Raw genomic sequence first — 115,343 nt, 5'->3', positions numbered from 1 at the left:
CGGATCGGCACCCGGTCCACGCCGACGATCGAGATGTAGACCAGGTGCCGCACCGCGGCCGCCTGCGCCGCCTCGACCAGCCGGCCGGCCGCCTCCAGATCGCCGCCGGCCGGCGCCGAGGCGCAGTGCACGACCGTGTCCACCCCGGCCAGCGCCGCGGGCAGGCCGGTGCCGTCGCGCAGGTCGACCGCGTGCGAGTGCAGCCGGGGCCGCCCGGTGCCGGTGTGCGGGCGCCGGCTCAGCGCGTGGACGTCGTGCCCGTCGTCGAGCAGCCGGTCGATCAGGGGGCGCCCGAGCGTGCCCGTGCCGCCGGTCACCAGAATTGTCGCCATCGCGGATCAGTCCTTGGGGTGGATGTTGGGGTGTATGCGGGGAACCTGGCGGACGCGCCTGGGCGGCGCGCCGTCCCCCTAGGACGAAGCACTCGCGGCGGGCTGTGACACCGCGGCACGCCGGAAGGCTGTGAGGCAGCCCACAGGCCTTCGCCCGCATGGCCGACGATCAGCCGTGGCAGACTGAAGCTGTACTGACATAAGAGCAGCAGCGCACTCCGGGGTCGGTGTAATTCCGAACCGGCGGTTATAGTCCGCGACCCGTCCGCAGCCAGCGGCCGGTTGAGCAGGTGGAATTCCTGCACCGACGGTGAAAGTCCGGATGGGAGGCAGTGCGCGGCGGGCGAGTATCGGTACACCGCCGTCGGCGGCGCGTCCGGTCGTTCTCCGGACGGGCCCTGCTGTCCGGCCGTGGTGTCGTCGTTGCTCCGTTCCCGCTTCTGTCGTTTCCCGACAGCCCCGGAGTCCGTGCCCGAAGAGGCAGGAGGACCCGGTGGCCACCGCAGCCCCCGTCGAGACCACGGCGATGCGCCGAGCCATCGAGCTCGCCGCCCGTGGCCTCGGGCACACCAGCCCCAACCCCGTGGTCGGCTGTGTCGTCCTGGACTCCCACGGCCGCACCGCCGGCGAGGGCTGGCACCAGCGGGCCGGTGGCCCGCACGCCGAGGTCCACGCCCTGCGCGCCGCGGGCGAACGGGCCCGGGGCGGCACCGCACTGGTCACCCTCGAACCCTGCAACCACACCGGCCGCACCGGCCCCTGCGCCCGGGCGCTGATCGACGCCGGGATCGCCCGGGTCGTCTACGCCGTCTCCGACCCCACCCCGACCGCCACCGGCGGCGCGGTCACCCTGGCCGAGGCCGGCGTCGACGTCGAGGGGGGCCTGCTCGCCGACGAGGCCGCGGCCGGCAACGAGGCCTGGCTGACCGCCGTCCTGCGCGGCCGCCCCTTCGTGCTGTGGAAGTACGCCGCCACCCTCGACGGCCGGATCGCCGCCGCCGACGGCACCAGCCGCTGGATCTCCTCGCCCGAGTCGCGCGCCGACGTGCACCGGCTGCGGGCCGCGGCGGACGCCGTGATCGTCGGCTCCGGAACCGCCCGCGCCGACGATCCGCAGCTCGGCGCCCGGATCAGCGGGCTGTCCGACGACGAGATCAGCCAGCCGCTGCGGGTCGTCGTCGACTCCGGCGCCACCGCCGTCAAGGCCGGCGCCCGGGTCCTGGACGGCACCGCACCCACCCTCATCGCGGTCGCCGAGGACGCCGACGCCGCCCACCTCGAAGGCCTCGCCCCGCTCGTCCGGCTGCCGCGCGCCGCCGACGGGCGCGGCCTGCACATCCCCGCCCTGCTCCAGGCCCTGTACGCGCGCGACGTGCGCTCCGTACTGCTCGAAGGCGGGCCCACGCTCGCCGGGGCCTTCCTCGCCGCCCAGGCCGTCGACAAGGTCGTCGGCTACCTCGCACCGGTGCTGCTCGGCGCCGGGCCGGCCGCCGTCGGCGACGCCGGAATCACCACCATCGCCCAGGCGTTGCGGCTCGACGTGACCGACACCGAACGGCTCGGCCCCGATCTGCGCATCACCGCCACGCCCATCCGCCACGCCCTCCACGAGGAGAACTGAAGTGTTCACCGGAATCGTCGAAGAACTGGGTGAGGTCGTCGCCGTCGAGAACCTCGGTGATGCCTCCCGGTTCCGGCTCCGCGGCCCCGTCGTCACCCAGGACGCCAAGCACGGCGACTCGATCGCCGTCAACGGCGTCTGCCTGACCGTCGTGGACACCGCCGACGGCGAGTTCACCGCCGATGTGATGGCCGAGACCCTGAACCGTTCCAGCCTCGGTGCGCTGAGCGCCGGTTCACGGGTCAACCTGGAGCGCCCCATGGCGCTCGGCGGGCGGCTCGGCGGACACCTCGTCCAGGGCCATGTCGACGGCACCGGCACCATCGTCGAGCGGACCCCCGCCGAACACTGGGAGATCGTCAAGGTCGCCCTGCCGACCGCGCTGTCCCGCTACGTCGTCGAGAAGGGCTCCATCACCGTCGACGGCGTCAGCCTCACCGTCGTCGACGCCGCCGACGACTACTTCACCATCAGCCTCATCCCGACCACCCTCGCGCTGACCACCCTCGGCATCAAGGAGGCCGGCGACCCCGTGAACCTGGAGGTCGACGTCCTCGCCAAGTACGTCGAGCGGCTGCTGGGCCGCGGCTCCGCGGACCTCGCGGACCTGACGGACGTCGAGGAGATCAAGGAGATGGACCGGTGAGCGTCCTCGACCCGCTGAACGGCGTGGCCTTCACGGCCTTCGGGCAGCACGTCATCTGGTCGGACATGATCGGCAACACCATCGGCCTGGTCGCCCTGGCGCTCGGCTGGCGGCGCTCCATATGGACCTGGCCCGCCCAGTTCCTCTCCGGCGTCATCCTCGTCGCCGCATACGCCTCCGCCCACCTCAGCGGTGGCGTCGGCAAGCAACTCCTGGTCATCGGCGTGGCGTTGTGGGGCTGGCGGCAGTGGCAGCGCGGTCGGCGGCAGGCGCAGGACGGCTCGATCGCGGTCCGCTTCGCCAGCTGGCGCGAGCGCGGCCTGCTGCTCGCCGGCACCGCGCTGGGCACCGCGGCGGTCGGCGGCCTGTTCACCGCGCTCCCGCAACTGTCCTGGAACCCCTGGCCGGACGCCTACATCTTCGTCGGCACGCTCGCCGCGATGGTCGCCCAGGCCCGTGGTCTGGTCGAGTTCTGGTTCGCCTGGCTGCTGGTCGACCTGGTCGGCGTCCCGCTCGCCTTCAGCAGCGGGCTCGCCTTCTCCGGTCTCGTCTACGTCGTCTACTTCGCCCTCGTCCTGTGGGGCATGCGCGACTGGTGGCTGCGCTCGCGCGCCGAGAGCCGCCTCGTCCTGGAAGGAGCTGCGGCATGACCGCACTACAGAGCTGGTACGACGCGGGCGCCGAGTCCCTGGCGCTGGACCCCGTCGAGCAGGCTATCGCCGACATCGCCGCCGGCCGCCCGGTCGTCGTCGTGGACGACGAGAACCGCGAGAACGAGGGCGACCTCGTCGTCGCCGCGGAGAAGGCCACGCCGGAGATCGTCGCCTTCATGATGAGCGAGTGCCGCGGACTGATCTGCGCCCCGATGGAGGGCCCGGAGCTGGACCGGCTGGAGCTGCCGCAGATGGTCGAGCACAACACCGAGTCGATGCGGACCGCCTTCACGGTCTCCGTCGACGCCACCGCCGCGCACGGCGTGTCCACCGGCATCTCCGCCGCCGACCGCGCCACCACCCTGCGGCTGCTCGCCTCCGGCGAATCCGTCGCCGGCGACTTCGTCCGGCCCGGGCACATCTTCCCGCTGCGCGCCCGGCCCGGCGGCGTCCTGATCCGCAACGGCCACACCGAGGCCGGCGTCGACCTCGCCCGGCTCGCCGGACTGCGCCCGGCCGCCGCCATCGTCGAGATCGCCGGCGAGGACGGCACGATGCTGCGACTGCCCGAGCTGGTGCCGTTCGCCCGCAAGCACGGCCTGTCGATCATCTCCATCGAGGACCTGATCGCCTACCGCAGGTCGTCCGAGCCCACCGTCCGCCGCGAGGCCACCACCCGGCTGCCCACCGCGCACGGCGACTTCACCGCCCACGGCTACCGCTCCACGGTCGACGGCGTCGAGCACATCGCGCTGGTCGCCGGCGACCTCGGCGACGGCGAGGACGTCCTGGTCAGGGTCCACTCCGAGTGCCTGACCGGCGACGTCTTCCACTCGCTGCGCTGCGACTGCGGCCCCCAGCTCCAGGCCGCGTTGCAGCGCATCGCCGAGGCCGGCCGCGGGGTGGTGATCTACCTCCGCGGCCACGAGGGACGCGGCATCGGGCTGCTGTCCAAGCTGCGCGCCTACGAACTCCAGGAGCGCGGCCGCGACACCCTCGACGCCAACCTCGAACTGGGGCTGCCGGCCGACTCCCGCGACTACGCCGCGGGCGCGCAGATGCTGACGGACCTGGGCGTCCGCTCGCTGCGCCTGATGACCAACAACCCCGACAAGACCGCCGCCCTGGTGCGGCACGGCCTCACGGTCTCCGGCCGCGAGCCGATGCCCGTCCAGGCCGGCGAGCACAATCTGCGGTACCTGCGGACCAAGCGCGACCGCATGGGCCACGACCTGCCCTGGCTCCCCGGCGCGGGCACCGTTCCCGAAGCTCTCGAATCTGTTCGAGCAGGGGAGGCCCCAATCACCGGAGCGGCCGACGCCGCGCCTCCCACCGACGCGACCACCTGCGACAACCAGTAGCCACCGCGGCGCCGGACCACAGCGGTCGGCGCCGGACAGCACCAGACAGCACCAGTCCATCGATCACCCCACCATCACCCGTACGAGGAGAACCGTGAGCGGCAAGGGCGCACCCGAACTGACCGTGAAGAACTGTGGCGACCTGCGGGTGGCCGTGATCGCCGCGCAGTGGCACGAAAAGGTGATGGACGGCCTCGTCGACGGCGCACTGCGCGCCCTGACCGAGCTCGGCATCGACGAGCCGACGCTGCTGCGGGTGCCCGGCACCTTCGAGCTGCCGGTCGTCGCCAAGGTCCTGGCCGGACGCGGCTACGACGCCGTCGTCGCGCTCGGTGTGGTCATCCGGGGCGGCACCCCGCACTTCGACTACGTGTGCCAGGGCGTCACGCAGGGCCTGACCCAGGTCGCGGTGGACACCGGCGTCCCGATCGGCTTCGGCGTGCTGACCTGCGACACCGAGGAGCAGGCGGTCGACCGCGCGGGCCTGGAGGGATCCACCGAGGACAAGGGCCACGAGGCGGTCACCGCGGCGGTCGCCACCGCGGCCACCCTGCGCACCGTCTCGGAGCCCTGGCGCTGAAGGCCCGCCCGTCGCCCACCGCCACCCTTCACCTGAGGCGCTGCGCGCCGCTGTGACATCACCGCGTAGGGTAGTGACCATCATGTCCAAGAAGACGTTCGAGGAGCTCTTCTCCGAGCTCCAGCAGAAGGCCGCCACCGGCGACCCCGCCACCTCCCGTACCGCCGAGCTGGTGCAGGCCGGGGTCCATACCATCGGCAAGAAGGTCGTCGAGGAGGCCGCCGAGGTCTGGATGGCCGCCGAGTACGAGTCCCACGAGGCGGCCGCGGAGGAGATCTCCCAGCTCCTCTACCACCTCCAGGTCATGATGGTCGCCAAGGGCATCTCCCTCGACGACGTCTACGCCCACCTCTGACACCCTCCCGCACCCACCCCAACACCCTTTAGCTGCAAAGGAACTCGCTCTCATGCTGCGCATCGCTGTCCCCAACAAGGGTTCACTGTCCGAGCCTGCGTCGGCGATGCTCCATGAGGCCGGCTACCGCCAGCGCAAGGACCGCCGGGAGCTGGTCCTGGTGGACGCCGAGAACGAGGTCGAGTTCTTCTTCCTGCGGCCGCGCGACATCGCCGTCTACGTCGGCTCCGGCAAGCTCGACATCGGCATCACCGGTCGCGACCTGCTGCTGGACTCCGGAGCCGACGCCGAGGAGATCCTTCAGCTGGGCTTCGCCGGCTCCACGTTCCGCTACGCCACCCGCCCGGGCACGGCCAAGGGCGTCGGCGAGTTCGGCGGGATGACGATCGCCACCTCGTTCGCCGGGCTGGTCACCCAGCACCTCGCCGACAACGGGGTGGAGGCCTCCGTCGTCCACCTCGACGGCGCCGTGGAGACCGCCATCCAGCTCGGCGTCGCCCAGATCATCGCGGACGTGGTGGAGACCGGCACCACCCTGCGCAACGCCGGCCTGGAGATCATCGGCGAGCCGATCCTGAAGTCCGAGGCCGTGGTCATCCGGGGCAAGGGCGCACCGGACGACGACCCCAAGGTGCGCCAGTTCCTCCGCCGCATGCAGGGCGTCCTGGTGGCCCGCCGGTACGTGATGATGGACTACGACATCCGCGTCGAGCACGTCGAGAAGGCCGTCGCCCTCACGCCGGGCCTGGAGTCGCCGACCGTCTCCCCGCTGCACCACGAGGGTTGGGTCGCGGTCCGCTCGATGGTCCCGTCCAAGGACGCCCAGCGCATCATGGACGAGCTCTACGACCTCGGCGCCCGCGCGATCCTCACCACCGGCATCCACGCCTGCCGGCTCTGACCGGTCCGGCACCCTACGTACGACGGAAGACCACGACGTGTCCGCGGCGCCCCAGCCTCCCCTGCCCAGCCTCCCGGTGACCTTCCGGCCGACCCGCACCCGGGCCGTCCTCTACACCGTCGGCACCGCCCAGCTCGCCGCGATCACGGCGATCGCGCTGGCGCTGCCGAAGCTGAGCGGGGGCGAGCGGATCAGCTTCGTCGTCACCGGACTGCTGGTGGGGGCCGTCCTTCTGCTGCTCAGCCGCCCCAAGGTGGTCGCGCGGCAGGAGGGCGTCACGGTGGTCAACCTCACCACCAAGCGCGAGTTGGCCTGGGCCCAGGTCGTCCGCGTCAACCTCCGGGCCGGCGACCCCTGGGTCCACCTCGACCTCGCCGACGGCACCAGCCTGCCCGCCATGGGCATCCAACCCGGCATCGCCCGGGACCAGGCCATCCGCGACGCCCGCGCGTTGCGCGACCTCACCGAGAAGCATGGTGCGCTGGACCACACGGCCGGGTGAGTCTGCCCTAATCCGGGCCCTGCTGTTTACTCTGTCCCCTGGGCGCACCCCTGCGCCCTGCCCCTCAGTGGGCCCACTGCGACCCGAGGAGTGACTCCCTCCGGCAATGGACGGATCGTCCTGTAGTACCTGCGCCGCCCCTCCCCAACCCCCGCACACCACGGAGGCGGCGGCATGACCGGCCCCCTGCTGCTGCTCGCGGCGGCCTTGGTGCTGATCCTGGCCAACGGGTTCTTCGTGGCCGCCGAGTTCGGCCTCGTCACCGTCGAGAAGGCGGACGCCGAACGGGCCGCGGCCGACGGCGACCGCCGCGCCCGCACCGTCGTCTCCGCACTGCGCGAACTCTCCTTCCAGCTGTCCGGCACCCAACTCGGCATCACGATCACCTCCTTGGTGGTCGGCATGCTCGCCGAGCCGGCGCTGGCCCACCTGCTGTCCGGCCCGCTGCTGGCGAGCGGCCTGCCCAAGGGCGCGGTCCCGGGCGTCGCCGTCGTCATCGGGATGCTGTTGGCGTCGGCCGTCCAGATGGTCATCGGCGAGCTGGTGCCCAAGAACTGGGCGGTCTCCAAGCCGCTGCACGTCGCCCGTTTCGTGGCCGGCCCCCAGCGGGCCTTCTCCCGCTTCTTCCGCCCGGTGATCACCCTGCTGAACACCGTCGCCAACCGGCTGGTCCGCGCCCTGGGCGTGGAGCCGACCGACGAACTGGCCTCCGCCCGCACCCCCGGTGAACTGGTCTCGCTGGCCCGGCACTCCGCCCGTGCCGGCGCCATCGAGCAGGACACCGCCGACCTCTTCGTCCGCACCCTGTCGCTGGGCGACCTGACCGCGGAGAACGTCATGACGCCGCGGGTACGGGTCAGCGCCCTCCAGGCCACCGCGACCGCCGAGGACGTGGTGAACCTGACCCGCGCCACCGGCCTGTCCCGCTTCCCCGTGTACCACACCCGCCTCGACGAGGTCGTCGGCATGGTGCACCTCAAGGACGCGCTGGCCGTCCCGGCGCACGACCGGCTGCGCACCCCGGCCGGCCGGATCGCGGTGCCACCGCTGCTGGTGCCCGAGACGCTGCCGGTGCAGCCGCTGCTGGAGCGGCTGCGCAGCGAACAGCCGATAGCGGTGGTCGTCGACGAGTACGGAGGCACGGCCGGCGTGGTCACGCTGGAGGACATCATCGAGGAACTGGTCGGTGAGGTCCGCGACGAACACGACGGCGTGGACCTCCCGGAGCTGGGCCAGGCCCCGCCCGAGGAGGGCCGCCCCACCTGGGACGCCGACGGCGGCTGCCGGGTGGACACCCTGCGGAAGATCGGCCTGGAGGCCCCGGAAGGCCCCTATGAGACGGTGGCCGGACTGGTGGCGCACATACTCGGTCGGATCCCGGCGCCCGGCGACACCGCGGAACTCGACGGCTGGCGGCTGCGGGTGCGACTGGTGTCGCACCACCGCGCCGAGCGGATAAGGCTGGTGCGGACCGCGACGGTCACCGCGCCCGCCACGCGCGAGCCCTCCCTGGCCGCCGCGGAGGTGTCCCGATGACGCTGGCCCAACTGCTCTTCGCGATACTCCTCGTGCTCGCCAACGGCTTCTTCGTCGGCGCCGAGTTCGCCCTGGTCTCGGTGCGCCGGTCCCAGATCGAACCGCTGGCGACGGGCGGCTCCTCCCGGGCCCGACAGGTGCTGCACGGGCTGGAGAACCTGCCGCAGATGATGGCCGCCGCCCAGTTCGGCATCACCGTCTGCTCCCTGACCCTCGGCGCGGTGGCCGAGCCGACCGTCGCCCACCTCCTGGAACCGCTCTTCGAGGCGGTCCACCTCCCCACCGCGCTGATCCACCCGCTCGGCTACGTCATCGCCCTGGCACTGGTGGTCTTCCTGCACCTCGTCATCGGCGAGATGGTCCCCAAGAACCTGGCGATGGCCGCGCCGGAGAAGACCGCCCTGTGGTTCAGTCCCGGCCTGGTCGCCTTCGCCCGGCTGTGCCGCCCGGTCACGGCGCTGCTCGGCGCCTGTGCCCACGGGGTGCTGCGGCTCTTCCACGTCGAGCCGAAGGACGAGGTCGAGGCGGTCTTCACCAGCGAGCAGCTGACCCACCTCGTCGAGGACTCCGGTCAGGCCGGCCTGCTCGAACCGGCCGAGCAGGAGCGCCTCGCCGACGCCCTGGAACTGGGCAGCCGCCCCGTCACGGACGTCCTCCTGGACCGTGCGGGCCTGATCACCGTCGAGCCGACGGTGACGCCCCGACAGGTGGAGGAGCTGACCGTGCGGACCGGCTACTCGCGCTTCCCGGTGTGCGCGCCCGGCGGGGCCTACATGGGCTATCTGCACGTCAAGGACGTCCTCGACCTGGAGGAGCGCGACCGAGCGGTGCCCCAGCGGATCTGGCACCCGATGACCACGCTCCGCGCCGAGCTGCCGTTGGACGACGCCCTGACGGCGATGCGCCGCGCCGCCTCCCATCTCGCGGCGGTCGCCGATCCGACCGGCCGGGTGCTCGGTCTGGTCGCCCTGGAGGACGTCCTGGAGATGCTGGTCGGCGAGGTCCGCGATCCGTCGCACCGCCGGACGCCGGCCGCCCGGGCACACCGCAGGGACGCGGCGGAGCGGGTCGCCGAGCCCCGCGAGGAGGCCGCGCTGCCGGCGGAGGACCCCGCACTGGCCGGCTGACGCCACCGTCGCGGCGGACGCCCCGCCCGCCGCGCCGGTGGTCGGCGGTCTGCGCGCGGCCGGCGGTCAGAGCCCCGGACTCTCCGGTCCCCGGCCCGACAGCACCTCACCGTAGGCCTGCATCAGGTCCGGCAGCCGCAGGGTCGCCAGGTCGTCGCGGGTCGGTGTGCCCCGCCAGGTGGAGAGCCGCAGATCGCGATAGGCACAGCTCTTCTCGTAGAGGGTGCGCAGGAAGCGGCCGTTGCCGAGCTCGTCGATCCAGCCCTGGTCGACGACGTGGGCGCTGATGCTGCACAGCTCCTCGCGGGCCTCCTCGTCCCAGCGGTCGCCGTTCTCGGCGGCCAGCACCTCTCCGATGGCGGTCAGCTCCAACGGCCGGTAGCTCGGGAAGTCGACGCGGCTGGTGAAGCGGGAGGACAGACCGGGGTTGGCGGCCAGCAGGCGGTCCATGCCCTCCGGGTAGCCCGCCAGGATCACCACGAGCCGGTCGCGGTTGTCCTCCGCGCGCTTGAGCAGCACCTGCAACGCCTCGTCCCCGTACGCGTCACCCTTGCTGTAGCCGGAGTTGGACAGGCTGTACGCCTCGTCGACGAAGAGCACGCCGCCCAGCGCGGAGTCGATCAGCTCATTGGCCTTGACGGCGGTCTGGCCGAGGAACTCGCCGACCAGGTCCGCCCGTTGGGCCTCGACGAGATGGTCGCCGCCGAGCAGCCCCAACGCGTAGAAGACCCGCCCCAATATCCTGGCCACGGTCGTCTTGCCGGTGCCGGACGGCCCGGAGAAGACGAAGTGCCGTTTCGGCGGCTGCACCGGCAGCCCCTGGCTCGCGCGCAGCCGCGCCATCCGCAGCTGGGCCGACAGCGCCCGCACGTGCCGCTTGACCGGCTCCATGCCGACCATCCGCTCCAGCTCCGCCAGCGCCTTCTCCAGCAGCACGGGGTCGGCGGGCCCGACCGGCAGCTGCTCGGCGCCGCGCGGACCCGGCGCCACGGCCTTGGCCCGGGCGACGGTGTCGCCCCCGGCCGGCGTACCGCCGGCCAGCTCGACGTCCGGCCCCCCGACCTCGCCGGTCGCCAGCAGCTCCCGGCCGTCCACCGGGTCGAGCGGTGCCAGCGGGTCCAGGTCGCCGCCGGCCTCCTGGCCGAGGCCGGACGCGGAGACCGTCGCGAGGCCCGCGCCCTCGTCGAGCCCGTCCACCTCGGCGATCGCGGCGAGCCGGGCGGCGGTGTCCATGAAAGCCGGGTCGACGCGGTGCACCGCACGGTAGAGGGGCAGCGCCGCGGCGCTGCGGCCGGTGCCCTCGTGGGCCCGGGCGAGCCAGTAGCGCAGCTCCTTGCGCTGCGGCTGTTCGCTGCGGCACCGCATCAGCGCGGCCGACAGCAGCGGTTCGGCCTGCCCGTACATCTCCAGCCGCACCCGCGCCATCCCGCCGAACAGCCCGGCCTCGATGCCCAGCACGGGGTCGCTCAGCAGCGGCTCGGTGTGCCGGACGAGCTGTTCCCAGTCCTTGACGAGGTAGGCCCGGCAGGCGTGCAGAAAGCGCACCTGGGGGTCGGTGTCGACCGGCGGGCAGCCGGCCAGCGCCTGGTCCAGTTCCGCGACGTGGCGGCCGTCGAGCCAGTGCGAGGCGTGTGCCAGCAGCAGGTCGCGGCCGGTCTCCAGCACCGGCTGCACCCACCAGCCCAGCCAGTACCAGGAGTTGAGGGTGCGTCGGTGGCGGGCCCGCATCTCGCCGAAGCGGTCGCGGTGTCGGTGCATCCGCAGCAGTGCGATGGAGGTGTCGGCGCGCAGTGCGTGCAGTCCGAGCCAGGCGTCGGCCATCGACGGGTCGAGCCGCACCGCGGCCCGGAACTCCTCCTCCGCCTGCGGGTACGCCCCCACCGTGTAGGCGTCGACCGCGCGCAGCCAGGCGAGCTCGGCCGGGGCGGGCGAACCCTGAGTTCCGAAATTCATCCGTCCCCCCACAAAACGTCCCCCGTGTGTGCCGCCGGGCGAGTGCCGCACCGCGGCCGGCGAACGGGCGTACGGCGCACGGGAGTTGACCGTCGCCGGGCGCGCCTGGGTCCCCTGGCCTGCGGTGGCACAGACACGCATCGTACCCGCGGGATCGCGGCAGGCCGTAGAGGGCGGTACGGGGCAAGAGCGGACGACTTGGCGCGGTGCGGCGGCGCGAAGAGTGCGGTGACCCTGGGTGAGGGAGAGCGGGCCCGCGGCGGCGGAACGGGGTGGCCCCGGGCAGCACGAAGCCCCCGATCACGGGGGAACAACCGGGGGCTTCGCGTCTGTGGGCGGTCCGTTGAACCGCACATTGAGAACGTAAGTCCTGTACGCCCCCCAGGTCAAGCCGAGTTGGGGCAGTCGGCGGGACCCTGTCGGCCGAGCCCCGGGCACCGGCCAACGTCTGCTACGGAGCGTGAACTGTTGAGCCGATCATGGTGTTCCAGAGGGCCCCATGCACACCTCGTACCCCAACTGCCCCTGGTGCACCAGGAAATCGGCAAAGGGGCGCGAAGGGTCCGCCGCGAAGTGCGCGCGCTCCGCTGGAATCCAGCCACTCCAGAACGCCGACAGGCCTGGGCCGTCCCGGAGTTGACCCCTGTCCCAGGAATGGTCGCTCGCCAGTTCCATCCACAGCAGGCATGCCAGATACGGCCGTACGGCCCGCCGGCCCGCGCCGACCCCCTCGACCAGCACCACCGGCGCGGGCGCCAGCTCACGCTCCTGAGTGAACGCCCCGCGCACCCAGTCGTAGACCCCGTACCGCGCGGTGGCGCCCCGGGACAGCGGCTCCACCACCTGGGCGGCGAACCGCTCGCTCCACGCGAATAGCTCCTCGTGGGTGGCGAGGTCGTCGGTGTGCACCACCGGGGCGCCGCCCAGCGCCTCCGCCAGCCGCCCGGCGAAGGTGCTCTTGCCCGACCCCGCATGCCCGTCCACGGCGATCAGCCGCACCGGCCCGCAGGAGGGCGGCAGGGCGCGCAGTCGGTCGGCGAGCGCGGTCAGGTCACGATCCATCGCGCCAGCGTACGCCCCTGGTCCGCGCCCTCAGCCGCGCCAGTGGTCCACACCAATATTGGTGGTGCGACGCGCACCGCACCCGCTTCCGAAGCGCGCCCGGAACGGCAATAGTTGAGCCACTGCTGACCTGTCCGTGCCCGCCCGCCGTTCCGGCCCGATCCCTCGCACCCGATCGCACGCATCCGACTGGGGGACCTCCACCATGACCCGTTCCGCGCCCCGGCGCACCGTCCTGGCCGCCGCGCTCGCCGCCGCGGCCGGTGTCGCCGCCCCCTCGGCGAAGGCCGCCGACGCACCCCGCCGGTCCGCCGCGGGCGGGGCCGCCTCGGCCCCCGCCGCCCCGGCTCCAGCAGCCTCGGCCCCCGCCGGCACCCCGGCCGCCCCCGCCCGCCGATCGAAGGGCCTCGTGGACTACCACGCCTGGACCACCGCCGCCGACTGGAAGAAGGGCACCGGCCGGGGCACCCGGATCGCCCACGGGCCCCGCCCCGGGGTGGTCGTCGACCGCGCCGCCGGCACCGCGGACTACCACGACCCGCACACCGACCGGACCGCCTCCTGGGAGTACGCCGTCTGGACCTCCCCGGAGCACCGCCTCACGGTCCCGGCGACCGAGGTCGTAGCCTCCTGGAACGCGCACACCCCACCCGGCACCTGGATCACCGTCGAGCTGCACGGCAGATACAGCGACGGCACCAGCACCCCCTGGTACGTCATGGGCCGCTGGACGTCCGGCGACGGCGACGCCGACATCCGGCGCACCTCCGTCGACGACCAGAAGGACGGCAGGAGCAGCATCTCCACCGACACCTTCGCCCTCGACGACCCCGCGAGCGGCCTCCGCCTGACCTCGTACGCACTGCGGCTCACCCTGCACCGCCGGCCCGGCACCGACCTCACCCCCACCGTCTGGCGGCTGGGCGCCATGGGCTCGGACCTCCCCGACCGCTTCGAGGTACCCGCCTCCACGCCCGGAAAGGTCGGCCGCGAGCTGGTCGTACCGCGCTACTCGCAGGAGATCCACAAGGGCCAGTACCCCGAGTACGACAACGGGGGAGAGGCCTGGTGCAGCCCCACCTCGTCCCAGATGATCATCGAGCACTGGGGCCGCAAGCCCACCCCGGAGCAGCTCTCCTGGGTCAACCCCGACTACGCCGACCGCCAGGTCTGCCACGCCGCCCGCTACACCTTCGACTACCAGTACGACGGCTGCGGCAACTGGCCCTTCAACGCCGCCTACGCCGCCACCTACCGCGACCTCCAGGGCGTTGTCACCCGCCTGTCCTGCCTCACCGACGTCGAACGCCTCATCCACGTCGGCATCCCCGTCATCACCTCCCAGTCCTTCCTCAAGACCGAACTCGACGGCGCCGGCTACGGCACCGCCGGCCACCTGATGACCGTCATCGGCTTCACCAAGGACGGCGACGTCATCGCCAACGACCCGGCCTCCCCCGACGACAAGGCGGTCCGCCGTGTGTACCGGCGCCGCGAGTTCGAGAACATCTGGCTCCGGACCAAGCGCCACGACGCAAACGGCCAGGTCAAGAGCGGTAGCGGGGGTGTCTGCTACCTCTACTTCCCGGCTAAGCCGGCACCAACTCAGCACCGGGTGCTCGCGGAGCTGGGAATCCGCTGAGCGTGTGCACCCCGAAGGTGGCCTCGATGACCTGACGGCAGCGCTCGCTGCCGTCGAGGGTGAGGTGGCCGTACCGGTCCACCGTGATCTTGATCGAGCTGTGGCCCATCCACCGCGACACCTCGTGGATGGGCACACCGTTGCTCAGGGTCACGGTGGCCCACTCGTGCCGGAGGTCGTGCGGGTCGTAGTCGGGAAGCCCGAGGCGTTTCAGCGCCCGGTCCCAGGACTTACGGAAAAGGTCGGGGTAGATCATGCCTCCGGCCTGATTCCGAATGCGCAGCTTTTCGGCAATCGGCTCCAGGATGGCGGGCGCCGGTATGTCGCGCCATTCGCCCGCTTTCCGATGCGTCAAGGGACCGTAGCGGGCAACGTGCTTGCCTGAGGAATTCTTGATACGCACAATCTGCCGCCGGCAACACAATGTGCCGTCGACCTGCCGGCGTTCGTCCTGACCGCGGGCCAGGCCGCGGACAGCCGAGCGCCTCGGGCTCCGGATTCGAGCTGGGAGAGGTGGCCCTGGCTGAGGCCGGTGAGGCGAGCGAGGTCGTCCTGCCGCAACCTGGCGTGTTGCGCCGGTGCGTTCCTGTCTGCGCGTTCAGGAATTGGGTGGGTCGGACGGCGTCATGGACGGCCGAACACGACTCTCAGTCCACGGAGGCGGATGCGCGCTCCAAAGGGACGAAGGAGTGGATGTGTCGGTGAAGAAGCTTTACCTCGGGCTCGTGTCGGACCGCCTGTTGGCATACGAGGAGTGGACGGAGAGCGCGATGTGTGCGCAGACCGACCCCGAGCGGTTCTTCCCCGAATTGGGTGGCACCGCGGCGGCAGCCAGAAAGGTCTGCGCCCAGTGCCAGGTCCGGGCAGAGTGCCTGGATTACGCGCTGAGGAAAAATGAGCCCTACGGGGTCTGGGGAGGACTCACCCGGCAAGAGCGTAGCCGTATGCAGCGCAGTTCTTGATCCGCCGGTACTCCGACCGACCGTGGCTACCGCTGGTGGAGGCCGGCCAGACGCCTTCACTGCCCGGGTCGGACGGCGACGGACGAGCACGGCGGCGAAGCAGGTAGCAGTCAACGGCACGGCCGGTCCCATAGCGGCGGCCGTGATGGTGGCTCTGCTGGTCCAGCTGACTGCCACAGCAGGAGCCGCTGTCATGTCGCAACCGCGCGAAGAGTTCCGCGTCATTTCTCCCCCTCCCGAGTCTCAGGACTTCCAAAGCCCTCCGGCGTTCGGAGGGGCCGGAATTGCCGCGCGGGGAGGCCAGGAGTCCATGAGCGACCTGAAGAGGTCCGGCTGGGACGGGGCGGGGGACGGCCGGGGCCGCCGAGGCAGCTGGAGCACCACCCGTGCCAGGGCACCAGCGACCGGGGTCGCGGTCGAACCGGAGACCGTGCGGCTGGTCCGCCTCGGCCGGGACCCGTTTCCGCACACCCTGTCCACGGGCGTTCCGGCTGTACCCGCGCTCGCACGGGGTGAGGCGGAACTGGTTCGCCGCGCCAGGCTCGGGGAATGCCGCGCCGTTCACAGGCTCTGCATGCGGGCTTTGCGACCGGCCGAGAGAATCGTCGAGCGTTACCTTGGGCCTACAGAGCGGGAGGGGACGGAGGAGTTGCTCTTCGACTCTTGCCGGAGGGCCGTCCAGGCCCTACAGCAGACCCCCGAGGACGACCGGACCTTCGACTTCGAGCGAGAGGTGAGGATCTCGGTCAGGGTGGCCGCCGGCTGCCGTGTGCTGCGCCGGGCGGTCTCGGGAGGCGGCCGGAGCACCGAGGAGACGCTTCTCGCGTACGACGTCCTGGCTTCCCTCCCTGCACACCACGCCGACGTCCTGTGGGCGGTCGGGGTCGAAGGCGAACCGGCAACGCGATATGCGCCCAGCCGGCGGCAGTCCAGCCGTGATGCTCTTGTCGACGCCTATCTGTGGCGGGCGCTGCGCCGCACCGGGACCGTGGAGACACGGGGGGAACACCTGTCGTATCTGACGGCCGCCTCGTACGTGCGGTACGAACTGACAGCTGGCCGGAGGGCCGACGTCCGCGCCCATCTGGACCGGTGCACGCTGTGCCGGCTACTGGCTGCCGAACTCGCGGTCCCGGGCGCCAGTCTGCCGTCACAGCTCGCCAGGGCGGTGACGGCGGACTGGCCGGCACCGGGACGGGGATGGGCACGATGGCGGGTCGGTGGGCCGGCCGGTCGCGCCGACCGCCGCCTGAGCCGACCGCCGCATCGACCGTGACGCTGCTGCGGACGGTGCCGTCCGGCCGACAGGTCAGACGGGCCCGGTCCGCGCGTTTTCCCGGTCGTGTGGGTGGCTTTCGTGGGCGTCAACAAAGATGATCACGGCGAGGACGAGAGTCACTGCGACGGCGAGGCCGAGAGTCATCGCGACGGCGAGGCCGAGAGGAGGACATCCGCGGTGTGACAGCGAGGCGGCGGTACCACGTAGGTGAAGCCGGCGGCGCCTGCTGCGGAGGCGGCCGTGGGAGCTGCGGAGGCCGGTGTCGCGTGTGCAAGCGTCATGAAGCGGCTCTGCACTGGGCCTTGGGCGTGGTTCCCGGCGCGGAGGACGGTGCTCCGGGCTGGGGCCGCGGACCCCTGCCGGGCACTCCGGGCTGCGGCCGCCGGGGGGCGTCGGCAGGAGGCCCGGCCGGCGGCGGGTTGGGCACCGCGCCCGGGTTGCGCACGAGTGCCATGGCGAGGGTGAGGGTGGCCGCGCGCACGCAGATCGTGCAGCTGCGCGCGTAGACCGGGTGGATCTGGCACGGACTCCATGCCTGCCGGAGAGCGCGCAGTACATGCTCCCGGTCGTGCTTCCAGATGAGGTCGACGTTCTCGGGCAAGTAGCCCCTCTCAATGGCCGCGATGACCGCCAGTGCCCGGTTCTGGACCCCGAAGGCCGCGTAGATGGCTCGCAGATGTGTCTGCACGGTGGCACGGCCGATACTCAGCGCCTCGGCGATCTGGTTCGCCGTGGCACCGCTCAGCATGTACCGCAGAACCTCCTCCTGACGCGGCGTGAGAACGCGAGGCGGGGGTGGGGAAGCGGGCGGCGTAGGCAGTGTCATGGCTGGGACCTCTCCCGTAGGGGGCAGGACTGGTGCCGCTGTGGACAGACGGCACTTGGACAGAGACACCAGTTCCGCCCCTATGACGCCATCACGGACGAGTGGCTCGCATCCGTGTCAGGGGCGGCCGAAGAAGGTGGGGTAGTAGCCCCTGTACAGGACCGAAATACGGACGTCCTTCCCCGGTCGAGGCGCCTCCACATAGCGTCCGTCGCCCAGGTAGACAGCCACGTGGTGGACTCCCGACTGCCGTCCGTTCGACGACCAGAAGAGCAGGTCACCGCGGCGGAGGCTGCTCTGCGAGATCTTCGTGACCGCTCCGTACTGGTCGGCGGCGACGCGCGGCAGGCTGATCCCGGCACGCTGGTACGCCTGCTGCACCAGGCCGGAGCAGTCGTAGCCGACGGGACCGTTGCCGCCCCAGATGTAGGGCTTGCCGAGCTGGGCGAGGGCGTAGTCCACGGCTCGTTGGACACCGGAGCGGGTGCGGGTGGGGGCCGCCGTCGGCTCCGAGGAGGTGGACGGGGATCCGTCGGTATGCCTGCGCTGTACGTAGATGCCGTAGTGGCTCGTCCAGCGCCACTGCCCGTTGGACTTGAACCAGTACCTGGTGCCGTCCCATCCCTCGTGCTGCGGCGCCGCCAGCCAGGTCTGCTTGGCCGGAGCCTGCCGGGCGTGCCGGAGATAGGTGCTGTAGTGGCTCGTCCAGCGCCACTGGCCGTTGGACTTGAACCAGTACCTGGTACCGTCCCATCCCGCCTTGCTCGGGGCCGGCATGGCCTCGGCCGCGGGTGCGGTGGCCGTCCCCAGGCCCACCACGCCCGTGGCGAGGGCGAGCACCACACCGGCCGCCCGCCTGCGACGAGCGCCCTGGCGATTGTGCGGCGGTTGCCCGGTCCCCGCGGCGACATCCCGGGCACCGAGCTGCGTGGCGCAGTACTCGCAGTCGTCACATCCCTCCGCGGCGGTTATTTCGACGAACTCTGTCGATCCGGCCATTGGCTTCCCCATTCCTTGAGGTTCGCGCTCGGGGTGAGCAGCGAAAGCACGAGCAGGCGCAGGAACGTGGGGTCCTGGCCCGGAGACTGTTGCTCGTCGGCGCCTTCCTTGGCCCTGATCTGCTCGAGGGCTGCCCAGGCGACATCGACGGCGTCACTGATGACAGTGCTGCGCAGTTCGGCGTTGAGCTCGGCGCTCCGCAGCCTGCGGATGTTCTCGGCGATCTCCGTGTCGTAAGCGAGGGACAGCTGTTGGACGGAGTAGATCTCCAGGCCCAGCGGAACCATCTCGGCGACCAGGGCGCGGGTCATTTCCTCGCCGAACCACTTCCCGTCCCGCAGCGTCGGCCCGGGTGCGCCGAACCGGTCGCACGGCAGCGTCGCGGCGACTTCGCACACCGTTGCCGCCGCCTGTTCGCGTAGGAACTCCTCATGGTCACTGACCGCGAACGTGGCCCGGGCGGTGTCTTTCACCCGCCAGACGAAAAGCAGGCTGACGACCACCGGATGACCGACGCGGTCCACGGCGGCCATGGAATGGCCCCGGAAGTGGCGCAGCCGTACGTCCACACGGTGCCGCTTGAGGAAGGGGTTCACCCACAGGAGGCCGGCCCTGCGAACCGTGCCCCGGTATCGCCCCCACCGGGACAGCACAACGGCGAATCCCGCCCGGTTGCGCATCAGGCCACTCACCACGAACAGCAGGACAACGCCGAGACAGATCAGAGGTACCGGAGCCGGCTCGGGCGGGTTCACCCAACGCTGGAGGTAGCGGAACCTCCCCGCGATCACGGCGATGGCGCCACCGCACAGCAGCACGCACAGCAGGGCGATCCAGCCGGGCAGGACCAGGGACGGGCGGTACTCACGCACGTCCGTCACGAGCCGCGGTGCCCGCCGCCGTACCTCGCCGGGTGTCTCCGGTTCAGGAGAGAGGTCCGGGCCGGGATCCGGTATCGGCAGGAAATCAGCAGGGAACTCAAGCGTGCTCTCGTTTTGTGCAGCCAACTCCTCAGGCTGATCCGGATCTTTGAATGGTGTGTTCCCCAGACGCTCAACGAAGAGGGGGAACTCATCGGCGGGCGGCACCGAGTTCACGGGTGGCCCTACACGTTCGTTCTTCAACCGCGGCTTCCTCTTCACCATCTCGGCCGGCCGCATTGACCGGTTCCTGGGCTCATGAGGCCCCAGCTGGCGCTGCATGACGCAGGGAAATCACGGTTCTGTGTGATGAACGACACAAGAGGTGGGGAACGAGCCCTCCGTCAGGGGGGATTCCGCAGCTCAAGCCGCCTCCACGGGAGCCCCGGGTGTGCCCATCATCCAGACGTCACCCCATCAATCTCGTGGAGGTCGGAGCGGGATGTAGTTGACGCTTTAACTTACGGCTTTCTAGCGTGGCATCACCCATTTCAGCCAAGGGCGCCTCGTTCCGGTAGTAGTCCCCCCATCTCACCGTATGTAGAGGTCTCATGAGCGACAGACCTGCCACCCCCCAGCCGTCCGCCGAGGCCAGCGACGCCGAACTGATCGCCTCGGTACGTGCCGGCGACAGCGCGGCATACCAAGTGCTGTACTCGCGGCACCGCATGGCCGCCGCCGTCTGTGCCCGGCGTTTCGCCACTCGCGAGGCAGACGTCGACGACTTGGTCGCCGAGGCGTTCGCCAACGTTCTGGACGTGCTACGCAAGGGGGCAGGGCCCACCGAGTTCTTCCGCGCGTACCTACTGCGCACGATCCAGCACGACGCCTTCCGTTGCTCCAGGCAGCAGCGACGAACGGTGCTCACCGATGTGTGGAACTCCAACGAGCCGGCCGAGCCCATGAGGGATGCCCCGGCCGAGGCATTCGACAGCCGGGCGGTCAGCGAAGCTTTCAAATCCCTCCCCGAGCGCTGGCAGGCAGTGTTGTGGCACACCGAAGTGGAGGGCGAGACGCCGACGGTCATCGGGCGCCTGCTGGGACTCCGGCCGAACAGCGTCTCGGCACTGGCCTACCGAGCGCGTGAGGGCCTGCGCATCGCCTACATCCAGGCCCACATCACCACCATGTCCGACGAGGCATGCCGCAAGCACGCGGCCAAGCTGGGCGCCTACACGCGGGGCAAGCTCAACCCGACGGAGACCGCCCTCGTGAGGGATCACCTGGACAACTGCGAGCACTGCAAGGGCCTTTACCTCGAAGTCGCCGATGTCTCGTCCTCGATCCGCACGGCCGTCGTCCCACTGTTTCTCGGCCCTGCCGCGGTCACCTATCTTCTGCGCACCCCAGGGCGCGCCGCCCAGGCTCGCCTCGCCCGTGTCCTCCACGAGACCAAGTGGACGAGCGGCAAGGTCCTGATCGGAGTGGCCACAGCCGGCGTCGTGCTGGGTGCCGGCGCTCTCGTCCTGCCGCTCTCCGGCGCCCACCACACCGCCGGCCACAACACGTATGCGGGAACGGTGGGACAGCCATGGGCGGCCGGGAGGGAGCCGTCGCCCTCGACTTCCCCGAGTGCGTCCTCCACCAGCCCGACACCGCCCCGGCAGCGTCCTGCGGCCGACGCGCCAACCGCCGCGGTGACGGAGTCGCCCGTCGGCACACCGGAGGCGGCGGGCCCGAGTCAGCGGCCCGCGCGGCACGGCACTCGGTGGCCTGCCGGTGTCGCTGGGACGGCTGCGGCGCCGCCCGCCGATCCGTCGGACAACCCCACCGTGGGACCGACCACCGGCCCTACACCTTCCGACCCGACCGAGACCGCCTCCCAAGGGCCGTCCACGTTGCACTCGTCCGAGACCGCGGTTCCGAGTGCGACGCCGTCTCCTTCCCGGACCGCGGCCCCACGCGAGACTCGGACTCCGTCCGAGCCGGCACTGCCCACCGCACCCACGGCGCCGAGGCCCGCCCGGCCGGGCGGTGGCCAGACTCACCCCCTCCCCTCGACGACAACCTCCACGACCTGGTGGGTGATCGAGCGCTGGACAGCCTCCATGTCATCCTCGGCACGCACTGCTGGCCGACCACACCAATTCCCGTGACAGGTGGCCCACTTCTTGTGGTCAGCCGGTCAGTGACAGCCGACCGAGGCCATCCTCTTCGAGGGCGCGGGAGCAGTACCGCCCGCGTCCAGCTTCACCTCCGGTGCGGGCAGGATGATCTCCGGACGGGTACCGACAACGACCGCCACTCGGCGCCGGCCGGGGCGCCCCGCCCCGGCTCGGCTTGCCTCGGGGACGGGACGTGGGCCCGGTTCACCCCTTGACCCGCGAAGGACGCCGCCGCCACCCGGTGACACCGAAGTACCCCAGGCCCGCCGCTCCGACGGCGCCGGCGGGGACTCCGGAATCAATCAGCGGTCCCCACAGCGTCTCGGCAACGCCGGTCGTCACGGACGAGCTGTTGTGCGACGTGTCCTGGGCGGTCAGAGGCCCTGTCACACGTGTGCCCCGGGGCGAGACGTTGGGCCCGGGCGCGGTGAGCTTCGCATACCCGGTGCCGCCGTAGGAGACGGTAATCACCCCTGCCTGCGAAGCGCCGCCCGCGTCAGCCCAGCTCCTGGCCGCGGAGGCGGTGGGCGCCCCTACGACACTCAGCGCGAGCCCGCAGACCGAAAACAGCGTCGATGCGAGTACGCCGCGAACAACCTTCCCCGCGGTACGCGGCCGCTTCTGCAATTCCCCACCTTTCTTGTCACGTTCACCGTGTCTGCCAGTCCCGACGGCACGGGCTGTGATGTCAACATCCTGACCTCGGTCTCTGCCAGCTCTGCCGACACCAACCAGGCGATATACGTCGCCGGTTGGGTTTCCATCTCCGCAGACGAACGAAGCGGTCCGCGATTGCATCCGAAGCGGCACCGCTTGTGATCGGCCTTTCAACTCCGATGCCGGGGACACAGTTGCCCGCATCGAGGAACCGGCAGCCGTTGCCCAGCGGAGCGTCCAGGACGCCAAACACCGCATTTCGGCGTGAACGCCTGACAACAGATCGAGAATGTGACGCCGCTCACATGCTCGGTCGGCGGCGTAAGCGATCCGTCCCCACGGCCTCTCGATTGCACACACCGCATGCCGCAGCGGTCTACGCAGGAGGTATGGGAAACGATGGTGGCCTTCAGCCAACGAAGTTACGACAACTGGGCTCTGGCGACCGATAGCGAACTGGTGGAGGCCACCCGACAGGGGAACATGGACGCCTACGGTGAACTGTGGATTCGTTACGCGCATGTCGCCGTAAAACTGGGTCAGAGCCTGACCCGATGCAATGCTGAGGACATCGTGTCCGAGTCTTTCGCTCGAATCCTGCGGCACCTGCGCGCAGGCAAGGGGCCGACCACCAACTTCCGGGCCTACCTGTTCGCCACTGTCCGCACCCTGATCGTCGACGGCAGCCGGGCAAAGTCCGCCGATACGGTCCTGATCGGTGATCCAGAACAGCTTGTTGCGCTGGCCGGGGCGACGAGGGCACCCGAGCCCTGTGACGTGGCTGACATGGCCAAGTCTTCCTGGAACTCATTGGGCGAGCGTGACCAGTCGCTCGTCTGGGCCAGCGCCGTCCAGGGCTACAGAACGTCCGAGATCGGCGTGAAGCTCGGCATCCCCACCCCTCAGGCTGCTGTCTGGCTGCACCGCGCCCGCAAACGGCTGCGCACCGCCTTCCTCACCGCCCACATCCCGGCAACCGATGATCCGGTGTGTGCTGCCCACCGGCGCCGCTTCGCCCCATATCTCCAGGGCAAGTGCTCCGCACCACGCCGCATGCAACTCGACGGCCACGTTGCGGCGTGCTCGCCATGCGCTGACGCGTTCACAGCCGCGCGCGACGTCTACTTCCGGATGGCCATGGCCAAGCCACCGCGGGCCGGTACCCATCGATGAGACGGACCGACCGACCCCCGGCTGGTCTTCCCGCCGGGCCTTCGAAGGGCCGGGGTTTCCGTGCGGCGCCACCTCCGCGTCCCCGAGCCGTACACCGTCGCAGCAACACCGCGCCACGCTCCATCCCCATGGACGAGCCGACGGAATCCGCGTCATGACAAAGGCACATCGGCCTCTTACCGTCCAGCCTTCGGTGCGGCTCCCCAGCCTCCCCGCCTCGCCCCGGTTCTGTCATTCCTTCTCGCCCGTGGAGGGCCTCCGTGACCGTCACCAAGTCGCCATATGCCGGCGCTCGCACGGCAACCGTCCGTCCAGGGCGCCCCTTGTCAGGGGTGATACGTGTCGATGGCTCGAAGGCCGCGACGCTCATCCTGCTGGCGGCAGCCGCCTCCACCCGCCGTCCCGTGAAACTGGACAACGTGCCCGCCGACGACGACACACTGGCAATGCTCACCCTGATCAAAAGTTGCGGATACCACATCGCACGGCCGGTCACCAGCCCGGATACGGTGGTGATGCTGCCCACCCCCGGTCGATCGTCGGCACCTGATCTCGCAGGGGCATCGCAGTTCCGCTCCTCGTACTACCTCGTCCCCGTACTACTGGCCTCCAGGGGCCAGGCGGCCTTGTCCTGGCCGCCGGGCGACGGGATCGGCGACCGCCGCATGGAGTTGCACTTCGGGGTCTACAAGGCATTTGGCGACACGGTGGAGACCGATGAGTACGGCTACCGAGTGCGCGCGACCGACAACAACCGCGATCACGTTCAGATTCGTCTACCGTGCCGCTCCCGTAGCGCAAGCGTCGCAGCCATCGCTCGGGCCGTCATAAGCCGGACTCCCCTTCAGCTCCGCAACCCCAACCTCAGCCCAGAGGTCATCAGCCTCCTCACATGCCTCAGCAATTGTGGATGGAAAGTATGGATCAGCAGGGACATGGTGACCTTCGGCCCACCCTCGCACGGTCAGGACTGCGCACTGCCTTGGACGGTTCCGGGCGACAAGGTGGCGGCCGGGGCGCTGGCCTGTGCAATCGCGGTCACCGGCGGGGCCGCTCGTATAGAAGGCATCCACAGTCGAGACGTCGCACCCGTGGTGGACGCCCTGAGGCAGCTCGGCATCCCCACTATTGACGAGCCCGACGCCATCACCGTCCACGCGGATCAGGCTCGTCCGACCAACCGTCCGTTGTGGGCTGCGGCCTCGCTGAATCCACATGGCCTGGATTCGGACCTCGAACCCTCGCTCATCGCTGTCGCCCTCGGCATGCCGGGTATCCACACGTTCGCTGACGCCATCAACCCGAGGCGTCACGCCAAGGCGTTGTGTCAACTCACCGGACTGGGTGCCCAGTTCGACGAAATCTCGCCCTCCCAGTGCCGCCTGACCGGACCGCAGCGGCTGACCGGCGGCACCGTGCAGGCCTCCGGCGACTTCGGCACCGCGTCCGCCCTCCTCGTCGCCGGTTTGACTGCCCGCGGCACCACGACCATCACAGGCCTGGACCGCATCCGCCAACAGCACGCCGACTTGCCGGCCGCGCTACGCCACCTCGGCGCCGACATCACCGAGGTCCCGCGATGAGACCTCGCCACCTTCACCGGATCCTCGCCACCACCGGTCTCCACTCCGGCCTCGGCAACGCGAAGGGTCTCATCGCCGGACTCGATCGTGCTCGAAAATCGTCCCTGATCGTTGGCTGTGGCGACTTCTTCGAAGGCACCGGCCACCACCGCCTCGGCGGCGGCAGTGCCGAACGCCGCATGCTTGCGGGCGCGTACGACGTCATCGCCCCCGGCAATCATGGCTGGCACCACCACGTCGAGCCCGAGTTGCACGCGTTGACCGTCTGCGCGAATGTCATCGATACGGCCGGTAAGCCGCTCTTCCGTCGCCTGTTTCTCACCACAATCGGTGGGCGCCGTGTCGCCGTCACCGCCATCCTCGGCTTCCCGGCGGGCCCGGCGAACCTGCCCATCCCGGGCCGGCCCCTGCTTTCCCCACGCGAACTCGACGCGCCAGCAGGGGCGTTCACCTTCCCCGCGGACACCACCGCCCGGCGGGAGGAGTGACCCCGGCCAGCATCCTGCGGGTATTCACAAGCAGACGAACTGACCGCATGACCTGCAACCTCCTGCCCTACGAAGCCCTTTCGCCCTGACGATGTGAAGCCCGGCGCTCACGATGCGCGGCAGCCGGAACTTCACTGTGCCTGTGAACTGCCTGGGCAAGGTCAAACGAGCTGCGAGTGAATTCGATCGGTGGACGGAGACATAGCGTTTCACGTGTGTTCACACAGTCGTCGAGACCAAACGCTCATGCACGTCCAGCCGGTCCGCTTGGGGGTCAACGCTACGCAAAAGTGACGATTGTGGCTTCGCTGCCCCAGCTGTAGATTGACGCCGTCCCGATAAGTGGGAAGTGGAGGCGCATGGTTACGCGTTCCACGCGCCGGGCTAGTGTCAGCGCCTTTCTCCCTCGATCCCAATGGCCTTGTCGCCACGTTGCGGCTTCCGCCATCAGCGCACATTCAGATCTTCCGTCACCACCTGTCGCAGGCGAGGCCGTATCAGACTGAATGCCCGACGGTGGAACCGCCTTTCAAGAAGAAAGGGAGAGACCCGTGATTCTCACACTGCACCACAGGCGCACCTACCCAGCACCTCGGCTGACTGCCACATTGTTGGCGATCTTCTGCGTTGCCCTGGGCATCTCGGTGTCCCCGCTCGCCAGCGGCGTCGCGCATGCTACCGACGACTGCGCATACAAAATCTCGGAATGTATAACGATCACTCCGAAAAATGACGACCCCAACCAGGTGCTGAATGCGCTGGAAAAGGGCACGGACAACGGAACACAGGTCATCACGTACGCGCCTCAAGGGGGAAGCGACGGACCTGCCGCAAATGAGCGGTGGCACCTCGCGACAAATGACGACGGCACGTTTGAGATCGTCAACAACAGCAGCAGTAGGTGTCTCGACGTCACCAACCCGTCCAGCCTCTCTACCGGGCACTATCTTGCCTATCTGTGGGACTGTTCAAACAGCGACGGGCAGAAATTCTACGCCGAACCGGCAGGCGACGGCAGCGGTGGCTACAGATTGCGGCAAGCTTCGAGCAAATTGTGCTTGTCGCATCCCAACAGGATGACGCACGCGGTAGAACTGAATCTGGGAGACTGCACCACTGACGACAGCCTGGTCTGGCTCATCCAAGACTACGCGGATGGCGATGCTCTCCTCCCGCTGGCGGCTGCGTACGCGATAGGAGCGTGCGGCGCTGATTATGACGCTGCCACTGGTGCGATTTCCTGCGACCTCGACGATGCGGACGCCACTTACAGCAGAGGTAACCCTGTCTGTGTGCTGAACTACCACAACACTACCGACAGCGAAGCGCCGTCGCAGAGCCGCGCAATAACTGAGAGCGTCGCTGACTCCAAGCTGACCGGAGAGCAGACCACAACGGGGATGGCCTCAGGCGCGAACATCAAACTTGGCTTCCTCACATTCAAGAGCCAGTTCAGCAAGACCTGGACGGAAACTGTCCAGAACACGACCACCAACACCAGTACAGGTAGCAACACCTACTACACGCCAAAGGTGCCGCCGCACAGCTACGTCTGGTTGCTGGCCACACCTGTGACCAAGTCCTACACGGGGAACTTCAAGTTCAACATCAACCAGTGGAACGAATGGACTTACTCCACCGGCGACCCCGTCACCGTCTCTGTGCCCGCAGACGAAAATGGCAACTCCACCCTCATCACCACTGGCACCGGACCCGACTCCGACCCCGCCAACGAATGCGACGGACAAGCGGGGACCTTCACCGGTAGCAGCGGAAACATGGATTCTCCGCCCGGCGATTCGGCATCGACCACGGCTCCGGCCAGTTGACCGAGCGCCCGTAGGGCCACGGAGGTGACCGCTCGGCAGCGGTGGACGACCGACGATGCACCGAGGAGGTCGTCCTCCGAGCCCAAGCGGAGGGCCTCCACCTGACCGGCGAGCGCGTGCTCCAGCAACGGCTGACGAAGCGTTGCTGGAGCACGCGCTCGCCGGCGCGATGGCCGACCTCGGCGAGGAGAAGCACACTCCGCCGCCGCACGGGCGCGGCGCGGCCCCGCTGATCAGCGCCCTGCGCGGCGGCGCCGGGCGACCATGAACGCGGCCCCACTGAGGAGCGCGGTGGCGGCAGCCGCGGGCGCCCAGATGGGGATGGACGATGACGTAGTGGACTGGTGAACGCCGGCGGACTGGGCCGACGTCTCGGCGGCCGGCCGGTCTTTCGGCGGGTTTGCGGGCGCGCTGGTCGGGGTGCCGGTGGGCTTGGCGCCGGCGGCGGGTACGTCCACGGTGCCCTCGCCGTGGCCCAGGTCGGGGAAGCCGCAGTCCACGGTCACCTTCCAGCGGCCGGGTGGCAGTGCCTGGCGGGTGGTGTAGGTAGCCGTCGCGCCGGAGACGGGGATGAGCTTCCACGGGCCGAGGGAGCGCCCGCTCACATCGACGGCGGAGAGGGTTCCCGCGATGGATTCGGTCACCGGGTCGTCGTCGTTCTCCCAGGTTGCGACGGTGCGCACACGGCCGTCGTCAGGCTGTGTGGTGACGATGCCGAAGTCGATGGTGTCGCCGTGCGCGGCGGCCGACGAGGCCGGCCCGACGGCCAGGAGTACGGCGAGGGCGGCGACCGGGGTGAGACGGGAGGAAAGTCGGTGTCGCATGGGTGCTCCTGGCGCTGGAGAGCGATCGGATGAAGACGGCGAGAGCAGTGAAGGGCAGCAGTGAAGGGCGGTGAAAGACGCTGACGGTGCGGGGTGTTGAGGGCGAGGGGCGACGGGTGAGCCGGCGGCTGCTGGGGGAGGGCAGCCGCCGGCTCACGATCACTCGGCCGTCAGCGGTCGGGAGACCGCAGCGCGCTGCTCAGGAGGCGCGCTGAAGGGTCCACTTCTGATAGCCGTCGTTGTGCTGCTGCTGTTGCAGTTCGAGCAGCGAGCCGCCGAAGAACCAGCGCTTGCTGATGCCCAGGACGAGTGAGGAGCCCTGCGGCTGGAGCACGTAACTGCCATCTCCGGCGCTGCGCAGCCGCCACTTCTGGGCCGCGGCGCCGCTGCACGACTGCTGGATGACGAACTGGCCCGGGACGGCGGAGTCGAACTGCAGGCACTTCCCGGACACCGCCGAGGTGACGGTGACGGCGCCGTCGCCGGTGTCCTTGAAGGTCCACTGCTGGTTGGCGTATCCGTTGCGCTGGTAGGCGATGGCGGGCGCACCGCTCTGCGTGGAGCCTCCCCAGATGTCGGCGGCCAGCCCGGTGAGGGCGTTGACCATCACGTACTTCGTCTCCGGCCGGGTGGGGTGGTCGCCGTCGACGCCGAGGGTGCGGAAAGTGCTGACGGGACCCGGCTGAGAGGTCTTGCCGCCGGCGTCCCGGGTGGCGACGGCGACCTGGTAGGAGGTGTCGGGGGTCAGCCGGACGAGGCGGTTCGCGGTGTCCTTGACGTCGGCGAGTTTGCTGCCGTTGAGGAAGACGGCGTAGCCCGTGGCGGAGGGCACCTTGGCCCAGCTGACCACGGCGGAGTTCGCGGTGATCTGAGTGACCTCGACGGCGGGACCGGTGGACGGGCCGGACGTGGACGTCGGAGACGGCGTCGGGGTGGGTGTCGGGGTGGGTGTCGGGGTGGGCGTGCCGGTCGGGTTCGGGTCGGGGTTGGTGCCGTCACCGTCGCCGGCTATCAGGAAGCGGTTGTTGGCGATGTTCCAGTGGGTGGCCAGGTAGCTGCCGGGCTTGGGGTCGGTGTTGTAGTAGTCGTCGTGGTTGCAGTCCAGCCGTTGGTCACCGGTGCGCTCGGGGCACAGGATCTGCATCTTCGGGTAGTTCGGAGAGTCCGAGTAGCACATGATGTCCCACTCGTCGACGCAGTGTCCGCCGCCGCTGGTGTGCGGGGCGCTGTTGTTGACCGCGCCGAGGTTGTGGCCCAGTTCGTGGGCGGGCGTGGAGCCGTTCCAGCAGCCGGCGTCTGAACGGCCGTAGGAGGGACCGAAGTTGCTGAGGTTCTCCTCCCCGGGGCGCTCGTCGCCGTTGAAGGTGCCGATGCCGCAGTAGACGTTGGCGTCCACGAACATCATGTACTTTCGGTCGCGGCGGTCGTAGCCCTTGTCGGCCAGCGCTTTGTTGGTCGCGCCGAACTCGCTCACAGCGGCGGACGAGAGCTCGACGTTCAGGACGTCGGTGGTGCAGTCGGGTTCGGTGACGAAGCGTATGTGGCGGTTGCCGCCGGTCTCCTCGGCGCTCTCGTTGTAGATGACGTCGGCCTCGGCCGCCCACTTCTTGATCGAGGCCACGTACTGTGCGAACCGGTCGTTTCCGGGCGCGTGCACATAGAGCACCTGGACGCGGTTGCCCGAAGATCCGTCGCCGTCGCAGACCACCGTGGAACCGGCATCGGCCGTGGCGCCGGCGGTCGAGCCGGAGGCCGCCGCAGCGGTCTGCTCCGCCTTACCGGTACGCGCGTCGAGCACGGGTAGGCCACCGGGCAGCACGTTGGAGGCGGACGGGGCGCTGTTTGTGTCGCCGTTCAGCGTCGGGGCCGGGGCGGTCCGCCGCACCACGGGCGCGGCGTCCTTGGTGATGTCGACGCCCTTCGGCGGGGCGTCCGGGCCGTGCGTGCACAGCTTCGCCTTGGTCCCGGACACGACGAAGACACCGGCGCACGGGTCGCCCTTCGGAGCCGGCTTGAGCCCCTGGTAGACCATGCCGCGCCGACCGTCGCTCTTGGGTACTTCGGTGAGCGGCTTCGGCGGCGTCTGGTGGAGCGGTTTCACGACGGTCGTTGGCCGGGGTGCGGCGCTCGGCCGGTCGCTGGTGCTGGCCGATCCGATGGTGACCGTGCCGGCGATGAGACCGGCGGCGGCCGCGGTCGCCGCGGTCATCAGCGCCAGACGGCGCCTGCCTTTGCTGCGCCGACCTGTCGAGCGTCTTGTTCTCATGAGCGGATTCCCGTCTGTACTCGTAGGGGATGAGGGAGGGGCAATGGCTGAGGAAGTGCCGGGACGAGCGCCCGGCACGCAGGGGGCCGGAACAGGGCGTGGCCAGTGGCGGATACGGGAGATGGCGGGCGGTCGCGCCGGCTGCTCAGCGGGTGGCGACGACCTGGCCACAGGGGACCGCCCGAGTCGCGTTGATACCGACTCCGATCACGGTCGCTTCGCGGCTGAGGATGTTCTGCCGGTGTCCGCGGCTGTTGATTCAGGACTCCATGACGTCTGCGGGCCCTGCTGGCCCGCGGCGATGTTTCTCGCCGCAGGTCACCTCACGGGTACGCGGCGGTGATCCGCTCGCCGGGCCCGGTGCCGTCCGGCTGGGTGTGGTCGAAGCACTGGGCCGCCGCCATGTCGTCCGGCATCCGCTGGGTGGCGGTGGTCAGCCGGTCGTCGGGGCGGACCGGCACGCATCCGGCCGTTGTCCGCTCGGCTCTGACCAGAGTCGTCACCTGCCATACGAGGCGCACGCGAGGGCCCGCGGGGCGGGTCGCCCGGGGAGTCGGGCTCGGCGTGGGGAGGGCCGAGGGCGTGGCCGGTGCGGTCTTCGTGGAGTGCGGGGAGGGTGACACCGTGTGCGGTGCCCTGATGCCCGGGCCCCGCGTGGGTCGGCCGGAATGGCTGGCGGATTCGGTGGTCTTCCGCTCAGGGGCGGGTGGGGCCGCGGAGGGCAGCCGGTCGGTGGGCGGCTCGGTGCGCGCGGCCTCGCCCGCCACACGCTTGCCCTCGTTCCTGGGGACGTTGAGGAGGAACGTAGCTCCTCCCACGGCCATGACGAGGGCCGCGGCTGCGGCGACCTTGCCGCCCGCACGCGGACGGCGGTGCCCGCGGTGCCGGCCGGTGTTCGCGCGCGCCTCGGCGGGGGCGACGACGGAATCCGCGGGCGGGGCGCCGGCGGCCGCGGTCGGGCATCCCGCAGGGACGATGCCGGGGGCCACGACGTCGCGCGCCCGCCACCACAACAGGGCTCCGGCGATGGGGACGAGCCCCAGCCCGGCCAGCAGCCCCCCGGCCGGGACCAGCGTGGAGCAGTGGCCGGCGCAGTAGGCGCAGCCCCCTGCGTGCCGGGCCATCCGCTTGCGCCATAACGCCGAGGGGACCCCGTCCCAGAGGGCGACCACACGCTCCAACTCGGCGCAGCGGGGCGCAGTGCCGAGGGCGCGGACCACGACCCGGGCGATTTCCAGCTGCTCTGTGCTGCGCTGCACGCGTACGGCGGCGTGCTGCGGGGAGAGTTCGAGGGCGGCGGCGACCTCGGCGCGGGTCAGCTCGCCGCCGGCCTCCAACCACCAGAGGGACAGCACGTTCCGCTGATTGTCGTCGAGCCAACGCGTCGCCTCGACGACCTCCTTGCGCTGGCCCTCCAGGTCCAGCCGCACGATCGTCACATCGACGAAGTCGGGCTCGGGGGCGGCGACTTCGTGGATCTCCCGCAGGCCACCGACGGGCGCGTCACGGCGTTCGTGCTGCCAGTAGTGGCGTATCCGGTTCATCGCGATCGATACGAGCCAGGAGCGGAAGCGGGCCGGGTCGCGCAGGCCCTCCAGACCGTTGAGCGCGCGCAGCATCGTCTCCTGCACCACGTCGTCGACGTCCGCGTGCCCCTTCAGGGCGCGGCCGACGATGTTGTAGACCAGCGGCAGATACGCGGCGACGAGCTGATCCTGCGCGCCGGTGCCACCGGTCCGCGCGGCTTCGACGAGCCACGCCCCGACCTCACTGTTCACGCTCCGCACCCCTTTTCCTGTGCCCAAAGCGTCGACGTCGCTCGTCAACGTCCGACACCTAGGAGACGTGGGAGCGAGCGTCAGATGACAAGAATTCGTTGAGAAAAAGGTGCGGAGATCGCGAAAATGCCCGGGCGCCGCGCGCCGGAACTGTGGAATGGACCCGGCCCCACTCCGTCTGGGAAGAAGAAGGAGCAGCCCAGATCGGTTGTGCGGGGCAGCGACTGAACCGAGTTGACACTGCACCTTCGGCTCGCCTGGCTGCCTCCGCAGTGCGAAAACTGATGATTCATCGGCTGCGAATGCAATAGCAGCCCGCCTCTTTCGTCTGTGGAGAGGGAAACACGCCGTGGGCCTCGCGCCCGCCTGGTTCGTTTCGGCAATGCTCACAGAGATCGAGGTCAGGATGTTCAGATCACAGCCCCATGGCGTCGGCACCGACAGACGCGGTGAACGCAACAAGCGAAGTGGGGAATTGACGACGCGACGGTGGACCACCGGGAAGGTGGTGTGTGGCCTACTGGCCTCGACACTGTTGCCGTTCAGTGGCGTCGGTCTAGCCGTCGCCACCGCGCCTGCCGCACACGCGGCCGCGGGGGCCAAGTGCGAAACGTCACTCAGCTCCAACGACGCCTGGACCCACACCGGAGCCTGGACATCCAATGACGGCGGTACTACCTGGTACAACGCCAATGAGTATCCCAGCCCCGACACCTTGTCCCGCTCCGTTTCGAACCTGCCGACGAGTGGAGCTCAGTTCACCTTCGACTGGAGCTGGAACTGGGCTGACACGGGCGGCGGCTCGCAGCAGGCCGACGTGACCCTCTCCTACGGCGGGACCGTGTATGCGACGCTCCACTCGCCCGGGCCCAACGCCTCGCCCCGGGTCGCGTCCGTGGCAGCGAGCAACGGCGCCTCGATCTCGCCGACCACCGGTCCGGGCCAGGGCGCGACGACCACGTACACCGTCACGCTTCCCGACGGTGTTGCCTCCAGCGGGACCCTGGAGTTCGGCATGAGCACCGGCACCTCCGAAGGCGGCGCGGGCTACGTCAACAACGTCACTGTCGGCAACATCAAGGCCAGCAGCACCAACTGCGCTGACCTCTCGATCTCGAAGTACGGCCCGGCTGCGGTGCAGCCGAACGGGTCCGTCGACTACCACATCTACGTGACCAACAATGGCCCGTCGGCCGGCGACTACTCCGTCACCGATCAGCTGCCCGCGGATCTTGCCGGAGCGACCACGAGCACTCCGGGCTGCTCCATCACGTCGGGCACTCTGACGTGCACCGGAACGAGCCTCGGGGTCGGCAGTACGGCGACCATCGAGGTGCAGGGGACCGCCCCGAGCACGGCCGGCGACACCTTGGCCAACACCGCCAGTGTGACCGGCACGCTGCCGGATCCGGACACGTCGGACAACACCAGCGGGACCGTGAACACCAACGTCGACGACACGCTGGGAGGACCGCTGGCTGATCCTCTCGTCGCCGGTGGCACGCTCGGCACGGCGGGCCTGGCGTTCGTCGGTATCGCTGTGCGGCGGCGGCGCGCTGCGCGGGTCAAGGTGTGAACTGGGCCCACGTCCCGTCCCCGAGGCAAGGCGCGTCGGGGACGTGGCGCCGCGTCCCCGACCGGCCTCGGGTGGCGGTCGTTGTCGGCACCCGTCCGGAGATCATCAAAATGGCCCCGGTCATCGGCGAGGTCGATGCTCTGCTCGGCAGGGGCAGTGCACTGGTGATCGACACCGGTCAGCACTTCGACGAGTCCATGTCCGGCCAGTTCTGGCGTGAACTCGGCCTGCCCGCACCGGAGGTGAAGCTGGACGCGGGCGGTATGACCCGCGCGGGCTGCCTGGGTTATCTGACTGCCGAGCTGGGCCGGGTGTTCGCGTCCTTCGCTCCGTCGGTCGTGCTGGTGCAGGGCGACACGAACACCACCGCCGCAGGTGCCCTCGCGGCCAATGCCGAGGGGATCCCGCTGGTGCACGTCGAGGCGGGCCTGCGCTCTTACGACCGGGCCATGCCCGAGGAGCACAACCGGGTCATCACCGACCACCTGGCGGACCTGTGCTGCGCTGCGACGCCGCACAACCACACCAATCTGGCACTCGAAGGGATACCCAACAGCCGCGTCCTACTGACCGGCAACACCATCGTCGAGGCGGTCCAGTCACAACTGCCCAGCACCGACGACCAGCTGGCCTACCTGGGTTCGTACGGAATGCGCCCGGACGCCTACGTTCTGGCAACCATCCACCGCCCGGAGAACACCGATGAGCCTCGGACGCTGCGCGGGATCATCGAGGCCCTCGTCGGCCTGGCGGACCGTATGCCGGTGCTGTTCCCGATGCACCCGCGTACCAGGCAGGCGGCGAAGGAGGCCAAGTGCGAGGATCTGCTCTCCCGGATGTCGGTCGTCGATCCGGTCGGCTCACGCGCGTTCCTGTCGCTGGCCGCACACGCCGCCGTGCTGATCTCCGACTCCGGAGGCGTGGCTGAGGAAGTGACCGTCCTGAAGCGGCCGTTGGTCGTGGTCCGCTGCTCGACCGAACGCGCCGAGTCGATGGAGGCCGGCTTCTCCCACTTGGTTGCGCCGCACCAGATCGCTTCCACGGTCGCGGGAATCCTGTCCGGACACCAAGAGCTTCTCGCCCGCCTGGCCAAAACGCCCTGCCCGTACGGCAACGGGACTGCGGCAGCACAGATAGCCCGGGCCACCAGTCAGCTCATCGAGCTGAGGAAGGACTGAACCATGTACCACGGGTCTCTCTCCAACATCGCCATCAACACCGGCATCCCGGCGGCCGCCGCACTCACGGCGGCCGGTGCGTGGAGCCTGGCGTTCGGCATCGTCCTGCTCCTGTGCGGCTGCCTGGGGCTGTCCCTTGCGGTGCGCGCACATGGCCTCCAGATCCGCACCTTCCCCGGCTAGAGGACGAGGAGCAGAGACCGCATATGGACCTCCCCGTCCGGCGACACCGCTTTGGAACACCCCTCCCGCACTCCGGATCACCGTCGCATCGCCTCGCGCGGTGGGTCGTGGCCCTTGGCCTGCTGGCGGGGCTGACGGCGGCACTGACGGTCTGGAATGACACCTACCGGAAAGGTGAGGCTTTCGCAGCGGGCACAGCAGCCGGGCTCTTCACCTCAACGATCACGCTCGGCGATTCCTACCACGTGACCGCCGCACCAGGGCCGTACGGGCACGGGGTGTGGATCGTGGTGACGACGGAGTGCACCACTTCGATCATGCTCGCACCGGTGGCACTGATCGCGGCCTGGGCTGCGCTCCAACCACGCATCAGGCCCGTGATGGTGCTCCTCGGCTTCTCTTCCGGTCTGGCGATCCTGCTGGCGCTGGGTACGGTGCGGCTGGCCGGTATCGGCCTCGCGTTTCACCGCTGGGGCGAGTCCAGTTTCTGGCTGACCCACAACTTCGTCGGCTCACTGATCAGCCTCTTCTCGGCGGTGGTTGCGCTCGGCGTTCAATTCAAGGTGATGAGCCTGCGGAATTCCGCAGCCCCACGGAGCTTCGACACGAAGAAGGGACACGAGCGTGCATAGCGCCTTCCAGTTGACGCTCGCTCTGATCACCAGCGTGGTCATTGTCTTCGGGCTGCTCTACATCACCGTTATCACCTTGCTGGGCATCAGGGAAACGCGGAGATCCGGTGTACCGGTGGCCAAACAGGAGGGTCTGATCGCGGCCGAGCCGGATGCCGATGCCGAACTGCACGATTTCAGCTTCTACTTCCTCGTTCCGGGACTCAACGAAGAAGAGGTGATCGGCGGGACCATCGCTTCGTTGCTCAAGGATCAGCGCGGTGCGACCGTGGTGATGATTGATGACGGCTCCGATGACCGGACGGCCGATATTGTGCGCTCCTATGCGCACACGGGGCGTGTCGAGCTGGTCAGCCGCACACTCCCGAATGCTCGCCTGGGCAAGGGCAAAGCGCTCAACCAGGGAATAGAGGTGGTCCGCGCCGACGTGGCTCGCAGGGGCATCGACACCTCCAAGGTGATTGTCGCCGTCATGGACGCGGACGGGCGGATGACCGCGAATGCGACCTCGGCCGTGGCCAAGGAGTTCGCGGCGGACCCGTCCGTGGGCGGTTTGCAGCTCGTGGTCCGTATCCGCAACCGTGACTCGCTGTCCTTGTCGTTCCAGGACATGGAGTTCTGGGCCATGGCCGGATTGGGGCAGCTCGGCCGCATGGCCGCGGGGTCGGTGAGCATGGGCGGCAACGGACAGTTCGCGCGCCTGTCCGCGCTGGACGAGGTCGGCGCAGAGCCATGGTCGAATTCCCTGACCGAGGACCTCGATCTGGGCATCTCGCTGGCCGTACTCGGCTGGCGGATGACCTCGACGCCCTGGGCCTATGTGACACAGCAGGGAGTCAGCGATCTTCGTCGTCTGGTCCGCCAGCGCACCCGCTGGTACCAGGGCCACATGGCGTCGATGCGCCGCCTTCCGGAGCTGGCGCGCTCCCGCTACCTGCCCACCGGGCGCTTCCTGGAGCTTGCGGCCTACCTCGCGGTCCCCTGGGTGGTCTCGCTGCCCTGGTCGGTGCTCCAGCAGTACCTCCTCTTCGAGTTGATCACGGGGCACGGCCTGCCGTCGGTCGGGGACACCTCGCCCATGGGCCGGGTCCTGTTGGGCCTCATCTGGTACGTGGTGTCGTTCGCTCCGCATGTCTTCTGGGGGTTCGTGTACGCGCGACGCGCGTGCACCGTGCCGCTGTGGAAGGCGCTGGCCATGGCACACCTGATGATCCCGTGGTCCTACGTCGCTCACCTGTCGGCGTGGCGGGCACTGGCCCGGATCATCCTGCGCCGCAACGCCTGGGCCAAGACCCAGCGGGTGGCCGAGGACAGTCAGGCACTGCTCGACGATGCAGCGGTCGGTGGAGCGGCCCTGCCCGGCCCGTCGGCCAAGGCGGCGCTCGAACCGGCTCCTGACGGGCCCGATCTGAGGTGACCCCCGTGAAGCAGCTCCGTACGCGCAGGGCATCCCCGCGCGAGAGGCGGCCTGTTGTCCTCAACGCCCGGGCGGGAGAATCCCTTCGCGGCCCGCGTTCCGGGCGGCGCCGCGTGCCTCGATGGAAGATCGTCTCAGCCGTCCTGGCCAGCCTGGTGATCATCGCTTTGGGCCTGGTGCTCATCGCCCGACCGCGCCAGGATGCGGCCGCCGGGTCCGCCGCCCCACTGCCTGCCACTCCCTTCTCGGTCGACCCGTCCGGGCTCCCGGGAGCACCGCCTCCCTCCGCGACGGGCCGGCAGGTACCGCCCGGACGAGGCGGCCGGGACTGCGACCGGACCCTGCGTGCATCCCACATCGTGATCCCGGCGCTGTGCGTCAACGCCCCCGTCGTGGCCACCTCCCGTATCAGGGAGGGCGCGTTGAGCATCCCGGAGGACGTGCGGCGGGTCGGCATGTGGGACCAGGGCGCGGCACTCACCGACAAGGCCGGGACGACGCTGCTCGTCGGGCACGTCCATGCCCCCGTGCAGGGCAATGGAGCCCTGTACGACCTGTATCGGTCCCGGCCCGGTGACGCGGTGTACGCCAGCGATTCCCGTGGAACCGTCACCGCGTGGCGGATTGCGGGCCTTCAGGCGGCTCCGAAGTCCAGGCTGCCCGGGTCGGTGTTCGCCGGGAAGACCGGCCCCCGCCGGCTGGTCCTGGTCACATGCGGCGGCCCCGTCGTGTTTCACCCCGGATACGGCAACGTCTACCAGGACAACGTGATCGTCACTGCCGTCCGCTACCGAAGGTGAAAGCGCGATGTCGGTCGCTTTGCTCAGATGGTCACCGCCTGCGGTCGGGGCTCCACTCGTAGGCTCCTGGGGCCGTCAGGGGCCTTCCGTATCGACGATCACGCGCACGTTGCCGCAGGCGATCGAGAAGCGGGCTCCGGCCCGGCGGCCGGCGGCGAGCACACCGGCGTTGTAGAACTGGGAGTCTGCCCGCAGGATGCGCACTGCGGTGCGGCCGGCCTCGACGGCACCGTTCTCCGGTGCCGGAGAACGGTGCCGTTGACCTATCGATCCTGACACTCCCTTTCTGCTCAGTCGCTGACGGAGACCTGGCAGCTGCTCCCGGCGTCGACGGTGACGGTGGCATAGGTGTAGTCGGAGCCGTCGGCGGTCGTGCCGTAGCTCGGAGTTTGAGAGTTGCCGCACACGCTGATGTTGTTGTGCTTCCCGATGAACTTGGCGGTCCAGCTGTAGCTACTGGCGGACGAGGTGTTGCTGAGGGTGGAGTCGGTCGCGCTGCTGTGCTTCAGGGTCACGGTCCCTGAACCGACGGGGATCGAGGACACCTGGAGAGAGCTGATGTTGCCGGGCAGCTGGGACAGGGTGGACAGTGCGTTGCCCGCGTCCGGCTGGATGCCCATGAGTCCCTGGACGATCTGGCTGACCAGGGTGAAGGAGATCTCCGGGTAGTCGCCGTTGAGGAACTTGCCGGTGGTGTGCGTGTCGCCGATCTTGCTGTAGACGTATCGCATCCACTTCCATGCGGTGTCACTGCTGTTCGAGCTGTTGACCGTGACGTTGGGGTGTTGGAAGTAGACGTCGGGCAGGTAGGTGTACGCCTCCAGGTTGGCGGGGCCGGAGTCGGTGGCCTGGGTGTCGATGTAGCCGAGGTAATTGTTCGCGCGCGTCCCCGAGTTCATGAGGTTCTTGAGCGGCATGAACCAGGAGTTCTCGTTGCCCCAGCCCGTCATCTGGTTTCCGCTGGTGTCGTAGGCCCGGACGACCTTGCTGGCGGTGTCGTTGCCGGAGTCCCCGCTCCAGGTGTTGTTGAAGCGGTCGCGCAGGTCGGTCGCGGCCTGGCTGTAGTGGTCGGCGTTGGTGCCGTCGTTCTTGGCCTTGGCGAGATTCTCGGCGGCCAGGTACGCCTGGTACTGCGATCCGAGGGCGTCGCCCGCTTGCGCGAGGGCCGCACCGGACCCTTCGTTGTAGGTGGCGGTGCCGTCCCAGATCGAGCTGCTGGTGGCCTCGGGGACGGGGACGTCACCGTTGTCGACCACGGGGGCGGAGGGAGTGTGGTTCTTGATGAAGGGGCCTGTGGTGTCGCTTGAGGAGCCGACGGTGTTGGACACGTAGGTGGACAGCGTGGAGTCGATCACGTAGTCGCCGTCTCCGGTCCAGGTGTAAGCGTCGTCGATCTTCTGAACGAGCTCGAAGGGGCCCGGGAGTTCGCGGACGAAGCTGGTGGAGCTTGAGTAGTCGATCGAGCCGGGAGTCCGTGCGTCGAAGTTGATGGACCAGTAGGGGTCGTTGGTGCTGGAGGTGTTGGAGTCGTTCGCCGATGTGGCGAACGCCTTGAGCATGGTCTTGTTCTCCTTGTCAAGGCCCAGCAGGTGTGCGCCGACGACCTGGTGGGCGGTGTCGCGAAGGTAGAAGTCGGAGCGGTAGGGGTATCCGGCCCAGTAGGTGGTGCTGTAGGTGCCGGTCGAGCTGCCTCCGGTGTTGTTCTCGTCGGCGTTGATCGGTCCGGTGGAATCGGGCATACGGACCCACGAGTTGGCCTTGGTCTTGGCCCAGTTGAACATCGCCTGGAGAGTGGCGCAGTCACTGCCGCTGCAGTCGCTGTCGCTGATCTGGGGGTCGTTGGGGGCAGCGGGGGAGACCTCGACATCGTCGACGTTGATCCATCCGTTGGGCGACGAGTCGATCTCGAAGGTGATCGTGTCACCCTGGTTCACGGAAATCCGGCTGACCGTCTGCTTGTTGTAGATCTGCTGAGCGGGAATGCTCGCCGCTGACCCTACGGCTGTGCCGTTCACTTTGATCACGAGACTGCCGCCGTCGCCGGAGGCGGCGAACCAGCCACTGAAGTCGTACGTGCCGCTTTGAGGTGCGGTCACCGTCTGGCTCATGCTGTAGCCCGAGCCTTGGTTGAGATAGCCGTTCTCAGAGCCGGAGTGGGGGTTTTCGTTTACTCCCGCCTGGTCCGTGGTGAAGGTCCAGTCGTCAGTGGCGCCGGATTCGAAGCCGGGGTTGGCGAACACCAGCGGGCCGTCGGCGTGTGCGGTGGTGACGGGTATGAGGATCAGCGTTCCTGCGAGCAGGGAGAGCAGTCCCAGGTGGGCGCGGGTTCTGCAGGGCGGTCTGTGTTTTCGCATCGGTTCCTCCCATGGCGTTTGTGCAAGGGCTGGGTCTGCCCGGCCGCAGTCTCAGCGGGCGGCTGCCGGACGGGGGTGGGGGCCGGTCGTACCGCGTACGACGACCTCGGGTTGGAAGAGGAGTTCACCGGCGGGGACCTCACGGCCGGAGAGCTGGCTGATGAGGTGGCGGGCGACTTCGGTGGCCAGCCTTTCGACCGGCTGGCGGATGGTCGTCAGTGGCGGGTCGGTGAACTCCATCAGCGGGCCGTCGTCGTAGCCGATCACCGATACGTCGTCCGGTACGTCAAGGCCACGGCGGCGGATGGCGCGGATGGCGCCGAGGGCCATCTGGTCGCTACAGGCGATGACGGCGGTGACGTCCAGGGTGAGCAGTCGCTCGGCGGCGAACTGGCCGCCCTCGACGGAATAGGTCTGCCGGACCACCAGGTCCTCGGCTCCGGTGATGCCGAGTTTGTCCATGACCGCGTGGAAGCCTTCGACGCGCCGGTCCGCCGGACGGTTTCCGACCGGTCCCGCGGCCATGCCGATCCTGCGGTGGCCGAGTTGGTGCAGGTGACGGACGGACAGTTCGGCCGCGTAGGCGTCGTCGCTGGAGAAGGCCGATGCCCCGTCGAAGGCGCCGTTGAGGCAGACGTACGGCATGCCGCGGGTGTTCAGGAGGTGGAGTACCTCGGGGTCGAAGGTCTCCAGGGTGTTGCTTGCGGAGCAGAAGACGACGGCGGTGGCGCCGAGGTCGATCAGGGATTTGACGTAGTCGCGCTCCTGCACGCCGCCCGGGACGGCGGGGCAGATGAGGGCGCGCAGCCCGTGCGGGGCCAGTGCCAGGCCGATTCTTTCGGCCATATAGCCGAAGATCGGCGCGGCCAGGCCGGGCGTGATGACGCCCACCACGCCTTCGGTGCTGCTTCGCTCGTAGCCGAGCTCTACCATCACGCGCTCGACCTCCTGCCGGGTCTTCTGGGAGACGCCGCCCTTGCGGTTGATCACCCTGCTGACCGTGGCGATGCTGACTCCGGCTATCCCGGCCACCTCGGAAATCTTGACCTTGTCCTGATCCACCACAACTCCCCTTGAGATCATTGGCTGTTGTCCTGGATATCGCCCGCACTATGGCACCGTCCCGGTTTCCCGGACGTGGCACAGGCCGCCGGGCGGAACGGCCACGGCGTTGAGTCCGGGCGTCAGTTCGCGGATCACGGGCGTATGAGCCCTGCCCTGGGCGTCGTGCGGAGTCAGGTGCACTGTCCAGGGGGCGTCCAGGCTGAGGAAGAGCTGGTCGGCGCTGGTGGCGTTGATGAGCGAGACCTGTCGGAGATCGGGGCGCAGAGCCACGATCCGGTCGACGAAGCAGGTGATCACGCACCTGTCGTCGTCGGTCGCGACGACCTGTGGGTAGAGCTGGTCGGGCCGGCCGGGTTCGTAGTGGCCGCTGAGCAGGGCGGGCCGCAGCGCGCGCCAGGTGGTGAGCCAGAAGGCGAGGGCGTCGCGGTGAGCTGTGGGGAGTTGTGACAGGCGGGCGGAGGTCTGCGGGACGGCGTGCAGTGCTCCGTGGAACTGGTGGGCGACGACATCGGGGGCGGCTTGCGGATCCCACATCAGCATGTCGGAGTGGACCGTGCCGCCTGGGGCGAGCAGGGCGATGTCGAGGGTGCGGATCCGGTTGGCGACGGCGTCGGCCGGACAGTCGTTGGCGCGCAGGAGGTTGCCGAAGGCCGTCATCGCCGGGCCGGTGTAGCGCTGGCGCAGTTCGATCACGAAGTCGTCGCCGCGCCGGTGCCTCAGTCCCTCGCGCAGATCGGTGAGCATCGCGGCCATCGACGCTCCCACGTCCGGCAGATAACCGTCCCGCGTCGAGTCCTGCGCCCTGCTCGCACCGGCGTAGACCATGGCCTCGTCGAGGAAGTCCGCCTTGAGCCCGTCCAGGCCGAACTCGTCGACCAGTTGGAGGCAGGTCCGTACCACGTAGTCGCGTACTTCGAGGTGGCGTGGATCCAGGATCCAGCAGTCCAGTGTGGGGGACCAGTGGGTGGCGAAGCGTGACAACCAGGGGAACACATCGGCGCGTTCACCGAGCAGAAGAGGAGCGATCCAGAGGACATGGCGCAGCCCGAGCGCGTGGACAGTGTCGACATGGGCTCGGAAGTCGGGGAACTTGGCTGTGTCAGGGCGCCAGTCGCCACAACCGGAGTAGCCGCGCCCGCTGCCGTGGCGCTGCCAGCCGTCGTCGAGGAAGAGCTGACCGAAGCCCAGTTCGGCAGCCAGGGCGGCCTCGCGTTCGACTTCGCCAGCGGAGACATCCTGGGTGAAGGAGTACCAGGTGGAGTAGACGGGGGTGCGGCCGAATTCCGGGGTCGACATCGGCTCGCCTCCCGGGAGGGCCGCGAACCACCGGCGCAGCACGCGCAGTGTGCCGGCGACGGTGTCGCCCGGCGGTAGGAGCCGGATCCGGTAGGTCCCGCCGGCGGCGAGGGGGAGCCGCAGCCAGACGCCGAAGCGTTTGTGTTCCTCCGACACCCCGAATCGGACCGCTGTCAGTGCGACGGTCCGGTCGGTGGCGAAGGCCAGCAGAGCGCGCCCGGCGGTGTCGTACAGGCAGCCGACCGGTGCGGACTCCACCAGGGAGACGTTGCGCCAGACGGACCAGTCGGCCGGCAGTGTGCGGTCCGAGCCGGCGTTGGGGTGCCAGTAGCCGACGGCGTCGCCGAGTGGGACATCCAGCCGGACGGTCACCACGGCATCGTGTTCGGCGGTCACGGCCGCGCAGGTGCCGAGCGGTTCGTCGGCGAGGAGAAGGCGCACGGCCCCCTGTGGTGCCAGGGCGGTGACGACGGTGCCGTGTGCGCACGTCGTCTGCGGGCCGCGGTCGCTCCACAGGTCCGGGGCGAAGGTGGACAGGGCCTCGCTGGCGGTCGAGCAGGTTGCCACGGGGTGCCTTTCGTCGATGGTGGTGTGGGTCATTGCTTGACCGCCCCGGCGAGCATCCCGGAGACGAACTGCTTTTGCAGGAACAGGAAGAGCACTGCCATGGGAACGGCCGACACTGCCGTTCCGGTCAGCAGCTGCCCGTAGTCGACGTCGAAGGTGCCCTGTAGGGAGGCCAGTGCGACGGGGATGGTGAAGGAGGACTTCTCGCGTAGCGCGACCAGCGGCCACAGGAAGTCGTTCCACTGGAACAGGAACAAGAACAGGGCGAGGGCGGCGAGCGCCGGCCGCATCGTGGGCAGCGCGATCCGCACGAACAGCCGCAGTTCACCGCAGCCGTCGATCCGCCCCGCCTGTAGCAGTTCGTCCGGCAGGCCGCGCATGGACTGACGCATCAGGAAGATCCCGAACGGCAAGGCCAGGTTGGGCAGCAGGACCGCCTGATAGGTGTTGAGCCAGTTCAGGTCCACCATCATCTTGAACAGCGGCACGATGGTCAGCTGAGTGGGGACCACGAGCGCCAGCAGCAGCACTCCGAAGAGCAGGCCCCGGCCGCGGAAGCGGTACTTGGCGAAGCCATAGCCGGCCAGCGTGCACACGATGCCGCCGAGGAGGGTGTAGGTCAGCGACAGCAGCACCGAGTTCACTACGACCCGGCCGAAGCCGACCGAGGCTTGCAGGTGGCTGAGGTTGGCCCCGAGCGATCCTCCCGGTACGACCTTGGGTGCGCCCGCGAAGATGTCGTGCGAGGTGTGGGTCGCGGCGATCACCAGCCAGTACAGCGGTGCGACGGTGAACGCCAGTACCGCCAGCAGTGACCCGGTCAGGAGCACCTGACCGCGGTGGGAGACCCGAAAGGCCGGTCCGGTGAGCATCAGTCCTCCTCCTTCGCGAGCTTGACCTGGATGAGCCCGAAGACGGAGATGATCAGCACCAGCGCGTAGCCGATCGCCGACGCGTAGCCGAAGTCGAAGTACCTGAAGCCCGTTTGGTACAGGTACACACCGATGGTGGTGGTCGCATTGTCCGGACCCCCGCCCGTCATGACGAAGGGCTCGTCGAACAGCTGCAAGGTGCCGATCGTCGACAGCACCACCGTCAGCACCAGGGCCGGCCGCAGCCCGGGCAGCGTGACGTGCCAGAAGCGGCGCCATGGCCCCGCACCGTCCACAGCGGCCGCCTCATAGTGCTCGTCCGGAATGCTCTGCAGCCTGGCGAGGTAGATCACCGCGTTGTAGCCGGTGTAATGCCACGTCAGCGCGAGCATGATCGACACCTGGGCCCAGAACGGGTCGGTGAGCCAGTGCACGGACGGCAGGCCTACGAGCTGCAACAGCCAGTTCACCGCGCCGGAGTTCTTGTTGAGCAGGGCTCCCATCAGCAGACCGTAGGTGACCAGACCCGTCACCATCGGAAGGAAGAAGCCCAGTCGGAAGAGAGGCTTCCACCGCAGCAGTACGGAGTTCAGCGCCACCGAAAGTCCCAGCGCCAGCGCCAGCATGACCGGGACCTGCACCACAAGCAGCAGCATGGTGTTGCGCAGTGCCGTCCAGAACAGCGGGTCATGCAGAAGACGCTGATAGTTGCTCAGCCCGGCCCACGTCTGGGCCATTCCGTTGGTGTGGTACAGGCTCAGCACGAACGACCAGGCGACCGGGTACAACCGGAACGTGACGAACAAGGCCAGCGCGGGCAGCACGAACAGGTAGGGCGCGATCCGAACCGCCGGCCCCCGACGAGACGGCCTCGTCGAACGCGCAGTGGCGGGGGCGCTTCGGGCGACCGCCCGGCTGGGGACACGGGTTTCCGTCGCCATGGTCAGGCCTGGGAGCGTCCGGTCTGGCCGGCCAGTTGGCTTGCCGCGGACTTCAGGACCGTGGCGGGGTCGGCGCCGCGCAGAAGGACCTTGGTCTGCGCATCGTCGATGAGTTTGAGGGCGCGGGCGTAGTCCGAGGTGTAGTTCGTGGCAACCGATGGCTTGGACAACTGGTCGATGAACACCTCGGTGTACTTCTGTCCGCCGAAGTAAGGGGCGCGGGCGTGGAATACAGGGTCGTCGTAGGCCTTGAGCAGAGCGGGGAAGATGCCCTTCGCCTTGAAGATCTGCACCTGGGAGGACGGGCGGGTCAGCGCGAATTCGGCGAAGGCAAATGCCGCTCGCTGGTTGCTGCTGGTCCCGGAGACGGCCAGGTGTGTGGAGTTCAGGATGGCCGAACGCGAGCCTCCGCGGGTGACCGGCGGAGACGCCATCAGCCGCCAGTCACCCTTCTGACCGGCGTTGAAGGACGCCATATAGCCGCCGTACCAGGCGGGGTTGGGACACACCGCGACCTTGCCGGCCTTGACCGCGGCGTCGTAGCCCGGAGAACCCGGCGAGCCCTGCGCGTCATGGACGAGCCCCGCGTCGTTCAGCTCCTTGATCAGAGTGAGCGCACGCACAGCCTTGGGGGAGTTAATCATGATTTTTCCGGCGAGGTCGAAGTAGAACGCGCCCTGAAGCTGCAGCAGCATCTGGAAGAGGTTGGCGGAGTCGGCCTGGGAGGCCGACCGGTCCATTGCAACCAGGGCCTTGCCGGTGGAGTTCTTGATCTTCTTGCCGGCGGCGATGACGTCGTCCCAGGTGGCCAGGGAGCTCGCTTTCACACCCGCCTTCTTGAACAGGTCCTCCCGGTAGAAGAAGCCGCTGGCGTTGGCCTCCCAGGGCAGCGCGTAGACCTTCGAACCGCGTGAGACGGTCTCCCACAGCCCCGGAGCGAACGCCCCCCGGTACTTGTTCGCCCCAAGCTTCGCTATATCGGCCAGGCCGCCCGGGAACTTCTCGATGTAACTCGGCAGGTAGTCGACACCGATGTGCAGCACATCCGCCAGCCCCGAACCGCCGGCCTCCATGGCGATCGTGATCTTGTCCCAGATGGCGGGATTTCCGATGTCCTCCACCTTCACCTCGACCTGCGGATAGACCGCGTTGAAGGTTGGAACCAGCGCCCGCAGTTCCGCTGCCGGATTCGCCCAGCTCCACACCGTGATCGATCCCGACGGCGTACCCGAGCCCCCCGAACCGCCGCTGGATCCGCTTGAACCGCCGCACGCGGTCAGCGCGGTCCCGCCGCCGACAGCCACCGCTGCGGCACCCAGGCCCTGAAGGAACCGCCGGCGTCTCAGCTCACCCTCCGCACCCATACCCATGCCCGTCTCCACCTTTCAAGTGACCGCGCAGTGCCAAACCCAGGCGGCTCACCGCACCCGCCGAAGGCGCCGCAGCGTCGGCTGCGAGTGTGCAGAAATGTAACTTTGACGCACAGTCGCAACAAGTGGTTACGCAAGGTTTTCGTAACTGGCGGAGAAAATTGTTGACGCGGTATCTGGGATATCTCGGCAGGTCTGTGCGGCGGTGGATCTTCGAAAAGGAAGTAATTCCTGATGAGAGGCGTGATCGTGAGGCCGATATGGCTTGCCGTCGCCCTGCTGCCGCGGGCCCGCCGAATGCGATGACCGTAAACCCTTAACGCATGATGTGGGCGACGCTCTTCACCAGTCAGTTGTCCCTTTGCCACAGTGACTTGCGTTTCTCCGAGCAGCGCCTGAGCGGCAAACCTGCGCTTCCGGCACGCAACTGATTCGTGCCCGTGCGAATGGCCCACATCGGTTGTCGAAAGCGCGCAACTGGTAGGCAGTCGCCCTGATCCGTCGGTCGTTCCGACCGGGGGGCTGGGCTCGCGGAGGCTTCGAACCGGCGTAGGCAGCGCTGCGGGTTCGACCACCACGTCACGGCGGAGGCCGGTCCGTGTGGTGGGATGCGCCTCCCTCATCGTTGGAGGCACCATGAAACTCTTCAGCCGAAGACGGCACACGAACCTCAAGACCCACTCCGCGCCCGCCCCGGTACGGGGATCGGCCGGCAGCCGCCTGCGGCGTGGCCGCGTACTGACACTGGCGGCGGTCGCACTGGGGCTGGTCGTATCAACCATTCCCCTCGCGACCGGATCTGCCTTCGCGGCGGTCGAGACATGCCTCACCGGAACGCTGCGGTACACGGCCACGAATGCCGAGGGCGGTACCCCCCTCACCCAGGTCACGTCGAACGCGCGGAGCGTGAACTGGGAGCTGTGGGGCCAGACCGTGGCCGGCGGCGGGGACCAGCAGCTGGCCACTGGGCAAACCGACGGGAACGGAAACTTCTCGGCCTGCTACACCGGCGACGCCGCGCTGCCCTCGGCATACGTCAAGTTCAACTCCGCCTCGACCACGGTGTGGCGGGTGGTGAAGAGCCATACCGACGCCAGTGAATACACGTTCAACAGCAACACCCAATACAACACCTCCGGCAACATCAGTCTGGGCACCGTCAACGTCCCCTCCGACGAGGTGTATGCCTTCAAGATCGTCGACGTGCTCAACGAGCTGTACTGGAAGCGTGGCACCGACTCCGTCTGCTGGACCTCTCACCAGACCACCCTCGACACCTGCAAGACGCTCACCGTCGCCTGGGGTCAAAACAACACGGAGGGCGCGTACTTCGACACTTCCAACACGCACTACGTGCTGATGAAGGGGAACCAACCGGACTCCAAGCACCTCCTCCTCCACGAGGCCGGTCACTGGTTGCAGTGGCAGCTCTACAACGAGTGGTGGCCGGTCCAGGACTGGAGCGATCACCCCCACGACAAGCAGACCACCGCCACCTGTGCGTGGATCGAGGGATTCGCCGACGCTGTCGCCTCCTACGTGCTGGGCGACCACCTCTACGTGCAGCCCGACGGCAGCAATTACAGCTTCGAGACGCAAAGCGACTGGGACGCAGGCGATACCGTCGAGGGGCGAGTCGCGGAGTCACTGCTCGATCTCTGGGCGCCCGACGGGCCCGACGGCGGCAACTGGAACAGCAACATTGCTCTGATGAGCGGTAACACCAGCTCGAACTTCAACGAGTACTTCACCCAGGACCGTCCCGCTGCCGGTCTCAGCACCACCGGAGCCGCCGAGACCGTCATCAACAACAACGGTATCGACTACACCCCCTGAACCACTCGCCGGATGAGCCCGGGCCGAGCGCCGGGGACCATCTCGCGCGAACCTCCGCCGATGTGACATCTGCTGAACGGTGGAGCCGCCCACGGTTCGTCGCCCCGGTGTTGCCACCGGGGCGACGAACCATTCGCTTGCGAAGACGCCGAGCCCGGACGGGACACCGTCGTCACCGCTCCACACGTCCCGCCGCCTCGTCGCCTCCACCAGTCCTCCCGGTACGCACGCAGTCGCCCGGAGCCTCGGGAGCCCAGCCTCTGCACAGGGGCGTACGGCCGCGGCCAGGCGTCCCGGGCCGTGCTGCCGGCCCCGGTCTGGTACACCCAACTCTTCGGGGTCCCCGGAGTGTTGAGCGGAATGTCCTGTTCCGCTTATCATTCCGCTGACCTGCCGGCCTCAGCGGTCCGGGGGTCTTTCACCGGCGCCGACAAGGGGAGGCGTTTCACCGTGGACTCTCGCCCCTTCCGTTCCCACCTCGCCCGGCCGGACACCGATGGCGGTCTCAGGCCTCCGCCCCACCAGCTGACGCCCCTCCCGCGCTCTGGCTCGTTCTGCGAGGCTCTCCGTGCCGCGGTGGCCGCGCGCGGTCTGAGCCTCAGCCGTCTGGAGGACCGGCTGCGGCAGCGGGGGGCGGCGGTCACCGCCGCGACGATCAGTGCCTGGCAGTCGGGCAGGTACCAGCCCGAACGGCCGCACGCCCTGGCGGCACTGGAGGAGCTGGAGGGAATCCTCGGCCTGGCCCCCGGCGCGCTGGCCGCACTTCTCACCCCACCCAAGCCCCGGGGGCGCTGGCTGAACAGCGTGGCCGACCGCCCGAGCATGGCCGAGTCCTGGTCCGGTCAGCTCGATCGGGCGCTGTCGGCGGTCGACGCCCGCTGGAACAGCCACCTCACGTGCCTGAGCCTCCACTACCGCTTGGAAGTCGACGGCTCGCGCCGCGCGCACCTGATATGGCACCGCATGGTCCTGCGAGCGGACACGGAAGGGCCTGACCGGTACATCGTCGGCTACCGCCCGGACCATCCCAGCCCGCCGCCCGTGGTGCGGCCCGCAAGCCTCCAGCGCCTGGGCGTGGTCCACGGCGTCCCGGAGGACGGCACCCTGGCGGCGGAGTTCCTGTTCGACCGGCCGCTGTCCCGCGGGGAGACGGTGATCGTCGAATACACACTGGAGCACACCACGGCACGCCCTGCGGCCGAGAAGGTCGTCCTGCACCTCCAGGGACCCGTGCACGACTGCGTCATCGAGGTGTGGTTCGACCCCGCCGCACCGCCCGCGCGCTGCTATGCCTTCCGCACCGCGCGTCCGCACACCGGAATGCGGGTGCGCTCGCTGCGGCTCGCGAACGGCCGTCATGTGCACAGCGTCGGCCTGGACCTCTCGCCCTCCGACGTGGGTGTGCGGTGGGACTGGGAGCACCGCGACGGGACCGGGACGGAACGGGCCACCCGCACACGGCCGGACGCCCGCCGTCCGGCCGGCCACGCCTGACGCGAGGCCCTGCCCCGGCACCACGGCCGCGAAGCGGTCCAGGGACGGTGCGAGTCCTTAGGCAAGGTGCCCTTCGGGGTAGGCGTCGATGATGGAGCGGATGGTGTGGAGGCGGGCCTGGTTCGCAGCTTGGGCTTGCCGCAGCTCGGCCGATGAGGAGCTGAGTCTTCCCGCGCAAACCCATCTCGACGTACGGGATGACCCAGAAGCTCAACCGGCACGGCATCACGGTTCGTGCCGCCCGCAACTCTGCACTGGCCGCGCTCGGCCTCCCCACCACCGTCACCATGCTGCCCACCGTGAAAGTCCGTCAAGGCAAACAGGAGTGAACCCTGACAGACTCGACTCCATCATCGGCAACGGGCGCGGCTCTCGAAGCGGCCCAACAGCGACCATGGAAATGCTGCCTGCTGCCAAACCCCATCGAGCGGATCTGGCGCTCGGTCAAGTACCAGGACGTGCCCGTCCGCGCCTGCATCGCCACGCAGAACTCCAGGCCGCCGGCCGTGTGCTCGATGCCGGGCTGCTGCGATGGCCCCAGCAACCACGTCAATGCTCAGCATCGTCTACAAGCCCCGGACACACCGTAGAAATGACTCGCGGTCCTCATCGCCGCTCGCTATACCGGTCGAGCGCTTCGCTCAGTTCGGCCCGCTGCTGATCCGTCATTGGTCCGAGAACGCAGATGGGCACCATCCCGTCCGTGAGGGAGGAGGAACTGACTCGGTAGCGCGGGGGCCACCCTGCCGGACTATGTTGCCCGGGGCGAGCGCCGAAGAGCGCGCTGGCCATGCTGTTGGCGAACTGACCGGTTGCGGGCCTGTGCTGCACGTCCTCTGCAAGATTGAGATGCAGACCCGTGAATGTGTAAAGACTGTTGGCGTTGACCTGGATCTCTTCGATGACGAAGTCCCGTACACGGCTCCGCTGGTACGTGCGTCTGCCGAACGCGCTGGTAGTCACGATGCACTGCGGCTCGACGGACAAGGACCAGCCTTTGGGTGTCCGATACACATTCTGGCTCAGAGGGAGCGCGAGGAGAGCCAGAAGCGACAGCACGCCGAAACTGGTTGAGACCGCGAACAGACCTACCAATCCCCCCTCTGGACTCTCATCAAAGACACCATTCGCTACAGCGATGACGGCGCCTACGGGCGTGACGATCAGCAAGACTGTCATTAAACGAACAAAATTCCGATAGCCCGAGGCGTCGGCATAGGTGGGCAGGGGGTCCTCGCCCGACCACGAGATATTGAAGGGAGCGGCCGGTTGCGGTGGTTGCTGCCTCGGCGCGCCCATCCTGTCTGTCGGCGGTGGCTGCACCGCCGTGGGCATCGGATGCGACGTCTCGGCGTGCTGCGAGACGCCGTCCGCCAGCAGTTGCTGCAGACGCTCGTGGACCTGGCGCGCCGTCTGAGGGCGCCGTTGGGGATCGCGGTGCAGAAGGTCGGCAACGAACTCTGTGACCGCCGGTGGTAGGCCAGGGCGAAGTGAATCGAGGCGTGGGGCGGCTTCGTCGAATTTGCGCCGCATGACCGCGAGCCCGTTGTGGCCAGTGAAGGGCGGCCGGCCGGCGAGCATGGCAAAGAGCACTCCGCCGAGAGAGTACAGGTCGGATCGTTCGTCACCCCGCTCAGTGACGAACTGTTCCGGCGCACCGTACTCCGGGGTGCCGGCAGGGGAGAGCTGAGAGGAGCGTGCCACGGTGAACGTGGCCTGGATGAATCCGGCGATCCCGAAGTCGACGACCTTCACCTGGCCGTCCGGAGTGAGCATCACATTGTGCGGCTTGATGTCGTAATGGATGACGCTTGCTTGGTGCGCGGCGGCCAGCGCCGCACAGATGCCGTCAGTGATCTCCAGAGCACGGGCCAGAGGCATCGGGCCTTCCGTATGGATGTGGTCGCTGAGCGTCGCGCCCGCCACCTTCTCCATGACCAGGAACAGCACGTCCTCGTGAACGCCCCGGTCGTACAGAGCAACTACGTTCGGATGGTTGATCTGGGCAGCGGCCACCGCCTCGCGTTCGAACCGTTGGGACAGCTCCCGGTGGGCAACGCCGTCGAGATCGAGCAGCTTGACTGCAACACTGCGATGGAGGCTGCGGTCTTTCGCGTCCCACACCTCGCCCATGCCGCCCCGGCCGAGCCGCTTGACCAACTCGTACCGACCCGCGATCAGTTGCCCGCGCTCCATCATGCACCCCCGTTGACTTCGGCATGCCACGTACGAGAGTACGGCGGACTCCATCGATGCCACTGTCAAACCGTCAGGAGACAAGCCGCGCCACGAATCCAAGACCGCTTACTGAGGTTGAACTCGTGGTGTCGTAGGGACTGCCACCCGTCAGCCCCTACGACACCACGAGTTCAACCTCACTAGTCACTTCCGTAAGTTAGGAGTGCGACAGATGGGTAGGGCAGCCAGCATGCTCATTGCCTTCGCTCACTCGACCACCCGTCAACACCATGCCGACGTCACGGTGTCACGATCTGCGGACGCGCGAACGCCGAGTTGTCGATGACAACATCCATCATCCGCAGCGGGTCGACTTCCTGAAGATAGATGCCCTCGGCCACCAGATACCTGTTGCGGTGGATCGACTCGGCTTCAGACCCGGCCCAGTTCTGGTCACGCTCGGCACCTCGCCGAACGGACAGCTCCGCATCCACCTGCAACCAGATCCGGAAGTCCCAGTACTCATTGATCTCAGGCCGGAACGCGAAGACACCATCCACGATCAGCACGGCGTCCGCCAAAAGCGGCGTCGCTTCCGATGAGTGATCTCGTTGGGTCAGCGGGTCGATGCTGCACAGCACGCAGGATGTCGCTCCCGATGACCGGCAGGGATCCAGCAGCAGGCGCTTGACCGCCTCATAGTCATACGCGTTGCGGTAGTACCCCTCGCCAGACTCCCGGTCATACAGATGCTGGTCCCTCCACGGCTTCTTGAAATCGTCGAGAGTCGCCCGGAGCACGGGCCGCCCCGCAGCACTGATCCACTCAGCCAGTTCATGTCCGAAGCTCGTCTTCCCAGCAGCGGTGAAGCCGTCGATCCCCACGAGCAGACGGTCCTGCCCGAGATTCAGGATGCGCTTGGCGATCTCTTCGATCAGCATGCTGCGCTCGACGGAGGCCGCCGGAGGGCAGGGCTGCCGCCAGGACGAAGCCGAATGACGCACGTCCGCCTTTGGTGATCTCATGGGGTGAACCTATCGGCTGGCCCAACGGCCAGGAAGATCACTGATCAGCTGTGAGCCGACCCGCCACGGCTGTCCTCCCAGGCCAACAGACACGATGAAGTGAGACAGCCGTCGGCATCTGCTCAGCGCGGGCACGACGAGGTGAGACACGGGCGTGGTCCGCTCTCACGCCAAAGAGCATCATCGCTGGTCAGCAGACCCCACGAAAGCGAGATCCAATGAGACGGGACACTTCCGAAGCCCTTTGCACGGATGTCTGAACTCTTGTGCACACTGGTCCATCCTGACAACCTGTTCGGCGAGCTCCGCTGCTCCCACCAGGTCAGCACGTCTTGCGGTACGGGATGTCAGGGATATGAGTTTTCCATTCCTGTTCGGTGAGAGTGGCTGACCTGGCGCAGAGATCTCGGATCAACCGCACAGGGGCAATGGTTTCGGTGAAGAAACGGCCATGCTCATCCACACTGGTCAGCGTCGAGCCATCGGGAGAGAACGCCAGCGCGACGATCTCGTTGAGGGGCCCCACGGGCGGGGCGCCCAGCTCGCTACCGGTGCGACTGTCCCACACCTTGGTCTGGTAGCCGAGTCCGGACTGGTGCACGGTGGCGAAGAGTCGGCCGTCGTTCTGCCGTTGCTGTACTTGCACGGATTGTCGTCCGGGGACTTCGTCCCTGCCCTGGAAAAGTTCCTCGGCGGCACCGCCGGCCTGTCGTCGGCCACGGTCACCCGGCTGACCAAGCAGTGGAGCGACGACCACGCTGCCTTCCAGGAGCGCGACCTGTCCGACCGCGATTACGTCTACGTCTGGGCCGACGGCGTGCACCCCAAGGTCCGGCTCGGCCAGGCCCACTCCTGCGTCCTAGTCCTGCTCGGCGTCCGGCTGGACGGAACCAAGGATCTCGTCGCGCTCGCCGAGGGTCTGCGGGAGTCCACTGAGTCGTGGGCCGACCTGCTGCGCGACTGTCGTCGGCGCGGCATGCGCGACCCCGAGCTGGTGGTTGGCGACGGCGCGATGGGCCTGTGGCGGGCGCTCGCCGAGGTGTTCCCGGCCGCACGACCGCAGAGGTGCTGGGTTCACAAATCTCGAAACGTCACCAACTGCCTGCCCAGGTCCGCCCAGCCCGGCGCGGTGAAGGCGATGCAGGAAATCTACAGCGCGGAGGACCGCAGCCACGCTGAGAAGGCGACCGAGGTGTTCGCGAGGACCTGCGGCGCCAAGTGGCCGAAGGCCGTCGCGAAGATCACCGACGACAGGGAGGAACTGCTCGCGTTCTACGACTTCCCGGCCGAGCACTGGATCCATCTGCGGACCACGAACCCGATTGAGTCGACGTTCTCCACGGTCAAGCTGCGGACCAAGGTCACCCGCGGCGCGGGCAGCCCGGCCGCAGCCCTGGCCATGGTATTCAAGCTCGTCGAGTCCGCCCAGGCCCGCTGGCGCGCAATCACCGGCGCCCACCTCGTCGCTCTCGTCCGCTCCGGCGCCAGATTCAAGAACGGCGTCTTGATCGAGCGCGCCGAATCCACGGCGGCCTGATCACATGTCACCCGATGCTTGGCTGTGCGAAGCGCCGGAAGTCCGGGACCGCCATATACAGCGCCAGCATGACTGCCACCACCAGCAGGCCCCCGCCCGTGACCGCCCACATGGGACCAACCACGGAGGCCGCTGCGCCGTGGGCCAGGCCCGCAAGGCGGGGGCCGCCAGCGGCTATCACCGTGTCGGCGCCTTGCAGACGACCTCGCAGCTCGTCGGTGACGACGGTTTGAAGTGCGGACTTGCGGTACGCGCTCAACACAGTGAGCGCAGCGCCGGCCAGGACAAGCAGGCCCGAAGCCGCTGCCAGGGACCGGGCCAGGCCGAACCCGGCGATGGCCCCGCCCCAGCAGCAGACCGCGCCGCAGATCGCGGCGCCATAGCGACGGTCCTGGGTGAAGGTCCCGGACAGCAGTCCGGCCAGCACGCTGCCGACCGGGATCGCCGCATACAGCACGCCCACGACGTCAGCGCCGCGCAGTCCTGCGGCGAGCTGCGGATACACCGCGTAGGGCAGACCGAGGAAGAGCGCTGAGAAGTCGGCGGCGTAGGTAACGACCAGGACCTTGTCCGTGGTGAGCAGTCGGAGCCCGGCCAACACGCCGTTCCTGCCAAGGCCGCGTCCGCCGGAGCCTACAGGCTGCAGTGGCGGGAGGCGCCACACGGCCAGAAGTGTCGCTGTGAGCGCCACGGCATCGATCAAGTAGAGCGTGGGGCTCCCGACAACAGGCAACAGCGCCCCAGCCAGCAGCGGGCCCGCGATTCCCGCTGACCAGGAAGCCGTCGACTGCAGCGTGTTCGCCGCCGGCAGGACTGCAGCGGGTACCAGGCGTGGGACGACTGCGCCGCCTGCGGCGGCGTTCGCGCCGAAGCAGGCCTGTTGCAGCCCCACAAGGACGAGCAGTAGCACCACCGAACGCAGGTGGGCCGCGGCTTGGAACCACAGCAGCAGCGAGGCCACCCCGATCCCGGAATTGGTGCACAGCAGCACCAGACGTCGGTCGGCGGTGTCCGCCACGGCTCCTCCCCACAGCGATCCGAGGACCATCGGAATGAAGCCGACAAGGCCTGCGAGTCCGACGTCTGCGGATGAACCGGTCAGGCCGTAGATCTGCATCGGCACGGCCACCGCCGTGAACTGAGCACCCGACGTCGTGATCGCACCCGCGAGCCACAGTCTGCGGAAGTCCTTATGCCGCAGCGGCTCGATATCCATGAAGATCCGCATGGCCAAACGCTGGGGCTTGTCCCTGGGGCAAGGTCAAGGTCAGCCCACAGGGTCCCGTCCACGCCTGCCGGGCACCCGGGCCCGCGTCAGCGAGTCTCGATCCACAAGTCTTGACAGTTACTCGTGGCCCCCAGACGGTCCGGCTCGGCAAACGACCCCACCCCGTCCCGCTGGACCCCGCCTCCTGGACCGTGCTGCAACGCTGCCTGGCCCACCGCGGGGCATGGCCGACGGCCAACCCGCACGTGATGGTCACTAAAGGAACCAAGGCCGGGCGAATCCCGGCCTCAACTGCGTATCTCTCCCACGTCCTTGATGGCTGCGGATACCCACCCCGGGCAATCCGCAGCACCCGTCTCCTCGACCTGGTGAACACCATGGACCCCAAGCTCGTTGCCGCAGCCTTCGGCATGGACCCGCAGGCCACCCTGATCTATCTCGCTGACCGCGTCGATGAGGGACGACTTCAACCACAGGTGCCATAGCCAAATGCGGCCGGCGTCTGGCTTCTCAGTGCTGGCCAGGCGCTGGGTGGTGGAGCGCAGTTTCGGCTGGCTCATGCTGCACCGCCGACTCTCCCGGACCGCACCGTCTTCGTGTACATCGTGCTCGCTCTGGTCCACGGCTCCGGCTACGAACGGATCGCCGGCCCCGGATGCTCCGACCGGACCATCCGACACCGCCTCAGACAACGGACAGAAGCGGCAGCGTCGTGGACTTCTACCCCTACCTCGCCGCCCTGCGGGCGGGCACCGCACGGCCGATCGCACAACGGACGATCAGGCCACCGGCCGGCCCCGGCACGCCGGTCGCGCTCCCGGCCGCGGCGCGGAGTCCCGTGTCAGTCCTCCTGGTCAACCGTCAGCCGGAAGGCGGTGCGCAGAGCCGAGAGGACGGCCTCCGCGTCCCGCTCCCCGGCCACCCGGGCGTGGACGATACCGCTGACGGTGGCCGAGTCCATGAGGCCCCCGACCACGTCACCGGGCGACAGCCTCATGTCTGCCTCGACGACCCCGGGCACCTTCAGGAGTTCCTCGGCGGTACTGATGCTCCGGACGGTCCCCCGCGCGGCGGGCAGCATGACCTGGAGCACCTCGCCGGCGGCGTCGGCGGGCGCCCAGGAGTGCTCGCGGCCGAGGCAGACGTCGAGGTGTGCGGCCATGCTGTCGAAGCCGTCCCGGAGTTCGAGCATCCTCCGGATACCGCCGCCACCCGGCCGGGCCGCCAGCTCGCCGGCGAACAGGCCGTCGGATGTGCGCAGCGCCTCGAAGTGCGTCACCCCGGTGCCCAGGCCGACGGCCCTGACCGCCGCGTCGTGCAGCGCCCTGACCTCGCCGGCGAGCGCGTCCGTCGCGGGCAGGGTCATCGAGCCGAAGAGTCCGGAGCGGTGATCCAGTACCGGGCGGAGGTAGCGGGAGGTCCGGGCATGGCGCACCTGGTGGTCGACGACCAGGCCGTCGCAGTGGTACTCCTCCACCACGTCCAGGTACTGCTCGACCAGCACCGGGAAAGCCTTGCGGGACGGGTCCTCGGGGGCGGCCAGGGCGGCGTAGTAGTCCGCCATGGCCGGGCTGTCGAGCTCCTTGGGGGTGCGGACGACGACCACGGCGTCCGCACCCGCGCCGCAGACCGGCTTCACCAGCACGGGCAGGCCGAGCTCGGCGACGGCGGTGCGGACCTGACCGGGGCTGCCGGCGAGCCGGAAGTCGGCGACGGGCAGCCCGGCCTGCCGGAATCTGCGATTCATGGCGTACTTGTTGGTGCAGTTGAGGACCGCGTCGTTGCTCGGCCCGGGCAGGCCGAGGTATCCGCGCAGGTAGCCGGCGGCGGGGGCTGAACGCTCGGTCAGTGAGACGACGGCGGAGCGGTCGCCGGCCCCGTGCCGGACCACCGCCTCGGCCGTTGCCACGGGGTCGTTGAGGCTGTCCACCACGACGATCGGGGTGCCCGTCGGGTAGTCCGCGACAAACGGCCGCTCGGTGACCACCAGCAGATCGAGGTCCTCTCGGGCGAGGAGCCGCCCCATCTGGAACCTCTCACCACTGTTCGTCACAAGGATCTGCCTCACTGATGTCCTCTCCTCGGTCCGGCCCCTGCCACCTGCCGTCAGGATCCGATGAGGTCGCGCAGGGCGCGGCCCACGACGGCCACCTCGTCGACGGTGTTGTAGTAGTGCACGGAGGCCCGCACGGCCTGGTCGACACCCCGTTCGGTCAGGTAGAGCGGTGTGTGGTCACCCCGGATCTGCCAGACGTTGATCCCGCGGGTTCCCAGCCCGTGGAAGATGTCCTGCGCGCTGAGCGTCCGGTGGCGGAACGCGGTGATCCCGGACTGGGTGCTGCCCGGCGCGATCAGCTCGACGCCGGGCAGTTCCGCCAGGGTGGCCCGCAACGCCTCGGCGACCGGCTGTTGTTCGGCGACCGGCGCCGACTCGTGGTGCCCGAGCGCGGCGTGCAGTCCGAGCACGGCGGCGGTGGTGCGCTCGGCCAGCTCCAGGGCGCGGGCGCTGTCGTCCTCGACCGTGTACCCGGTGGGGGAACTCACCCTCGCGACGTGCAGATCGTGGAAGTCGGAGGTGAGTGAGGCGCGCAACTCCGGTGCCACGTAGGCGAATCCGGTGCCCCGGGGGCCCCGCAGGAACTTGCGTCCCGCACCGGTGAGCAGCTGGCAGCCGATCTCTGCGACGTCGACCCGGAGCTGCCCGACCGACTGGCAGGCGTCGAGGGCGTACACGCAGCGGTAGGGGGCGAGGATCCGGCCTATCTCGGCGACCGGGTTGACGATGCCGCACCCCGACGGGACGTGGGTCACCGAGACGAGGGCGACGTCGTCCGAGATGTTGGCGGACATCCAGTCCAGGTCGAGTTCGCCGTCCGGCCGGAGCGGGACGACCTCGATCCGGCAGCCGGTGCGGTCCCGGAGCTCGAACAGGCTGATCAGGTTCCCGGCGTACTCGAACGGCGTCACCCAGACGCGGTCGGTTGCGCCCAGGCGGAGCCGGCCGGCAACCGAGCACCAGGCCCGGGTGGCGCTGTCGAACAGCGCGATGTCCCGGGCGGGGGCACCGAGGAGGGTGGCGAGCCGCTGGTAGACCCCTTCCTGAAGGATCTTGTCGTAGTGGAGTTCGGTCTCGTAGGAGCCGTGGGCCGCCTCGCGGCGCACGCACTCGGTCATCGCGTCGGTCACGGCCTGCGGCATCAGGCCGGCCCCGGCGTTGTTGAAGTGGACGAACTGGCGAGCTGTCATACCGTGATTGTCCTTGCTCCGTTGGGCCGTGATCCGGTTCCGTCGGGCTGGAATGGGATTCTGTCGGCCCGGAATCGGGTTGTGTCGGACCGGATCGTGCCCGGGCTGGTCAGTAGTCGTTCGCGCCGACTTCGGCCCGGCCTCCGTTCGCCAGGTCGGCGAGTGCCGTGAGCGCCATGGGCGGGTGCTCGGCGAGCCGGTGTAGGAAGTGCAGCCACCAGTTCTGGCCGTACGTCGCGTAGACGCGGCAGGTGCGGCCGGCGTCGTGGTAGTGCTTGAGCAGGCCCGGCTGCACTCCGTGCAGCATCTCGATCTCCTCGGCCCCGTCGAGCAGGCCCCGCTCGTCGGCGGCCGCCAGTATCCGGCTGTCGTGGGTGGCCAGAGCCGTCCGCGCGCCGTGCCCCACCGCCCGGGCGGCCAGTGCGAGGTAGCGTTCGTCGAGCTCGGGGCCGCGGGGTAGGGCGACTGCCGCGGGTTCGGCGTAGACGCCCTTCACGAGCCGGATCTTGCGTCCCAGCGGGAGGATCCGGTCCAGGTCCTCCTCGGTGCGGTGCAGGTGGGCCTGGAGGGTGATCCCCACGTTGGCTTCGGTCTCGGCGAGTTCGGTGAACACGCCGAGCACCTCGTCCACGAACTCGGACCGTTCCATGCTGATCAGGACCTCTGCGCCGTGGGTGGCGGCCGCGCGCAGAACGCGCAGCGTGTTGCGGACCGCGAGGTCCCTGGAGACGAGCAGACCGAGGTTGGACAGGTCGAAGCCCAGCTGGGCCGGCTCGGGGTCCTCCTCGATCAGGGCCAGGTACTCCTCGACGACCTGTTCGATCTCCGCCGGGTCGGTGATCTCCTCACCGACGAACTCGACGCTGACCTGGTAGCGCTTCTGCCGCAGCAATTGCAGCCGTTTCAGTAGGCCGGCCCGGTCGTCGGCCACGAGGTAGCGGTAGGCCGCCGGGGCCAGGGCTGCGCGCAGCGGCGACTCGGGGGCGGAGAACGCCAGCCGGAGGGGCCCGTCGGCGGCCAGCATCCGCAGCCCCTGACCGGCGGCGCGCAGGAGCTGGGCTTCGGGCTCGGGCTGTACGTCGGTGGCGGACAGGGAGTACGTACGGGATTCGGTCATGGGAGCCCCATTCGGCAGTCGCGGTGCGGGTGGTGTCGGTTCGGCCTGGTGCACTGGATGTGTGGTGTCGCGGCAGCCCGGCTGCTTCGCGGCGGTGTGACTACTTGGGGCCGCCTGCCAGGAACAGCTCGGGCTCGCCGCTTTCCCTCGCGAGCATCATCAGTTCGGCAAAGGTGCTGTCGGACGTGGCCGGGTCGCCGCCGGCCTGCCGCCAGTCGCGGTACTTGGCCGCGTAGCTGATCACCGTCTCCTTGCCCTGCCGGGAGCGCGGCCGGGTCAGGATGCCGGCCCACAGGCCGTCCCAGCGGACGTACGCCGGGTCCTTGAGCAGCACCCGGTGGGCCCGAGCCAGGCTCCAGAACGGAATGCCGGCGTTCAGGTGGTGGATCAGGTGGAAGCGGTCGTTGTGCCGGCTGAGCAGGAAGCGTTCCACCAGCCGTCCGTGGCGGTTCCGGGTGAGGAGCAAGCGCTGGTTCTCGCCCTCGGGGAGCGGGTAGTGCTCGGCGAGTTCGGCGAGCCAGCCGATCGAGACGTTGGTGGTGCACAGCGGCACGAACCAGAAGAGGAGCAGCTCGGGGAGCACGTGGAACCAGGCACAGGCTCCGATGATGAGGGTCCACTGGGTCAGCAGGAGAACCCGCTCGACGTACACCGGGAGCACAACCGAGACGGACAGCTTGGAGCTGTCGCAGAGTATTCGGTCACGGGTGATGTAGCGGAGGTAGTCCACGGTGCGCAGTCCCAGGACGGAGAACAACACCTCCTTCACGAAGAACCGCCGGTTCGACCGCTGGGTGTCGTACAGCCCGCACTCGATGTGGAACCCGTAGTCGGGGTCGGTCTCGGCGTCGCCGAGGTTGCGGTGGTGGTTGCCTACGTGCGAACTCCGGTAGGGGCCGTGCAGGTACAGCACGAGGTATCCGGAGAACACCGTGCCGCCGATGAAGTTGAGCGCTTTGTTCTTCATGAAGCTCTTGTGGGCCGATTCATGCAGGAAGTGCGCCAGGAACCGCTGGGTGGACCCGATTAGCAGCAGGGCCACCGGGTAGAACCAGTACGAGATGCCCACGCAGGCCGCGATCGACAGGGCGATCAGGGCCAGTTCGAAGAGGATCGCCAGCGGCCCGTGGTAGTTGTCCAGGGTGCACAGCCGTCGGAGCTCGCCGCGCACCTCCCGGCTCAGTCTGTCGAACCTGAGCTGCTCGAGCGTGGTGCCGTTGTCGTCGCTCTTGGGGTTTCCTTCTGTTGCGCGCATGTTCCAGTACGTCCTTTCCAAGCAGAATGCATGGTGGAAGGCGTGAAAGGTGTGCAAGGCGTGCGTTGTTGATACTGGCCGGCCGGTGGGGCGGGCTCAGCCGAGGGCCATCATGACCGGTACGAACAGACGGCTCTGGTCGGCGGGGAGCGGTGTGCCGTGCTCCATCACCGTGGTGCTGAAGCGGGCCGCGAAGCCGGCTTTCCCGGCCCATTCGAGGAGTTCGGGGTGCCGATGGTCGATGTCCAGGCGCACCGGCCCGTCGACGGCGGCCGCCAGGTCGGACACCAGCGTCACGGCGGTGTCCTGGTCCTGTGCGGTGACCGGCCCGATCACGGTGTTGTTGTCGTTGGGCCAGGCCCCGCCGAACCCCGCGATCCCTCCCGGCCCCTCGACCACCCGCAACTCCCGGCAGAACGAGGGCAACCGGTCCAGGAGGCCGGTCCTGGGGGCGCCGAACACCTCGGCGTCCAGGGCGTGGATCGCCGGCAGGTCGGCCTCGGTGGCGGGGCGCGAGCGCCGCACGGGCCCGCTGCCGGCCGGGCCGTCGAACGTCCCCGAGTAGCTGGTGCACCGGCCCACCGTCCGGAACCCGAGGCGCTCGTAGAGTGGCAGGCCGAAATCCGTGGCGTGCAGGAAGAACCCGGCCGTGCCCGTGTGTTCCAGGGCGTGCCGCAGCAGCCGTCCGCCGAGTCCGCGCCGTTCGTGGCGCTGGGCCACCAGCATCATGCTGATCACCGCGGTCTGGTCGCCGTACCGGGTGGCGACCACGGCCCCGGCCAGACCCCCGTCGGGGGCGTCGATGCCGTAGACGTCCCCGACCTCGAAAAGCAGGCGCCACTTCTCCCGCTCCGGCGCCCAGCCCCGGTCCTCGGAGAGTCGCACACACTCCGCGAGGTCGGTGGTGCCGAGTCGCCGGACCGGTGCGGCCGCGGCATGGTGTGCGAGGTCCCTGTCCACCATCGTTTTCTCCTTCTCCCTTCCTCCCGGGACGTGCCTGGTGTTCACTCCGGCGCGGGGACGAACCCCAGCGCCTCGCCGTACAGGGACAACTCGGCCCGCAGGCAGGCAGTGATGGTTTCGGCGCGCCGGAATCCGTGGCCCTCGCCGTCGAACGTCAGGTAACTGAACGGCACCTGGGAGTCCTTGAGCCGCTCCAGCAGCTGCTCGGCCTGCGCCGGGGGACAGACGGTGTCGTCCAGGCCCTGCAACAGGACGAACGGCGTGCGGATCAGGTCCGCGCGGTGCACGGCGGAGCGCTCGTCGTACCGGTCGGCTGCTTCGGGCCACGGTCCGACGAGGCCGTCCAGGTAGCGGGACTCGAAGTCATGGGTGCCGCGTGAGCGCCAGGACACCGGGTCGAGCACCGGGTAGTAGATGCCGGCCGCTCGGTAGAGACCGGGGTCGGCGATCAGTGCGGCGGTGGCCGTCCAGCCGCCCGCGCTGCCGCCGCGGATCGCGATCCGCCGCGGATCGGCCAGCCCCTCGGCGACCATCCCGTCGACCACGGTCGCGCAGTCCTCGACGTCGACGACGCCCCACATTCCGCGCAGTCGCTCGCGGTACACCCGGCCATAGCCGGTCGAGCCGCCGTACTGGACGTCGACCACGCCGATGCCCCGGCTGGTGAAGTAGCCGATCTCCTGGTTGCGCACCAGGTGGCTGCGGCTGGTCGGGCCGCCGTGTACGAAGACCAGATACGGCGGAAGTTCACCCTCGGGAGCGGTGAACTCGGGGTGGTGGGGCGGGTAGACGTGGGCGTGCACCTGCTGGCCGCGCTCGTCGCGGTAGGTGCGCCGGAAGGCGGGGGACGCCAGCTCGTCGTGGGCGCTGTGCGGGCGGCGGAGGACCGTGAGCCCTTCCACCGAGGGGTCCCACAGGACGACGGTGCGGCCATGGCCGGGCCCGGCCGCCACGGCGGCGACCCGCCGTCCGTCGGTGGCGGGCGAGTGCCACTCGCTGTACGGGCTCTCGACGTCCTCCACGGTGCCGTCCGGCGACAGCAGCGACAGTCCGCGCTCGCCGACGCCGCGGAGCACCGCGAGCCGGCCGTCGGCAAGGGGCAGGCACCAGCGCAGGCCGATCCGCCACAGCGCCTCGCCGAACTCCTCCTGGCGGGGGCACAGATTGCGGGAGGTGCCATCGGGAAGGATCTCGTGGACGTTCCACCAGCCGGTGGGGTCGGTGACCGCGTACAGGACACCGGGCCGCCCGGGCGCCCATTCGATCTGGGTGATCGACTCCTGGCCGCCGCCGGCCAGCCGGACGGGCGGTGCGAGAGTGGCGTCCGGCCCGATCTCGGCCACCATCAGCTCGGTGGTGTCCCAGGGCATCGACGGGTGCTGCCAGCCGAGCCAGGCGACGCTGCGTCCGTCGGGGGCGATGCGCGGGCCGGTCATGAAGTGGTGGCTCGCGGCCAGCACCCGGACGACCGCGGGGTCGTCGGCCGCGCTGCCGTCCAGCGGCAGCGCCACCAGGTGGCGTTCCACGTCGACTCCCCGCGGGTCCGTGACGGTCTCCCGCAGGCACCACAGTTCCCCGCCGTGGACGGCGAAGTCGCCGTAGTGCAGCGCCACGCCGTCCGGGGCCGGCGGGGACAGCGGGACGGGTTCGCCGCCCGGCTGCCAGCGGTGGACGCGCTGGTCCGCCCAGTGGGTGAAGGCGATGCCGTCCTCCGGCCGGGCCGACAGCGGCAGCCAGGGCCGGCTCCCGTACTGGATCACCCGGTTGCGCACGTCCCAGCCCGGGGGCAGCACCTCATCCGGCGTCCCGTCGGCGCCGCGCCGCACGAGGGCGCCGCGGCCGCCGTCCTCGGGCCGGGCCTCGGTCCACCACACCTCGTCGCCGACGAAGGCGAGCCACTCCGGCAGCACCTCGCCGCGCGCGACCTCGGGCGCGCTCAACGGGGACGGCCAGCTCCCGTACGGTACGGCCTTCTTCCCGCGTTCCATCGCCGTGCTCTCCCTTCTGCGGTCGGTGTGGGCGCTCAGTACGTGATCCGGGGGATACCGATACCGGCGCCGAGGGTGTAGCTCATGACGGCGGGGTCGTCGCAGAGCCAGAAGTGACCGTCCAGGTCGGTCCAGTTGGACCGGCCGGCCAGTTGGGCGGCGTAGGCGACCGCGCGCGGCGGTTCGAGGAAGCAGCCGAGCATCCGGGTGGCGCCCTGACCGGCGAGCCGGTCCAGGACCTCCAGGGCCGGCAGCAGCCCGCCGAAGCGCATCAGCTTGATGTTGGCGCCGTCGGCCGTGCGCAGGGCCTCCTCGACGTCGGCCCGGGTGGCGATGCCCTCGTCGAGGATGACGGCGGTGCCGGGCAGCGCAGCGCGGATCTCGGGCAGCAGGTCCGGCCGGCGCGCCGGGTCCTCCAGGACGGCCGGTGCGAGCGCCTGGACGAGCGGGCGCAGCGCCTCCCAGTCCTCGCGGTCCCAGCCGCGGTTGACGTCCAGGATGAGCGGCCCGGGCGCGCCGACGAGCCCGCGCAGCACTTTCTCGTCGTCGGGGCCGCCGAGCTTGATCTTCAGCGGCCGTCCGTCGACGGGGACCTCCTCGCCGATCGGAACGGTGTGCAGCAACTGCACCAGGCCGGGGGCGGGCAGGCCGAGCAGCTGCCAGACGGCGATGCCGGAGGCGCGTGCTGCCGCGTCCAGGAAGGCCATCTCGACGAGCATCCGGGCCGGGCCCGACACCGTGCCGGCCGCGTCGGCAAGCTGCGGCCCCAGCCACCCGGGGTCGTCCCGGCCGGGCTCCTCAGCCAGCGCCTGCGCCAGTTCGCGTGCCTGGGTGGCGATGAGCGGGCCGTCCTGTCCGAATCCCGCGTCGGCGGAGACCTCGCCCTCGCCGGCCAGTGCACCGTCGGCGGTCCGCAGCCGCAGGTGTACCAGGTCGACGCCCTCGGTCGTGTTGTGCGACACCTGGAACGAGCGGACCAGCTGGTGTCGGTGGACGGTCACCTCGACGTGCATGTTGTCCCTCCCGGGGATGGAGCGGCTCACTTGGTGGCGCTTGCGGACAGCGGGGCAGCGGACTCCTGCGCGTCCGTACGGCTGCGGGCGGACAGCAGGAGCAGGGGCATGCCCACCGCCGTGACGCCCGCCAGGACCAGCCAGTACGTCCCCTGGTGCCCGTGCTCGTAGCAGAAGAGGAACAGTGCGCCGCCGGACAGCGAGCCGAGTGCCTCGCCGAGGGTCCAGGAGACCTGCCGGATGTTGAACGCCTCCAGGCTGGAGGCGATCGGCAGGCCGGCGAACGCCGTACTCACCATGGGCGTGAAGAGCATTTCCGCGACCGAGAACACGGCCACCGACACGCCAGCCGCCACGGCGACCGGAAGCCCGAATCCGAGCAGCGCCATCGCCGCCGCGAACATCAGCGTCGCCGAGCCGAGCATGACGAGCGGCCGCAGCCCGCGCTTCATCAGCCGGCTCACCACGGCGGTGACCGCGGTCTGGAGCGCGACGATCGTGACGGCCGGCCCCGCGAGGAGGACGGCCCGCACGGCGCCGGTCCTGATCTCGTGCGCGACCAGCAGCGCGAAGGCGGAGAAGAACTGGGCGTACAGGAAGCTGCCGGTCACCGTGGTCACCACGACCCGCAGCCCGATCCGGTGGCGCAGCACGGACATCAGCGCGGCCCGGCTGATCGGCCACTGCCCGCTGGTTGGCGGCGGCCGCAGACCGCGGGGCAGGCCGAACAGCAGGCTGACGGCGGCGAGCACATAGCTGAGGGCGACGAGGCCGAGCAGCAGCCGCCCGTCGCTGCCGGTGGAGTACAGCAGGCTCGCCGCGAACGGGCCGATGGCGGCCGCAATGTTCACCGCGATCTGCAACATCGAGTAGATCCGGTGGCGGCCGATGTCATCGGTGACCAGCTCGGCGATCATCACCCGGGACAGGATGAAGTGGATGCTGACCCCGAGGCCGGCCACGGCCAGGAGCGCCACCAGCGGCACCGGCCCGTGCACGTACGGGAGGAGGCCGAAGCCCAGTGCCGACAGGCACAGGCCGGCAGTCATGCCCACCACATAGGGGAAGCGGGGCAGCCAGTGGTTCACCAGCAGGGCCGAGATACCGGCAGCGGCCGTGTAGATGAACAGGCCGGTGCCGACCACCATCGAACCGCCGCTGGTCTGCCGGGAGAGCAGCACCCCGAGGACGGGCATCAGCGAGAACAGGCCGAGGCAGCCGAAGACGTGGTCGACCCCGAGGACGAGGTTGAACACCGCCAGCTTGCGCGCCGTGAACGGGACCGCGGCGGCGCCTGCTTGATCGTTGGTCACGCTAGCTCTCCTGCGCGGGTGAGACGGTGAAGTGGACGGCGGAGGCAAGTTCGCCCGCGATCCGCCGGGCCTCGTCGGCGGTGTCCGCGCCGACCACGATCACGGCGGAGCGGCTGCCGGAGTCCCGGACGGGGCCGATCAGGTCGCCGGGCCGTACGTCCAGTTCGGCGTGGAGTACGGCCGGGTGGTCCACCACCTGCTGCCAGCCGTCGATCCGTTCCAGCCGCCCCTGGGGCGCGACCAGGAAGCGGACGGCGGCTCCCCGGGTGGGGGTGAGCGGGCCGGTGGCGGCCGGGCGGCCCAGTGCGTCGTCGCAGACCCGTCCGAACAGGTCGAGGCCTTCGATGACGTGCTCCAGCAGGAGGTGGATCCAGTCGCCCCCGATCCGTACGTGCACCTCGCCGAGCACGACCCCGTCCGGGGTCAGCCAGAGTTCCACGTGGAAGACGCCGAACCGCAGACCCAGGTGGCGCAGGGCCGCGACCACCTGCTGTTCCATCTCGGTCCGGGCCTCGTCTGGGAGCACGGCCGGCATGACGTGCCCGAGTTCGACGAAGAGCGGGGGTGCCATCACCTCCTTGGCGGTGACGGCCAGGACCCGCGGCTGGCCGTCGAGGAAGAGGCCCTCCACGCTGTACTCCGGCCCCTCCACGAACTCCTCCACGAGGAACGGCGCAGAGGAGTCCGGCAGAGCGTCCAGCGCGGCGTCCAGTTCGCCGGGGCCGGTCACCCGGCTCACCCCGAGACTGCCCATCGCGTCGCGCGGTTTGACGATCCAGGGGCCGCCCGAGGCGCGGAGGAAGTCCGCGGCCTCCTCGGCCCCGGAGCAGACCCGGAAGGCCGGCTGGCGGAAGCCGGCCGCGGCCAGCACGGCCCGGCAGTCGTCCTTCACCCGGACCGTGCGCACCGCCTCGGGCGGGTTCCCCGGCAGGCCGAGGGCGGCCGCGGTCTCCGCCACGGCGACCTGGGCGTACTCGCGGACCCCCAGCACCACGTCGAAGCTCTCGCCGGCGGTGACCCGGTCGCGTGCCCAGCCGGCGCTCACGCCGGGTTCGGTGAAGTCCACCGTGGACGCGGCGTCGGCGAGTTCGCTGAGGGCGGGCGCGGCCTTGAGCGCCTCGGCCTGGTTGGTCAGGTGGGTGTGCAGTCCGTGCGCCCCAGCCTGGGCCAAGGCCTGGGCGGCGACGGCCTCGCTGAGGCTCACGGGTCCGGCTCCGCCGACGAGCAGCAGGCCGGGACGGCTTGGGCCAGTGGTCATGGGTGTGCTCCAGTTTTCGGGTCCGGTGGGTCAGCGAAGGCGGTAGACCCGGTCCTTGAGCTCCTGGACGAGCCGGTAGTCGCGTTCGAGGTCGCTCTCCGAGTCGGCGGTGAGGAACACCCTGAGCGTGCTGGTGTAGAGGTCCACGGTCGGCTTGATCCGGCCGCCCGGCTTGAGCTTCACGTTGAGGCCGTAGACGCTGTCGATGGCCTCGATCTCCCGCACCACCTGCTCGTCCACGCTGTCGACGACGCCGTCGAGCTCGGTGGGCGCGGTGTAGACGGTCGCCTCCCGGACCTTGTGGTAGGTGCGTCCCGCGTAGCGGTCCAGGAACTCCTGCGGCCGGACGTAGGCGAGGGCGGTGAGGTCGGCTTGGTTGCCGCCGACGCACTGGTCGTGGAAGGCCGGGTGCATGTTGCCGGACAGCCGGGCCCCGACCTCGACCAGGGTCGGGCCGTCGGCGGTCACGATGACCTCGGCGTGCGAGGGGCCGAAGCGGATGCCCAGCGCGTCCAGCACCTCGTTCGTGTAGGCGATCACCTCGGGCACCGGGCTCTCGTGCTCCGCCCGGATGGTCTCCTGGTCGTAGATGTTGTGCGTGCCGATGAGCTGCTTGCGGTACTGCCAGACTCCGCAGGTGTAGCGCTTGCCCTCGTAGGAGACCATGTCGACGACATACTCGTCGCCGGCGAGGTAGGACTGCACCAGGGCCTCGCGGTTGGAGGTCTCGAAGATGGTGTCGGAGGCCAGCACGTACTCGGCGGCCGCCCGGACCTGGTCGGCGTCCCGGCAGACGGCCACCCCGTCGGTCGCGGCGGAGGTCAGCGGCTTCACCACCACGGGGTAGGCGTCGTGGTTCTCGGCCCACTTCACGAGGGCTTCCGCGTCGTCGCTCTTGAACTGCTCGGCGCAGCGGACCCCGGCTCGGCGCAGCGCCTCGATCATCTCGTACTTGTCGCGCCGGGCGGCGGACAGCTCGGTGCCGTTGGAGGGCACTCCGAGCAGGCCGGAGAGCGCGTCGGCCAGCGGCACCCCGGGTTCCTGGCCGGCCACCACGCAGACCGGTCCGTACTCGGCGAGCCGGGCGGCGGTCGCCTCCGGGGTGTCACAGACCAGGGCGGCCCGGTAGGCGTCCAGGTTCGGCGGCATCATGGACGCCAGCAGCTCGGGGGTGCTCTGTACGTGGACGAGGTCGGCGTCCAGCCGGGCGAAGGCCGGGGGCAGGTAGTTGCCTGACGTGTAGGCGTCCACCAGTACCGCGACCGGCCGCTTCTGTTCAGCCATGTTCTCCCCTTGGGTTGCTAGTCGTTGGGCAGGCGACCGGACCGAGCTGCTGCTCGATCAGGCGGAAAGGCGGGTCCGTGATGAGGTAGAAGTGGCCGCCGGGAACCTCGTGCTGGGAGAAGCCGCCGTCGGTCAGCTCCCCCCACGCCGCGGCGTGGCCGGCGTCCACGTGCTCGTCGGTGTCGCCGAAGACGGCCGTCACCGGGCAGCCGACGGGCGGGCCCGCGCGGTACCCGTACCGCTCGAACATTTCGAAGTCGCTGCGGACGTAGGGGAGTACCAGGTCCCGCAGCACGGGGTCGGCCAGCAGCTCGGTGTCCGTGCCGCCGAGATTGATCAGTGCCTCGGCGAGTTCGTCGTCCGTCCTCAGCGGGGCATTGCTCGGTGCGGCGTCCGGGTCGTCGGCGGCCCGGGCGCCGGAGACGAACAGGTGGTCCAGGCGCACGCCGCGCCGCTCGAGGGCGCGGGCCGTCTCGAAGGCGACGACCGCGCCCATGCTGTGACCGAACAGTGCGAGCGGGAGGTCGGCCAGCGGCTCGATCGCGTCGGCGGCCTCCTCGGCCAGGCGGTGCACGTCGTTCGGGAGCGGTTCGGCGATCCGGTCGGCGCGGCCCGGGTACTGGACGGCGTGCACTTCGAGGGCCGGCAGTTCCGCGGCCCACAGCCGGAAGAACGAGGCCGAGCCGCCCGCGTGCGGGAAGCAGACGAGCCGGCGGGCCGCGCCGGGGCGGCCCTCCGGGCACCGCAGCCAGGTCACGCGGCACCGCCCGCTGCCGCCTCGACGAGGCTCTTGGGCCGCATGTCCGTCCAGTTGGCCTCGACGTGGTCCAGGCAGGAGCGGCGGCCTCCCGGGCCGTGGACTGCCGTCCAGCCGGCCGGCAGAGCGGTGAAGGAGCGCCAGAGCGCGTACTGTCCCTCGTCGTTGACGACCACCAGATGGGTGGTGTCCTGGTCTTCGGGCTGCTTGGTCATGGTGGTCACCTTTCGTTGGTCGCGGCGGCGGCGCCGGCGGGCTCACCGGCCGTAGAGAGGACTGCGGCGAAGCTGCCGGGGATGGATCGGGCGGTGCGCCGGTGGGCAGCGGGCCGGTCGAGCCGGTCGGCCGGGGGCCGCGCGGTCACGGTGTCCGTCCGGACGGTCCCGGGGCGGACGGCGGTGGGCGGGGCGGTCGCCGGACGCATCTCAGCTCCCCTCGGCGGTGGTGGACAGCAGGCCCCGGACGACCTCGGCCTGGCCCCCCAAGGTGCGGGCGATCAGCAGCTCGCGGACCGGCACGGCGACGCCGAGCTGCTGCCCCAGGCGGCGGGCGAGGCGGGTGACGATCAGCGAGTCACCGCCGAGCTCGAAGAAGTCCGCGTCGTCGGCCGCGTCCGGGTGGCCGAGCAGCTCGGTCCAGCCGGCCGCGACCAGCGCCCGGGGGCTCTGGGTGTCCTGGGCGGGGGTGGCCACGGCCCCGGACGCCCCGGCCCGAGCCGCCTCGGCCTGGGCCGCCCCAGCCGGCGACTGTGTCGGTGCCACCGGGCGAGGCCGCACTTCCGCCGCGATGAAGCGGGGGCCGGCGAACGGGTAGCCGGGCAGGTGCACCCGTCGCCCCGGCCCGGTCAGCGCCGCCGGGTCGACCGGCTGGCCCATGGCCCACAGGGCGCCGAGCCCGAGCAGCGGGGCGTCGTCCGTACGGTCCGCCGCCAGCGGGACCGTGTCCAGCCCGGCTGCCTCCGCCATGCCGGACAGAGCCTTCCCCGGTCCGACCTCGACGGCCACCGCGCCGGGGAAGCGCTCGGCGACGGCAGCGATCGCCTGCCCGAACAGCACAGGGCGGCGGGCCTGTTCGGCGAAGTGTCCGGCGCTGACGACGGCCCCGGCGGGAATGAGCTCCCCCGTCGCGCCGGCGGTGAACGGCACCCGGAGGCGGCCGAGTTCGCGGCCGGCCAGCTCCCTGCGCAGCTCGGCCGCGGCGGGCTCGATCAGCGCCGAGTGGAAGGCGTGGCTGGTGCGCAGCCGGCGTGCCGGGACCCGGCCGTCGAGCCACTTCTCGAACAGCTCGGCCTCCGCGGCCGGCCCGGCCAGCACACAGCTGTCCGCCGAGTTGACCGCGGCGATGTCGAGGGCGGCACCCGAGTCGGAGAGCAGTCTCCCGGCCTCCGCGACGGGGATGGGCAGCGCCAGCATCACGCCGGTCGGGCAGTCCTGCATGGCCCGTCCGCGTACCGCCACCAGCCGGGCGGCGAGGGGGAGTTCGAGCACGCCCGCCAGGCAGGCGGCGGTGATCTCACCCAGGCTGTGCCCGACCAGCGCGACCGGTCTGAGTCCCAGCCCCTCCAGGGCGGTGGCTGCGGCGTACTCGACGGCGAACAGCGCCGGCTGGGCCAGCTCGGTGGCCTCCAGTTCCGCCTCGGGGAAGGCCCGGTCGAGCAGCGCCGCGTGCAGCCGTCGGGCCTGCGCCGGCTCGAACGCGGCCAGGCATTCCTCCAACTTCCCCTCGAAGCTCGGAAGATGAGCGAGGAACGGCAGGGCCATGCCCGGAGACTGTGCGCCCTGGCCGGGCAGCAGGAACACCACCGGCGCCGGTCCGTCCGCCGGGCTGTGGCCCGCCACCTGCCGGCCGGAGCCGGTCAGCCCCGCGGCGATCTCCGCGCCGGTCTGGCCGGTCACCGCCAGGCGGTACGGGAGCGCGGCACGTCCGGCCGCCAGGGTGTGCGCCACGTCGGCGGGCGCCAGGTCGTGTGTTTCCAGGTGGCCGGCCAGCCGCCGGGCCGACCGCCGTACGGCGTCGGGGTCCGCGGCCGAGATCAGCACCAGCCTCTCCCGCCCGTCGGCGGCCGGCGGCCGTGGCGGGGCCGGCGGCTGCTCGACGATCACATGGGCGTTGGTGCCGCCGATGCCGAACGAGCTCACCCCTGCCCGCCTGGGTCCGGCTCCGTTCCAGTCGGCGCCCTCCCGGGGTACGTACAGCGGTGAACCGGCCGTGTCCAGCAGCGGGTTGAGCCGGCTGAAGCCGGCCACCGGGGGCACCGCGGCGTCCCGGACCACCATCGTCGCCTTGATCAGCGAAATCAGTCCCGCCGCGGCGTCCAGATGGCCGATGTTGGCCTTCACCGCACCCACGGCGATCCGCCCCGGCCGGGAGGCGGGTCCGCCGAAGGCAGCGGAGGCGGCCGACCACTCGATCGGGTCGCCCACCCGGGTGCCGGTGGCGTGCGCCTCCAGATAGCCCAGCGAGTCGGCCCCGACGTCGGCGGCTCGCAGGGCCGCGCGGATCACCGCTTCCTGGCCGGTGGCGGAGGGAGCACTGTAACCAGCCTTGCGGACACCGTCGTTGTTGATCGCCGAGCCGAGGATCACCCCGTGCGGGACGGATCCGTCGTCCAGTGCGTCGTCCAGGCGGCGCAGCACCACTCCGGCGGCCCCGGATCCGGCGAGCGTCCCGTCGGCGTCCGCGTCGAACGGCCGGCAGGCACCGGTGGCCGAGAGGATGCCGCCCGGCACGTGCAGGTGGCCGGCCTGCGGGAAGTCGACCGAGGCCGCGACCACCACCGCCTGGTCGCATTCGCCGTTGATCAGTGCCTGGGCGGCCAGGTGGACCGCCACCAGGGACGAGGAGCAGGCCGTGAGCACCGTGAGGGCCGGGCCGGTCAGGCCAAGCCGGTAGGCGATCCGGGTGGCCGCGAAGTCCCTTTCGCAGCCGAGCAGGACCTGCTCCAGCACCTCCGGGTCGGTCACTCCGTTCGCGATGAGCCGGCGCAGGTAACCGCTGCCGCTGGTGGCGGCGAAGACGGCGGTGACCGGTGCCGGTCCGACGGGGCCCTGGCCGGCGTCCTCCAGAGCCGCCCACGCGGTCTCCAGCAGCAGCCGCTGCTGCGGGTCCATCAGTTCGGCCTCGCGCGGGCTGATCCCGAACAGGCCGTTCTCAAAGCGGTCGGGGTCGGCGAGCAAGCCCCGGACGGGTACGTACGCCGGGTCGCCGAGGACGTCCTCCGCGACTCCTTCCGCGCGGAGCGTCTCGGGGTCGAGCCGGCTGGTCAGCACCTGGCCGGCCAGGACGGCCCGCCACCAGTCGGCCAGGCCATCGGCGCCGGGGAGCCTGGCCGCCATGCCGGTCACGGCGATGTCGAGTGATCGGTCGCGGCTCATGCGGCGCCTCCCCCGGCCCGTCGGCGGCGGGCCTGTTGCACCCGTGCCCGGCGTTCTCTGTCGTCCTCTTCTGCACTGGATTGCGGGGCGTCCGCCGCCGCGGCCTCCTCCAGCAGACCGGCCTGCGCCATGACCGTGGTGAACCGGAACAGGTCCAACACCGCGACCTCCACACCCGTGCGCCGCTGCAAGGCCACCTGAAGCGCCGGAACAAGCAGCGAATGCCCACCGACATCGAAGAAGTTCACCTCAGCAGGAACAGAGGCCACACCCAACACCTCCGCCCACGCCGCCGACACCAGCGGCACGGCGTCCTCGCTCCGCACCGCCGCCTCAGCCACCGCCGCGGCCTCCTCCAGCAGACCGGCCTGCGCCATGACCGTGGTGAACCGGAACAGGTCCAACACCGCGACCTCCACACCCGTGCGCCGCTGCAAGGCCACCTGAAGCGCCGGAACAAGCAGCGAATGCCCACCGACATCGAAGAAGTTCACCTCAGCAGGAACAGAGGCCACACCCAACACCTCCGCCCACGCCGCCGACACCAGGGCGGTGGTGTCCCCTTCCGCCGTACCGGCACCGCCGTCCGCGTCCTCGCGTTCGGCGAGCCGGCCGAGTTCAGCCCGGTCCACCTTGCCGTTGGCGTTGACAGGGAAGGCGTCCAGCCGGCGCAGCACCGCGGGCACCATCGGTTCGGGAAGCTGCTCGCCGAGTTCGCGCCGCACTGCGGCGAGGTCCAGTCCCCGCTCGGCGGTCACGAACGCCACCAGTTGTGTCGCGCCCCGGGTGTCGGCCACCACGGCGGCATCGCGCACACCGTGGCAGGCCCGCAGGGCGGCCTCGACCGCGCCAAGTTCGATGCGGTGGCCGCGGACCTTCACCTGGTTGTCGCGGCGGCCGAGGAACTCCAGCCGACCCTCGGCCGACCAGCGGACCCGGTCGCCGGTGCGGAACATCCGGGCACCCCATTCACCCGAGAACGGGTCGGGCAGGAAGGAGCACGCGGTCTCCACCGGTCGGCCTAGGTAGCCCCGGGAGACTCCGGCACCGCCGACGTACAGCTCACCAGCCACTCCGGGCGCGACCAGCCGCTGCCGGTCGTCGAGGACGTAGAGCCGGGCTCCGGGCACCGGCCCGCCGATATCCACCGGGCCGACCTTGCCGTAGCGGCGGAAGCTGGACCAGACGGTGGCCTCGGTGGGTCCGTACTCGTTGACCACCTCCGCCGGAGCGGCGAGGTCGAACTGCCGTTGCAGCAGGGCGTCCGGGAGCGGCTCGCCGGCCACGATGACCCGCCGGACGGAGCGCAGGCCGGCACCCGTGCCGCGTTCGGCGGCGGTCAGCAGCACCTCGTACAGCGAGGGCACGCAGAGCAGGTCGGTCACCTGGTGGCGGTCCACGAGGGCGAGCAGCCGCGCCGGGTCGCGTATCTCGTCGGTGCTCGCGATCACCAGGAGGCCGCCGGCGGTGAGCGTGCCCCAGAGACCGGCCACCGAGGAGTCGAAGGCGAGTGAGGAGAGCAGTAGGAAGACCGGCTCGCCGGGGTAGGTCTCGCGCCGGGCCAGGGTGGAGGCGGCCAGCTGGGCGTGCTCGACCACCACGCCCTTGGGCTCTCCGGTGCTGCCCGAGGTGTAGATGATGTAGGCGGGGTCGTGCCCGGCGACCTGCACCGTGCTGAACTCAGCGGGCCCGTCGGGAAGTTCGTCGGCGCGGACAACCGGCAAGCCGGCACGGATCCGGTGAGCGAGGCCGCCGGTGGTCACCACCGCGGCGACCTCGGCGTCGGAGAGCACCGAGTCGATCCGGGCGTCCGGGCTGGAGGGGTCGAGGGGGACGTACGCGCAGCCGGCCCGCAGCACGCCGAGGACGACCGCCGCCGCCAGGGCCGAGCGTTCGACGAGGACGCCGACCCGGGTCCCGGGAACGACCCCGGCGGCGGCCAGCCGTTCGGCGACCCGGCCCGCTCTGTCGTGCAACTCGCCGTAGGAGTAGGTGACTTCGCTGCCGGCCACGGCCGGGCGGTCCGGTGTCCGGCGGGCCGTCTCCTCGACCAGCAGGTGCACCGGAGTGTGGTCGGCCGGCAGGGCCGCGCCCCGGCCTGCGGCCAGCAGGCCCTCGGTCTCCTCCGGGGACAGCATGGCGACGGCGTCGGCGCAGTCCGCCCCCTGCGCGGCGAACCCGGTCAGGATCGTCCGCAGGTGGGCCATGAACCGGCCGATCTGCTCCGGGCCGTAACGGTCCGTCCGGTAGACGGCCACCAGGTCGGCGCCGTCGGCCCGCTCCTGGAGGGTGACCGTGAGGTCGTACTTGGACACCTTGGTGGCCAGCGGCAGATCCGCAATCCGCAGCCCGGGCACGGCCGGCAGGGCCTGGAACGGCTCGTGGTTGAGCAGTACCTGGAACAACGGCGTGCGGCTCGGGTCCGGGGTCACGCCGAGATGGCGGACCAGCTCGTCGAAGGGGACGTCGCGGTGTGCGTGGGTGCGCAGCAGGGCCCGGCGGGTGGCGGCGACCAGGTCGGCCGCGGACTGGCCGGGCTCGGAGCGCAGCCGGACGGGGGCCGGGTTGACGAACATGCCCACTGTGTCGGCGAAGCCGTTGGGCCGGGTGTCCATGCTGGCGCCCAGCACCATGTCGGCGGAGCCGGCGTAGCGGGCGAGCGTGGTGGCGAGCGCGGACAGGGCGAACACCAGCGGGGTGGTGCGGTGTTCGCGGGCGGTGCCGCGCACGGACTGCCAGACCTGCGGGTCCAGCGGCAGCCGCAGCGAGTCGCCGCGCCAGCTGCGGTCCGAGCGGGTCTCGCCCATACCGAGCGGCTGCTCGACGGGCGGCAGCCGGAACTCCTCGGCCCAGTCGCGGAAGCCGTCACCGTCGACGCCGGCACCGCGCCCCTCGCGGGCCAGGTAGTCGTCGTAGGCCATGGCGGACGGGACGACGGGGGTGCCGGCGTAGCGGCGGAACAGTTCGTCCGTCACGATCTGGATGGACCGGCCGTCGTTGACGATGTGGTGGGCCGCGAACAGCAGGACGTGGTCGTCCTCGGCGAGGCGGAGCACCTCCAGTCCGGCCAGGGGCTCGGCGAAGAGGTCGAAGACCCGGGTGACCAGCTTCTCGAGCTCGTCGTCCAGGGCGTCGGCCGGGACGCTGCGGGTGCGCAGTTCCATCCGCTCCACCGGCCACAGGTCACGCGTCGGTTCGCCGTCGCGCTCACCGATCCGCAGCCGCAGTTCGTCGTGGGCCGCCAGCACGGCGCGCCAGGCAGTGGCGAGGGCGTCGGTGTCCAGCGGGCCGGCGACCCGCAGTGCCCAGGGCACGGTGAACTCGAAGCTCCGCGGGTCCATCCGGTGCATCAGCCACAGGCGCCGCTGCGCGGCCGACAGGGCCGGTGCCCGGTCGGTGGCCCCCGCGGCCGCGTCCGCAGTGGCGGCGGCCGCGAGGGCCGCGTCGAGGGAGTGCTGCAAGCCGCGGGGCGTCGGGGTAGCGAAGAAGGCGGCGAGATCGAGGTCCACGCCGTGCGCGGTGGAGAGCGCGGCGACCAGCCGGGTGGCCTCGATGGAGGTGCCGCCGACGCCGAAGAAGTCCTCGTCGGCGGAGTGCGGGCGGGTGCCGACGGCTCGCTCCCACTGTTCGGGCACCGGCCCGTCGAGCGGCGCGCCGGGCCGGTCGTCCCGCGGGGCCCGAGAGTCCGGGCGGGGCAGGGCGGCCTCGTCGATCTTTCCGCTGGCGGTGAGGGGGAACCGGTCCACCTCGACGAAGGCGTTGGGTACCGCGGCCGGGGCGAGCAGCCCGGCGAGGGCGGAGCGCAGCGCGTCCGGGTCGAGCCGCTCACCGTCCGCGATCCGCAGGTAGGCGCGCAGCCCGTGGGCGCCGACGGCGGCGCGCCGGGCGACGTAGGCGTCCGCGACGGCCGGCTGCGCCCGCAGCGCGTTCTCGACCTCGTACGGGTCCACCCGCTGCCCGCGCACCTTGAGCTGGTCGTCGGCCCGCTCCAGGTAGTCGAGGAGTCCGTCGGGGCGGATCCGGACCCGGTCGCCGGTCCGGTACATCCGGGCGCCCGGCCGGGTGCTGAACGGGTCGGGCAGGAAGGACTCGGCGGTGAGGCGGGGCGCGTTGAGGTAGCCGCGTGCGACCTGCGGGCCGCCGATCCACAGATCGCCGGCCGCGCCCGGCGGGAGCGGCTCCAGGTCCGGGCTGAGGACATAGACGGTGGTGCCGGCGACCGGGCGGCCGATGGTGGGCCTGTCGGTCTCGGCGAGGGCGGCGGTGGTGACGATGCCTGCCTCGGTGGGGCCGTAGGCGTTGGTGGCGCTCACCCCGAGTTCACGCAGCCCGGTCCAGGTAGCGGTGTTCACCGCTTCCCCGGCCAGCTCCAGCCGGATGGGCCGTTCGCGCAGCAGCTCGTCCAGGCCGAACTCGCGCATCAGGGCGAGCATGGACGGTGTGAGGTCGAGGAAGCGCACGTCCTCGTCGCGCACCCAGGCGACCAGGGCCTGCGGGTTGCGGTAGGTGGCGTCGTCGGCGACGACCAGGCAGGCGCCCCGGGTCAGGTGGAGCAGCTGGATGTAGCTGACGTCGAAGGAGACGGCCGCGGTGAGGCCGACCGTGGGGGCGGCGTCGAGGGGAAGCGGGTCGAGTTCGGCGGCCACGTACGCGGCGAGGTTGCCGTGTTCGAGGGCCACGCCCTTGGGGAGGCCGGTCGTGCCCGAGGTGTAGATCAGCACGGCCAGGTCGCGGGGTCCGGGCGCGGGCGCGCCGGTGCCGTCCGGGCCCGCTTCGCCGGAGCGGCCGAGGTCGTACAGGACGGGGATGTCGCTGCCGGCGACCCGGATGGCCAGGTCCGGGCTGCTCACCACGATGCCGGCCGCGCTGTCGTCGAGGACCAGTCGCAGGCGGGCGTCCGGATGCATCGGGTCCAGCGGGACGTAGCAGCCGCCGGCCCGCCAGACGGCGAGGATCGCGACGACCAGGTCGGTACCGCGTTCCAGCAGTACCCCGACGGTGCTGCCGGGGCGGACGCCGTGGCGGCGCAGGTCGGCCGCCGCGAGCTCGACCCGGCACGCCAGTTCGGCGTAACTCAGCCGGGTGCCGCCGGCCCGCAAGGCAGGCGCGTCGGGGGTTGCGGCGACCCGCTCGTCGAAACGCTCCAGGGCGGTCCGGGGGGCCTCGCGGCCCGGCTCAGGTGCGGTCAGCAGCGCCTGGGCCCGGAGGGCGTCGTCGAGCAGTCCGAGTTGATCCGGCATCAAAACCTCCAGAGTGGCGTGGTGGGCGCGGCTTGGCCGGCGCTTGTCCGGGCATTACCGAGTGCGGCCTGGCGAGCTCGGCTCTGGCCAGGTTGGAGGGAGGGACGGTGGCGGCGGGGGCCGGCCGTCCATGGCGGCGGCGGGTACCGGTGCGTCACGCCGGTGGCGGCGAGCGGCGGCACGCGCGAAGGACGCCTTAGCCCGGCCGCGGCGCGCCCGTCGTCGCGCCGCACCGGCGGGCGCGTCGCAGGAGGCCGGCGGCCTGGCCACCGGCCCGTAGTTCACCTGCGGCCCCGGGCGCTACGGGGATGAGCGGCGGTCGGTGCACATGGCCCCGCGGCGTATCCCGAGCGCCCGGACCGCCGCCTGCGCGCGGTGACGGCCCGGGTCAGGAGGTCGTCGAGTTGCGGCCCTCGACGCGGACGGGCGCGATCCGGTGACCGCTCACGGGGATGCCCCGGCGGACGGAACCGGGGGCGCCAGCCGGTACACCCCGTCCTTGAGGTCCTGGATGGCGCGGTGGTCCGACAGCAGGGCGGCCTGGTCCAGTCCGGTCATGAAGATCCGCAACGGACTGGTCAGCAGGTCGGCCGTGGGACGCAGCCGTTTGCCGGGCGACAGCTTCACGCCGACGAGGTGGACGGTCGGCAGGGCGGCGATCTTCTCCACCACCGCCTCGTCCACCGAGGCGATCACGCCGGCCAGCACGGTCTGCGTGTTGTGGACGACGGCCTCCTGGCGCTTGCGGTAGACCTTCCCGGCGTACCGCTCCAGGAACTCCCCGGGCCTGGCGTACGCCAGTGCGGTGAGGTCGGCCTGGTTGGTTCCCAGACACAGGTCGTGGAAGCCCGGGTTCATGTTCCCGTTGAGCCGGGCGCCGATCTCGACCAGGGCCGGGCCGTCCGGTGTAACGATGACCTCGGCGTGAGCCGGGCCGTTCCGGATGCCCAGGGCCTCCAGCACGGTGTGGATGTAGGCGATCAGATCCGGCACGGGTGCCGCGTCGGGGTCCAGCAGCACGTCCCGGTCGTAGATCCGGGAACCCGAGTCGAGCAGGCGCTTCTCGTACTCCCACACACCGCAGACGTAGTGCCGGCCATCGACGCTCACGGTGTCCACGATGTACTCGGTGCCGGCCAAGAAGGACTGCACCAGTGCTTCGGTGTTCGGCCGGTCGAAGATGTCCACGGACGCCAGGACCCGCTCGGCGGCGGAGGCCACCTCGGCGGCGTCGTGGCAGATGTAGACGTGGTCCGTGGACGCCGAGCTGAGCGGCTTGACGACCACCGGGTACTCGCCGGCGCTCTCGGCCCAAGAGGCCAGCGCGGCGGGGTCGCCGCTCGTGGACTGCCGGGCGCAGTGGATGCCCGCGGCGCGCAGTGTCTCGATCATGCGGTACTTGTCGCGCCGGGCCGCGGAGAGCGCCGAGCCATTGCTCGCGAGACCAAGCCGCTCGCTCAGGGCGTCGGCCAGCGGAACTCCGGGCTCCTGCCCGGCGAGCACGGCCACCGGCCGCAGCGCGGCGAGTTCGGCCGCGACCTGCTCGAAGGCCGTCTCGTCGGGGCAGATGTAGTTGTGCTGGTACTCCTCCATGGCCGGCGCGAGCATCGAGGACATGAGCTCGGCCGAGCTCTGGACGTGCACCGCCTCCACGCCGAGCCGGGCGAACGCGGCCGGCAGGAAGTTCCCGGTCGAGTAGGCGTCCACCAACACCGCTGGTCCTAACAGGGGTGTCGAAGTCATGTGATCCGTTGCCTTCCGAAGTGGGGTGACCGAAGGGCGGTCGGGTCAGGACCGGGCACTCCAGCTGCGCTCCGCCGTGATGTACAGCAGTTCGGCGGGTACTCCGCGCTCGGCGCAGAGCCCCTCGAGGATCTTCGTCTGCTTGAGCTGTTCGGCCTCGGGGTCGTACCAGCAGCCGGTGAGGTGCTTCAGCCACGGTTCGATGCCGAGAGCGTAGACGTACACCTGCTTCGCACCGAGCTGGCGGGCGAGGTCGTCGGCCGGGGCGGCGAACGAGCCCTTGAGGCCGCGGTCCAGGTCGAATTCGCGCGGGATCGGGGTGTCGAGCAACGGGCCGTACAGCCAGCTCATCGGTGCGCCCACGCACTCCAGGCCCATGAACATCGCGTCGACGGTGCCGACTTCGTCGGCCACCAGGTCGTAGACCCTCGGGTCGAGCGGCGAGGTGTCGGTCGCGAAGAGGAACCCGCGCCCGCCGATGCGGATCAGCGGCACCATCTTGGCCCGGATGTCCAGCTCGCCGTGTTCGCCGAGGAACGGCAGTGCGGTGATCCGCGCGGGGCCGAGGTCGATCGACTCGACCTCCGCCAGGTCGACCACGTTGCGGAAGCCGATCTGCTCCAGCAGGGTCCGCAGGCCGAGGTCGGGGAGGGTTCCGCCGGAGGCCCGGGGGACGATCACCGTGTCGATGCGGTGCCGCAGCTGTAGCAGGGTCTCGAGCGAGAAGTGGTCGGAGTGCCCGTGGCTGAGCACCACGGCGTCGATGCGGTCCGGCAGGTCGGAGAGGGTGAAGTGCTGGTGTCCGTTGCCGTCGTACCCGATCACCGGGTCCATCAGGACGGAGAAGTCGCCGAGCTCCATCAGCACGCAGGCGTGGCCGAAGAAGCGCACGCGCACCTCGCCGGCGGCGGGCGGCTGGTACGGCGGGCGGGCGGGCTCGTCGGTGAACAGGCTCTCGAACAGCGTGCGCTGACTGCCAGTCAGTTCGAAGGCGTCGGCCAACTGTCCGACGTCAGTCCGCTCCAGGCGGGCGGCGAAGAGGCTGTCGATCTCGGGAGCGGCGAACGGCACCCGCAGGTCAACCCTGGAGTCGCTGGGCAGAATGGGCGAGCTGTAGATGAACGGCTGCGCGGAGTCGTGACGCGGCATCAGTGAGAGGGCCTGGGCCTCGGGCTGCCAGGCTGCGGTGCGGTAGAGCAACGACTCGAAGAACCTGATCGAGGGGTTTCCCGCGGTGTCGTAGACGAGTTCGGTGACACCGCGCAGTGACTCGGGCAGCCGGTTGTACAGGGGGGCCATGGCCCGCCCGTCCGCGTTCTTGGCCAGCAACTGCCGTGCGGCCGCGATGTCCTCGGCCAGCCGGATTCTCGGCTCGCCTTCCTTGAGCGTGCGTTCCAGCAGTTCCTCGATGCCCTGCCGGCCGGCCGGACCGGGGCTGATGAAGGGGGCGCCGAACATCTCGGGGTTGCGCAGCGCCTGCTCGTGGGCCTCGGGTGCGGCGAGATAGCCGCGCAGGGCGGGCAGGTGGCGCTTGGCCAGATTGAGTGCCCCTGTGTGGGGAGCCGCCACGTACGGCACGGCGTACCAGCGGTGCACCAACGGCTGGGCGACAGTGGGCGCGGACAGGAACCCTCGGCCTGCAGGCAGGCTCGAACTCATAGAAATCCCCTAGTCGGTGGTGGGAGGGGGTGTGGTGCAGTCAGGGACCGAGGCGGGGGTTGTGCCCACCAGCCACTCTGGTCACTTCGCGGCTCATTGTGCGCACATGCCGCAAGAAATTTACATGATTAGACGATCAATGGGTTGATCTTGACGCTCCAGAATCGGAGCAACTTCTGACATTTACCCCCAGTCGGCCCGGTTTTCGGCTCCGGCTTCCCCTGCTTCCTCTCGACCAACTGTCAAATTCCGGCCATACGGAGCGCCCGACAAAAAACCGTTGGCCGGGCCGCGGAGACCGTGATAGGTCTTTGCCCGGCATCAGCCTTTCCGCCTATTCGTCTGCGCGAAGCGCACACAAGTCGTCTGCGCGAAGCGCGGACGAACTAGCTGCGTTAATAGCCAAGGAGAACGGAATCCAATCTTCCTCTAGTCGGCGCTTCACTATCCTTGTCCTGGCGACGGCGGCTGCCATCGCCGTTTCCAACATCTATTTCCCGCAGCCGTTGCTCGCCGCCATCGCCCACAGCTTCGAGATCTCCGAGAAGAAGGCCGGCCTGATTGCGACAGCGGGCCAGATGGGCTATGCGATCGGCATCGCCCTGGTGGTGCCGCTCACGGACGCCGTCGATCTGCGCCGGCTGGGAGCGGTGCTCCCGGCGCTGACCTCGCTGGGCCTGCTGGCCGGGGCGGCGGCCCCCAACACGCTGACGCTGACCATCGCCACGCTCGCCCTGTCCACCACGACGGTGCTGCCTCAGATCATCATGCCGGTCGCCGCCTCGCTGGCCGCGCCGGAGCGGGTCGGCCGCACCATGAGCGCCGTCAGCGTCGGGCTGACGCTCGGCACCCTGCTCTCCCGCACTGCCTCCGGCGCCATCTCCGACCTCGGCGGCGGCTGGCGCTCCGTCTACCTCATCGCGGCGGTGCTGACCGGAGCGCTCGTCCTCGTCCTCCCCCGCCACCTGCCCGTGACGTCCGGCCGCGCGCGCATCCCGTACGGGAAGCTGCTCGTCTCCATGCCGCGACTGCTCGTGCTCCACCGGGAGCTGCGGACGGCCGCGTTCCTCGGCGGCACCTTTTTCGCGGCCTTCGCGGCATTCTGGGCAACCCTGGCGTTCCATCTCGCAGAACCCGTTTTCCACATGGGGTCCGGATACGCTGGGCTTTTCGGCCTCTTCAGCGTCCCGGGCGCCCTGCTGGCCGTCCTGGTCGGGCGCCTCAACGACCGCTACGGTTTCACCGCTGTCACCTCGGTCGCCACGCTGAGCTTGATCCTCTGTTTCTCGATTCTCGGGCTGTTCGGGGACACTTCCGTCGTGGCCCTGATAATCGGAAGCAATCTGCTCAGTTTCGGGGCCGGAAGTTCGACCATCGCCAATCAGGCCCGGATCTTCGGGATTTCTGAGGAGATCAGAGGGCGGGTCAACACCGTGTACATGGTGTCGACGTTCGCCGGCGGGGCAATCGGCTCATTGATCGCCACTGTCGTCTACGACAGTCACGGCTGGACTGGAATGATCGCCTCCTGTTTTGTGTGGGTCGCCCTGGCCGTCGCCGGTTTCGCACTGGGCACGGTCCGACAGCGGCCGACTGCCGTCGCCACCGTCCAGGAGCAGGCGGCACGGCCAGGCAGTCGCGGCAGGAGAGCGAAGGGGCGGTTCGAGCCGCCTTCCCGGTGCCGATGAGGTGACCCTCGCCTGGCCGGCCCGGGCGTCAGCCCCGGCGCTGACGTGCCCGAGTTGTTCGGCCGCTGTGGTGTAGCGGTCGGCGAACTGGCCGGCATCGGCTCGGCCACCTTGATCTATTTGTCCGATCGCATCGACGAGACCCGCTCGTCGCAGTGGGAGACGGACACAACCTGATCCGTGGTCAGAGTACGTAAGGGTGGAGACTGACCTTCTCGTGCTCGATGAAGAGCTCGACCCACGTATCGACGACATCTTCGGGCAGCGGATCAGCAAGGTCCAGCAGGATGTTCGTGCCATCGAAGTCCAGCAGGGCGGCACCGTCCTCAGTGAGGCTCAGATGTCCCCGCAGGACTACGCAGTGCCCACCGGTCCGGAGCCCAGGGCCGATACCAACAGCAGGTTTGGCGTTCTGCCCCCAGACGATGTCCTCGTCGATCGTCCACTCGACGTGGTACTCGCCCGGCTCCGCGGCACGATCCCCGCACCACCGGACCGCGGTGTGACCGAACGAGGTCCGGATATCCGCAAGCCAAGGACGTCCGGGAAACCTTGCGACCTTCACCAGTTCGATCAGCAGGCCTCGATCATGCAGCATCCGCGTCGCTGCTGGAACCCGTGACGTTTCGGCGCTGCCCCACACGGGTTCGCCGGACCAAGTGCGCTTTCCCGAACGATTCGTTCGAGGCGATGGCGACGCTGTTCTTCTCCTCCCGCTCAGTCAGCACCTGGACAGCAACTCGGCGCCCCTGCGGTCGAGTTCCACGTACCGAGTTCGTCGATCTACGCACCGCCGCAGGCTGTCGGAGCCCGCGTGGCGCCGCTTGAGCTGGGACTTCGGCCTCGGCTCGCTTGGCGAGGCTCGGGTCGATTTCGACGGCGGTGACTCATCCTTCGGACCTGCCAGTTGGGCGAGGAGCGCGGCGGAGAGGCTGGCGCCGATGCCGATGTCCATGACGTTCGCGCCGGGATGGACGTCGAGCATGCGCAGGTGGGCTTGGGTGACGGCGGCAGGGTTACCGAGCATTGCCTCGACGGTGGCGGCGACCTCGGCCGGATCAGCAAGCAGTAATCCGTGTGTGAGCAGGCCGGTGCGTACCGATGCGAGGGCGGGGGTGTCTACCAGCCCGGGGCAGACGGTGTTGAGGCGGATGTGGTCCGCTTCCAGTAGTGGTGCGGCTGAGCGGACCAGTCCGATGAGGGCGTGTTTGGCGGTGGCGTAGAACACGTCGGGTGAGCCGGTCAGCCCCGCGATGCTGCCGGTGACGACGATGTGCCCGCCGCCTTGCTGCCGCAGTCGGGGCAGGGCGGCGTGGAGGCCGTAGACGACGCTGTCCAGATTGGTGCGCATCGTGTCTCGGTAGCGTTGCGGCGTGAAGTCGTCCAGTCCGCATTGGCCCGCGATCGCGGCGTTGAGCACGGCCGCGTCCAGTCGGCCGAACTCCTCGACGGTGCGCGCCACGACGTGCTCGTTGTCGTCGGGTGAGGCGACGTCGGTGGCGACGAAGAGTCCGCCGCACTCTTCGGCGACAGCTGTGGCGTGGGTGGTGTTGGTGTCGGCGACGACCACGCGCCATCCCCGGCCGGCCAGCCTTCGCGCGGTGGCGGCTCCGATGCCCGAGGCGCCGCCGGTGATCAGCGCGACCGCGCCCTCGGTCTGACCAGCCATCACGCCGCCTGCCCGGTGGCGGGGCTAGGCGTGATCGTCAGGCCGCGGCTGCGCAGCCCGTTGCGGCGCAGGTAGGCACGGCCGAAGAACCGCTGGAAGGCCAGGATCGCCAGCAGTGTCACCCCCAGCAGCACGTCGTCGAGGACCGGCACCAGGTCGACTGGCAGGGTCATCGCCAAGACGATCCGCGCCGTGCTGTCGATCAGGCAGGCGATGCCCCAGAACGCGCTGCAGATCCACAGCATCCGGCGGAACGCCGGATACCGCTCCCAATTGGCCTTCACTGTCCGCTGCTTGTCCTCGTTCACGACGATGCGGGTCGCCTCGTAGAGGAACGGCCGCCGGGACAGCAGGGTGCACAGCATCCACACGCCGATCGCGGCCATGCCCCAGCCGTTGCGGATCAGCAGCAGCCGCGGGCTGCCGGTGACGAACGACATCGCAACGGTCAGGCCCATCGCAGCGAGCATGAAGAGCTGCAACCCACCGATCCGGCGTTCGGTGACGAGGCCACGGACCATCCCGGCTGCCGGGATCACTGCACCGCCCAGCAGCGCGACGAACTGGTTCACCCCCAGCCAACGCTGGTTGTCAGCCGGTCGTCAGTGCGGTCATCAGCCGGTTCGCGACCGGCACGGCGACGTGGTGCCGTGCGGCCGCCCGCAGCAGTGCCCCGCCGACCGCGTCCAGCTCCAGCGGACGGCCCGCCTCGGCGTCGCGCTGCATCGAGGACTTGGCGCCCGATGGGAAGGCGTCGTACAGCGCCAAGGCCCTGGCGGGATCAGCGGGCGCGCCGCAGGCCCGGCTGACAGCGGCTGCCTCCTCGACGAGTGCCACCAGTTCCTCGCGCCGTTCGGTCCGTACGTCGCCGATGGTGAGTCCGTAGCGGGTGGTGAGCAGCGCGAAGGGTGCGAGGAACGCCAGCTTGGCCCAGAGCACGGCGGCCTCGTCCTCGGCCACACAGGTTCGCACTCCGGCTGCCTGGAGCATCGCGGCCAGCGCTTCCACTGCGTCCTGCTGCTCTGCCGGTCCGGTCAGGTCGATCTCGGTGAACGGGCTGCCGTGCTCAACCCTGCCTGGTGCGACGCGAGTTGACTCGACCCGGATGACGCCAGGGGTGACCCTCCGCGTACCGTACCGCCGGCGCAGCGCGGCCGGGTGCTCGATGCCGTTGAGCAGCGGCAGCACGAGACCATCGCCGAGCATGCCGGGCGGTATCCGCTCCAACGCTGCATCGAGGGCGGTGTGCTTGACCGTCACCAGACACAGATCGACCGGCTCGCGCAGCTCGGTGTCCGCCTCGACCGGTGCGGTGAAGTCGCCGAACTGTGCGCTGCGTACCTGAAGGCCGTCCCGGCGCAGTGCCCGTGCGGTCGTCTCTCCCGCCACGCAGACGACCCGGTGTCCGGCACGGGACAACAGCGCGGCAAGGAGGCCGCCGACGCCGCCCGGCCCGAGCACCGCCACGGTCCAGGGAGCGAGCATGGCGTGGCAGTCCTTCCAGGCGGAGCCGCTCAGGAGCGGCCGGAAGCGGGTGAACAGGGCGAGGAGTTCGGGACCCCGTGTCCGGCGGAAGGCGGGGTCGACGAGGCCGATGTCGAGCTCGTTAGCGGCGGATAGTTCGGCGAAGTCCCTTCGCAGTCCAAGGTCCGGAGTGAAGGTACGGCTGGTGAACCGGTCGCGGAAAGCGGCGTCGCCGCCGGCGAGCGTCGGGTAGGAGGCACCGCGGTCGCAACTGGCGTAGAGGTACACGAGGGCTTCGGCCTCGGTGCCGATGACAGAGGCCAGTTCATCGCGGCGGTCGAGGGGCAGCAGGGCGGTGGCGAAGCCGTCGGTCCCGTACAGCGCGTGGCAGAGGCCGGCGAGCTGGAGGGCAGGGCGAGCGCCCCATGCGGCGAGTCGTTCCTGTACGCGTAGCAGGTGGGCGAGGAGAGTACCGCCCGGGTGAGCGAGGTCTTCGGCGCCGAACTCGCGCAGCAGCGCGATGACGTGAGCGGTGGTGGAAGGGGTGGCGGACAAGGGATCAGTTCCTCTCGGCACGTGGAGGGTCGGCACCCGCCCGTGCCTTCGCCTCATGTCCGGACCGTTGCGAAGGCACGGGCGGGTTGCCGCCCAGGGCCCTGCGGTGATCATGGAGCACTATGAAAACCCAAGTCAATCCTCGGATTCCCTTGGCAATGCCCAAGCATTCCCTTTGATGACCATGACTCTTGATGATCTCCGTGTCTTCACTGCCGTGTGCCAGTCCGGCTCGCTGAGCGCGGTCGCCCGTGACCTGTCGTGTACGCGGTCGGCGGTCAGCCAGCATGTGAAACGGCTCGAACGGGCGCTGGGACTGAGCCTGTTGGGACGGCACTCTGCATCACCAAGACCCCGTCCGGCGACGAGAAGGCAGGGCGTTCGCCGGTCGACCGCGGCCACGACAGTGCCAAGTCCCGTGCGCTGATAGCCGGGCTGGGGTTCACAGCCGGGATCGCCCGCAAGGGAGCGCCAGCCCCGATCCACGCCGGTAGGCGCTGGGTGGTGGAACGCATCCACTCCTGGATGAATGACTGCGGCAGGCTCCGGCGTTGCACCGAGAGGAGCGGCAACGTCGTGGACTTCTACCTCCACCTCGCCGCCGCACTTGTCACGCTACGTATGCCGATCCGCCGAGCTACAAGCCGCTGTCGCTGGGACGGCCGTCCCACCACACGCCGCCTCAAGTGATCCATTTGCCGGTCGGTCCAACTGATCGTTTCAGGATGAGTTCGGTGTGGCGGCTGGGAGTTGGGGTTGCCAACGGGCAGGGTCTGGCGCGTGGTTGATGATCTTGTTCCTGACGAGCTGTGGGAGCGCATGGCCCCGCTCGTACCTGCCCGGCCGCCGCGCGACCTGCAACGCCAACCGGGTCTTCCGCTGCCCGAGGGCGTGCGGGGAGCCCGGTCGGCTACCTACCCGGGATACTCCAGGTAGGCATTCAGGTAGTTGCACCGTATGGCCCCCGCCTGCCGGTCCCCATGCTGGGGCTGTCCCGGCAGACATCGAGACCGGGTCAGCAAGTACGGACCGCGACTGCGCCACGCTCTTCGCGCCGTATGAAGCGGGGAGGGACAGTGCGGTTTTCCTTACTCGGGGCCATGAGAATGCGCGTCGACGGGGCCGAAGTGCGGTGCGGACCACCGCAGCAACAGGCCACTCTGGCGGCCCTGCTCCTGCGTACCGGCCATGCGGTTCCGCTTCACGAGCTGATCAGCGCGGTGTGGGGCGATACCCCGCCGGACTCGGCGGTGACCATTCTCCGGACGTATGTGTGGCGGATACGCAAGCAGTTGAGCGCCGCCGGTTGCCTGGTTGAGCCGCTGGCCTCCATCGGCGACGGCTACCGGCTCATCGTGCCCGCGTCGGCCGTGGACGCACTCCAGGCCGAGCAGCTGGCGGCGGCCGCGGCACAGACATGCCGCGCCGGGCGTCATGAGGAGTGCGTCGAGCTCATCGCCGAGGCGCGGCCCTTGTTCCGGGGCGAACCGCTGGCCGGGGTTCCGGGTCCGTTCGCAGAGAGCGAGCGCTTACGCCTATCCGAACTGCGGCTCATCCTGCTGGAGGAACGCTTCGCTCATGACCTGATGCGCGGACAGCACGCTGAGGCCATCCCGGAACTGACCGCGTTCAGCCGGGAACACCCGCTGCGGGAAAAGTCCTACGGGTTTCTGATGAGAGCCCTTGCCACCTCGGGGCGTCGGGCCGATGCGCTGGCGGTGTTCGCCCGCGCCCGCGAGGTATTGCTGACGGAACTGGGCCTCGATCCCGGCCCGGAGCTGTGCGCCCTGCACAAGCGCATCCTCGCCGGTGATCCCGCCCTCGTCTCTCCCTGCCCGGCCGCCGCTCCGGCCAGGCCCACCACCGCGCCGCACGGCCGTACGAGCTCCCCGGGAAGAGAAGCGCCCACCGCCCAGACCCTCGCCACCCGGCTTCCGCCCGACACGCCTGACTTCTGCGGTCGGGAGGCCCTCGTGACCGAGCTGTGCCGGGCACTCACCGCCCGAGCGGGTACCGCACCGGTCGTGGTGTCCCTCAACGGGACGGGCGGCATCGGGAAAAGCACCCTCGCCCGGCACCTGGCACACCGCGTCAAGCATCACTTCCCCGACGGCCAGTTGTACGCCGACCTGCGCGGTACCGGTACGGACGCCGCCGACCCCGGCGCCGTCCTGGCCACCTTCCTGACCGCGATCGGTACGGATCTCGAAGCCGTTCCCACCCCTGTCGACGAGCGGGCGCGGCTGCTGCGCACCGCTCTGGACGGTCGCAGCGTGCTGCTACTGCTCGACGATGCCCATGACGCCGCGCAGGTCGCTCCACTGCTGCCGCACACGGCTGCCTGTGCCGCCATCGTGACCAGTCGGGCGCGTCTCGCCGGTCCGGCCGCCTGCTTACACGTCCAGCTGCCCGAGTTCCGCACCGAGGAGGCGCTTGCCCTGGTCCGCTGCATCGCAGGACGGCACCGGGTCACCCAGGAAGAATCCGATGTCGTACGGCTCGTCACCAGCTGCGCCCATCTGCCGCTGGCGGTCCGCCTCACCGCCTCCCGCCTGGCATCCCGCCCGGCCTGGACGGTGGCGGACCTGGTGGGCCGGCTCACCGACGAGCGGCAGCGACTCACCGAGCCGCACACGGACGACCTCGCCGTGACCGCCGCGTTGGAACTCAGTCACCGCCAGTTGACCGCTCCGCAGGCCGCGGTCTTCCGTGAGCAGGCGCGCCAGGAATCCGGCGTCCCGGGCGGCGGCGGTCGAGACATTGATCCGCAGGACGCCGGCCGCGCCGAAGTAGGGCATCGTCTCGAAGTCGACCGGCCCGTGCCGCAGATCGGCGGTGGCGCGGATGACCCGCAGCCCGGGGCGCAGACCGTAGGCATCCAGCATCCGCAGGTTGGCGGCGGTCGACTCGCTCAGCTTGGAGTCGTCGTGGATGATCCGCACCGGTTCACCGGTCGTTCCGGACGTGTGGACCCGCAGCTCGTCCCATGCCTCGACGATGCCTGTGGTGAGCGCCTCGGGCGTGTGGCGAAGGACGTCCTTCTCCAGCACTGGCAGGGACTCCAGGACGGCCTCGGCCTTCTCCGGAGTGATCCGCCCCTCCGTGAGATGGGGGGCGAAGTGCGTTGTGCGTGCCGCGCGGGTGAGTGCCTGGGCGAGTCTGGCCCGGCGGAGTTCGGCCAGCAGGGCCCCGTCGTACTGACTGGGCAGATACACCTGCCGAAAGAGCCGCCACCCCTCGCCGACTGCCGCCGTGGTGCGCAGGCTGGCGTTGTGCCACCAGTCGTGGCCGGTCATTGTGCCTCCGTCCTCGCAGACGTCGAAACGGGCATGTTCCGGCCCGGTACGCCGGGCCGGGCGGGACGGGCGCAGGGGCCACGCCAACGGCGAACCCACTGCGCCCGTCACTTCATCGACCGAAATCAGGAAACGGTCTCGCCGAGGTTGATCTCCATGCGTCCCACCTCCCTCGCCTCCCGTGGAAGGGCGGTTCCCCTTCGCTCGGTCCTCAGCCTTCACGCCGGCGATCTACGCCCGATGCGTGCCGGATATACGTTCGATCGACGGGGGAAGGGAGGTGGTGCACGGCGCTGCCGCCGGTCCGGATGCCTGGTGCCGGCGACGCGGTGGGTGGTGCCCGCGGAGAAGAACGGTCACCGGCCGATCGAGGCGGTACGAGGCGACCGCGGTGCCCGGCACGCGGAGATCGTCTCGGCGGCGTGGAGTGACGGAATGTGTATCCGGGCTTCGACCATGCTCAGTTCACCCTCGAAGCCCGGCGGGCAGCGGGCACACGCACTCCGGTCCGCCGTCCGCGCCGCCACGTGGCATCGGCACACACGGGCACGAATAGTGATCAAGGGCTGTTCCGGGCGTGAGCTTGCGCAGTGCCCCTACGGTCGCGGACGTCGATCTCCGTTCGGTGGTGCAACGCACCTCAGGGATTGTCAGTGCGCGGCGCTACGCTGCGGCAGCAGCTTGGCCCCCATTGCGGACGCGCGGACGTGGGAGAGACCGCTGGACCTGCTGGTCAGGGAGTATGAGGCCCCTGCGATGAGAGCGGCCAAGTTCAAGCGGTCCGGTTGCACTTTCAGCTTCGACGCGGACAGTGGTGATCAAGCTGTTCTCCGGTTCGCACGTCACTACGTCGACCCGGACGCTGCCGTGTTCAACGTGTCCTACGTCATCGTGCCGGCCCCGTACTTGGAGTGGATCAACCGGCAGCACCGGGCCAGCGGCCAGGTGAGGGCTCCAGTCGCCTTCGCGCCTGCTGTTGTGGCCGGTGATGTGATGCCACCACCACACGCAGCCCATCTCCCCGATAGTGAGAAGTCGTTCCGCTCACGCTGGGCTCTGCGCGAGGGCCATCATCGAAGCTGCGGTGAGGCGCTGGCCAACGTGTTGCGCGACGCAGCGATCCCACAGATGATCCACCTGCTCGACCGGGCCAATCTCCTGCACGAGTGTCGCCATCCGACCATGCCGGTCGTGCGACTGGTGCCGCTGACCAGAGTGGAGATTCTGCTGCGGGTCGATGACGCACCGGCCCGGGAGATAGAAGCGCTGCTGGCTGACGTGCGGCCAGCGGGTCCCGGAGACGATTTCGCCGCATGGGTGCGCCGGAGGCTGGCGACCCGCGTCGGCAGCCAGTAGGGCGTTCAGGGTCGCCGCCCGAGCGGTCAGTCGCATCGGGTGAGATCTTCGATCTAGATCATCGAGGCGCGCACCGCGTAACGCGTTGTGGAGAACGAGCTGTTGACCGCGCCGCCGCTGCCGCCGATTCCGAGCCAGTGCGTGACGTCCGTGCCGACGACGCCGGTTGAACCGGTGTACTCGGTGGTGCCGTCCAGGCTGGGTACGCTGCCCATCACGTGGTTGCCGTTCGACGACGTGCCGGTGCCGATGGCCTGGTCGATCCCGCCTCCGGAGATCAGGCAGCTGCTGCAATCGGCGTGCGGGGAGATCTCGGAGAAGGTGGAAGTGGGGCCGGCCCTGGCTCCCGGGGTCCTGACGGTCACGCCGACGGTGTTGGCGTACGCGACGCCTGGGACCGCAATGGCGAGTACCGCGCCGATGACCCATGGCCTTCCCGCGGCGAGTCGCCGCAGAAGTCTCGCTCTCATCGAGTTCTCCCTGTTCCCTGGCAGATGTGACATCGCCCTCCCGGTGGTCCGCGGTCGAGAGCCTTACCGGGCAGAGGGAATCGAGGGGCTGCATGACGGCACAAGGCGTTCTGCTCGCGGGTGGCTCGACCGGGGGCGGAGCCGGGCCCGGCTCACACCTTCGGGCAGGCCCTGCTCGTTGGGCGGGTCGGGGTCACCACATGTCCGGGGTCGGGATCGCCCGGCTGAAATCGCCGGTCGGCAGTGCATCGGTGGGTATCGACCAGTGCATCCAGCCGCCTTCACCGCCGATGTACCACTCGTCCTGTCCCGACAGCTGGAGCAGGTGGTGGTAGAGGGTCGGGTCTTCGCCCCACGGCACCATGGGCGAACTCCCCGTGGGGAACTTCGGCCATCCAAAGGCCATGTCGTCGGTGACGAGCGCACCCGGCCGGCTCGACCAGTCGGTGAGCTGCTCCTTCACGTACTGACCGGGCATGGCCCTGGCCAGGTCGTCGACCTTGGGGCCCAGGTCGAGGGTGCGCCAGATCGGGTCCCAGGTGTCGGGGAAGTCGAATCCGGGCTTGGCCGCCCAGTCGACCGGGTCGAAGACGCTCGACCGGGCGGGTGGGTCCGTCTCGACGGCGTGTGCGGAACGGGCCGCGATCACCCTTCCCAGCTGCGCGTCGAAGGAGTGGTACTTCATTGCCAGTTCGTAGGAGGCCGGGTCGCACTGCTGGGAGTCGGTGTCGAGGTAGAAGAAGTTGAGCAGGCCCGTCCCGGCTGGGAGGACGTCACCGAGCCAGGGGGCCAGGGCGCCGGTGTCGAGGACGGCTATCAGGCTCAGCGGAAAGCCGTCGCACATCGGCCAGGGCGTGCCCGGTTCGAGCATCGCCCGGCCGCCGAACCGGCTGTGCCCGGCGGCTTCGCCGGGATCGGCTTCGGTGAGCTCGAATCCGGGGCGGGCGAGGCGGACGAAGTCGGCGGCGAGATCCGTGCCGAGACGTTCGGCGCAGAAGTCACGGAGGGCGGATCGAGTGGTCTCTGGCTCCATACGGACAGTCAAACACCCACCTCTGACAGGCGGGACGACGAAGCCGTTGCCTTCGGATCATGACCACTGATCAAGACCGCTGCCGGCACAGGCCACTTCGGACATAGCCACTGAGGGCCAAGACCACTGAGGGCCAAGACCACTGAGGGCCAAGACCACTTCGGGCCAAGACCACTGAGGATCACGAATCCTGCGGACAGTGCGGTTCCCCTCGCACCGACTGCTGTCGGTGTCCTGTCGGCGCCCGTCAGCGGCCTATCGGTGGTTCGTCGGTGTCGTCAGCCAGTCTGGGGTGCATGGAAGATCCACAGACCGTTGAGGAGTTCGCAGTGTCCACACCCATGGAATCGACGTGCCCGGAAGGCAAGAGCGTCCTGATCTCCGGCGCCAGCATCGGCGGCCCCACCCTGGCCTACTGGTTGAACCGGTACGGATTCAACGTCACGGTGGTGGAGCGGGCCGCCGGTCTGCGGCCCGGCGGGCAGGCGATCGACGTGCGGGGTCCGGCGCTTGAGGTGGCCGAGCGCATGGGGGTGCTGGATGCGATACGGCGCCGGAGCACCGACCTGCGAGGGATGTCGGTCGTCGACGGCGACGGCACGGAACTGTCCAGGACCACCGAGCACACTGTCAGCGGAGGCGTGATAGACAGCCCCGACGTCGAAATCCTGCGCGACGACCTGGCCCGGATCCTGTTCACCGCGGGCGGCAGCGAGATCGAGTACCTCTTCGACGACTCCATCGCCACGCTTGAGCAGGATGACGACGAGGTGCGGGTCGGGTTCCGCAGTGGCACGGCACGCGCCTTCGACCTGGTCATCGGCGCGGACGGGGTGCACTCCCACACCCGGCGGCTCGTCTTCGGGGCGGAGGAGGACCACCTTCGCCACCTGGGCAGCTACCTGGGCGTGTGGTCGGCGCCGAACCACCTCGGCCTGGACCGCTGGGAAGTGCTCTACCGCATGCGGAGCAGCGTTCTGTGGGGCGCGATGGTGATGAGCGTCCGGGACAACACGGAGGCACGCGTCTTCGTCGGCATCGAGTCGGACCAGCCGCCCGCGCGGTTCCTGCCCCGCGACATCACGGAGCAGAAGCGCCTGGTGGCCCGCGCGTACGCGGATGCGGGCTGGGAGATGCCGCGGCTGCTGAAGGAGATGTGGGACGCCCCCGACTTCCACCTCGACGCCGTGGCACAGATCCACATGGACTCCTGGTCGCACGGCCGGGTCGCTCTCCTCGGCGACGCCGGCTACTGCGCCTCCCCTGCCTCCGGCCAGGGCACCACCATGGCCATGGCCGCCGCATACGTCCTGGCGGGCGAGCTGCGGGCGGCGGCCGGCGACCACCACACCGCCTTCGCCACGTACGAACGGGAGTTGCGCGGATTCGTGTCCGCGAACCAGGAGATCGCCCTGATCACCCGAGCCCGCATGCGGCAACAGCAGACGGCGGAACTGGACCTGTCCGAGGCGCGCCCCAGGGACGAGGACGAGGACTACGCGCGGGTCCTCGCGAAGGTCAACGCCTTCCGACTCAAGGACTACTGATCCTGCGACACCCCGGTACCCGTCGGCGACACCCCGGTACCTGCCGGCGCCCCCCGGTACCTGACGGCGCCCCCCCCGGTGCCCGTCGGCGGCAGCCACCGGGCCGCCGGCCGGCGTCCCCACGAGCGGTGAGGGGTTTCCACGAGCCGGAGGGCCAGGCCGGGCATGCCGTGGGCGCTCAGTGCTTGGCGGGCTCGCGCGGCGGCATCCAGTGGTGGACGGTGTAGTCGCCCTTCTCCAGGGTCTCGAACGGGGCGGAGCCCTGACACTTGCCGACGCTGTTCTTCGGCAGGCCGTCCAGGGCCCAGCTGTAGCCCAGCCGGTCCTTCTTGCCGTCGTCCAGCACGGTGAAGCCGAACCGCTTGCCCTTGAGGTCGCCGATCGCCGGCATGCCCGGTGCGCCCCGGAAGTGGGACTCGGAGACGACGCCGGTGGCGACGGCGACCGGACCACCGGTCAGCAGGCAGTCGATACGGCCCTTGAAGTAGCCGCCCCACTGCGGTCCCATGTGGTGGCTGACGTAGAAGGTGCCGCGCGCCTTGTCGGCGAACCCATGGGCGTCGAAGGTGAAGTGGACGTCGTCGCCCGGCCGGCGCTTGAGCTTGGCGGATCCCTTGAGCAGCGGTTCGTCGACGGTGTGCCGGGCGGTATGGGCCCCGCTCGCGGCGGGGGCTGCGGCGACGGTTGTGGCAGCGCTGGCGGCGCCGGTGGTGCCCAGGGTCAGTACGGTCGCCGCGCCCATGGTGAGGGCGGTGGCGGCGACGACGAAGGGGTGGCGCACGCGGGTGCGGGACATGGTGTCCTCCAGCGGAAGTGGCGTCGGTCGGGCCCGTCTTCGAGCCCGTCGTGGCCGGCGGTCTCCGGCCGATGACCACGATGCCGCCCCGCCCCGTAGCGCCGCGTCGCACCACAGACCGGTGCGGCTCCCCCGTACGGCGGAGGTGTGGACCGTACGCCCGGTCGATGCGTGGCATCCGGAGTGCGGCCAGTGGGCCCCGGGGGTGAGTTCCTGGAGTGAGGCCCGCGGGTCGACGCCACGCCACGCCACACCACGCGGCCGGTGCCGGGCACCCGTTCCCGACGACGATCCTGCCGCGCGGGGTGCGTGACGAGGCCGGATCGCATCCTCGTCGAACACCCGCTCTCTATGCTGGCGACATGATCGATGTACCTCTCTCAGCGCTGGAAGTCGCGATGGTCCAGGCGGGTGCCCGAGCCGTGGAGACCCTGCGCGACACCACCGCCTTCGCGCAGGCGATGGAACGGCTGGGCTACCACCGGATCTGGTACGCCGAGCACCACCACTCGCCCGCCATCGGCGCTTTTCCGCCAGTCGTGTTGGCCGCGCACGCCGCCGCCACGACCTCGACCATCCGTCTCGGTTCCGGCGGAGTGCTGGCGCCCAACCACGCACCCCTCACACTGGCGGAGCAGTTCGGGACGCTGGCCGCCCTGCACCCGGACCGCATCGACCTGGGCATCGGCCGCGGCCCGGGCACCTTCGACGAGACCATCGCACGGGCACTGCGCCGCGGGGCCGGACCGACGACGGACGGGGAGTACCGCGACGACGTGGCCGCGATCCTCTCCTTCCTGGTCGACGAGGTCGCGCTCGGCCCGCTGCCGGAGCCGTGGCTGCTCGCCTCCAGCACCGCAGGTGCCGCCCTCGCCGCGGGTCTCGGCCTGCCGATCGCCGTCGCACACCACATCCGGCCGGAGAACACCCGAGCAGTGCTGGAGCGTTACCGGGCCGAGTTCACCCCGTCCCGTTGGTGCGAGCAGCCCCGGGTGCTGGTGTGTGTGGAGACGGTGTGCGCCGAGACGGAAGAGGAAGCCGCGTGGCGCATCGGACCGATGAACGTCGTCAAGGCCGGGCTGCTCAAGGGCCGCAGTGACATGCCCTTCCCCACGCCCGAGGACGCGGCCGTCCACCCCTTCACGGAAGAGGAGCGACGGGCGCTGGCCGGCTTCCGTGCACAGCAGGCCGTCGGAACACCCGAGACCGTCGTTCACCGGCTCGCGCAACTGGCCGAGGAGACCGGAGCGGACGAACTGATGCTGACCACACCCGTCTACGACCTCCGCGACCGCATCGGCTCCTACGAACTCCTCACGAAGTACTCCGAGGCCATGACGGCACCGTAGGAGCCCCGTCACCGCCGCGGATCGTCGCGGATCCGGCACCCGCCCGGGGAGATCGGATGGACGCGAACGGGGGCTCCTACCCGAGATCGGGCGCTGCTACCCGAGATCGGGGGCAGACCGTATGTCAATCCGGTCCCCCGTCCGCTCCATCTCCAGCACGATGAGCTCGTTGCGCCCCTTCCGCCACAGATGGCTCGGCGCGTACAGGGTGACCTGCGGCCCGAGGGACCAGTACCGGCCGAGTGCGAACCCGTTGAGCCAGACCATGCCCTTGTCCCAACCGGGAAAGGCGAGGAAGGCGTCCGCGGGGGTGTCGACATGGACCCGGGCCCGGTGGAACGCGGGGCCGGTGGGGGTGTTCGTGCTGCCGAACCGCAGCGCAGAGAGGTCGTCCAGGGGCAGTCGGCGGATCTCCCAGTCGCGCAGTTCCTCGTCGTCGAGGAGGACCTGGCCACTGATTCCCTTGGGGTCGTTGAGGCCCTGGCCGAAGTTGACCCGCCCGGTGGGGTCCACCAGGAGGTCGAGGGTGCTGGACGCGCCGGCCACGGTGACGTCGACCAAGTGGTTCGGCTGGTTGCGGTCGAAGGTGCCGATCCGCTTGCCGTCGCCGAACACCAGCGCACGGTCGCCCAGTCCGGTGATCCGCAGGGCCTTGGTCCCCTGCGGCCCGCGTACGCGGGTGCGGTAGTGGATCAGTCCGTGCGGTTGCCCGAGGGCCTCCATGTGGACGGGGGTGGGACGCCGCACCGGAGTGCTGCTCAGCGCGTCGAGGGCGTCCATCAGCGGTACCGACCCGCGGACGGTGACGCTCTGCGGTGGCATGCGGCGGGGCGTGGCCGGCAGGGGAGTGTTCGGCAGCGTGGTGTACCTGGCGAGCACCTCGCGCACTGCGTGGAACTTCTCGGTGAGTTCGCCGGATTCGCTGATCGGGGCGTCGTAGTCGTAGCTGGTGACGGTGGGCTGGTAGGCGCTGCCGCTCAGATTGGCGCCCGCGGACCAGCCGAAGTTCGTTCCGCCCACCGCCATGTAGAAGTTGATCGACGCCCCTGCTTCGAGGATCTTCGTCACGTCGGCGGCGGTCCGCGCCGGGTCGCTGGTGTGGTGCCGCTCTCCCCAGTGGTCGAACCAGCCATCCCAGAACTCGGTGCAGAACAGGGGCTTGTCCGGCTGGAAGTCACGGAGCTCGGCGAAGGGTCCGGTGGGGTCCCCGGCGAAGTTGACGGTGGACAGGAGATCGGGAAGGCTGCCGGCCTCCAGCGCTTCCCGGGTCGCTCCGTTGGAGCAGAACAGCAGGCTGTCCACGCCCTGCGCCCGCATGGTGTCCCGCAGATGCTCCAGGTGCGCGTGGTCGTTGCCGTAGCTGCCGTACTCGTTCTCGACCTGCATGGCGATGATGGGCCCGCCGCGCGTGGCCTGTAGGTCGACGAAGCGGGGCAGCAGTTCGGCGAACCAGGCGTCGACCGCGCGCTGGTACCCGGGGTCGGAACGGCGCAGTGGCGCGTCCTTGTCCTTCAGGAGCCGGGCGGGCAGCCCGCCGAAGTCCCACTCCGCGCAGATGTACGGGCCGGGTCGCACGATCACCTTCAACCCCACCTGGTCCGCGGTCCGTATGAAGGTGGCGACATCGCGCCATCCGGTGAAGTCGGCTCTGCCCTCGTGCGGTTGGTGGAAGTTCCAGGCGACGTAGGTCTCCACCGTGTTCAGACCCATGGCCCGCATCCGCAGCAGCCGGTCGCGCCAGTCCTTGGGGTGCGTTCTGAAGTAGTGGAAGGCTCCCGAGAGGATCCGGAACGGCTCGCCGTCCAGCAGGAATTCGTGCCCGCGGATGGTCAGTCCCCGCGGGCTCTCGGCCTGGGCGAGGGTGGTACGGCCGCTGCCCAGGGCGACACCCAGGGACGCGGCCCCCACCGTGGCCGCGCCCAGGAACCCACGTCGGCTGAACTGCGTCATGTCTGCTCTCCTCGACTCGACCGGTCGTCGCCCAAGACTCGAACATGTTCAGCAGTGCGCGTTTCTGTGCATTGGGAGTGTTGTATAGAACAGAAACGAGCACAAGGGTTCGTGGCGGTGTGCGGAGCACCAGACGAGGGCGCATCGCCCGCGAACTATCGCCCGCGAACTACCGGGCGGGACTTCGGCGTTCAGGTCGCCGGGGCGCTCCGGCTCCCTGTCCGTCCCGGCGGCGGTGGCCCCGGTCGCCACCGTCGGCCAGGCCGCCGCACGGCTCACACGTCCGGATGGTCGGGCACCGGCGAGGCCGCGACGGCGTCGTCGAGGATCTGCTCCCGTGCCGCGACGACCAGCCGGTTGAGTGCGGTGGCCAGGGCGAGGACCTCACCGGGGCTGCCCGGGGCGGCGATCCGGCCGGCCGACTCGTCGAGGAAGGCCATCGACTTCCGCAGCAGACTGTGCGCTTCGGGGGTGGTGGGAAGCGCGTCGGCCCGGATCAGGTTGAGCATCGTCGCCAATGCCTCGGCGAGTTCGCGGACCGCTTCGCGCATCTCGGTTTCGTCGGAGTTCATGGAGCATACGGTCGCCGATCTGAGGTGAATGCGCCACGCCGCACCTTGAGTTGGCGGCTTCGGGCAGTCCGGCAGCGCCCGGACGGTGCGGTCATGGCAGAGTGAGCCGCATGCCCATCCCCACACCGCGCCGGCGAAGACACCTCGCCGCCGCCGCGCTCCTCCTGAGCGCTGCGACGTCCCTGACCGCCTGTGGCCAGCAGCGCGTTGCGGCAGGCGCCCCGAGCGCATCGCCCAGCGCCGGCCCCGCCACCCCCGGTGCCGGCCCCGCCACCCCCGGTGCCGGCCCCGCCACCCCCGGTGCCGGCCCCGCTATGCCCGGGGCCGGCGCCTCGCCCTACGTGGAACCCGGGTCCCACGACGGAGCCCCGCACTACAACGACAACAACGCCCACCGTCGGCCCCGCGAGATGTCCCGCGCCGGCGCCAAGGACGCCCAAAGGGAAGCCGACCGCATCGAACCGGTGCTCAAACGACTCTGGAGGCAGGGGAAGTGGGACCCCAAGAGCGTCCGGGCGGCGCTGCTGGCGCTGGGGTACGAGGAACAGCGGACCGGCGCCCGGGGCGAGCGGCGCGGCGGGAAACTCGACGTGCGGAGCATGGAACCGCGCTTCGAAGACGACCACTACGTCACTGCCGAAGGCGCCCGGATCGGCCTCCTCGTCCACGGGGACGCGTGCGTCACCGCGTTCGTCCAGAAGAGCAACTACCAGGTACAGGTCAACGGACCGTATCTGGAGTCCGGTTGCTTCGAACCGCCCTTCGGCCACTGACGCAGGCTGCACGGCCTGTACGTCGACGGAGGTGCCGTCCTGCGCGGTTGAACTCACCGTGGAGTCCGCCGAGTTGCGAGGATATCGGCCGGCCTCCCCCACGGCCCCGCTCGCTCAGGGGCTGTCGGCCCTGCCGGCTCCGGTGGCGGTCCAGCAACGCCCGCAGCCGTACGAGCTCCGTGACGTCATCCTCCACCGCCTGCCGTATGCATGACATGTAATGTCCATGCCCGCTTTGCCACTTACGGCACCCATCCGGGTCTACGCAGACCCCTGTGTACCGGGCCGGGTGCCGTCACGGAGAGTGGAGAGCTGCCGCAGTGTCGCTTGAGCGCCGCCGAGCGTGCTGCGCAATTCGCCGGACATAAAGGTGGCCGGGGCGAGAATGTCGACGATCCGCGAACAGACCCCCTCCCGGAATTCGAGGGAGCGCCGTGTCCCGGAAGAGCGTGGAACGGCGGGCGGATGCGGAAAGGCGACGGCGATCGAACCGGCGGAGACACGCCGATCGTCGCCGTTGTAGACGAGGTCGAGATGGAGTCGGTAGAGGTATCGGAGGTCGTCCGGTGCGTGCACGTGTAAGCGCACCTCGAACCGGTCGGCCTCGCCGGCGGGAATCACCTGGGAAAGGTCTTTCGCCGCCGGGGTGTGGTGCGGCCAACGAGGCGGGGACAAGGTGATGTCGTACGTCGCCGAGGACGGAAGTGCCGCCAGAAGTTCGGGCCGGGAGAAACCGAACTGTCCGGCCCCTTCCACCGTTAATTCGAGCCGTTTGAGAACCGCGGTCCGATCACCCCGGTTGCGCAGTTTCACGTCCAACACCGCAACGTGGGACCACGTTTCTGCGGCATTGCGCTCCGGTTCCCACCGGCGGACGAGGCGGGACTCCCCCTGACTGGCGGAAACGTCGACCAGTTCCAACTCGGCCTCCCGCGGGTGGCGCGCCCGCAGCGCGGCCCATGCCCCGATGACCGCCGCAATGATCCCGCCCGCCGCCCCCAGGAACGCCTCAAGCATGCGATGACAGTAAAGGGAGGTGGAGTGGACCGCAGGGAGTTTCGATAAGTACTACTGATTGCCCGAAAGGGGCGGTGGAGATGTCGTCAGGACGGAAGTGGCCGGTGGGCCGGCGGTGGGGCCGGGGGACGTGGGTGACGTCGGTGGTGGCGGCGTCACCGAAGGTCCCGGGGCCGCCCGCCACGCCTCCTCGCTGCTCCCTCGCGCCGGTCGTCGCAGGTGGCGGTAGCGGCCTTGGTGCCGCGCTCCGCGCTATTTCTTCACGGCCAGGGCGACACCCAGCATCCGGGCGAAGACGCCGACCATGGTCACGTCGTCCTTGTGGAGGTCTCCCGGCCTGAGGCAGTCGACGGCCAGGATGCCGAACGCCTCGTTGCCGGCGGTGACCGCACAGGCGATGTACGTCTTGTAGCTGTCACTGTCGGGCTTCAGGGCATCCGGCAGTTCGTCCACGTCCTCGACGAACGTGCTGGTGCCGTCGTCCAGAAGTTTCAATAACTCCTTTCCGCGCAGTTCCGTCTCCCGGAACGTCGTCACGGGGGCCACATTCCGGCCCGACCAGAGGCTGTTGCGGCACTTGACCTCGCGCTGTCCCGGCGGTGTGCCGGGAACCAGCTCCAGGAAACAGGCCCGCGCGTCCTGAGGGCCGATCAGCGAGGCGGTGAGGGAGACGATCGCCTGTTTCGTCTGCTGTTGCAGCGCCACCCGCTCGGCTTTGGTGGAGCTCGAAACGATCTCCCCGAGGTTCGACGCCAAAGGCACCAGGACGTCCTCGAACGCCCGGCGTTGGTTTTTCGTCGCCGCTTTCGCGGCCTCGTTCGCCGTGGTCACTCGCCGATTCGCCAGCCACACCGTCGCGATCGTGGCCACGCTTCCGATTCCGATGATCAACCAGAACAACCAGCTCGGCATGCCCAGCCCGATGACCATTTGTGCCACATAAGCCAGCACCGCCAAAGTGGCAGCAGAAAACGCACCCCACCCCATGTGCAACCCCTCCCCTGTCCCCAACCTCAGGCTGCCGGCGCTGTCACGCACGATACACGCAGAGTAGTCCCATTGGGCGAAAACTGTTTAGTTCCAGGGTTGTTCGGGCATTCCTGAGCTAGTGTGTGAAGCCGGTAAGGGCGTTGTGCCCGGCTCGCCGAGGGTGCACGTCATGATCGTGAGCCACTCATGATCGCGGTGTGAGTGGCCGCAAAGAGATCTCGTCGGGGTGCAAGCCCAGGCCGCGACGGGTGTACGCCTCGGGGGGTAGGGACGGAATGGTCAATGCCCGACCGCTGCGAAAAGCGCTCACGCGATGCAGAATCCTGGGGGGATTCAGTCATGAGTACGACTGCAGGTGTCTGGAATGGCGTGGCATTAGAAACGGACCCCCGCATCGGGGAGTTTCAGGCCAACCCCGCCGCGTACATGGAACAGCGCGCTGGTGCCCTGCGCTCAGGTGACCTGGCGAAGGAGCAAGCCCGCATCCTCAAGGACCAGTCCCTTCTGCTCACCCTGAAGGGGCTCTGGGGGACGTTGGCACAGCATGTGATGCGACCACGAACATAGCCCGGCCCGGCGCAGGTTCGGGCGGATCATGCGGGGGCGCGGCCACCTCACCGGGGTCGCGCCCCCGCCTGGTGCCGGGGCATGACCAGCACCGCGCCTCGGGGTTCATCGATGGGCGTGGGGTCCTGCCCTGAAGTCGGACGGTGATCTCCGTATGCGTCGCGGGCTCGTCGACTTCGCACAAGTGCTTTCGTTCTCCATGCCGTTGGGCCGGCGCGACCCCTCGTCGCGGCCGATGCGGTGCGGTGGAGCGGTTCCGGTGGCCGTGCCCGTGCGGTGCGCCGTCCGGGTATCAGGGCGGTGGAGCTTGCCCGTTGAGTGGCTCTCGCGTTCAATCGCTCATGATCACGGCGGTCCGGCTCCCGGGCCGCCGTCCACCACTGAACGCGCATGACAGAACGAGGAGCGATTGCGTGACATCCGGTAGCCCGCACATAAGCGGACAGGGCGACTCCTACACCTCGTCCCCCCCTTCGACGGAGGGTCCGGCCAGTCCCGTGAGCTCCTACACGGAGTGGGACCCGCTGGAGGAAGTGATCGTCGGCATCGTCGACGGAGCGAGCTTCCCCACCTGGCACACGGCTCTGCCGCCGGTCCTCCCGGCGGACCAGCACGAGACCTTCCGGCGGAACGCCGGCCGGCCCTTCCCGCCCGAGCAGGTCGCCGCGGCCCGTGCGGAGCTGGAGGAGTTAGTGACCATCCTTGAGGGCGAGGGCGTCACGGTGCGCCGCCCGGAGGCGATCCCGCAGCGCACCCCGTACACGACGCTGGACTGGACGAGCACCGGCATGTACGCGGCAATGCCCCGGGACGCGATTCTGGTGGTCGGCGACGACATCATCGAGTGCCCGATGGCCTGGCGGTCCCGTTACTACGAGAACCTCGCCTACCGCCCGCTGCTGAAGGAGTACTTCCGTGGCGGTGCGAAGTGGACCGCGGCGCCCAAGCCGGAGCTGACGGACGCCCAGTTCGACCAGGACTGGACCGACCCCGGTGAGGACGGTCCCCAGCGGCTGGTGGTGACCGAATTCGAGCCGACCTTCGACGCGGCGGACTTCACGCGCTGTGGGCGGGACATCATCGCCCAGAAGAGCAACGTCACCAACGACTTCGGCATCGCATGGCTGCGGCGCCACCTGGGCGACGAATACCGCATCCATGTGTTCGAGTTCAACGACGCGCACCCGATGCACATCGATGCGACGCTGGTCCCGATGGCTCCGGGCAAGTTGCTCATCCACCCCGAGCGGGTCCCCGAGGTGCCGCCGCTCTTCAAGGGGTGGGACGTGATGGCCGCACCCACTCCGGTCATCCCCGACGGGCATCCGCTCTATATGACCAGCAAGTGGATCAACATGAACATCCTGATGCTGGACGAGGAGCGGGTCATCGTCGAGGCCCAGGACGAGCCGATGATCGCGACCATGAAGAACTTCGGGTTCCGGCCGATCCCCTGCAACTTCCGCAATTTCAACAGCTTCGGCGGGTCGTTCCACTGCGCCACGGTGGACGTCCGCCGGCGGGGGACGTTGCAGTCCTACTTCTAGGACGCCCCGGGGACGGCGCGGCAGGGCGCGGTGCGGATGCTCGTCCGCACCGCGATCCCGCCGCGCCGCACCACGGCCGGCCGGCCCGCCCTCACATCACCGAGAACCCGCCGTCCACGAACACCGTCTGGCCGGTGAGGTACGCCGCCCCCGGGCCCGCCAGGAACACCGCCGCGCCTGCGAAGTCGGCCAGTTCGCCGTTGCGCCCGACCATCGTCCGGCGCGCCATCGCCGCGGTGCGCTCGGGGTCGGCGAACACCGCCTCGTTCAGCGGGGTGCGGACGAAACCGGGTGCGAGGGCGTTGACACTGACGCCGTGCCGGGACCAGGCCTCGGCCTGCGAGCGGGTGAGCGCCGCCAGCCCCGCCTTCGACACCCCGTACGCCCCGCTGTTGCCGAACGCGCGGACCGACTGCTGCGAGGCGATGTGCAGGATCCGCCCCCAGCCGCGGTCGGCCATGCCGGGGCCGAAGCGCTGCCCGAGCAGGAACGGCGCATCGAGGTTGACGGCCATTGTGCGGTCCCAGTCGGAGGCGGTCAGATCGCCCATCGGCGGACGGGGGTTGACCCCGGCGGCATTGACCAGGATGTCGGGCTCGCCGTGCCGTCGCACCACCTCCTCGGTACCCCGGTGCAGCGCCTCGCGGTCGCCGAGGTCGGCGGCCACCCAGTCCGCCGTGCAGCCCGCCGCGCACAGCTCCGCGGCGGCGGCCCGCAGCGGCTCCGGGCGGCGGGCCAGCAGCACCACCTCGGCGCCGGCCCGGCCCAGCGCCTCGGCGACGGCCCGGCCGATGCCGGAACTGCCGCCGGTGACCAGCGCGGTGCGGCCGGCCAGGGAGAAGAGTCCGTCGAGGTAGGCGGTGGTGGTCATGGTCGGTGAAGCCTCCTGGTGTGCGGCGCGTACGGGGCGCCCGGCCCGGCCGCCCCGGTGCGACGATCATGCCCCTCCGTGAGGTGGCCGCTTCCCGGCGATCTGGGGCAGGACGCGTCGCTCGGGGGGATGCCGGGAGCGGGGCGCCATGGCCCGTGCGGCGAGAAACCGATTTCTGCCATTCGGGGGGAATGAGGGAGGTTTTGTTCGGTTTTTCCCGGTGTGCTCCTGAAGAGTGCGGGCGGGGTCCTGTCGAGAGGGCGGCGATCACGAGATATCTTGATGTCGAGCAATGTTGCAGACGTGGAGCGGAGCACCCGGTGACTGACTCGACCATCATCTACACGCACACTGACGAGGCCCCCGCCCTCGCGACGTATTCCTTCCTGCCTGTGATCCAGGCGTACGCGTCGCAGGCCGGCGTCAGCGTCGAGACCCGTGACATCTCGCTGGCCGGGCGCATCATCGCGAGCTTCCCCGAGCGCCTCACGGCGGAGCAGCGGATCGACGACGCGCTCGCGGAGCTCGGCGAGCTGGCCAAGACCGCCGAGGCCAACATCATCAAGCTGCCCAACATCTCGGCCTCGATCCCGCAGCTGAAGGCCGCGATCGCCGAGCTCCAGGAGCAGGGCTACGCGCTGCCCGACTACCCGGACGACCCGAAGACCGACGAGGAGCGCGACACCCGCGCCCGTTACGACAAGGTCAAGGGCAGCGCCGTCAACCCGGTCCTGCGCGAGGGCAACTCCGACCGCCGCGCCCCCGCGTCGGTCAAGAACTACGCCAAGGCCCACCCGCACCGTATGGGCGAGTGGACGGCCGGGTCGAAGACCAACGTCGCCCACATGACCAACGACGACTTCCGCTCCACCGAGAAGTCCGCGGTCGTCCCCGGTGCCGGCGCGCTGCGCATCGAGCTCTCCGGCGACGACGGCTCCACCACCGTTCTGCGCGAGTCGGTCCCGGTCCTCGATGGCGAGGTCGTCGACGCCTCCGTGATGCGGGTCGCCGCGCTGCGCGAGTTCCTCACCGTGCAGGTCGCCCGCGCCAAGGCCGAGGGCGTGCTGTTCTCCGTGCACCTCAAGGCCACGATGATGAAGGTCTCCGACCCGATCGTCTTCGGCCACGTGGTCCGGGCGTTCTTCCCGAAGACCTTCGCCAAGTACGGCGAGGTGCTCGCCGCCGCCGGCCTGACCCCGAACGACGGCCTCGGTGGCATCTACAAGGGCCTGGAGTCGCTGCCCGAGGGCCCCGAGATCAAGGCCTCCTTCGACGCCGAGCTGGCCGAGGGCCCCGATCTCGCCATGGTCGACTCCGACCGCGGCATCACCAACCTGCACGTCCCGAGCGACGTGATCGTCGACGCCTCCATGCCGGCCATGATCCGCACCTCCGGCCACATGTGGGGCCCGGACGGCGAGGAGCACGACACCCTCGCGGTCCTGCCGGACAGCAGCTACGCCGGCATCTACCAGGTCGTCATCGACGACTGCCGCGCGCACGGCGCCTTCGACCCGTCGACCATGGGCACGGTGCCCAACGTGGGTCTGATGGCGCAGAAGGCCGAGGAGTACGGCAGCCACGACAAGACCTTCGAGATCCCCACCACGGGCACCGTGCGGGTCCTCGACGAGTCCGGCAACGCCGTCCTGGAGCAGGTCGTCAGCGCCGGCGACATCTTCCGGATGTGCCAGACCAAGGACCTGCCGATCCGCGACTGGGTCAAGCTCGCCGTCACCCGCGCCCGCGCGACCGGCGACCCGGCGGTGTTCTGGCTCGACGAGGAGCGCGCGCACGACGCCCAGCTGATCCAGAAGGTCAAGGCCTACCTCGCCGAGCACGACACCGAGGGCCTTCAGATCGAGATCATGGCCCCGGTCCACGCGATCAAGTTCTCCCTCGACCGCATCCGCCGCGGCGAGAACGCGATCTCGGTCACCGGCAACGTCCTGCGTGACTACCTGACCGACCTGTTCCCGATCCTGGAGCTCGGCACCAGCGCCAAGATGCTCTCGGTGGTGCCGCTGATGAACGGCGGCGGCCTGTTCGAGACCGGCGCCGGCGGCTCCGCGCCCAAGCACGTCCAGCAGCTGGTCAAGGAGAACTACCTGCGCTGGGACAGCCTCGGTGAGTTCCTCGCGCTGGCGGTCAGCTTCGAGCACCTCGCCCAGAAGACCGGCAACGCCCGGGCCCAGGTGCTCGCGGACACCCTCGACCGGGCGACCGGCAGCTTCCTCAACGAGAACAAGTCGCCCAGCCGCCGGCTCGGCGGCATCGACAACCGCGGCAGCCACTTCTACCTGGCCCTGTACTGGGCCCAGGAGCTGGCCAAGCAGACCGACGACACCAAGCTCGCCGAGGCGTTCTCCGGCCTGGCCACGACGCTCGCCGAGCAGGAGAAGACCATCGTCGACGAGCTGATCGCGGTGCAGGGCTCGCCGGCCGACATCGGCGGCTACTACCAGCCCGACCCGGTCAAGGCCGCGGCGGTCATGCGCCCGTCGGCGACCTTCAACCAGGCCGTCGACGGCCTCGCCTGACGCTCCCGCGCGTCGAGCGGCCTGACGTAAGGCCCCCACCGCCCCGGCCGGCACTCGCCCGGCCGGGGCGGTTCCCTGCGCACCGCCGGTCGGAAGCGGTTCCTCCGTCGCCGGCCGCGGCATCATCACGCCGTGGACTCCACCCGGCCCCTGCTCTTCCTCGACGTCGACGGCCCCCTCAACCCCTGGCTCGCCACGCCGCGGCGGCGCCCCCAGGGCTACACCACCCTGCGGATGCGCCCCACCGGCTGGGAGCCGCCCCGCCGCGCCCTGCGGGTCCGGCTCAACCCCGACCACGGCCCGCTCCTGCTGGGCCTGGGCTACCGGCTGATCTGGGCGACGACCTGGAAGGCCGAGGCCAACACCTGGATCGCCCCGGTGCTCGGGCTGCCCGAACTCCCGGCGCTGGACTGGCCGCGGATGCACCACCACGACCCGGACGGGGTGCACTGGAAGACCCGCCACCTCGTGGCGGCCGCCGCCGGCCGCCCCTTCGCCTGGGTGGACGACGAGATCGGCCCCCGCGACCACGCCTGGATCGCCCGCCACCACCAGGGCCCGGCCCTCCCGCTCCGCGTCGACCCCAGCAAGGGGCTCCGCCCCGACGACTTCGCCACGCTCCGGGCCTGGGCGGCGGGACGGGCCGGCGCCGGGGACGAGCCGGCCGGGCGGTAGCGTCGGTGGCCGTCCCGCTCACCACTCCACACGGGGGAACCGATGGAACTCGCCCAGATCCGGCTGCTCGTCACCGACTTCCGCGGCTGTTACCGCTTCTACCGGGACGTGCTGGGCCTCACCCCGCAGTTCGAGGCCGAGGAGGGCCCGTACGCCAAGTTCACCTGCGACGAGGGCTCGGCGGGCCTCGCGCTCCAGGACCGGGCACAGCTGGCCGGCCTGCTCGGCGAGCTGACCACACCGCCGGCCGGACACCGCTCGCTGGTCGCGCTGCGGGTCGACGACCTCGATGCCTACTGCGAGCGGATCACCGGCCGCGGCGCGGTACTCGCCCACGGTCCGGCCCCGCTGACGGACCGGATGCGTGCCGCGCACCTGACCGACCCCGAGGGCAACCTCGTCGAACTCCAGCAGTGGCTGACGCTGCGGACCGCGTCCTAGGGGGCTGTCCCGCCAGGGATTACGGGACAACCCCCCTGCGCACGACACCATCGGACCCGGTGCGCGCTCCGTCCCCGTCAGCCCACGAGGTCCAGTACGGGGCGCAGCCCCGCCGGGCGGCGGTCCACCGGGAGGTGCTCCACCGGCAGGAAGGCGCACCCCAGCGCGGTGGCGCCGCCGTCCGCCGTACGGTCGTCGCCGACCATCAGGACGGCGGACGGGGCGAGCCCCAACTCCCGGCAGGCGACGGCGAACAGCCGCGGGTCCGGCTTCTGCATCCCATGCTCGTAGGAGAGCACACAGGCGTCCACGTACCGCTCCAGGCCGTGGGCGCGGAGCACCGGCCGGAGGTCCCAGCCGATGTTGCTCAGGACGCCGATCCGGACGCCGCGGCGGTGCAGCTCCGCCAGCACCTCGACCGCGTCCGGGTAGGGGTGCCAGGCGTCCGGGGTCATATGGCGGTCGTAGAGCGCGTCGTACAACTCCGGTCGGGGCAGCGGGACGTGCCGGGCGAGGGCGGTGTACACGGCGCGGTGGTGGCGCGCGTCACGGTCGCGGACCTCCCACTGCGCGGCCAGTGCGGCGGGGATCTCGACGGGGCCGGGGTCGCCCGGCAGCGCGCCGGCCCGCTCCAGTTCGGCGGCCCGGCGGGTGATCTCGGCGTCGGCCATCGCCGTGCCGGACGCGGTCAGCGCCGCGCGCAGCCAGGACTCGGCGGACTCGATGCGCAGCAGGGTCCCGGAGAAGTCGAAGAGCACACCCTTGATCGTCGTCATGAGGGGCATCCTCGCGGGTTCCCGGGGGTTGGGGAACCCGTCGGGTCCGACGCCGGGCCGCGAGCCCGGTCGGGCGCCGGGGGAGACCCGCTACGTCAGCGCGCTCAGCCCGGGCATGAACGTCACCAGCAGCGGCACCGCCGGTACCAGTGCCGCGACCGCCGTCATCCGCAGGCGGCGGCCGGGCGTGAAGCGGGGCGCGGGGGAGAGCAGTCGGTCCACCCGTTCGGGGACCAGGGAGAGCTGCGGCGGGCAGGGGCCGAACACCCCGCGGTCCTCATTGAGTTCGACCAGGGCCAGGGCGAAGGTCAGGCGGCCGAAGCGGCGCGAGGCGACGTCGTCGGCGGCCAGTTCGACCAGCCGGTGGACCTGGTCGCGGAACGCCGCGAAGACCGGGATCTGCGGATAGCCGGCCGCCAACGCCGAGGCGCAGTACAGCAGGACGTCGTGCCGGGCCCGCACATGGCCCTGCTCATGGGCGATCAGCGCATCGAGCTGATGCCCCTTCAGGCGGCGCAACGCCGAGGTGGTGATGACCAGTTGGGGCGAGGCGTGCTGGAGCCACCAGGCCTCCGGGCGGTCGCCCTCCAGGACCACCAGCCGCTCGCCGAGCGAGTCCTCGCCCGGCAACAGGGGGGCGCGCCGCAGGAGATCGGCCCGGCGCCGCCGCCGGCGGGCCCGCGCCGCCCGCACCTCACGGGTCAGGGCGACGGCCGTCCACGCCCCGCCGCCCGCCAGGACGAGGGCCAGCACACCGGCCCACGGCCCGTACCCCTGGAGCGCGTACGCCTCGACGACGACCCGGGGCGCGAACCCGAACACCGGGCTGCGGACGGACTCCCAGGCGGCGGCGGCGCTCAGCGACATCGCGAGCACACAGCACAGCAGGACACCGGCGACCACGCACTGCCACACCCACAGGGCGAGCACCGGTTCACGGCCGGGCCAGTCGGAACGGGCCATCAGCCGTGGCGCCATCGCCGCGGCCAGCACGCCGAGAATCATCAGCGCGATCGGGACCATCATGCCGTCACCCTATGAGCGCACGACTACTCAGTGGTACGGCCATGCATCGGAAGTGACGCACGCCACCCCCGCAACAGGTGTGAACGGCGGATCGCACGGCGCTCACATCACTGATCGCGCCGAGCTCACATGGCTGTCTGCGCCGCGCTCACATCGCCAGCAGCATCGCCAGCATGCCGATACCCATCGCCACCCGGCAGGCCCGCAGCAGCCCCACCGGCTCCGCCCCCGCCCCCGCGCCCAGCCCGTTCGACCCCGCCCCCGAAGGCCCGACCCCGTCGGCCACCGCCCCCGTGGCCGGCGCCAGCCGGACCCCCGTGACGATCACATACACCGTGAAGTAGGCCAACAGCAGACCGGTCAGCAACGGCACCCCGACCGGCGACGCCGCGTGCGCCATGGCGCCCATCGGGCCGGAGTGGTCCATGCCGCCCGCCGGCAACGCCATCACCAGCGCCATGTACACCATCGCCCATGCCCCGACCGCGTGGTGCAGATGCCGCCGCGCCAGCGCCCACAGGCCGGCCGCCCCGAACACCGCGGTGAACAGCCAGGGCGACCACGCCGGTGGCGCCACGACGGAGGCCGGCAGCGCCATCGCCGCCATCCCCAGTGCCATCAGCCCCTCGCCGCGCAGCTCCGCCCGGTGCGCGGCGGGACCGGTACGCGCCCGTGCCAGGCAGTACGCGCCGGCGCCGGCGCACAACAGGACCAGCAGCCAGCCGGCCAACAGTGGTTGGTGCACGCAGCGCCTCCCCGGGGCCCCGGTACCCGTACGCGTCGGCTGCTGGATGCCCGCCCGGCGCCCGGCACACGGGAGCGCACGGACGCACGGGGGGAGCGCGGTCCGCCCGGCGGCAGGTCAGGGCCGGCAGCGCAACGGATGGTCCGCCGGGCTTGAACAAGGAAGCCCCGCCAACTCCCGTGAATTCCTGGGAACTTGACCCACCCGCCAGTAGCATCCGGCCGGCCAGTAGCACGCCGCCCAAGCAGCCATCCGCGAAAGGGTCTCCTGCATGCGCTTGACCTCCCGCGTCGCCCCCGCCGCCCTCGCCGTGGCCGCCCTCCTGCTCGGCGTCCTCCCCGGGCAGGCCCAGGCCCACCCCGATCGCGCCCCCGACCGGGTCACGGTCGGTGACCGCACCTTCATCGCCGACGGCCAAGGCCGCGCGCTCCAGTGGCGCGGCTTCAACCTCGCCGACAAGAGCAGCCGAGGCACCAACGCGTTCGCCGACATCCACGAGAGCGACCTCAAAGCCATGGCCGCCCGGGGCTTCAACCTCGCGCGCCTCGCGTTCTTCTGGGACGACCTCGAACCCACCCCCGGGCACTACGACCGCGGCTACCTCGCCAAGATGCGCCGCATCCTCGACTGGGCCGACCATTACCGCATCAAGGTCATCCTCGACGCCCACCAGGACGTATACGGCCCCCACTTCGGCTCCCGCGGCGTCCCCGACTGGGCCACCCGCGACGAGGGGTTGCCGTTCTCGCCGATACCCGACGACTGGTTCTCCGAGTACTTCGAGCCATCCGTACAGACCGCCTTTGACCACCTGTACAAGGACGCCGACCTCCGCGCCGCGCACGCTCGCATGTGGATGACGGTCGCCTCCGCCCTGGGCAGGCACCCGGCGCTGCTCGGCTACGACCTGATGAACGAGCCGTTCGCGAAGTTCCTCGAAGGCGAAGACCTCCCCGCCGCCGCGGCCCGCTTCGAAGCCACCGAGCTCACCGAGCTGTGGAACCGCCTTGCCCAGGCGATCCGCCTGGTCGACCACCGGTCGTGGGTATTCGTCGAACCAACCGTCATCGTCGGTGTCGGCGTCCCGACCCAGATGGGCCACATCGACGACCCGCACGCCGGCTACGCGCCGCACTTCTACGAGACCGCGATGGAAACCGGCGCCGACTACGACCCCAACGGCACCTTCATCCCCGCCTACGAGGCCGCGATCAGCGACTACCCGACCCGTAACCGCATGCCGGTGATCGTGGGGGAGTGGGGCGGCAACCCCTACGTTCCGCACGCAAGCCAGTTCGTCACCGACATGACGGCCTCCCTGGACCGCTTCTCCAGTGGCTGGACCTGGTGGCAGTGGTGCCGGGGCGGCGGCTACTGCTTCCTCGACCAGACGGGCGCCGCCAAGCCCAACGCCCAGCTGCTCGTCCAGCCGTACGCGCGGGCCGTCGCGGGCGACCCGCTCACGTTCGCGTACGACCCGGCCACCCGCACCTACACGCTCACCTTCCGCACCCGCGACAACGCAGAGGGGCCCACCCAGATCACCGTGCCCAGGGACACGTACCCAGGTGGCTACCGCGTCGATGTCCATGGCAGCAGGGCCAGTTGGGACGACCACGGCCAGACCGTCACCGTGAGCACCCATGGCAGGACCGGAGCCACCTACCGGATCACGATCAGCCCGAGGTAGCCCATCCGATTCGCTCGGGGGCTGCGGCCCCGCGGCCCCCCCCCCGCATCAACTGAAGAAATTCGCTGGCAAGGAAGCCCGAACGGCTGAGTTCGCTGTCAAGCGCCGCGATGGGATGACAGGGGTCACCGCAGGTCACTCGCGTCGGCTCCGTAAAGTGTGGGTCATGTCGGCGGAATCCCCCCTTATACAGAGCCTGCGTACCGCCGTTGCGGCGGCGCCCGATGACGTGCCCCTGCGGCTGCACCTCGCTGAGTTGCTGCTGAGCGCGGGGCACGGTGACGCCGCGGTGGGGGAGGTTTCCGTGGCGTTGCAGCACGCGCCCGGTGATGTCCAGGCACGTGAGTTGATGGTCCGGGCCCTGACAGGTGCTCCGGCAGACACGCCCGGCGAAGCCGCACTTCCCGCGCCACCACAGGTCCCGGTGCCCGGCCGACCTCCCGCCCCCGCCCCCGCCCCCGCCCCCTCCGCCGTGCCGCCGACGGCTCCGGCGCCGGAGCAGCCTCCGGCCTCTGCCGCCGAACGGCCGCAGGGCCCCGCCGCCGGGCACTCTCCGGTGTCCGCCCCCGCCTCGGGCCCTGGCTTCGACTGGATCGCCGCCGAGGATCAGGTCGGCGACGTCGTACCGCCTCGGTTCGTGGAGGCGCCGCTCACCGTTGATGGCAGCGGCGGCGATCCTGGGGATGCCGCCGCCTGGGACGTGGAGCGGCCCGGGGCCGTCCGCCTCGCCGATGTGGGTGGCATGCAGGAGGTCAAGGAGCGGCTGGAGGCAGCCTTTCTGGCGCCGTTGCGCAATCCGGAGCTGCGCCGCCTGTACGGCAAGAGTCTGCGCGGGGGCCTGTTGCTGTACGGGCCGCCCGGCTGTGGCAAGACCTTCATCGCGCGGGCCGTCGCGGGTGAGCTCGGGGCGAATTTCCTGTCCGTGTCGGTCAACGATGTGCTCGACATGTGGATCGGCAACTCCGAGCGCAACATGCACGAGCTCTTCCAGACCGCCCGCCGCCAGGCACCGTGCGTGGTCTTCCTGGACGAGCTGGACGCACTCGGCGGGAAACGCAGCCGTACCCAGAGCAGCGGCATGCGCAACACCGTCAACCAGTTGCTGACCGAGCTGGACGGCGTCGAGGCGGAGGCGAACGAGGGCGTGTTCGTGCTCGCCGCCACCAATGTGCCCTGGGACGTGGACATCGCCCTGCGCCGCCCCGGCCGGCTGGACCGGACCTTGCTGGTGCTGCCGCCCGACGGACCGGCCCGGGAGGCGATTCTCCGCTATCACCTGCGTGAGCGGCCCATCGAGAACGTCGACCTCGGCAAGCTCGTCAAGGCCACCGAGGGCCTGTCCGGTGCCGATCTGGCCCATGTCTGCGAGGCCGCGGCCGAGTCGGCGCTGCTGGACTCGGCCCGTACCGGGACCGTACGCCTGATCGGGATGAAGGACCTGCTGGCCGCGGCGGGGCAGATCGCGCCCTCGACGGAGCCGTGGTTCGCGGCCGCCCGCAACGTGGCGATGTACGCGAACGACGGTGGGATGTACGACGACCTGGTGGCCTACCTGAAGAAGAAGCGGAAGCTGTGACCCAACTGAACTCGGCCGTCGAACAGGCCCAGGCCCTCATCGACTTCAAACGCTACGAGCAGGCCCGAGCCCTGCTGTCGCAGCACCTCGCCGAGGACCCCGGCGACATGGCCGCCTGGATCAAGATCGGCTACTGCCACCTGAACACGGAGCAGCCGGAACAAGCCCTTCACGCGGCTGACGAGGCACTCAAGCTGGCTCCCGCGGACTTCTTCGCACTCATCCTGCGAGCCAAAGCACTGACCGACATACCCGACAGGGCATGGCGCGAGGCCGAGCCCGTACTGCGCGAAGCGGTCCGGGCCGACCCGCACCACTGGTACGGCTATGCGATGCTCGCGGACGCCGTATGCCGCATGTCGCTCGTCCGTTACGTCCAGGCGAACGGCTCCCAATTCCCCCCGCCGCACGAGCGCGACCAGGTCCTCCGCGAGGCGGCCGACCTGGCCGCGGAGGCGCTGCGGCTGGGCCCCGAGGAGGTCTACGCCCACGAAATCGCCCACCGGGTCGCCACCTTCTCGCTCAACACCACCCGCGCCGACCAGCTCGAACGCGCCATCCTTCGGCTCGACCCCACGCACGCCGAGGCGCTGGCCGCGCAGACCCAGAAGGCCGCCCAGGCCCCGGGCGTCAAGGCCGCCCAGG

At 69.9% G+C, this 115,343-nt stretch carries 95 protein-coding genes, 8 pseudogenes and 1 riboswitch (2 of these 104 running past the window's edge); of the genes and pseudogenes, 47 read left to right on the top strand and 56 right to left on the bottom strand.

Annotated features, from left to right (window positions below; translation table 11 throughout):
• Positions 1–332, bottom strand: partial view of an NAD(P)H-binding protein gene (locus AB0C96_RS04655; RefSeq protein ID WP_362913628.1) — the 5' portion only. 448 nt of this gene lie to the left of the window's left edge; 332 of the gene's 780 nt are visible here — the first part of the coding sequence; the start codon lies at positions 330–332; its stop codon lies off the left edge, out of view.
• A gap of 209 nt (positions 333–541) precedes the next feature.
• Positions 542–672: riboswitch (FMN riboswitch) on the top strand.
• A 153-nt stretch (positions 673–825) separates the two neighbouring features.
• Here AB0C96_RS04655 and ribD point away from each other — a divergent pair.
• The 10 genes from ribD to AB0C96_RS04605 all read left to right on the top strand — a co-directional run bounded on the left by ribD (position 826) and on the right by AB0C96_RS04605 (position 9,614).
• Entirely contained in the window at positions 826–1,953 is a 1,128-nt protein-coding gene (gene ribD / locus AB0C96_RS04650; RefSeq protein WP_362913626.1) for a bifunctional diaminohydroxyphosphoribosylaminopyrimidine deaminase/5-amino-6-(5-phosphoribosylamino)uracil reductase RibD, read from the top strand.
• A gap of 1 nt (position 1,954) precedes the next feature.
• Complete coding sequence (locus tag AB0C96_RS04645) at positions 1,955–2,599, top strand: riboflavin synthase (RefSeq protein ID WP_362913624.1); 645 nt, start codon at positions 1,955–1,957, stop codon at positions 2,597–2,599.
• Complete coding sequence (locus tag AB0C96_RS04640; RefSeq protein WP_362913622.1) at positions 2,596–3,249, top strand: nicotinamide mononucleotide transporter family protein; 654 nt, start codon at positions 2,596–2,598, stop codon at positions 3,247–3,249. The genes AB0C96_RS04645 and AB0C96_RS04640 overlap by 4 nt, the downstream gene beginning before the upstream one ends.
• Positions 3,246–4,613, top strand: a complete 1,368-nt coding sequence (locus AB0C96_RS04635; protein WP_362913620.1) for a bifunctional 3,4-dihydroxy-2-butanone-4-phosphate synthase/GTP cyclohydrolase II — start codon at positions 3,246–3,248, stop codon at positions 4,611–4,613. The genes AB0C96_RS04640 and AB0C96_RS04635 overlap by 4 nt, the downstream gene beginning before the upstream one ends.
• A 94-nt stretch (positions 4,614–4,707) precedes the next feature.
• Entirely contained in the window at positions 4,708–5,193 is a 486-nt protein-coding gene (ribH, locus tag AB0C96_RS04630) for a 6,7-dimethyl-8-ribityllumazine synthase (RefSeq protein WP_362913618.1), read from the top strand.
• Positions 5,194–5,275: 82 nt separating this feature from the next.
• On the top strand, positions 5,276–5,548 hold the full coding sequence (locus tag AB0C96_RS04625) for a phosphoribosyl-ATP diphosphatase (protein ID WP_248867486.1): 273 nt from the start codon (positions 5,276–5,278) through the stop codon (positions 5,546–5,548).
• 52 nt (positions 5,549–5,600) lie between these two features.
• On the top strand, positions 5,601–6,449 hold the full coding sequence (hisG, locus tag AB0C96_RS04620) for an ATP phosphoribosyltransferase (RefSeq protein WP_362913616.1): 849 nt from the start codon (positions 5,601–5,603) through the stop codon (positions 6,447–6,449).
• 37 nt (positions 6,450–6,486) lie between these two features.
• Complete coding sequence (locus AB0C96_RS04615) at positions 6,487–6,951, top strand: PH domain-containing protein (protein WP_362913614.1); 465 nt, start codon at positions 6,487–6,489, stop codon at positions 6,949–6,951.
• 174 nt (positions 6,952–7,125) lie between these two features.
• Complete coding sequence (locus AB0C96_RS04610) at positions 7,126–8,487, top strand: hemolysin family protein (RefSeq protein WP_362913612.1); 1,362 nt, start codon at positions 7,126–7,128, stop codon at positions 8,485–8,487.
• Positions 8,484–9,614: a hemolysin family protein gene (locus AB0C96_RS04605; protein WP_362913610.1), complete on the top strand. Its 1,131-nt coding sequence runs from the start codon at positions 8,484–8,486 to the stop codon at positions 9,612–9,614. The genes AB0C96_RS04610 and AB0C96_RS04605 overlap by 4 nt, the downstream gene beginning before the upstream one ends.
• A gap of 66 nt (positions 9,615–9,680) precedes the next feature.
• On the opposite strand, the gene AB0C96_RS04600 is transcribed toward AB0C96_RS04605, so the two are convergent.
• Positions 9,681–11,567: an AAA family ATPase gene (locus tag AB0C96_RS04600; protein WP_362913608.1), complete on the bottom strand. Its 1,887-nt coding sequence runs from the start codon at positions 11,565–11,567 to the stop codon at positions 9,681–9,683.
• A 477-nt stretch (positions 11,568–12,044) separates the two neighbouring features.
• Positions 12,045–12,629 (bottom strand): hypothetical protein, encoded by a 585-nt coding sequence (locus AB0C96_RS04595; protein ID WP_362913606.1) that lies wholly within the window; start codon positions 12,627–12,629, stop codon positions 12,045–12,047.
• 205 nt (positions 12,630–12,834) lie between these two features.
• Here AB0C96_RS04595 and AB0C96_RS04590 point away from each other — a divergent pair, with 205 nt between their 5' ends.
• On the top strand, positions 12,835–14,271 hold the full coding sequence (locus AB0C96_RS04590) for a peptidase C39 family protein (RefSeq protein ID WP_362913604.1): 1,437 nt from the start codon (positions 12,835–12,837) through the stop codon (positions 14,269–14,271).
• Here the strand turns inward: AB0C96_RS04590 and AB0C96_RS04585 are convergent.
• On the bottom strand, positions 14,219–14,674 hold the full coding sequence (locus AB0C96_RS04585; RefSeq protein ID WP_362913602.1) for a site-specific integrase: 456 nt from the start codon (positions 14,672–14,674) through the stop codon (positions 14,219–14,221). The genes AB0C96_RS04590 and AB0C96_RS04585 overlap by 53 nt on opposite strands.
• A 298-nt stretch (positions 14,675–14,972) precedes the next feature.
• On the opposite strand from AB0C96_RS04585, the gene AB0C96_RS04580 reads away from it, so the two are divergent.
• Positions 14,973–15,233 (top strand): WhiB family transcriptional regulator, encoded by a 261-nt coding sequence (locus tag AB0C96_RS04580; protein WP_362913752.1) that lies wholly within the window; start codon positions 14,973–14,975, stop codon positions 15,231–15,233.
• Between the two features lie 649 nt (positions 15,234–15,882).
• Positions 15,883–16,509 carry a hypothetical protein gene (locus AB0C96_RS04575; protein WP_362913600.1) on the top strand — a complete coding sequence of 209 codons (627 nt, stop codon included), beginning with the start codon at positions 15,883–15,885 and terminating at the stop codon, positions 16,507–16,509.
• A gap of 280 nt (positions 16,510–16,789) precedes the next feature.
• Here the strand turns inward: AB0C96_RS04575 and AB0C96_RS04570 are convergent, their stop codons facing one another.
• The 3 genes from AB0C96_RS04570 to AB0C96_RS04560 form a co-directional block, all read right to left on the bottom strand.
• Entirely contained in the window at positions 16,790–17,338 is a 549-nt protein-coding gene (locus tag AB0C96_RS04570) for a LuxR C-terminal-related transcriptional regulator (protein ID WP_362913598.1), read from the bottom strand.
• A gap of 117 nt (positions 17,339–17,455) precedes the next feature.
• Positions 17,456–18,337, bottom strand: a complete 882-nt coding sequence (locus AB0C96_RS04565) for a C40 family peptidase (RefSeq protein ID WP_362913596.1) — start codon at positions 18,335–18,337, stop codon at positions 17,456–17,458.
• Positions 18,307–19,461 carry an SPFH domain-containing protein gene (locus tag AB0C96_RS04560; protein WP_362913594.1) on the bottom strand — a complete coding sequence of 385 codons (1,155 nt, stop codon included), beginning with the start codon at positions 19,459–19,461 and terminating at the stop codon, positions 18,307–18,309. Before AB0C96_RS04560 ends, AB0C96_RS04565 begins: the two co-directional genes overlap by 31 nt.
• A gap of 347 nt (positions 19,462–19,808) precedes the next feature.
• Between AB0C96_RS04560 and AB0C96_RS04555 the strand changes: the two genes are divergently transcribed.
• The 5 genes from AB0C96_RS04555 to AB0C96_RS04535 all read left to right on the top strand — a co-directional run bounded on the left by AB0C96_RS04555 (position 19,809) and on the right by AB0C96_RS04535 (position 27,092).
• Positions 19,809–21,353 carry a sigma-70 family RNA polymerase sigma factor gene (locus AB0C96_RS04555; RefSeq protein ID WP_362913592.1) on the top strand — a complete coding sequence of 515 codons (1,545 nt, stop codon included), beginning with the start codon at positions 19,809–19,811 and terminating at the stop codon, positions 21,351–21,353.
• 1,065 nt (positions 21,354–22,418) lie between these two features.
• Positions 22,419–23,192, top strand: coding sequence for a sigma-70 family RNA polymerase sigma factor (locus AB0C96_RS04550; RefSeq protein ID WP_362913590.1), 774 nt, complete (start codon positions 22,419–22,421; stop codon positions 23,190–23,192).
• Between the two features lie 260 nt (positions 23,193–23,452).
• The gene (locus AB0C96_RS04545; protein ID WP_362913588.1) at positions 23,453–24,775 is read left to right on the top strand and encodes a UDP-N-acetylglucosamine 1-carboxyvinyltransferase; all 1,323 of its coding nucleotides are present in this window, start codon (positions 23,453–23,455) and stop codon (positions 24,773–24,775) included.
• Positions 24,772–25,263, top strand: a complete 492-nt coding sequence (locus tag AB0C96_RS04540; protein ID WP_362913586.1) for a hypothetical protein — start codon at positions 24,772–24,774, stop codon at positions 25,261–25,263. Before AB0C96_RS04545 ends, AB0C96_RS04540 begins: the two co-directional genes overlap by 4 nt.
• Before the next feature lie 551 nt (positions 25,264–25,814).
• The gene (locus AB0C96_RS04535) at positions 25,815–27,092 is read left to right on the top strand and encodes an RICIN domain-containing protein (RefSeq protein WP_362913584.1); all 1,278 of its coding nucleotides are present in this window, start codon (positions 25,815–25,817) and stop codon (positions 27,090–27,092) included.
• A gap of 233 nt (positions 27,093–27,325) precedes the next feature.
• Here AB0C96_RS04535 and AB0C96_RS04530 read toward each other — a convergent pair whose 3' ends face one another.
• The 3 genes from AB0C96_RS04530 to AB0C96_RS04520 all read right to left on the bottom strand — a co-directional run bounded on the left by AB0C96_RS04530 (position 27,326) and on the right by AB0C96_RS04520 (position 31,960).
• The gene (locus tag AB0C96_RS04530) at positions 27,326–27,916 is read right to left on the bottom strand and encodes a hypothetical protein (protein WP_362913582.1); all 591 of its coding nucleotides are present in this window, start codon (positions 27,914–27,916) and stop codon (positions 27,326–27,328) included.
• 199 nt (positions 27,917–28,115) lie between these two features.
• On the bottom strand, positions 28,116–30,125 hold the full coding sequence (locus tag AB0C96_RS04525; protein WP_362913580.1) for an RICIN domain-containing protein: 2,010 nt from the start codon (positions 30,123–30,125) through the stop codon (positions 28,116–28,118).
• Positions 30,126–30,505: 380 nt separating this feature from the next.
• A complete protein-coding gene (locus tag AB0C96_RS04520; RefSeq protein ID WP_362913578.1) occupies positions 30,506–31,960 on the bottom strand; it encodes a sigma-70 family RNA polymerase sigma factor in 1,455 nt (484 codons plus the stop codon).
• Between the two features lie 349 nt (positions 31,961–32,309).
• Here AB0C96_RS04520 and AB0C96_RS04515 point away from each other — a divergent pair, with 349 nt between their 5' ends.
• The 6 genes from AB0C96_RS04515 (at position 32,310) to AB0C96_RS04490 (ending at position 37,746) form a co-directional block, all read left to right on the top strand.
• Positions 32,310–33,536: a DUF11 domain-containing protein gene (locus tag AB0C96_RS04515; RefSeq protein WP_362913576.1), complete on the top strand. Its 1,227-nt coding sequence runs from the start codon at positions 32,310–32,312 to the stop codon at positions 33,534–33,536.
• 71 nt (positions 33,537–33,607) lie between these two features.
• On the top strand, positions 33,608–34,714 hold the full coding sequence (wecB, locus tag AB0C96_RS04510; protein WP_362913574.1) for a UDP-N-acetylglucosamine 2-epimerase (non-hydrolyzing): 1,107 nt from the start codon (positions 33,608–33,610) through the stop codon (positions 34,712–34,714).
• A 3-nt stretch (positions 34,715–34,717) separates the two neighbouring features.
• Positions 34,718–34,897 (top strand): hypothetical protein, encoded by a 180-nt coding sequence (locus tag AB0C96_RS04505; protein ID WP_362913572.1) that lies wholly within the window; start codon positions 34,718–34,720, stop codon positions 34,895–34,897.
• Between the two features lie 107 nt (positions 34,898–35,004).
• On the top strand, positions 35,005–35,529 hold the full coding sequence (locus AB0C96_RS04500; protein ID WP_362913570.1) for an exosortase/archaeosortase family protein: 525 nt from the start codon (positions 35,005–35,007) through the stop codon (positions 35,527–35,529).
• On the top strand, positions 35,522–36,946 hold the full coding sequence (locus AB0C96_RS04495) for a glycosyltransferase family 2 protein (protein WP_362913568.1): 1,425 nt from the start codon (positions 35,522–35,524) through the stop codon (positions 36,944–36,946). The genes AB0C96_RS04500 and AB0C96_RS04495 overlap by 8 nt, the downstream gene beginning before the upstream one ends.
• 113 nt (positions 36,947–37,059) lie before the next feature.
• A complete protein-coding gene (locus AB0C96_RS04490; RefSeq protein ID WP_362913566.1) occupies positions 37,060–37,746 on the top strand; it encodes a class F sortase in 687 nt (228 codons plus the stop codon).
• Between the two features lie 75 nt (positions 37,747–37,821).
• On the opposite strand, the gene AB0C96_RS04485 is transcribed toward AB0C96_RS04490, so the two are convergent.
• From AB0C96_RS04485 to AB0C96_RS04455, 7 genes are all read right to left on the bottom strand, one after another.
• Positions 37,822–38,025 (bottom strand): hypothetical protein, encoded by a 204-nt coding sequence (locus tag AB0C96_RS04485; protein WP_362913564.1) that lies wholly within the window; start codon positions 38,023–38,025, stop codon positions 37,822–37,824.
• Between the two features lie 11 nt (positions 38,026–38,036).
• On the bottom strand, positions 38,037–40,100 hold the full coding sequence (locus tag AB0C96_RS04480; protein WP_362913562.1) for a hypothetical protein: 2,064 nt from the start codon (positions 40,098–40,100) through the stop codon (positions 38,037–38,039).
• Between the two features lie 51 nt (positions 40,101–40,151).
• The gene (locus AB0C96_RS04475) at positions 40,152–41,162 is read right to left on the bottom strand and encodes a LacI family DNA-binding transcriptional regulator (RefSeq protein WP_362913560.1); all 1,011 of its coding nucleotides are present in this window, start codon (positions 41,160–41,162) and stop codon (positions 40,152–40,154) included.
• A 48-nt stretch (positions 41,163–41,210) separates the two neighbouring features.
• Complete coding sequence (locus tag AB0C96_RS04470) at positions 41,211–43,061, bottom strand: glycoside hydrolase family 36 protein (protein WP_362913558.1); 1,851 nt, start codon at positions 43,059–43,061, stop codon at positions 41,211–41,213.
• Positions 43,058–43,900 carry a carbohydrate ABC transporter permease gene (locus AB0C96_RS04465; RefSeq protein ID WP_362913556.1) on the bottom strand — a complete coding sequence of 281 codons (843 nt, stop codon included), beginning with the start codon at positions 43,898–43,900 and terminating at the stop codon, positions 43,058–43,060. Before AB0C96_RS04465 ends, AB0C96_RS04470 begins: the two co-directional genes overlap by 4 nt.
• The gene (locus tag AB0C96_RS04460) at positions 43,900–44,724 is read right to left on the bottom strand and encodes a sugar ABC transporter permease (RefSeq protein WP_362913554.1); all 825 of its coding nucleotides are present in this window, start codon (positions 44,722–44,724) and stop codon (positions 43,900–43,902) included. Before AB0C96_RS04460 ends, AB0C96_RS04465 begins: the two co-directional genes overlap by 1 nt.
• Positions 44,725–44,843: 119 nt before the next feature.
• A complete protein-coding gene (locus AB0C96_RS04455) occupies positions 44,844–46,211 on the bottom strand; it encodes an extracellular solute-binding protein (protein WP_362913552.1) in 1,368 nt (455 codons plus the stop codon).
• A gap of 636 nt (positions 46,212–46,847) precedes the next feature.
• Between AB0C96_RS04455 and AB0C96_RS04450 the strand changes: the two genes are divergently transcribed.
• The 3 genes from AB0C96_RS04450 to AB0C96_RS04440 all read left to right on the top strand — a co-directional run bounded on the left by AB0C96_RS04450 (position 46,848) and on the right by AB0C96_RS04440 (position 49,870).
• Entirely contained in the window at positions 46,848–48,047 is a 1,200-nt protein-coding gene (locus AB0C96_RS04450) for a metalloprotease (RefSeq protein ID WP_362913550.1), read from the top strand.
• 450 nt (positions 48,048–48,497) lie between these two features.
• Complete coding sequence (locus AB0C96_RS04445) at positions 48,498–49,541, top strand: transcriptional regulator (RefSeq protein WP_362913548.1); 1,044 nt, start codon at positions 48,498–48,500, stop codon at positions 49,539–49,541.
• Between the two features lie 197 nt (positions 49,542–49,738).
• Positions 49,739–49,870, top strand: a complete 132-nt coding sequence (locus AB0C96_RS04440) for a hypothetical protein (protein ID WP_362913546.1) — start codon at positions 49,739–49,741, stop codon at positions 49,868–49,870.
• A 277-nt stretch (positions 49,871–50,147) separates the two neighbouring features.
• Here the strand turns inward: AB0C96_RS04440 and AB0C96_RS04435 are convergent, their stop codons facing one another.
• From AB0C96_RS04435 to AB0C96_RS04425, 3 genes are all read right to left on the bottom strand, one after another.
• On the bottom strand, positions 50,148–51,740 hold the full coding sequence (locus tag AB0C96_RS04435) for a serine/threonine-protein kinase (RefSeq protein ID WP_362913544.1): 1,593 nt from the start codon (positions 51,738–51,740) through the stop codon (positions 50,148–50,150).
• A gap of 278 nt (positions 51,741–52,018) precedes the next feature.
• Entirely contained in the window at positions 52,019–52,660 is a 642-nt protein-coding gene (locus AB0C96_RS04430) for a uridine kinase (protein ID WP_362913542.1), read from the bottom strand.
• A 406-nt stretch (positions 52,661–53,066) separates the two neighbouring features.
• Positions 53,067–53,390, bottom strand: coding sequence for a hypothetical protein (locus tag AB0C96_RS04425; protein WP_362913767.1), 324 nt, complete (start codon positions 53,388–53,390; stop codon positions 53,067–53,069).
• Between AB0C96_RS04425 and AB0C96_RS04420 the strand changes: the two are divergent.
• Positions 53,367–54,281 (top strand): annotated as a pseudogene (locus tag AB0C96_RS04420) (IS256 family transposase); the annotation flags it as partial. The gene AB0C96_RS04425 and the pseudogene AB0C96_RS04420 sit on opposite strands and share 24 nt — an antisense overlap.
• A gap of 7 nt (positions 54,282–54,288) precedes the next feature.
• On the opposite strand, the gene AB0C96_RS04415 reads toward AB0C96_RS04420, so the two are convergent.
• Both AB0C96_RS04415 and AB0C96_RS04410 read right to left on the bottom strand, forming a co-directional pair.
• Positions 54,289–55,509, bottom strand: a complete 1,221-nt coding sequence (locus AB0C96_RS04415) for an MFS transporter (protein WP_362913540.1) — start codon at positions 55,507–55,509, stop codon at positions 54,289–54,291.
• 287 nt (positions 55,510–55,796) lie between these two features.
• A complete protein-coding gene (locus AB0C96_RS04410; RefSeq protein WP_362913765.1) occupies positions 55,797–56,069 on the bottom strand; it encodes a hypothetical protein in 273 nt (90 codons plus the stop codon).
• Between the two features lie 15 nt (positions 56,070–56,084).
• Between AB0C96_RS04410 and AB0C96_RS04405 the strand changes: the two are divergent.
• Positions 56,085–56,201, top strand: a pseudogene (locus AB0C96_RS04405) (IS5/IS1182 family transposase); the annotation flags it as partial.
• A 149-nt stretch (positions 56,202–56,350) separates the two neighbouring features.
• Here AB0C96_RS04405 and AB0C96_RS04400 read toward each other — a convergent pair.
• The 17 genes from AB0C96_RS04400 to AB0C96_RS04320 form a co-directional block, all read right to left on the bottom strand.
• On the bottom strand, positions 56,351–57,577 hold the full coding sequence (locus AB0C96_RS04400; RefSeq protein ID WP_362913539.1) for a hypothetical protein: 1,227 nt from the start codon (positions 57,575–57,577) through the stop codon (positions 56,351–56,353).
• Positions 57,578–57,615: 38 nt separating this feature from the next.
• Positions 57,616–58,755 (bottom strand): aminotransferase class V-fold PLP-dependent enzyme, encoded by a 1,140-nt coding sequence (locus AB0C96_RS04395; protein WP_362913537.1) that lies wholly within the window; start codon positions 58,753–58,755, stop codon positions 57,616–57,618.
• A gap of 109 nt (positions 58,756–58,864) precedes the next feature.
• Positions 58,865–59,872 (bottom strand): proline dehydrogenase family protein, encoded by a 1,008-nt coding sequence (locus AB0C96_RS04390; protein WP_362913535.1) that lies wholly within the window; start codon positions 59,870–59,872, stop codon positions 58,865–58,867.
• A 100-nt stretch (positions 59,873–59,972) separates the two neighbouring features.
• Complete coding sequence (locus AB0C96_RS04385) at positions 59,973–61,127, bottom strand: fatty acid desaturase family protein (protein ID WP_362913533.1); 1,155 nt, start codon at positions 61,125–61,127, stop codon at positions 59,973–59,975.
• A gap of 96 nt (positions 61,128–61,223) precedes the next feature.
• Positions 61,224–62,090: a GNAT family N-acetyltransferase gene (locus AB0C96_RS04380; protein WP_362913532.1), complete on the bottom strand. Its 867-nt coding sequence runs from the start codon at positions 62,088–62,090 to the stop codon at positions 61,224–61,226.
• 41 nt (positions 62,091–62,131) lie between these two features.
• Positions 62,132–64,078 carry a prolyl oligopeptidase family serine peptidase gene (locus AB0C96_RS04375; RefSeq protein WP_362913530.1) on the bottom strand — a complete coding sequence of 649 codons (1,947 nt, stop codon included), beginning with the start codon at positions 64,076–64,078 and terminating at the stop codon, positions 62,132–62,134.
• Positions 64,079–64,113: 35 nt separating this feature from the next.
• Positions 64,114–65,091 carry an enolase C-terminal domain-like protein gene (locus AB0C96_RS04370; protein WP_362913528.1) on the bottom strand — a complete coding sequence of 326 codons (978 nt, stop codon included), beginning with the start codon at positions 65,089–65,091 and terminating at the stop codon, positions 64,114–64,116.
• A 26-nt stretch (positions 65,092–65,117) separates the two neighbouring features.
• Positions 65,118–66,404, bottom strand: coding sequence for an MFS transporter (locus AB0C96_RS04365; RefSeq protein WP_362913526.1), 1,287 nt, complete (start codon positions 66,402–66,404; stop codon positions 65,118–65,120).
• Position 66,405: 1 nt separating this feature from the next.
• Positions 66,406–67,662, bottom strand: coding sequence for an ATP-grasp domain-containing protein (locus AB0C96_RS04360; protein WP_362913524.1), 1,257 nt, complete (start codon positions 67,660–67,662; stop codon positions 66,406–66,408).
• Between the two features lie 30 nt (positions 67,663–67,692).
• The gene (locus AB0C96_RS04355) at positions 67,693–68,946 is read right to left on the bottom strand and encodes an ATP-grasp domain-containing protein (protein ID WP_362913522.1); all 1,254 of its coding nucleotides are present in this window, start codon (positions 68,944–68,946) and stop codon (positions 67,693–67,695) included.
• A complete protein-coding gene (locus AB0C96_RS04350) occupies positions 68,939–69,703 on the bottom strand; it encodes an alpha/beta fold hydrolase (RefSeq protein WP_362913520.1) in 765 nt (254 codons plus the stop codon). The genes AB0C96_RS04355 and AB0C96_RS04350 overlap by 8 nt, the downstream gene beginning before the upstream one ends.
• Positions 69,700–69,918: an MbtH family protein gene (locus AB0C96_RS04345; RefSeq protein ID WP_362913518.1), complete on the bottom strand. Its 219-nt coding sequence runs from the start codon at positions 69,916–69,918 to the stop codon at positions 69,700–69,702. The genes AB0C96_RS04350 and AB0C96_RS04345 overlap by 4 nt, the downstream gene beginning before the upstream one ends.
• Before the next feature lie 5 nt (positions 69,919–69,923).
• Positions 69,924–70,127, bottom strand: coding sequence for a hypothetical protein (locus AB0C96_RS04340; RefSeq protein ID WP_362913516.1), 204 nt, complete (start codon positions 70,125–70,127; stop codon positions 69,924–69,926).
• A 1-nt stretch (position 70,128) separates the two neighbouring features.
• Positions 70,129–73,077, bottom strand: a complete 2,949-nt coding sequence (locus AB0C96_RS04335; RefSeq protein ID WP_362913514.1) for a beta-ketoacyl synthase N-terminal-like domain-containing protein — start codon at positions 73,075–73,077, stop codon at positions 70,129–70,131.
• Positions 73,074–78,317: an amino acid adenylation domain-containing protein gene (locus AB0C96_RS04330; RefSeq protein WP_362913512.1), complete on the bottom strand. Its 5,244-nt coding sequence runs from the start codon at positions 78,315–78,317 to the stop codon at positions 73,074–73,076. Before AB0C96_RS04330 ends, AB0C96_RS04335 begins: the two co-directional genes overlap by 4 nt.
• Positions 78,318–78,761: 444 nt before the next feature.
• A complete protein-coding gene (locus AB0C96_RS04325) occupies positions 78,762–80,060 on the bottom strand; it encodes an ATP-grasp domain-containing protein (protein ID WP_362913510.1) in 1,299 nt (432 codons plus the stop codon).
• Between the two features lie 45 nt (positions 80,061–80,105).
• Positions 80,106–81,719 (bottom strand): MBL fold metallo-hydrolase, encoded by a 1,614-nt coding sequence (locus AB0C96_RS04320; protein WP_362913508.1) that lies wholly within the window; start codon positions 81,717–81,719, stop codon positions 80,106–80,108.
• A gap of 311 nt (positions 81,720–82,030) precedes the next feature.
• Here AB0C96_RS04320 and AB0C96_RS04315 point away from each other — a divergent pair, with 311 nt between their 5' ends.
• From AB0C96_RS04315 to AB0C96_RS04305, 3 genes are read left to right on the top strand one after another with little or no spacing between them, the layout of a single operon-like run.
• A complete protein-coding gene (locus AB0C96_RS04315) occupies positions 82,031–83,407 on the top strand; it encodes an MFS transporter (RefSeq protein ID WP_362913506.1) in 1,377 nt (458 codons plus the stop codon).
• Positions 83,408–83,452: 45 nt separating this feature from the next.
• Positions 83,453–83,584 (top strand): hypothetical protein, encoded by a 132-nt coding sequence (locus tag AB0C96_RS04310; protein WP_362913504.1) that lies wholly within the window; start codon positions 83,453–83,455, stop codon positions 83,582–83,584.
• 22 nt (positions 83,585–83,606) lie between these two features.
• On the top strand, positions 83,607–84,029 hold the full coding sequence (locus AB0C96_RS04305) for a hypothetical protein (RefSeq protein WP_362913503.1): 423 nt from the start codon (positions 83,607–83,609) through the stop codon (positions 84,027–84,029).
• A 49-nt stretch (positions 84,030–84,078) separates the two neighbouring features.
• On the opposite strand, the pseudogene AB0C96_RS04300 reads toward AB0C96_RS04305, so the two are convergent.
• The 5 genes and pseudogenes from AB0C96_RS04300 to AB0C96_RS04280 all read right to left on the bottom strand — a co-directional run.
• Positions 84,079–84,176 (bottom strand): annotated as a pseudogene (locus tag AB0C96_RS04300) (AAA family ATPase); the annotation flags it as partial.
• A 336-nt stretch (positions 84,177–84,512) separates the two neighbouring features.
• Positions 84,513–85,076 (bottom strand): annotated as a pseudogene (locus AB0C96_RS04295) (SDR family oxidoreductase); the annotation flags it as partial.
• Positions 85,076–85,648 carry a VC0807 family protein gene (locus AB0C96_RS04290; RefSeq protein ID WP_362913501.1) on the bottom strand — a complete coding sequence of 191 codons (573 nt, stop codon included), beginning with the start codon at positions 85,646–85,648 and terminating at the stop codon, positions 85,076–85,078. The gene AB0C96_RS04290 and the pseudogene AB0C96_RS04295, both read right to left, overlap by 1 nt.
• Before the next feature lie 19 nt (positions 85,649–85,667).
• Positions 85,668–86,561 carry a 2-dehydropantoate 2-reductase gene (locus AB0C96_RS04285; protein WP_362913750.1) on the bottom strand — a complete coding sequence of 298 codons (894 nt, stop codon included), beginning with the start codon at positions 86,559–86,561 and terminating at the stop codon, positions 85,668–85,670.
• A pseudogene (locus AB0C96_RS04280) lies at positions 86,553–87,062 on the bottom strand (DUF6817 domain-containing protein); the annotation flags it as partial. The pseudogene AB0C96_RS04280 and the gene AB0C96_RS04285, both read right to left, overlap by 9 nt.
• A gap of 217 nt (positions 87,063–87,279) precedes the next feature.
• Between AB0C96_RS04280 and AB0C96_RS04275 the strand changes: the two are divergent.
• The 3 pseudogenes from AB0C96_RS04275 to AB0C96_RS04265 all read left to right on the top strand — a co-directional run.
• Positions 87,280–87,432: pseudogene (locus AB0C96_RS04275) on the top strand (LysR family transcriptional regulator); the annotation flags it as partial.
• 50 nt (positions 87,433–87,482) lie between these two features.
• Positions 87,483–87,785: pseudogene (locus tag AB0C96_RS04270) on the top strand (IS5/IS1182 family transposase); the annotation flags it as partial.
• Between the two features lie 290 nt (positions 87,786–88,075).
• Positions 88,076–89,599, top strand: a pseudogene (locus tag AB0C96_RS04265) (BTAD domain-containing putative transcriptional regulator); the annotation flags it as partial.
• On the opposite strand, the gene AB0C96_RS04260 reads toward AB0C96_RS04265, so the two are convergent.
• Entirely contained in the window at positions 89,489–90,391 is a 903-nt protein-coding gene (locus AB0C96_RS04260) for a hypothetical protein (protein ID WP_362913763.1), read from the bottom strand. The pseudogene AB0C96_RS04265 and the gene AB0C96_RS04260 overlap by 111 nt on opposite strands.
• A gap of 756 nt (positions 90,392–91,147) precedes the next feature.
• Here AB0C96_RS04260 and AB0C96_RS04255 point away from each other — a divergent pair.
• Positions 91,148–91,747: a hypothetical protein gene (locus AB0C96_RS04255; RefSeq protein ID WP_362913761.1), complete on the top strand. Its 600-nt coding sequence runs from the start codon at positions 91,148–91,150 to the stop codon at positions 91,745–91,747.
• Positions 91,748–91,800: 53 nt separating this feature from the next.
• Here the strand turns inward: AB0C96_RS04255 and AB0C96_RS04250 are convergent, their stop codons facing one another.
• Together AB0C96_RS04250 and AB0C96_RS04245 are read right to left on the bottom strand one after the other, a co-directional pair.
• Positions 91,801–92,217 carry a hypothetical protein gene (locus tag AB0C96_RS04250; protein ID WP_362913499.1) on the bottom strand — a complete coding sequence of 139 codons (417 nt, stop codon included), beginning with the start codon at positions 92,215–92,217 and terminating at the stop codon, positions 91,801–91,803.
• A gap of 193 nt (positions 92,218–92,410) precedes the next feature.
• Positions 92,411–93,250, bottom strand: a complete 840-nt coding sequence (locus AB0C96_RS04245; RefSeq protein WP_362913497.1) for a DUF1963 domain-containing protein — start codon at positions 93,248–93,250, stop codon at positions 92,411–92,413.
• A gap of 329 nt (positions 93,251–93,579) precedes the next feature.
• Between AB0C96_RS04245 and AB0C96_RS04240 the strand changes: the two genes are divergently transcribed.
• Complete coding sequence (locus AB0C96_RS04240; RefSeq protein WP_362913495.1) at positions 93,580–94,797, top strand: FAD-dependent monooxygenase; 1,218 nt, start codon at positions 93,580–93,582, stop codon at positions 94,795–94,797.
• A gap of 178 nt (positions 94,798–94,975) precedes the next feature.
• Here the strand turns inward: AB0C96_RS04240 and AB0C96_RS04235 are convergent, their stop codons facing one another.
• Positions 94,976–95,593 carry a hypothetical protein gene (locus tag AB0C96_RS04235; RefSeq protein ID WP_362913493.1) on the bottom strand — a complete coding sequence of 206 codons (618 nt, stop codon included), beginning with the start codon at positions 95,591–95,593 and terminating at the stop codon, positions 94,976–94,978.
• Between the two features lie 362 nt (positions 95,594–95,955).
• On the opposite strand from AB0C96_RS04235, the gene AB0C96_RS04230 reads away from it, so the two are divergent.
• The gene (locus tag AB0C96_RS04230) at positions 95,956–96,942 is read left to right on the top strand and encodes an MsnO8 family LLM class oxidoreductase (protein WP_362913491.1); all 987 of its coding nucleotides are present in this window, start codon (positions 95,956–95,958) and stop codon (positions 96,940–96,942) included.
• A 96-nt stretch (positions 96,943–97,038) separates the two neighbouring features.
• On the opposite strand, the gene AB0C96_RS04225 is transcribed toward AB0C96_RS04230, so the two are convergent.
• Complete coding sequence (locus AB0C96_RS04225) at positions 97,039–98,892, bottom strand: beta-galactosidase family protein (protein ID WP_362913489.1); 1,854 nt, start codon at positions 98,890–98,892, stop codon at positions 97,039–97,041.
• Positions 98,893–99,167: 275 nt separating this feature from the next.
• Positions 99,168–99,464 carry a hypothetical protein gene (locus tag AB0C96_RS04220; protein ID WP_362913487.1) on the bottom strand — a complete coding sequence of 99 codons (297 nt, stop codon included), beginning with the start codon at positions 99,462–99,464 and terminating at the stop codon, positions 99,168–99,170.
• Positions 99,465–99,574: 110 nt separating this feature from the next.
• Here AB0C96_RS04220 and AB0C96_RS04215 point away from each other — a divergent pair, with 110 nt between their 5' ends.
• The gene (locus tag AB0C96_RS04215; RefSeq protein WP_362913485.1) at positions 99,575–100,237 is read left to right on the top strand and encodes a hypothetical protein; all 663 of its coding nucleotides are present in this window, start codon (positions 99,575–99,577) and stop codon (positions 100,235–100,237) included.
• 261 nt (positions 100,238–100,498) lie between these two features.
• Here AB0C96_RS04215 and AB0C96_RS04210 read toward each other — a convergent pair whose 3' ends face one another.
• Positions 100,499–101,254 carry a hypothetical protein gene (locus tag AB0C96_RS04210; RefSeq protein WP_362913483.1) on the bottom strand — a complete coding sequence of 252 codons (756 nt, stop codon included), beginning with the start codon at positions 101,252–101,254 and terminating at the stop codon, positions 100,499–100,501.
• A gap of 252 nt (positions 101,255–101,506) precedes the next feature.
• Positions 101,507–102,292, bottom strand: a complete 786-nt coding sequence (locus AB0C96_RS04205) for a GAF domain-containing protein (protein WP_362913481.1) — start codon at positions 102,290–102,292, stop codon at positions 101,507–101,509.
• 291 nt (positions 102,293–102,583) lie between these two features.
• Here AB0C96_RS04205 and AB0C96_RS04200 point away from each other — a divergent pair, with 291 nt between their 5' ends.
• Together AB0C96_RS04200 and AB0C96_RS04195 are read left to right on the top strand one after the other, a co-directional pair.
• On the top strand, positions 102,584–102,811 hold the full coding sequence (locus AB0C96_RS04200) for a hypothetical protein (protein WP_362913479.1): 228 nt from the start codon (positions 102,584–102,586) through the stop codon (positions 102,809–102,811).
• Between the two features lie 497 nt (positions 102,812–103,308).
• Complete coding sequence (locus tag AB0C96_RS04195) at positions 103,309–104,358, top strand: amidinotransferase (protein WP_362913477.1); 1,050 nt, start codon at positions 103,309–103,311, stop codon at positions 104,356–104,358.
• Positions 104,359–104,449: 91 nt separating this feature from the next.
• Here the strand turns inward: AB0C96_RS04195 and AB0C96_RS04190 are convergent, their stop codons facing one another.
• A complete protein-coding gene (locus AB0C96_RS04190; protein WP_362913475.1) occupies positions 104,450–105,229 on the bottom strand; it encodes an SDR family oxidoreductase in 780 nt (259 codons plus the stop codon).
• 320 nt (positions 105,230–105,549) lie between these two features.
• Here AB0C96_RS04190 and AB0C96_RS04185 point away from each other — a divergent pair, with 320 nt between their 5' ends.
• The 3 genes from AB0C96_RS04185 (at position 105,550) to AB0C96_RS04175 (ending at position 108,885) form a co-directional block, all read left to right on the top strand.
• Complete coding sequence (locus tag AB0C96_RS04185) at positions 105,550–107,769, top strand: NADP-dependent isocitrate dehydrogenase (protein WP_362913473.1); 2,220 nt, start codon at positions 105,550–105,552, stop codon at positions 107,767–107,769.
• A gap of 132 nt (positions 107,770–107,901) precedes the next feature.
• Positions 107,902–108,444, top strand: coding sequence for an HAD domain-containing protein (locus AB0C96_RS04180; RefSeq protein WP_362913472.1), 543 nt, complete (start codon positions 107,902–107,904; stop codon positions 108,442–108,444).
• Positions 108,445–108,486: 42 nt separating this feature from the next.
• Positions 108,487–108,885, top strand: a complete 399-nt coding sequence (locus tag AB0C96_RS04175) for a VOC family protein (protein ID WP_362913470.1) — start codon at positions 108,487–108,489, stop codon at positions 108,883–108,885.
• A 77-nt stretch (positions 108,886–108,962) separates the two neighbouring features.
• On the opposite strand, the gene AB0C96_RS04170 is transcribed toward AB0C96_RS04175, so the two are convergent.
• The 3 genes from AB0C96_RS04170 to AB0C96_RS04160 form a co-directional block, all read right to left on the bottom strand.
• Entirely contained in the window at positions 108,963–109,661 is a 699-nt protein-coding gene (locus tag AB0C96_RS04170; protein WP_362913468.1) for an HAD-IA family hydrolase, read from the bottom strand.
• Between the two features lie 90 nt (positions 109,662–109,751).
• Positions 109,752–110,687: a M56 family metallopeptidase gene (locus AB0C96_RS04165; RefSeq protein WP_362913466.1), complete on the bottom strand. Its 936-nt coding sequence runs from the start codon at positions 110,685–110,687 to the stop codon at positions 109,752–109,754.
• A 148-nt stretch (positions 110,688–110,835) separates the two neighbouring features.
• On the bottom strand, positions 110,836–111,432 hold the full coding sequence (locus tag AB0C96_RS04160) for a DUF5134 domain-containing protein (protein WP_362913464.1): 597 nt from the start codon (positions 111,430–111,432) through the stop codon (positions 110,836–110,838).
• A gap of 271 nt (positions 111,433–111,703) precedes the next feature.
• Between AB0C96_RS04160 and AB0C96_RS04155 the strand changes: the two genes are divergently transcribed.
• The 3 genes from AB0C96_RS04155 to AB0C96_RS04145 all read left to right on the top strand — a co-directional run.
• Positions 111,704–113,122 carry a cellulase family glycosylhydrolase gene (locus AB0C96_RS04155; protein WP_362913462.1) on the top strand — a complete coding sequence of 473 codons (1,419 nt, stop codon included), beginning with the start codon at positions 111,704–111,706 and terminating at the stop codon, positions 113,120–113,122.
• A gap of 166 nt (positions 113,123–113,288) precedes the next feature.
• Positions 113,289–114,698 (top strand): ATP-binding protein, encoded by a 1,410-nt coding sequence (locus AB0C96_RS04150; protein WP_362913460.1) that lies wholly within the window; start codon positions 113,289–113,291, stop codon positions 114,696–114,698.
• On the top strand, positions 114,695–115,343 hold the 5' portion of the coding sequence (locus AB0C96_RS04145; protein ID WP_362913458.1) for a tetratricopeptide repeat protein. 479 nt of this gene lie beyond the right edge of the window; 649 of the gene's 1,128 nt are visible here — the first part of the coding sequence; the start codon lies at positions 114,695–114,697; the stop codon falls past the right edge of the window. Before AB0C96_RS04150 ends, AB0C96_RS04145 begins: the two co-directional genes overlap by 4 nt.

Origin of the sequence: Streptomyces sp. NPDC048506 (genome assembly GCF_040651315.1) — a bacterium.
Lineage (GTDB): Bacteria > Actinomycetota > Actinomycetes > Streptomycetales > Streptomycetaceae > Streptomyces.
This window is presented reverse-complemented; position numbering and strand designations above follow the sequence as displayed.

Coding starts and splice junctions, on each gene's coding strand:
- AB0C96_RS04440 (WP_362913546.1), top strand. CDS start 49,739: ATGACCCAGAAGCTCAACCGGCACGGCATCACGGTTCGTGCCGCCCGC.
- AB0C96_RS04550 (WP_362913590.1), top strand. CDS start 22,419: ATGGTGGCCTTCAGCCAACGAAGTTACGACAACTGGGCTCTGGCGACC.
- AB0C96_RS04395 (WP_362913537.1), bottom strand. CDS start 58,755: ATGACAGCTCGCCAGTTCGTCCACTTCAACAACGCCGGGGCCGGCCTG.
- AB0C96_RS04330 (WP_362913512.1), bottom strand. CDS start 78,317: ATGCCGGATCAACTCGGACTGCTCGACGACGCCCTCCGGGCCCAGGCG.
- AB0C96_RS04480 (WP_362913562.1), bottom strand. CDS start 40,100: ATGCGAAAACACAGACCGCCCTGCAGAACCCGCGCCCACCTGGGACTG.
- AB0C96_RS04410 (WP_362913765.1), bottom strand. CDS start 56,069: ATGAGCCAGCCGAAACTGCGCTCCACCACCCAGCGCCTGGCCAGCACT.
- AB0C96_RS04590 (WP_362913604.1), top strand. CDS start 12,835: ATGACCCGTTCCGCGCCCCGGCGCACCGTCCTGGCCGCCGCGCTCGCC.
- AB0C96_RS04230 (WP_362913491.1), top strand. CDS start 95,956: ATGATCGATGTACCTCTCTCAGCGCTGGAAGTCGCGATGGTCCAGGCG.
- AB0C96_RS04375 (WP_362913530.1), bottom strand. CDS start 64,078: ATGGAACGCGGGAAGAAGGCCGTACCGTACGGGAGCTGGCCGTCCCCG.
- AB0C96_RS04260 (WP_362913763.1), bottom strand. CDS start 90,391: ATGACCGGCCACGACTGGTGGCACAACGCCAGCCTGCGCACCACGGCG.
- AB0C96_RS04450 (WP_362913550.1), top strand. CDS start 46,848: ATGAAACTCTTCAGCCGAAGACGGCACACGAACCTCAAGACCCACTCC.
- AB0C96_RS04155 (WP_362913462.1), top strand. CDS start 111,704: ATGCGCTTGACCTCCCGCGTCGCCCCCGCCGCCCTCGCCGTGGCCGCC.
- AB0C96_RS04255 (WP_362913761.1), top strand. CDS start 91,148: ATGAGAGCGGCCAAGTTCAAGCGGTCCGGTTGCACTTTCAGCTTCGAC.
- AB0C96_RS04215 (WP_362913485.1), top strand. CDS start 99,575: ATGCCCATCCCCACACCGCGCCGGCGAAGACACCTCGCCGCCGCCGCG.
- AB0C96_RS04555 (WP_362913592.1), top strand. CDS start 19,809: ATGAGCGACAGACCTGCCACCCCCCAGCCGTCCGCCGAGGCCAGCGAC.
- AB0C96_RS04245 (WP_362913497.1), bottom strand. CDS start 93,250: ATGGAGCCAGAGACCACTCGATCCGCCCTCCGTGACTTCTGCGCCGAA.
- AB0C96_RS04455 (WP_362913552.1), bottom strand. CDS start 46,211: ATGGGTATGGGTGCGGAGGGTGAGCTGAGACGCCGGCGGTTCCTTCAG.
- AB0C96_RS04150 (WP_362913460.1), top strand. CDS start 113,289: ATGTCGGCGGAATCCCCCCTTATACAGAGCCTGCGTACCGCCGTTGCG.
- AB0C96_RS04190 (WP_362913475.1), bottom strand. CDS start 105,229: ATGACCACCACCGCCTACCTCGACGGACTCTTCTCCCTGGCCGGCCGC.
- AB0C96_RS04220 (WP_362913487.1), bottom strand. CDS start 99,464: ATGAACTCCGACGAAACCGAGATGCGCGAAGCGGTCCGCGAACTCGCC.
- AB0C96_RS04345 (WP_362913518.1), bottom strand. CDS start 69,918: ATGACCAAGCAGCCCGAAGACCAGGACACCACCCATCTGGTGGTCGTC.
- AB0C96_RS04165 (WP_362913466.1), bottom strand. CDS start 110,687: ATGATGGTCCCGATCGCGCTGATGATTCTCGGCGTGCTGGCCGCGGCG.
- AB0C96_RS04625 (WP_248867486.1), top strand. CDS start 5,276: ATGTCCAAGAAGACGTTCGAGGAGCTCTTCTCCGAGCTCCAGCAGAAG.
- AB0C96_RS04415 (WP_362913540.1), bottom strand. CDS start 55,509: ATGCGGATCTTCATGGATATCGAGCCGCTGCGGCATAAGGACTTCCGC.
- AB0C96_RS04635 (WP_362913620.1), top strand. CDS start 3,246: ATGACCGCACTACAGAGCTGGTACGACGCGGGCGCCGAGTCCCTGGCG.
- AB0C96_RS04505 (WP_362913572.1), top strand. CDS start 34,718: ATGTACCACGGGTCTCTCTCCAACATCGCCATCAACACCGGCATCCCG.
- AB0C96_RS04470 (WP_362913558.1), bottom strand. CDS start 43,061: ATGACCCACACCACCATCGACGAAAGGCACCCCGTGGCAACCTGCTCG.
- AB0C96_RS04565 (WP_362913596.1), bottom strand. CDS start 18,337: ATGGCCGGATCGACAGAGTTCGTCGAAATAACCGCCGCGGAGGGATGT.
- AB0C96_RS04540 (WP_362913586.1), top strand. CDS start 24,772: ATGAGACCTCGCCACCTTCACCGGATCCTCGCCACCACCGGTCTCCAC.
- AB0C96_RS04360 (WP_362913524.1), bottom strand. CDS start 67,662: ATGACCACTGGCCCAAGCCGTCCCGGCCTGCTGCTCGTCGGCGGAGCC.
- AB0C96_RS04210 (WP_362913483.1), bottom strand. CDS start 101,254: ATGCTTGAGGCGTTCCTGGGGGCGGCGGGCGGGATCATTGCGGCGGTC.
- AB0C96_RS04570 (WP_362913598.1), bottom strand. CDS start 17,338: ATGACACTGCCTACGCCGCCCGCTTCCCCACCCCCGCCTCGCGTTCTC.
- AB0C96_RS04225 (WP_362913489.1), bottom strand. CDS start 98,892: ATGACGCAGTTCAGCCGACGTGGGTTCCTGGGCGCGGCCACGGTGGGG.
- AB0C96_RS04435 (WP_362913544.1), bottom strand. CDS start 51,740: ATGATGGAGCGCGGGCAACTGATCGCGGGTCGGTACGAGTTGGTCAAG.
- AB0C96_RS04320 (WP_362913508.1), bottom strand. CDS start 81,719: ATGAGTTCGAGCCTGCCTGCAGGCCGAGGGTTCCTGTCCGCGCCCACT.
- AB0C96_RS04390 (WP_362913535.1), bottom strand. CDS start 59,872: ATGACCGAATCCCGTACGTACTCCCTGTCCGCCACCGACGTACAGCCC.
- hisG (WP_362913616.1), top strand. CDS start 5,601: ATGCTGCGCATCGCTGTCCCCAACAAGGGTTCACTGTCCGAGCCTGCG.
- AB0C96_RS04355 (WP_362913522.1), bottom strand. CDS start 68,946: ATGGCTGAACAGAAGCGGCCGGTCGCGGTACTGGTGGACGCCTACACG.
- AB0C96_RS04530 (WP_362913582.1), bottom strand. CDS start 27,916: ATGCGACACCGACTTTCCTCCCGTCTCACCCCGGTCGCCGCCCTCGCC.
- AB0C96_RS04170 (WP_362913468.1), bottom strand. CDS start 109,661: ATGACGACGATCAAGGGTGTGCTCTTCGACTTCTCCGGGACCCTGCTG.
- AB0C96_RS04380 (WP_362913532.1), bottom strand. CDS start 62,090: ATGGTGGACAGGGACCTCGCACACCATGCCGCGGCCGCACCGGTCCGG.
- AB0C96_RS04200 (WP_362913479.1), top strand. CDS start 102,584: ATGAGTACGACTGCAGGTGTCTGGAATGGCGTGGCATTAGAAACGGAC.
- AB0C96_RS04385 (WP_362913533.1), bottom strand. CDS start 61,127: ATGCGCGCAACAGAAGGAAACCCCAAGAGCGACGACAACGGCACCACG.
- AB0C96_RS04595 (WP_362913606.1), bottom strand. CDS start 12,629: ATGGATCGTGACCTGACCGCGCTCGCCGACCGACTGCGCGCCCTGCCG.
- AB0C96_RS04335 (WP_362913514.1), bottom strand. CDS start 73,077: ATGAGCCGCGACCGATCACTCGACATCGCCGTGACCGGCATGGCGGCC.
- AB0C96_RS04250 (WP_362913499.1), bottom strand. CDS start 92,217: ATGAGAGCGAGACTTCTGCGGCGACTCGCCGCGGGAAGGCCATGGGTC.
- AB0C96_RS04600 (WP_362913608.1), bottom strand. CDS start 11,567: ATGAATTTCGGAACTCAGGGTTCGCCCGCCCCGGCCGAGCTCGCCTGG.
- AB0C96_RS04235 (WP_362913493.1), bottom strand. CDS start 95,593: ATGTCCCGCACCCGCGTGCGCCACCCCTTCGTCGTCGCCGCCACCGCC.
- AB0C96_RS04285 (WP_362913750.1), bottom strand. CDS start 86,561: ATGCTCGCTCCCTGGACCGTGGCGGTGCTCGGGCCGGGCGGCGTCGGC.
- AB0C96_RS04605 (WP_362913610.1), top strand. CDS start 8,484: ATGACGCTGGCCCAACTGCTCTTCGCGATACTCCTCGTGCTCGCCAAC.
- AB0C96_RS04340 (WP_362913516.1), bottom strand. CDS start 70,127: ATGCGTCCGGCGACCGCCCCGCCCACCGCCGTCCGCCCCGGGACCGTC.
- AB0C96_RS04465 (WP_362913556.1), bottom strand. CDS start 43,900: ATGCTCACCGGACCGGCCTTTCGGGTCTCCCACCGCGGTCAGGTGCTC.
- AB0C96_RS04430 (WP_362913542.1), bottom strand. CDS start 52,660: ATGCTGATCGAAGAGATCGCCAAGCGCATCCTGAATCTCGGGCAGGAC.
- AB0C96_RS04175 (WP_362913470.1), top strand. CDS start 108,487: ATGGAACTCGCCCAGATCCGGCTGCTCGTCACCGACTTCCGCGGCTGT.
- AB0C96_RS04610 (WP_362913612.1), top strand. CDS start 7,126: ATGACCGGCCCCCTGCTGCTGCTCGCGGCGGCCTTGGTGCTGATCCTG.
- AB0C96_RS04370 (WP_362913528.1), bottom strand. CDS start 65,091: ATGCACGTCGAGGTGACCGTCCACCGACACCAGCTGGTCCGCTCGTTC.
- AB0C96_RS04325 (WP_362913510.1), bottom strand. CDS start 80,060: ATGACTTCGACACCCCTGTTAGGACCAGCGGTGTTGGTGGACGCCTAC.
- AB0C96_RS04525 (WP_362913580.1), bottom strand. CDS start 30,125: ATGACCGCGGCGACCGCGGCCGCCGCCGGTCTCATCGCCGGCACGGTC.